Origin of the sequence: Streptomyces sp. KM273126 (assembly GCF_004337435.2) — a bacterium.
Lineage (GTDB): Bacteria > Actinomycetota > Actinomycetes > Streptomycetales > Streptomycetaceae > Streptomyces > Streptomyces acidicola.
In genome coordinates this window covers 2,356,134-2,471,476 of record NZ_SJXB02000001.1, presented here as the reverse complement: position 1 = coordinate 2,471,476, position 115,343 = coordinate 2,356,134, and the positions used below count along the sequence as shown (strand labels likewise).

Here is a 115,343-nt window from a genome sequence, read left to right as displayed (position 1 = left end):
CGGACAGCGCCGGCAACACCACAAGCCGTCCTGACGGCACCGCCACCCAGGCTCTCGAATGGTCCGACGAGGGCAGACTGAATACCCTTACCGAGAACAGCAGTACGACGGACTACCTGTACGGAGCCGACGGCACCCTCCTGATCCGCGCCACGGCGGGCGGAGAGCGCGTGCTGTACGCGGGGGCGACCGAACTGCATCTGCGCGCCGACGGCACCACCTGGGCCCAACGCCACTACAGCTCCGGCGACCTGACCGTCGCCGTCCGATCCAACGAAAGCCGCAGCAGCGAACTCAGCTACCTGGTCACCGACCCGCACGGCACCGCTGACCTGGCCATCGACGCCACGGACCAGGCATTCTCCCGGCGTTACATGACCCCCTTCGGCGCAGCGAGGGGTAGCACCACCGGGACCGTGTGGCCCGACGACAAGGGCTTCCTCGGCAAGACCACCGACACCGCCACAGGTCTCACCCACATCGGTGCCCGCCAGTACGACCCCGAGATCGGCCAGTTCATCAGCGTCGACCCACTCCTGCAGACCGGCGTGGGTCAGACCCTCAACGGCTACAGCTACGCCGTCCAGAACCCGGCAACCGTCGCCGACCCCTCCGGCCTCGGCGTCCCCGAATGCAACGAGCCGCAGAAGTACGGCATCACCTGCCGGGGCGGCATTCCGGTCAGCAGCAAGAAGAAGGCGAGCAGCAGCGAGGGGCCGGTCCGAGCCTGCCGCTGCGGCACACGTCCGCCGCTCGTCAAGGGCATGAAGCCCACCGGACTCGGAGGCACCCCGGGCCGCCGCAACCTCACCCTGCCCTCAACACCGGCACCGAAGGGCTGGCTCAAGACCATCCCGCCGCCGCCCAATCCCGGTCCCGAGCCCAAGAAGGACGACGGATTCTGGGGAAGTATCAAGAACACGGTGAAGAAGGGAATCGGCGCAGCCCACGATTTCATGCAGGACAACAGCAAAGCCCTGGGCTGGGTCGGCGTCGGACTTGGCGTTGCTTCGATGTTCACCCCATTGGGCTGGGTTGCTACCGCGGCTATGGTCGGTGGATTCGTACTGGGCGCGGCCACCACCGCAGACGCATGCTTCTCCAAGCAGTGGGGGAGCTGCGCGATGGGTGCAGCGAGCCTGGGCATGGCTGGAGCGGCCCTTGGGGCCAGTCGGGTCGCGACCTCAGCGCTACGAGAGGCAGCAGGAGCTGGCATCGTTACACGGACGGTCCTCAAGGGGGGTGCGATCGTGTCGCGGGCCACTGCTGGTGTCGCCAACGTGAGTTCTGTCGGTTTCGCGACCATCGGAACCACCACGGGAGGAAATCTGGGCGACTCCGGCCGCTGGGAGGATGATTAGCTCATGGTGGAGTCCGGTCGGCGTCCCTCTGTGGAAGCGCTCGACGAGTCGAAGCGGCTGCCGCTGCTGGTCAGGTGGCGCTTGCGGAAGGAACAGCACAGGAGGCGAACAGGGGTTCTACTGTATGCCGAAATCAGGGAGCCACTACGAAGCCTGACGTACAAGGCGGGTGTCGTGTCTCTCTGGGAGAACGGCGTTGAGCTCTGCTCCCGCAGTCGCGACACCAAGATGCCCAAATTCGTCGAGCTGCCGCCCGGCGCGCACACATTCGAGTTCAAGGTGATACGCGTGAGGGCAGGGAAGAGCTCCTCATTTCAAAAAGTCGTAGACCTGGACGAAGGCGAGATCCTGGTCGCGGTGTGTGATCCCGTCCAATCGAACGTCTTCTACAGGCGAAGCCCGGACGCGGATACCTGGGTAGTCGGAGTCCTTACACCATAGGATTGACGGAGGATCGCGCGGACAGCTCAAAACGGTAACCGTTCAGGCCCTTCGTGAGTGGGGCCTGAACGGTTGATCCGTTCGTCACAGGCTCCGGGCTCAACCCGGTCATCGGGAGTGTCTAATCAACGGCGGATCTGATGATCAAGGAGATGCGTCTGATGACGGAGACCGCCGTGGAGAACGAGCAGGCCGAGCAGGTGGTTCAGACACCGTCGAGTGCAGTGTCGGACGAGCAGCTCGTTGCGATGCTCGTTGACCGTGCCCGCGATGAGGGACTGCAACTGACCGGCGAAGGCGGGCTGTTGCAACAGCTCACCAAGCGGGTGCTCGAGTCCGCCCTGGAGGGCGAGATCACCGACCACGTCGGCTACGAGAAGCACGATCCGGCCGAGAGAACAACGGCAACAGCCGCAACGGGACCCGGGCGAAGACCGTGCTGACCGATGTCGGCCTGGTGGAGGTGAAGGTGCCGCGCGATACCGCCGGCAGCTTCGAGTCGCAGATCGTCAAGAAGCGGCAACGGCGTCTGACCGGTGTCGACGAGATGGTGCTCTCCTTGTCCGCGAAGGGTCTCACTCACGGAGAGATCTCCGCTCATCTCGCCGAGGTCTACGGGGCGGAGGTGTCCAAGCAGACCATCTCGACCATCACCGACAAGGTCATGGACGGCATGGCCGAATGGCAGAACCGGCCGCTCGATCGCGTCTACCCCGTTCTGTTCGTCGACGCCATCAACGTGAAGATCAGGGATGGGAAGGTCGCGAACCGTCCGATATACGTGGTGATGGCGGTGACCGTGGACGGCACTCGCGACATCCTCGGTATCTGGGCCGGCGACGGCGGCGAGGGCGCCAAGTACTGGCTGCATGTGTTCACCGAGTTGAAGAACCGCGGCCTGGACGACGTGCTGATGCTGGTCTGCGACGGGCTCAAGGGTCTGCCCGAGGCCGTGGAGGCGGTCTGGCCCCGCACGATTGTCCAGACGTGCGTGGTTCATCTTCTGCGCAACTCGTTCCGTTACGCGGCCCGCCAGGACTGGGACAAGGTCGCCAAGGCGCTCAAGCCCGTCTATACAGCCCCGAGCGAGGACGCGGCGACGGAGCGGTTCCTGGAGTTCCAGGACTCCTGGGGGACGAAGTATCCGGCGATCGTGAAGCTGTGGTCCGACGCCTGGGCCGAGTTCGTACCCTTCCTCTCCTACGACGTCAAGATCCGCAAGGTCATCTGCAGCACGAACGCGATCGAGAGCGTCAACGCCCGCATCCGCAGGGCCGTCCGCGCCCGCGGTCACTTCCCCAACGAAGCCGCCGCTCTGAAGTGCATCTACATGGCGCTGATGAGCCTGGACCCGACCGGCAAGGGCCGCAAGAGGTGGACCATGCGCTGGAAGGCGCCCCTGAACGCCTTCCAGATCGCTTTCGAAGGCCGCCTGACCCCGAGCGACAACTGACACCTCAACAACCAAGATCAGCCGTTAAGTTGACACACCCCGGTGCGGGAGGTGCGACTCTTTGACTGAGGATGAGTGGCTGCGCCGCGTAGAGGATCAGCTCCCCGACCGGGACGAGGAGTGGGTCGACGATCTGCTCCGCATCTTCGGGTCGTGAACGAACGAAGCCGGGCCCCCACCGCAACGGGGCCCGGCTTCCGCCTGTCACCTGAGCACCGGCTCGATGTCCGCCGGATCGAAGATCGGCCCGTTGGACGCGGGCTTGATGATGACCGCGCGGAAGACCTTGAGGACCGCGGCGCGTTGCTGTTCGATCGCCAGGTTCTCCCACCGGCCCCGTATGTCGATGGGGCCCGCCGCGAAGGTCGCGGCCTCGGCCCGGTGCAGGCCTCGCTCCCGGTGCAGTTCCGCGATCTGCCGCTCCAGATCCTCGGTGAGCGCGATGTAGCGGGCTGCCGACATGCGCTTCTCCTGCCACGCCTGCTTGAACTCGGCCATATCCCGTTCCAGGGAGGCCAGTTGCTCCTCCTTGGTCCACTCCGGCGCACGTTCGCGGACGTTCGCCAGCGCCTTGTCCGAGCTGAGGAACACGGCGTTCCTGATGAGACGGTCGACCGGTTCGCCGGCCCTGGCCACTCCCCCGCATCCACCGTCGTTCTTCCCGGGGCACGCGTACTTGAACTGCGATGACGTCTTCGACTTCCGGTACGACGGGAAGGCCCGCATCTTCATGCCGCACCGCCCGCACCGGGCGATGCCGGAGAGCAGGTACTTGGTGGCGTTGTCCCGTGGGACACGCCCCTCCGACTCCCGCTTGACCTTCTCCGTCAGCAGGTACCAGTCGTCGGGAGTGATGATCGGCTCCCAATCGCCGACGACGGGAGCACCGCTCTCGTCCAGGAACAGCTCGCCCTGGTGCATCCGGTAGCCGCAGATCCGCGGGTTCATCAGCATCCGCTTGATCTTGGAGTCGTCGAAGACGCCGCCGCTGTGCGACCTGACCCCCTTGTCCCGCCAGTCACGCGCGATCGAGGCCCAGCGGACGCCGCCCAGGAAGTCCTTCACCGCCTTGCGGAGGTTCTCCGCCTCTTCCGGCACCAACGTCCGCCGGTCCTCGCGGTTCCATCCGTACGGCGCCCGGCCGCCGGGGAGCTTGCCCTGCGTCGCCAGTTCCAGGTGCTTGCGCTTCGTACGCCGTGAGGTGTCCGCCGAGGACTTGTTGGCGATGGTGACCTTGATCCGGGCGATGAACCGGCCGTTTTCCGTGGACAGATCGATGTCCGACGCCGATACGGAGTCGAAGACGAGGTGGCGCTTCCGGCGCTCGGCATCCTCGTACTCGTCGATCCATGCCTCCAGTTCACGCGGCTGCCGCGTGAAGCGGTCGATGTCCCAGGCGACGACCCCGTCGATCCGCCCGGCCTTCAGGTCTTCCAGCATCTGCCGGAACTCGGGTCGCACCGTCTTGCGCTTGTACGCGGAGAGGTCGTTGTCCTCGTAGACCTTGGCGACCTCCCATCCCCGGGCAGCGCAGTGCAGTCGGCAGTCCTCTTCCTGCCGTGCGACGCCCAGTCCCTCGGCCTCGTCGTCCTTGCTGATCCGGGTGTAGATGCCCACCTGAAGGGCCCCGGAGGACCCCCGTCGTGCCGCCATGCGCCGGATCGTCGCACATCTCGATCGATTACATCAAGCGCCATTCTCATATCCCCCCGATCCACGGCCGATATTCCATGGAGGCTTCCCGGGCGCCCATCCCCAAGTGGCAGACTGCTTACATGACGACGCACAAGAATCTGCTCGGCGGCCCGGACCCGACCTACCTGCCGGAGAACGAAGAGGCGTACCGCCTGCTGGGCGAGGAGTCCCTGTCACCGGCCGAGGTCGCGGCGAAGCACCCCACGTTCTCGCTCGCCTGGGCCATGCTCGCGGACGACGCCTTCGAGGCGGGGCGAGTGATCGAGTCGTACGCCTACGCACGCACCGGCTATCACCGCGGCCTGGACTCACTGCGTCGCGCCGGTTGGAAGGGGCACGGCCCCATCCCTTGGGGCCACCGGGCCAATCGCGGGTTCCTGCGCTGCCTCGCAGCCCTCGCCCGCGCCGCCGGCGAGATCGACGAGAAGGACGAGACGGAGCGTTGCTGGCAGTTCCTCAAGGACAGCAGCGCCGAGGCGTACACAGAACTGAAGCGGTAGTCACCGCAGTTGAAACGTCTGTGCCGCCGCCACTCAGGCAGCGGCGGCGGCACAGAATGCAAAAACAACCCGATTACATGTAGCACCCTTTGTTTTTCGCCCCCGCCGCCCCTACCCGTCCCATCCTTCCCTGGGGCTGCCGCCCCCAGACCCCCGCATCGGCCTGAACGGCCTCGTCCTCAAACGCCGGACGGGCTGGGTGGTGCCTGGCCTCGGCCGCACAATCCAGCCCCTCCGGCGTTTGAGGAGCGGGGGTTCGGAGGCCGGCCCCCGAACGGGGTCGAAGGGGCGGAGCCCCTGGCGATGGGACGGGTAGGGGCGGCGGGGGCGGATCACTTGCGCGGCGAGGCCGCGCCCTCCGCGCCCCCCTCCAGCGGCGGAGCCGTCAGGCAGCAGTGGGTGTGGCGCTCGGGATGGCGGCACTCCGGCACGGGCCGCCGCACCGTCGTGAAGGCGACGACCGCGCCCACCACGAGGACGCCCGCGCACAGCGGCATCGCCCGCTGGAAGGCGGCGCCGAAGGCGTGCGCCGAGCGGTAGGCCTCCGAGCTCATCCCGGTGAGCAGGGGCAACGCGGCCACGGCGATGAGGCTGGCCGCGCGGGCCGCCGCGTTGTTGACGCCGCTGGCGATCCCCGCGTGCTCGGTGTCGACGGAGGCCAGGACCGTGGCCGTGAGCGGCGCGACCAGGGTGACCATGCCGAGGCCCAGGACCAGCAGCGCGGGCAGAACGTCCGTGACGTACGAGGCGTGCGGCCCCACCCGCAGCATCAGCAGCATGCCCGCCGCGCACACCAGCGGTCCGACCGTGAGCGGGATGCGCGGGCCGATCCGTTCGCCCAGCTCGCCCGAGCGCGCCGACAGCAGGAGCATCAGCACGGTCACCGGCAGCAGGGCCGTACCGGCGCCGAGGGCCGAGTAGCCCGACACCACCTGGAGCTGGACCGCCGCCAGGAAGAAGAAGCCGCCGAAGGCCGCGTACACGCACAGGGTGACCAGGTTGACCGAGGTGAACTGCCGGGAGGAGAACATCTCCAACGGCATCATCGGGTCCCGACGCCGGCGCTCGACGTACACGAAGGCCACCCCGGCCGCCAGCCCCGCCACCGCCGTCACGGTCACCAGCGCCGTGCTCAGCTGCCCGGCCTCGATCAGCGCGTACGTCACCAGGGCCAGGCACAGGGCGCCGAGAGCCGCGCCGACGACGTCGAAGCGGCCGTGGGCCCGCGGGTCCGCGGACTCCGGTACGTGACGGACGGCGACCGGTACGCACAGGACCGCGAGCGGGACGTTCAGCAGGAACACCCAGCGCCAGCCCGGCCCGTCCACCAGCCAGCCGCCCAGGAACGGACCGACCGCCGCGCCGATCCCGCCGAAGCCGGACCACAGGCCCACGGCCCGCCCACGGTCGTCGGGGTGGAAGGAGGCCTGGATCAGGGCGAGCGAGCCGGGGGTGAGGAGGGCGCCGCCGATGCCCTGGAGGGCGCGGGCCACGATGAGCACACCCGCGCTGGGGGCGATCCCGCACAGCAGCGACGCGGCCGCGAACCACACCACGCCCAGCACGAAGATCCGCCGCCGCCCGAACCGGTCGCCCAGGGCACCGCCGAGGAGGATGAGCCCGGCCAGCGTCACCATGTACGCGTTGAGCGTCCACTGCAGAGCGGCCAGGTCGGCGTTCAGGTCGCGCCCGATCCACGGCAGCGCGACGTTGACCACGGTCGAGTCCAGCATCGCCATGCTGGAGCCGAGCACCGTGGTCAGCAGGATCCACTTCCCCCGCGGGGAGGCGAGCCTGACAGCCGTGTTCTCGCTGTTCTCGCTCGACGGCGCTGCCATGCTTCGGAGCATACGGAAGGGCCCGGCACCACAGCAGGTGCCGGGCCCGACCGAAGCAGACCGAATCGGACCGAATCAGCCGATCCGCTTACTTGATCTTCGTGCCCGTCGAGCGCAGGTGCTGGCAGGCCTCGAGGACGCGCTTGGCCATCGACGCCTCGGCGACCTTGCCCCAGGTGCGCGGGTCGTACGTCTTCTTCGAGCCGACCTCGCCGTCGACCTTCAGGACGCCGTCGTAGTTCTTGAACATGTGGTCGGCGACCGGGCGCGTGAAGGCGTACTGCGTGTCCGTGTCGATGTTCATCTTGACGACGCCGTTCTCCAGCGCGGTCTGGATCTCCTGCTCGGAGGAGCCGGAGCCGCCGTGGAAGACGAAGTCGAACGGCGACTCCTTGCCGAACCGGGCGGCGACGCCCTCGTTCAGCTCCTTCAGCAGCTCGGGACGCAGGACGACGTTGCCCGGCTTGTAGACGCCGTGGACGTTGCCGAAGGAGGCGGCCAGCAGGTAGCGCCCCTTCTCCCCGAGACCGAGGGCCTCGGCCGTGCGGATGGCGTCGTCGACGGTCGTGTAGAGGGAGTCGTTGATCTCGTGCGAGACGCCGTCCTCCTCGCCGCCCGTCGGAGTGATCTCGACCTCAAGGATGATCTTCGCGGCGGCGGCGCGGGCGAGCAGCTCCTGCCCGATCGCCAGGTTGTCGGCCAGGGTCTCGGCAGAGCCGTCCCACATGTGCGACTGGAAGAGGGGGTTCTCGCCGCGGGCGACCCGCTCCTCCGACACCGCGAGCAGCGGCCGCACATACCCGTCGAGCTTGTCCTTCGGGCAGTGGTCCGTGTGCAGGGCGACGGTGATGTCGTACTTCTTGGCGACGATGTGCGCGAACTCGGCCAGGGCCACGGCTCCGGTGACCATGTCCTTGTTGTGCTGGCCGCCGAGGAACTCCGCACCACCCGTGGAGATCTGGATGATGCCGTCGCTCTCCGCCTCCGCGAAGCCGCGCAGCGCCGCGTGCAGGGTCTGGGAAGAGGTCACGTTGATGGCCGGGTAGGCGAACCTGCCTGCCTTCGCCCGGTCGAGCATCTCGTTGTAGACCTCGGGGGTTGCGATGGGCATCTGTCCGCTCCTCTATGTGCGGGTCGCGTACTGCTTGTCCAGCTGTACGGCTCTTCTGCTGCTTACGGCCCTGACCTAGACCTGGGGATGCGACGTCGTCGTCCCATCTTTCCAGACTTGGCCGGATGCTCCGGCCAAGGTGTCCCGATGTGTTCTCCGCCCTCGGCGCCCGCCGTCCGCGACGCCTTTCAGCCAGTCCAGTCAGTTCAGTCAGTCCAGTTTCAGTCCAGGCCCAACTCGTCCTTGGAGTAGGCGAAGAGGTACGGAACCCCGGCGCCCTCCTGGATCTTCTCGGCGGCGCCGGTGGCCCGGTCGACGATGGTCGCCACGGCCACGACCTCGGCGCCCGCCTCGCGCACGGCCTCGACGGCGGTGAGCGGGGAGCCGCCGGTGGTGGACGTGTCCTCGACGACGAGCACCCGCCGCCCCGCGATCTCGGGCCCTTCGACCTGCCTCTGCAGCCCGTGCGCCTTGGCCGCCTTGCGCACGACGAAGGCGTCGAGCCGCCGACCGCGTGCCGCGGCGGCGTGCAGCATGGACGCGGCCACGGGGTCGGCGCCCATGGTGAGCCCGCCGACCGCGTCGAAGTCGAGACCGGCGGTCAGGTCGAGCAGCACCTCGCCCACGAGCGGTGCGGCCTCGCCGTCCAGGGTGACGCGGCGCAGGTCCACGTAGTAGTCGGCCTCAAGACCCGACGACAGGGTCACCTTGCCGTGCACGACGGCCTTGTCCTTGATCTGCTGCAGCAGCGTGCCGCGTGTGCCGTGCGGCATTGCTTCGTCGACCTCACTCATGCGGCTCAGCTTACGAGCCGTCTCACAGCCGCCGCCAAGTCCAGGTGGCGGAGGCTTCGAGGGGCTCGATGGGGGTGACCAGGCGCGGGAGGGTGTTCAGGCCGTTGGGCGGGCCCGTCTGCGGCTCCACGCACACGGCCTCCGGCTGTTCGTCGTAGACCACGACCCACTCCTCACGGCTGGCGACCTTCAGCTCCAGCTGTCCGGGCCAGGTGAGGGTGACGTCGACGCCGCCGGGCATGCCGAAGCAGTCGTCCCAGGGGCCGGGCCCGGGGTCGATGCGGTTGCCGGTGGGGAGGTGGTCGTCGCCGCGCTCCTCCTGCCAGGCGGCCGTGAAGTCGAGCCGTACGTCCTGTCCGCCGCCGCCCAGGTTCCGGTTGAACCAGGGGTGCCAGCCGATCTGCGCCGGGAAGGACGAGTCGTACGTCTCCACGGACATCGTGAGGGTGAAGGCGTCCTCGGTGAGGGCGAAGGCCTGGGTGACGCGGCCGGTGTAGGGCCAGGGTTCCACCAGGTCGTACGTGATGACGGCCTCGTCCCCGGTCGCGCGGGCGATGTGCCAGGCGCCGTCGCGGGCGGTGCCGTGGATGGCGTGTGGCGGGGCGTTGAGCGGCATCTGATGGACGGCGCCCCCGCTCAGGAACCGGCCGTTCCTCGTCCGGCCGCACCACGGGACCATCGGGAAGCAGCCGAACCGCTCGCCCTGCCGGAGCAGTTCGGTCCCGCCGATCCGCAGCCCGCGCACCCTCCCGCCATTGCCCGGCGCCAGGACAACCTCCGCGTCACCCGCGGCCAACGTGATGTGTTCGTTACTCACGGCACGACCCTAAGGGGTGCTCGCGGCTCTGGGAACGCAGCCCCTCCGGCGTTCGGGGAGGAGGGGTTTCGAGGAGGAGGGGTTCGAGGAGGAGTTCAGCGGCGTCTGCGGAGGGCCCGCGCCACGACGATGGCCGAGGCGAGAGCGAGCGCCGCGGCCGGCGCGGCCCAGCGGAGCGTGGGGCCGGTCACGACGGACTCGGGCACCGGCACGGGAGCGTAGCGGCCACGCGGCGGCGCGTGGTCCACCTCCTCCGCACTGCGACCGATCATCGTGCGCCGCGCGTGCGCGGCCTCGGCCGGGGGCTCCTCCTCCTCGGCGAAGGTCCCGGCCATCACGTCCTCCTCGGGCTCCTCGGGCTCCTTGGGCTCCTCGGGCTCCTTGGGCTCCTTGGGCTCCTTGGGCTCCTTGGGCTCCTTGGGCTCCTTGGGCGCGAGAGCGTCCTCCACGAGGGGCTCCTGCCCAGGCTTCTCCTCGGGCTCCTGCTCACGCCCGGCCGGGGCGGGCGGCGTCGACTCCCCGGTGGGCGGTGTCGGCTGCTCCCCCGTGGGCGGCGTCGGCTCTCCCGCGGGCTCCCCCAGTCTCTCCGCGAAGCGGGTCAGGAGGCGGGTGGCCGCGGTGGTCACCGCGTCGTCAGGCAGTTCGGCGATGCGGCCGTCGGCCGTCGCCGTGCCGCCGAAGGCGACCGTCGTGCCGCCCTCCGCCGGAGCGAGCCGTACCGAGAGGGCCAGCTTCACCGAGCCGCTGCCCCGGGCCTCCGTGGCGTCGCCCTCGATCGCGTAGGAGCCGTCGTCCTGCACGGCGACACGGAGCGCACCGCGGTAGGTGATGGTGTGGCCGGCGACGCGTACCTTCAGGCGTCCGGCCACCGGTGCCGTACCCGCGTCCTGCTGGAGACCGGGCACCGCCCGGGCCACCCGTTCCGGGTCGGACAGGGCCGCCCTGAGCTGCTCGACGGGAACCGGAACGAACACCTCATGCTCCATGTCAGCCGAGCCTACCCACGGGCCGCCCGGTCGCACCCGTACATCCGCGTTTTCCTTCCTGCGGGCGTCGGCACGAGCGTCGGCACGGGCGTCGACGAGGGCGCCGGTGGGGGGCGTCTGCGCGGGTCTCAGTCCACGTACCGCGGGTGCACCAGCGTCGACGGCGGCAGACCCTCGATGCGGGTGGCGTCGGCTCGTCGCTCGGCCGCCGTGAGGGTCGCGGCGGTGAAGCGCCCCGTATGGGTGAGGGGACCCGGAGCGGTCGTCGACGCGGGCGCGGACCGGGGGGCCGTGGCCGACGCCGAGGCCAGGACGAAGCCCCAGTCGCGCGGGCCCCGGGAGGCGCCCGACGTACGGTCCGGTCCCGCCGCGAAGGACGGGGCGCGGCCGTCCACGCAATAGGGCGTCGTCTGCAGCCCGGCCGCCCGTACCGTCGCGTCGACCGTCCAGAAGACGCGGGGCCGGGAGGCCACCGGCCCCGTGTGCACCACCAGGCGCCCGCCGTCCGCGAGGACCTTGCGGGCGAGGCCGTAGAACTCCTGCGAGTACAGCTTCGTGCTGGCCGTGATGCCCGGGTCGGGCAGGTCCGCGATCACGACGTCGTAGGCCGCCGGGCGGGCCTGCCGCAGCCAGGCGAAGGCGTCGGCCGTGAGGACGTGCACGCGTGGGTCGTCGTAGGCGTGGCCGTTGAGGGAGGACAGGGCGGGGTCGGTGCGCGCCAGACGGACCACGCCCGCGTCGGGTTCGACGACGTCCACCCGGCGCACGCCCGGGTGGCGCAGCACCTCACGCGCTGTGAGGCCCTCGCCGCCGCCGAGGACGAGGACGCGTGCGTGGGGGCCGTTCATCGCGGGGTGGACGAGGGCCTCGTGGTAGCGGCGCTCGTCGCGGCCGCTGAACCGCAGGCGGCCGTCGAGGAAGAGGTCGAGCGGGTGGCCGTGGGTGCCGCCGGTGAGGACCACCTCCTGCACGCCGGTGTGCAGCGCGACCCGTACGTCCTTGCCGTAGAGCGCCTGCCGCGCGGCACGTTCGAAGTCGTGGACCAGCACGGCGGCGGTGGCGAGCAGTCCGAGGACGACGGCGTTCGCGAGGAGCAGGAGCCAGCGGCTGCGGCGGCTCAGGTCGCCGCGGAACAGGCCGAGTACGAGGGCGCCGCCGGCGACCGCGTTCACCGCGCCGGTGAGCACCGCGCTGGACAGCTGGCCCAGCCAGGGGAGCAGGAGGAAGGGGAACGCCAGGCCGCCGACGAGTGCGCCCACGTAGTCCGCGGCGAAGAGGTCCGCGACCGCGCCGCCCGCGTCCTGGCGGCGGATGCGCTGGATCAGCTCCATGAGCAGGGGGACTTCGGCGCCGATGAGCAGGCCGATGGCGAGGGAGAAGGCGACGAGGAGGTGGCGTGGGCCGTCCGTCCACAGCCCGCCCCAGTCACCGGTCCAGGCGAACACCGCGTACACCGCCATGGCGCTGCAGCCGCCGGTCAGGGCGAGGGCCGCCTCGATGGCACCGAAGCCGGCCGCGGCGAGCCGGCGGAGCCGTTTCGCCGCGAGGGAGCCGATGCCCATCGCGAAGACCATCACGGAGACGACGACGGAGGCCTGGGTGACCGAGTCGCCGGTCAAGTACGAGGCGAGGGCGACGAGTTCGAGTTCGTACACGAGTCCGCAGGCCGCGCAGACGAAAACGCACGCCAGGACCAGGAGCCGGCCCGTACCCGTGCGGACCGGCAGCGGTGCCTGACCGCCGTGGCCGCGCCGGGGCGGTGGGGCGCCGGGGGTGCGGGGGCGTGCGGTTCGATCACGCTAGGGAACGCTACGTCACACCTGCGGTGCGCTTTGTCACCCACACGTGTGGAAGTCCCACTGTGTGGGGCACCCGGAGTTTGTGAGGCCGACCCTGGGGGCTGCCGCCCCCGGACGCCCGCTTCGGCCTGACCAGACTCCCGCTTCGGCCTGAACGGCCTCGCCTTCACGCGCCGGACAGGCTGTTGGTTGCCGTACGGGGCTCAGGATGTGCTGGCGTCGGCACCCGCACCCCCACCCTCGTCCGCGTCGCCACCAGTTGGCCGTCCTGTGGGTAGGCGTGCCATGTACGCCAGTGGACCTGTCCTTCGTGCCGCTGGGCGAGCATCGCGGTGAACGCGTGCGGGCTGCCGGGGAAGACGCCGGCGAGGCCGTGGGGGTGGTCGGAGACAAGAGCGAGTAACTCCTGGGCGCGGCCGGCGAAGGAGCCGGGCGAGAGGACCTCCACGCGGGCCGCGAACTCGTACTCCCAGTCGTCGACCCGCTTGGCCACGCCGAGGGGTAAGGGCGCGCTGGAGCCCGCGATGCACGCGACCGTCTCCGAACAGCCGCCCCGCTCCTCCTCCAGGAGCACCTGGTGGGATGCGCCGAGGAGTCTCAACTGGAGCTTGGCCCCGGTGAGTTCCACGTCGAGGGTGGCGAGCGCGGGCAGTGGCTCACGCCCCAGGGCCCAGGCCAGGTCGGCCGCTCGGGTGTCGGTGTAGGAGGTGTTCAGGGTCGTGAGCATCGGTCAGCTCCGCAAGCACGCAAAGAGAGGAGTGGGGAACGGAGTGGGGGGTTCCGGCGCGCCCCGGCCGGCACCGGGAGACGGGCCCGGTCAGCCGGATCGGATCAGTCAGATCAGGTGAGGACGCCCACGCCGTTTGTCCGATTCGATCCGATCAGCCCGGTCAGGCCTGTCGGGTGAGGACGTCCGGGGGCTGCGTTGGTGATTTATAGGGAATCATGAACTGTGCCGCTACCACCGCGACTTTACCCAATTTTGTAGGGTTTCCACCCCCGCGAGGGCTGCCCAGTTCATCTGTTCAACCCGGCGTACGCCCACCGCGCCGGAATGCCACTCGCACGCCTGTTACGTGTACGGCGCTACGGGCAAGCGGGTGACCGCGGGGACGATTGCGCGTGTGCGTCTGCGCGTGCGCCCCCGTGTGGGCGGTGAGCGCCATGAACGCCATCGGACGCCGTCCTGTCCGTACGGCGACGCACAACGGCGAGCGCCCGCCGGGGGGATCGTCTCCCGGCGGGCGCTCGTTTCTGGGTCCGGACGCGGTGCGCGCCTTGTCCTGTTCGCCTCAGTGGCGCGCGGAGCTCGGCTGCCCCGTGTCAGCCGCCTCCGCCTCCGCCGCATCCGCCCCCGCCTCCACCGCCGCCACAGGAGGACCCGCCACCGCAGGACGAGCTGCTCCCACACGAGGAGCTGCTCCCGCAGGACGAACCGCCGCTGTTCGACGAGCTCGAACCACCGCTGTTCGACGAGCTCGTACCGGCGCCGCCCGCCCACCAGCTCTGCGACGAGCGCCGGGTGCGGCTCCGCGACTTGACCGCCTTGTTCTTCCGGTTGGCGGACAACGCGATCGCCATCACGATGCAGAAGGCCGCCAGGATGATGCCGAAGATCGCGAGTCCCATGGCGTCACCCTCCTTTCGTTCCCCCGAAGCGGTCCCCGTTGCCCCCGTGGGCTCGGACCGGTGTTTCCGCTTCTCGCGTGTTCTTGCGTGACGGTCCGATTCCCGGCGGGCCCACGGGCCAAAGCAGAGTTGAGGAACTCCAGAGCTTCGGCGCAGGATGACGCCCATGACCTCCAGCTCCCGCAGCGCCCGCCCCCCGCTCAACCGCCGGCTCGCCGAGTTCGGGACGACGATCTTCGCCGAGATGTCGGCGCTGGCCGTCCGTACCGGGTCGATCAACCTGGGCCAGGGCTTCCCCGACACCGACGGCCCCGAGGAGGTCCGGGAGGCGGCGGTGCGGGCGCTGCGGGACGGGCGCGGCAACCAGTACCCGCCTGGCCCGGGGGTGCCCGAGCTGCGTACCGCCGTCGCCGCGCACCAGCGGCGGCGGTACGGGCTCACGTACGACCCCGACACCGAGGTGCTCGTCACGGCGGGCGCGACCGAGGCCATCGCCGCGGCCCTGCTGGGGCTGCTGGAGCCCGGGGACGAGGTCGTCGCCCTGGAGCCGTACTACGACTCGTACGCGGCCTGCATCGCGATGGCGGGCGGCAGGCGGGTGCCGGTCACCCTTCGGCCGGGCGACGGCTCGTTCCGGCTGGACCTCGACGAACTGCGGGACGCCGTCACCGACCGCACCCGGCTGCTGCTGATCAACACCCCGCACAACCCCACCGGCACCGTCCTCACCCGCGAGGAGCTGTCGGCGATCGCCGAGCTGGCCGTCGAGCGCGATCTGCTGGTCGTGACGGACGAGGTGTACGAACACCTGGTCTTCGACGACGCCGAGCACCTGCCGCTGGCGACCTTCCCGGGGATGCGGGAGCGCACGGTCACCATCGGCAGCGCGGGGAAGTCGTTCTCGTTCACCGGGTGGAAGGTGGGCTGGGTGACGTCGACGCCCGCGCTGGTGTCCGCCGTCCGCTCGGCCAAGCAGTTCCTCACGTATGTCTCGTCCGGGCCGTTCCAGTACGCCGTCGCCGAGGCGCTCGCGCTGCCGGACACCTACTTCGCGGCGTTCCGCGCGGACATGCTGGCCAAGCGGGACCTGCTGGCGGCCGGGCTCGCGGAGGCCGGGTTCGAGGTGTTCCGGACGGCGGGCACCTACTTCATCACCACCGACATCCGGCCCCTCGGCGAGAGCGACGGCTTCGCCTTCTGCCGGGCGCTGCCGGAGCGCGCGGGCGTGGTCGCCATCCCGAACGCCGTCTTCTACGACCACCGCGAGGCGGGTGCGCCCTTCGTGCGGTTCGCCTTCTGCAAGCAGACCGAGGTGCTGCGGGAGGCGGCCAAGCGGCTCAAGGCCGCCTTCTAGCCGCTTCTGGCCGAGCTGGCGGCCCATCGGCCGGGCGAGGGGCCCGTCGCCGGGCGAGGGGCCCTTTGGCCGGACGTGGGGCCCTCTGACGGCGGAATCCGAGGCGCACTGGCGTGTAAAGCTGGCAAATCTGATTTAAGGGACGCATGGTTCCGATGTGACCCACGTCAGCACCCTGCCGGCCCCCGCCCACGAGGGCGGCCGGCGCACTCAGGATCACGTCCGCTCCGCGACGCGACCCCCCACGCCCGTCCTCGCCCTCGGGCTCTTCCTCGCCGCCCGGCTCGCCGGTGTCGCCGCCCTCACCGCGACCGCCTGGGCCTACGGCAAGAACCCGCTGAGGGTGCTCGGACGGTCCTGGGACTCGGACTGGTACCTGGGGATCGCGGCGCACGGCTACGGACGGATCGAGTACTTCCCGCCCAAGATCGCCAGCGACTACGCGTTCTTCCCGCTCTACCCGGGGTTCGTGCGGGTCGTCACCGAGATCACCCCGTTGAGCGGCGGCGCGGCCGGGCTGTTCGTGTCCTGGGTGGCCGCCGGGGCCGCGGCCTGCGGGCTGTACGCGATCGGGCACCGGCTGTACGGCCATGGGGTCGCCACCGCGCTCGTCGTGCTGTGGGGGCTGCTGCCGCACTCCGTACTGCTGTCCCTGGCGTACACCGAGCCCTTGCTCACCGCCTGCGCGGCCTGGTCGCTGTACGCGGTGCTCAGCGGGCGCTGGCTATGGGCAGGCGTGCTGGCCTCGCTCGCGGGCCTGGCACGGCCGAACGGGATCGCGGTGGCGGCGGCGGTGCTCGTGACGGCGGCGTACGAGGTGCTGCGGCGGCACGGGCGGAACGTTCCCCACAGCCTGTGGACGGGCGCCGCGATCGCACCGCTCGGATGGTGCGCGTACGTGCTGTGGGTGGGGCTGCGCATGGGCGATCCGCTCGGCGGGTACTTCGCGGTGCAGCGGCGATGGGGCTCACGCTTCGACTTCGGGGAGGGCGCCCTGCGCTTCGCCCGGCACCTGGTGCTCGACGGCGGACGCTTCGTGTTCCCGATGGCGATGCTGGTCGTGGCGGTGGCGGTCGTGCTCTTCGCGCTGCTGGTGGTGGACCGCGCGCCCCTGGTGCTGGTGGTGTACTGCGGCGTCCTGCTGCTGATCACGATCGGCGGCTCGGGGTACTTCGCCTGCAAGCCGCGCTTCCTGCTGCCGGCCTTCCCGCTGCTGCTGCCTCTGGCTCGGGCACTGGCGCGGACGGCGAGAGCCCGGCCCTGGCACGCGACCGTGGTGGTCGCCGCCCTGGCCGGGCTCTCCTTCGTTTACGGCGCGTTCCTGGTCGTGGTCAACCACACGCCACTGTGACGACTGATCGACGGACCGTTCGCCCGGTTGATCGGCAAACCGTTCGCCCGGTTTCCTCGTCGCCCTGTTCGTCTACGGCCTGTTCGTCTACGGCCTGTTCGTCTGCGGCCTGTTCTTCTTCGTCCTATTCGTCTTCGTCGTCGTTCGGCTTCTCCGCGCCGTCGACCTCCTCCGCGAGGCCGAGCTGCTCCACGAGCCACTTGTCGAACTCGATGGCCGCCCGCACCCAGCTCACGGTCGACGAAACGAAGTGCTCCAGGCTGACGCCGGTGCCGATCAGCAGCTGAGCCTCGCCGATGAGACGGACCGTGCCGTCGTCGTGCGTGTGGCTGTACACCTTGGGCCACAGCGTGCGACGGTTCCAGTCGTCGATCGTCTCCAGCAGCGCCGTCTTCTCATCGATCTGGTGCGGCCGGTCGTAGAACGTCCGTACCGAGAAGACCTGCTGGTCGCCCTCGCCGCGGAACATGAAGTACGTGCGGAACTGCTCCCACGGCGCCGCGAGGTCGCCCTCGTCGTCGACGACGTACTTCAGCTCCATCTGGTCGAGGAGCTGCTTCACGAGGTCCTGATCCGGGACGACGGGGCCCGCCGGTCCTTGGGGCTGCGGCTCGGGCTGGCCCCCGAAGTTCGGAATCGAGGACGGGTCGATGGACATACTTGAAGACTCCTGCGGTCGTCTGGCTCGTCCGGCCAACGCTGAGACCAGACGTACACAACCCACCCTCTCTCTCTTGCCCCCCGACCGGCAACCTCTTCACCCGACGCGCCTCCGCTGTGTGACGGATCAGCCACGTGGGGGCCACATCCCGGCGTCCGGGGCGCCACATCCAGGCGTCCGGGGCGCCGTATCCCAGCGCCCCGGACGGCCGCCCCGGACAGCCGCTCCGCACGGTCGCTCCCGGCTACAGCGTCTTGCCCGTCGCAGGCCCGACGATCAGGCCCGAGCCGAAGGCATCCACCCTGACCGTGTCGCCGTCCTTGACCTCGCCCGCGAGGATCTCCCTGGCGAGCCGGTCACCGATGGCGGTCTGGACGAGACGGCGCAGCGGGCGGGCACCGTACGCCGGGTCGTTGCCCTCGTCCGCGAGCCAGGTCAGAGCCGCCGGTGTGACCTCCAGTGCGAGCCGGCGCTCGGCGAGCCGCGCGGCGAGGCGGTCGATCTGGAGCTCGGCGATGCGTTCCAGCTCCTCCTTGTTCAGCGCCGAGAACACCACGAGGTCGTCCAGACGGTTGAGGAACTCCGGCTTGAAGGAGGACCGCACCACCTCCAGCACCTGCTCCTTCTTCTCCTCCTCGGACGTGAGCGGCTCCACGAGGAACTGGCTGCCCAGGTTCGAGGTGAGGATCAGGATGGTGTTGCGGAAGTCGACGGTCCGGCCCTGACCGTCCGTCAGCCGCCCGTCGTCCAGCACCTGGAGGAGGATGTCGAAGACCTCGGGGTGCGCCTTCTCGACCTCGTCGAGCAGTACGACGGAGTACGGCCGCCTGCGCACGGCCTCGGTCAGCTGGCCGCCCTCCTCGTAGCCGACGTAGCCGGGCGGGGCGCCGACGAGCCGGGCCACGCTGTGCTTCTCGCTGTACTCCGACATGTCGATGCGGACCATGGCCCGCTCGTCGTCGAACAGGAAGTCCGCGAGGGCCTTGGCGAGTTCGGTCTTGCCGACGCCGGTCGGGCCGAGGAACAGGAAGGAGCCGGTGGGGCGGTCGGGGTCGGCGATGCCGGCGCGGGACCGTCGTACGGCGTCGCTCACCGCCCGTACGGCCTCGCTCTGCCCGATGAGGCGCTTGCCGAGCTCGTCCTCCATGCGCAGCAGCTTCTGCGTCTCGCCCTCCAGCAGGCGTCCGGCGGGGATGCCGGTCCAGGAGGCGACGACGTCGGCGATGTCGTCGGAGCCGACCTCGTCCTTCACCATCGTGTCCTTGGCGGCCTCCTCCTCGGCCTCCGAGGCGGCCTCAAGTTCCTTCTCCAGGGCCGGGATCTCGCCGTACAGCAGCTTGGAGGCGGTGTCGAAGTCGCCGTCACGCTGGGCCCTCTCCGCCTGCCCGCGCCGCTCGTCCAGCTTCTCCTTCAGCTCACCGACACGGTTGAGGGACTGCTTCTCCTTGTCCCAGCGCGCGGTGAGCCCCCGCAACTCCTCCTCCTTGTCGGCGAGATCGCGGCGCAGCTTCTCCAGCCGCTCGCGGGAGGCCGCGTCGGTCTCCTTCTCCAGGGCCAGCTCCTCCATCTTCAACCGGTCGACGGCGCGCTGGAGTTCGTCGATCTCGACCGGTGAGGAGTCGATCTCCATACGGAGCCGGGAGGCCGACTCGTCGACGAGGTCGATGGCCTTGTCGGGCAGGAACCGGGAGGTGATGTACCGGTCGGAGAGGGTGGCGGCGGCGACCAGCGCGCTGTCCGCGATCTGCACCTTGTGGTGGGCCTCGTACCGTCCCTTGAGTCCGCGCAGGATGGCGATGGTGTCCTCGACGGTGGGCTCGGCGACCAGCACCTGCTGGAACCGCCGCTCCAGCGCCGGGTCCTTCTCGATCCGCTCGCGGTACTCGTCGAGGGTCGTGGCGCCCACCATGCGCAGCTCACCGCGGGCGAGCATGGGCTTGAGCATGTTGCCGGCGTCCATCGCGGAGTCACCGCCGGCACCGGCCCCCACGACGGTGTGCAGTTCGTCGATGAAGGTGATGATCTGCCCGTCGGAGTCCTTGATCTCGGCGAGGACGGTCTTCAGCCGCTCCTCGAACTCACCCCGGTACTTGGCACCGGCGACCATCGCGCCCAGGTCGAGCGCGACGAGCCGCTTGTTCCTGAGGGACTCGGGCACGTCGCCCTTCACGATGCGCTGCGCGAGCCCTTCGACAACGGCGGTCTTGCCTACGCCGGGCTCACCGATGAGCACGGGGTTGTTCTTCGTCCTCCGGCTGAGCACCTGCACGACCCGCCGGATCTCCTGGTCGCGCCCGATGACGGGATCGAGCTTCCCGTCCCGCGCGGCGGCGGTGAGGTCGGTCCCGAACTTCTCCAGGGCCTTGTACTGCCCCTCGGGATCCGCGGTGGTCACCCGGCGCCCTCCCCTCGACTTCTGGAAGGCGTCCTGCAACTTCCTGGCGTCCGCTCCCTGCTGCGCGAGGACCTCGCCCGCCTGGCCGCCCTTGGCCGCGATGCCGATGAGCAGGTGCTCGGTCGACAGGTAGTCGTCCCCGAGTTCCTTGGCCCGCGCCTGCGCGTCGGCGATCACCGCGAGGAACTCGCGGTTCGGCTGGGGCGGCGCGACGCTGGACCCGGTCACGCTGGGCAGACCGGCGAGGACCTTCTCCGCACCGGCCCGCACAGAGGCCTGGTCGGCGTCGACGGCGGCCAGCAGGTCGATGATGTTCTCGTTGTCCTGCCCCTGGAGCAGAGCGAGAAGCAGGTGGGCGGGGGTGAGGTCCGGGTGCCCCTCGGACACGGCCCGGTTACTGGCCGTGTTGATCGCGTCCCGGCTCCTGTTGGTCAGCTCGGCGTCCACGTTCGCTGTCTCCTCCTCGCGTCAGTCAGCCGTCGGCCCGCTGTCAGCCTTCATCCACACTGACTTGAGCAACGTACACAAAGTTGAGTCTATTCCACTCAAGGCGATAGGCGGGAGGCTTCGGACCACTAGGTTTCCCAACCATGACCACGCCTCACTTGGACCCGACGCCTCCGGGCGACCCGGACGCGCCGTACCTCGCCTTCTGGCGGGAGCGCCACCTGTGCACCCTGACGACACTCCGTCCGGACGGCAGCCCGCACGTGGTGCCCGTCGGCGTTACATACGATGCCGAGGCGCGACTGGCTCGGGTGATCACGTTCGCGGACAGCGCGAAGGTACGGCACACCAGGGCGGCGGGGCCGGACGGGGCCCGGGTCGCGGTGTGCCAGGTGGACGGGGGCCGCTGGGCGACGCTGGAGGGACGGGCCTTCGTCCGCACGGACCCGGAACGGGTCGCGGACGCGGAGCGGCGCTACGCCGAGCGGTACCAGCGGGTGCCGTCGCCGAATCCGTCCCGCGTGGTGATCGAGATCGAGGTGACGCGGACGCTGGGGCGGGCCTGAGGGCTTATCCGGCTGGTTCTCTACCCCTCTGGTTCCCCCTCTGGTTCCCGCTCAGGTTCCCCCTCTGGTTCCCGCTCAGGTTCCCCCTCTGGTTCACCTATGGTTCCCCCTCAGGTTCACCCTCAGGTTTTCCCGTCGGCGCCGGCCGCCCCGCGGAGTACACGATTCCGGCCACTGTCGGCATCGGCGGATACCCGGAGATTTCGCCGTAAACCTGCAGCGGCGTCACCGTGTTCAGGTCACGGTGACGCCGCTGCTGGGGGGAAGCGCCTGAGCGATTTACAACGACGGGGGAATCGCGTCAGGCACTGCGGGGGGTGGCTTGGATGGTTGCAGGGGCCGGAGCCTCCGGTTCGGTGAGCTCATGGTCACGCTGGTCGAGGTTGACGAAGATCATTCCGTACCGGATGGCACACCGTACGGGCTGCGGCGCGCCGCGCGGGCGCCGCAGGCACCGGTACGCCCGTACGTCCTCGTCCTCATCGCGGGTGACCACGACCGGCTCACCGAACACGGTCACCATCAACGAGTCACCGCTGTGGGGGATGGCGGTGGCCAGGTCGATGAAGTGCCAGCCGGAGCGATAGATCGTGGCCATTTCTCGGCGGAAGGAGCGGTCGTCGGGCGGTATGGTCATGCGTCCGCGTCCTTCGGCGCTCCGATGGTCCATCCACTGTCCTCGGCGCCCTGGGCCTGAATCACCGTCCAGCCGCTGTCCGGAGGAGTGCCGGCCCAGCCGCTGTCAGCCTCAATGCTGGTCCAGCCGCTGTCGTCGCCGTCCGATGGGGTTGCCCTTTCAGAACCCCCCACGGCAAGACCGGAGCCCCCCAGGGTGCCGAAGGCCGCAGCGATGGAGAAGACTGCGGCAAGCACTGAGCCAAGTATTCTCACGCGCATCGTCGGCTTCGTCCTCACTTGATGGAATCTTCTCCCCCGTCCCACAAGACGATGGCTTATTCAGGCACGTCAATGCCACCGGGGCGATGCATCATGTTCCTGCATGTTCAGGACCCTGGGGGGTGGAGATTTGCCTAGAAACAACTCAGAACCGACACATCCCCATGCCGTCACCGAGTTGTGTGACGCGGGAACCCGTCTTTACGCCCATGCTCTGCGTTCCGGGCGCATCAACCGAGCCGAAGTGGAGCAGGCGGCCCCGTGCCTCCTGGAGTTCGCGCTGCTGCACCCGGATCCCGACGACGCGAACTGGTTGCGCCCGGTTCCGCCGTCGATCGCGCTCGCCCAGCGTTTGCATCCTCTGGAACGCGAGATACAAGACCGAAGGCGTCAGAGCATAGAACTGACCGATGCCTTCGATCCGTTCATCGCGCTCAGCACACAGAGCCAGGCCAGCATCCACGCGATCACCGTGCTGGAGGGTTTCGACCGGATCAACGCGGCACTCAACTCCGCCACGGCCGAGTGCCACACCGAGATGCTCACCGTCCAGCCCGGCGGCGGTCGCCCCGCGGACGCCCTCATGCAGGCGCTGGAGCGCGACAGACCCCTCACCGACCGTGGGGTCAGCATCCGCACGCTGTACCAGCACACCGCCCGCCACAGTCAGGGAACACTCGCCTATGTGGACCTGATGTCCAGCGGCAAGGTACAGGTCCGCACCCTTGAGGAACTCATCGAGCGACTGATCATCTTCGACCGAACCGTGGCCTTCATCCCCGCCAGCGACGACCGGCGGGTGGCCCTGGAGCTGCGTCACCCGGGCCTCGTGGTCTACCTGAGGAAGGTCTTCGAACAACTCTGGCAACGCGCGACCCCTCTCACCGAGGAGCCTCCGTACGAAGTCAGCGGGGACGGTATCAGCGGCGTACAGCTCTCGATAGCCAAGCTCCTCATCGAGGGCCACGTCGACGAGGCCATAGCCCGCCGCCTCGGCATGAACGTCCGCACCTGCCGAGCCCACATAGCCAAGCTGGCCACGGCGCTGGGCAGCGGCAGCCGAGCCCAACTCGGCTATCTCATAGCCCAGTCGGGGATCCTGGAGCAGGATCATTGACCCTCCAGGGAGGGGAACCCACGCGTGATGAAGGCGCACGAGGCACACAGCGCGGAGGAAATGTGTCAAGCCGGGACGGAACTGTACGCTCGCGCCCTGCGCGAAGGGCGGGTTCGCCGTGAGGACACCGCCGGCATCCCGTGCCTGATCGACTTCGGGTTGCTGCACCCCAACATCGAGGACATGCACTGGCTGGAACCCGTGGCCCCGGCCGTCGCCCTCCACCGGCTCCTACGCAACGTCGAGGACCACATCGCCGACGAACGCCGTCGCGAGGTCCGCCTGGCCGAGGCTTTCGAACCGCTGATGCGGATCGACGGCCGCCATACGGCCCCCGCCCAGGCATCGTCCATCACCGTCCTCAGTGGCAAGCCCCGAATCAACTCGGCCATCTCCGAGGCCATGACCGATGCGACGCTCGAACTTCTCACCATCCAGCCGAACATCGGCCGCAGCTCCGCGGACGAGGCCACGGCGCTGGAACGGGACAGGGCCCTGCTGGACCGCGGCGCCCGGATCCGCACCCTCTATCCCCACACCATGCGCCACTCGATGTCCATCATCGCCCGCTACGAGGAACTGACCGGCGACATCGAAGTTCGCACCCTCGACGAAGTGACCAGTCGCCTGATCGTCATCGACCGCACGGTCGCCTTCATCCCCGCCGCCAGGGACCGCACACTCGCCCTCGAAGTGCGCCAACCCGCCTTGATCGACTACTTCTTTGTCACATTCGACCGTCTCTGGCGCCTGGCCACCCCCATGTACCCCGAGGCCGTCCAACCACCCACGCTCAACGGCATCACTCCCCGCCAACGAGCCATCGCCGCCCTCCTCATCGAGGGCCACACCGACACCGCCATCGCCGAACGCCTCGGCATGAACGTCCGCACCGCCCGCGTCCACATCGCCAAACTCGCCACCACCCTCGGCAGCGAGAGCCGCGCCCAACTCGGCTACCTCATCGGCCAGTCGGGGATTCTGAAACAGGAGTCGTAGAGACGGCCGGGAGCAGCTCCCCATCGGTGCCGGAGCGCGGCGGGCCGTCCAGACCCGCCTGAGCGATCCGTACCCCCAGCTGCGTACGGCTGGCCGCGCCGAGCGTGTCCGAGAGGCGCGCGATATGGGCCCGGCAGGTGCGGACGCTGATCCCCAGCCGCTCGGCGATCACCGCGTCCTGGTGGCCCTCCGCCAGCAGGGCGGCGATGGACCGTTCCCGGTGTGTGATGCCCTCGATGCCGGTCGAGGGAAGGGGAGCCGTCAGGGGGACCGCGAGGCGCCACAACCGTTCGAAGACCGTGACCAGGTACTCGACCAGCGCGGGATGGCGGATCTCCAGGGCCATCGTGCGGTCCGCGTTCGCGGGGATGAAGGCGACCACGCGGTCGAAGACGATGAGGCGTTCCACGACCTCGTCCAGCGTGCGGGCCTCCGCCGCGTCGCCCATCAGCTCCATGTAGTTGTGCAGGCCCTGCCCGTGGCGCGCCACGTGCGTGTAGAGGTCGCGCATACGGACGCCCCGGCGGCGCATCTCCAGTCCCCGGTGCAGCCCTTCGTGGAGTTCGTCCTCACGGCGGATACCGCCCGGCTGGACCGCGAGCACCTCCTTCGTGCATGCCTCGGTCGCCTCGTCCATGGCGGCGCGGATGCGCTGGAGCCCGTCCAGGACACGGATCGCCGTGCTCTCGGCGGGCGGCTGCACCCGGCCGCCGTCGAGGCCCGCGTACCAGCCGACGGCCGCGACCGCCGTCCCCACCCGGGCCTGGCTCGCGCTGACCTCCTCGTCGACGGACCGCAGGAGCCGGGTCATCACCTCCAGCGGGGACGTGGGCACCAGCTGGCCCATGTCGTCGGGGTCGGGGTGCAGCAGGGCGAGTTCGACCAGGCAGGGCACGGCCTCGGCCTCATCGCGCGGCACACGGCCCTGGCGTACGGCCCGGGAGTACACGCGGTCCCCCGCCTCGCACAGCCGGTCGGCACCGTGCGGATGCTCGTTCGTGTCGTGCCCGGCCATGGCTCCAGTCACCCCCGTTCCGCCTTGTTCGCAGCGCAACTATGCGCGGCGGCCACGTGCTCCGCAACACGGCTGGGTTAGGGGTATGGCCGGTGTATGGCCGGTGGATCTCGTCCGGAGAGCTGGAGACGGCGGGCTTCTACGGGTTCGTTGTGGCTTGTCGCGCAGTGCGCCGCGCCGCTTGCGGAGTGCTCCGTGAACTGGCTGAAATCAGCCGGAGATCAACGCTCACGGGCGCCCGGCCGGCGTCCTACTTCAGCAGCCCGATCTCCTGGCAGGCCGCCCTGTAGTCGGACGTACAGATCTGCTTGAGCGTGTGGATGCCGTCCGCGACGACGGTGTCCTTGATGTTGTCCTTGGTCAGCGCGACCACGGAGACCAGTTGAGCGGGGACGTTCTCGGTGGTCGGGGAGTCGACTCTTTCGCGAGTGAGGGCGTCGAACTCGATCATGCGGCCCTGGACCTTGGCGACGGCCATCTCGGCGGCGGCGTTCGCCTCCTGCGGGTACGACTTGTACACGCTCATGTACTGGTCGCCGGAGACGATCCGCTGCACCGCGGCCAGCTCGGCGTCCTGGCCGGTGACGGGCGGGACCGGGGAGACGCCGGCGGTCTTCAGCACGTCGATGACGGCGCCCGCGATGCCGTCGTTGGCCGCGTAGACACCGGCGATGTTGTCGAGGCCGACTGCCTTGACCGCCTTCTCCATGTTGGCCTTGGCGTACTTCGGGTCCCAGTCCTTGGTGTCGTACTCCTTGGCGATCTCCGTCCCGTCCTGGAGTTCGGACAGAGCTGCGTCCTTGAACTGCGCGGCGTTCGGGTCGGTGGTCGCGCCGTTCATCATGATGATCTTTTTCGCGGCGGAGGTGCCCAGCTTCTCGACGAGGGCGCGGCCCTGCACCTGGCCCACGAGCTCGTTGTCGAACGAGATGTACGCGTCGATGGGCCCCTGGGCCAGCCGGTCGTACGCGATGACGGGGATCCCCGCGTCCTTGGCCTTCTTGACGCCGCTCGCGATGCCCTTGGCGTCGACGGCGTCCACGACCAGGATGTCCACCTTGTCCGCCACCATCCGGTCGAGCTGACGGCTCTGCGTCTCGGCCTTCCCTCCGGCGTTGGCGTACGCGACCGACCCCTTGCCGCCCGTGAGCTCCGCGACCTTCTTCTCGAAGATGGGGTGGTCGAACTGCTCGTAACGCGCGTTCTCCTTCTCCGGCAGGAGCAGCCCCACGGTGATGTCGTCGCCCTTCGTAGGGCTCACCCTGCTCTCGTCACCGATGCCGTCCACCACACCGCAGGAGGCGAGGGAGAGAGCCGTGGCGGACGCGGCCGCGGCGACGGTCGTGCGACCGCGGGCGACAGGACGTCTTCGAGTACGGGTGTTACGGGTGATCACATCAGGTGCCTTCCGGGATAGGACGCGCCATTGCGCCCGATACGACGGAAAGCCAACGCGGTGTTCACCCCAGCGTCAAGGAGCAGCTACCTAACGAGATGACAACAGCGTCCCGTGTGCGCGGTATGAGGAGAGGTATGAAAGAGAGGTAGAGAGATGTGCCGGGAGAGTAGAGCACGGGAGACCGACTTTCACCCGGGTCAGGCCTCCAACCACTCCCGCAGCAGCGCCTCCCGCTCCTCCCGCCCGAGCGTGCCCTCGACGACGTGCGTGCGCCCCCACTCCAGCAGCGCCGACACGTCCGCGATGCCTGTCACGAACCGCTGGAGCAGCGTGACCGACAACTCGTACTCGGACTCGGTGTACCCGCGGGGCGCGGCACCGTACGCGTCAAGCTCGGTGGTCCCGTCTCCGGTCTCGACGTGGACCTCGAAGACGGGCGGAGGGTCACCGATGCCGCCGAACACCAGGCCCGCCACGTCCAACGCCGTGTCCACCGCGTTGCTCAGCGCCTTCCACCCCGAGGCCTTGCGACGCACGGGCGCGAAGTGCACACCGACGGACCGCAGATCCGCCCATGCCCAGCAGCCCTCCTGATCGGCACCGAGCGCCTCCACACCGTCGGCCGTCAGCCGCACGCCCGGCCCGTACCCGGCGGGCTCGGCCCCGACGTACACGGACTTCTCCGTGATCCAGAACAGTCCGACCATGGCCATGGGTGCCTCCGGGGGGGGTGCGGCGTACGCGTAACGCCTGTGGAGACACGTTTCGGAGCCGGACGGTTCGGCCCGGCCGCCACTTCGCGTTACTTCTCGGCCCTGGCGGGTCCGGTGATCGCCTCGGTGATGGCGAACCCCTTGGCCGGGCCTTCGGGGATGATGACGTCGGTGCCGTAGGGGACGCGATGCAGGCCCACCCAGTCGGCATCCTCGGTGCGGGGCTCGGTCAGGACGGTCACAGTGCCGCCGGCATGGTAATCATCGATGATCACGTAGACGGGGATGCCTGCTCGGGCGTACTCACGGAGCTTCCTGATTCGGTCGCGCTCTTGGTTCCGTTTACCGGGCGAGACGACCTCGAAGACCACGTGCACGGCTGCCGCATTGACGCCCAGTCCGTCTTCGTCTGCATGCGGCTCCAAGTCCTCGGGGGCGACGATGACGTCCGGGATCCATCCCCTGCGCTGGTGGATGACGTTCATGCCCTGATACGACGCGTACTGCCCCTCCCCCAGAAACCGCAGCAGCGCATTACGCAGCCGGTTCACGACCCGGGCATGCGCCAAACGGCCAATGGGTGACACCTCGATGGCGCCCTCGATGATCTCGGCGCGGTAGCCCTCGGGGAGTTCAATGGCCTTCCACACCTCCCACACGACTTCGTCCAGTTGGGAAATGGACCAGGCGGACTCGGGACTCTCGTGCATAAGGGCGGTCATGCGCCGTTACGGTAGGCGGCCACATGGGCTCACCTGCGGAAACGTCGCTGTTTCACTCGAACTGGTGAGCCCGAGCTCGAACCACACCCCCTTCGCGTACCGCCCCGCCCTCTCCCCCACGACGCCCCACCCGTCCGCCATCTCCGCGACGAGGGCGAGCCCACGGCTCCAGCAGGCGGGCACCGCGGCGACGGGATGGGCCAGAACCGGCGGGTCGGGGCTCTCATCGAAAACGCTCACGTGGATGCGGGCGGTGGTGAGACGGACGCGGAGCATGGTGGTGCCCTTGGTGTGCAGGTGGACGTTCGTGACGAGTTCCGAGGTGCACAGGGCGGCGGGCATGACGAAGGGCTCCCGGTCGTGGGTGAAGAGGACGGCGCGTACGAAGTCCCGGCATACGCGGGGTGCGGTGGCGTCGCCGGGGGCGAAGAGGCTGTATTCGTGGGTGAGTTGGGCGGTGCGGTGGGCGGCGCGGCGGGCTGGGTCCATGGGGGCTCCTGTCGGTGGACGAGGGTGAGGGGTCACTGCCCGGCGATGGCGACGCCCGTGCGGGTGCGGGTGCTCTGTCGGCTTATGAGCAGGGGGAGTTGGATGGTTTCAATGCGTGACTGAATCCACACTCACAGTAGAGATAGAGGTTTACAATTTTCAAGCTGGTCACTCGGATCGGTGGACGAACTCCCCCGATCCGGAGAGACTTTGGGCGACCGGACGAGGAGTGACCTGTGGGACTGCGCACCACGATCAGCGAACGCCAGCGGCGACTTGGCTACGAGCTCAAACAACTGCGCGAACGAGCAGGATTGAGCGCGGGTGAAGCTGCTGAGCGGATCGGAATGGGCCGGGCCCAGCTGAGTCAGATCGAGACCGCGAAGACCACGATCCTCACCGAACGACTCCGCGAGCTGTGTCGCCTCTACGGATGCAAAGATGAGACGTATGTCGAGGCGCTAGTCGCCATGAGCGAGGCGACCGGCAAGGGATGGTGGACGGTCCACAAGGGGCCCATGGAGCAAGGACCGTTGAGCATGGCGGAGTTGGAGGCGGGCGCCGCGGTGCTGCGGATGCACCAATCACTGCTCATCCCGGGCCTGTTTCAGACAGCCGACTACGCCCGAGCTCTTTTCACAAGCCCGAAGCTGGGCTTCGAGAACATCGAGGACACGCTGAAGTTCCGGATGGAGAGGCAGAGCGTCCTGACCCGCGAGAACCCTCCGTCCGTGCATGCCGTGATCCACGAATCCGCACTGCACATGCGGTTCGGGGGGACCCAAGTGCTCCGCGGTCAGTTGCTCCGACTCATCGAACTGGCGCGACTACCCAACGTGACGATCCAGGTCTACTCGTTCGCCTCTCGGGCCCACGCGGCCCTCACCGGCAACTTCGTGCATGTCATTCCCAGCGTTCCCGAGCTTGGCACCGTGGTGCTCGAACAACCCTCGGGTTTCCAGTACTTGGGCGACCGCGACAGCCTGACCCAGTACGGGGCGCTGTTCGAGAGCCTCGCCGAGTACGCCCTCGCCCCCGTCGACGTATCGTTGGCCCCGGAAGCACACTCCGTGAAGGACTCGCTGGCCCTCATCCAGCATCTGCTCTACACCCTTTGAGGAGGCCCTGATGCCTGAACTCATATGGCAGAAATCGACGTTCAGCGGCGGCCCGCAGGGCGAGTGCGTATACGTCGCCACCGGCCCCGACGGAACCATCCACCTCCGCGAGAGCGACACCCCCCACACCATCCTGGCCACCGCCCCGCAGGGCCTCGCCGCGCTCCTGCGCCACGTGAAGGACCGGACGGCCAAGCGCCGCTTCCAAGGGGCCTGAACGCCGGAGCAGCACGGCCCCGACCCGACCACTGACCCGCAAGAGTGCAACACTTTCCGCAGACGTGTCGCACTTTCGCCGCCGAACCTGGTCCCGGACCCCTCGCTGAGCTGGTCGAGCGAAGACGATGCGTTGTCAGTGGGCACCCATACCGTGAGCCTCCTCACCGCGCGGTTCCCACCGTCCGGGCTGGTTCCCCTGTGCGTTTCTCCTGGAGGCCCCCCATGTCCACCGATCTCTTCGGTGTGCGCGTCCTCGACCTCGACCATGAGCAGCGGCGCGTTCGCTTTCGCGTCTTCGTCGTCTACTACGAGCCCTCCTGGGGCACCGGCGAGCTGTTGCCCGGCGACTCGAGCTTCTTCTTCCGGGTGTTGTGGGAAGCCGCGGAGGACTTCACCCCGCACCGCTACGGTCCGCTGACGGACGTCGTCACCCTCGATGAGTTCCTGAACGAGGGGTGGGTGGAGAGCAACACCCACCGCTTCGTCGCGGGCGTCGACCGGGTGGCTGTGCGCAACCACCCGGTCAGCGATGAGGATTTCGAGCGGCTGGCGATGTTCTACTACGAGCGCGAGGGCGGCTGGCAGGACGAGGAGCAGCTTGCCCAGGGCGACTACGACGTCCATGTCACCGATGCCCGCTGGATGGAGTCGCTGCGCGTCGGCCAGAGCTGGGGCACCACCAGCTACGCCGGTGACTCGGACGGCCTGCAGGCCGACAGCGGCAAGGCGTGGGAGGAATGGGAGGAACGGTGCGCCGAATTCGCTGAGGACGACGACGACCTGGACGCGTGCTTCACCCTGGGATGGCTGCGCCAGGAGCGGGGTGACGCCGAGGGAGCCGCGGAGGCGTACCGGCGTGTGGCGGACGGGCCTGACCGGCAGCTGCACGGCAAGGCCCTGCTCTATCTGGGCGATCTGCATGCGGCCCAGGGCGAGTACGAGAGCGCCAGCACCCTGTACCAGCGGGCCGAGCGGAGCAAGAACCACGAGCGGTACGGGACGCGTTACCGTTCCCGGGCCGCGCTGCGGCTGGGCCTCCTGCTGCGGCGACTCGGCAGAGACGAGGAGGCGCAGGCGGCGTTCGCCCGGGCCATCAGCAAGGGTGACGAGGCGCGTGACCTCGGCGTGGTCGCGGAGGCGCGGCGGCTCTCCGGTGCCGAGTCCCCGGTGGAAGCCGCCAACCGTCTCTTCGCCAGGGGTGAGCGGGACGGTGCCCGCGCCGTACTCGCCGAGAACTACGGGCAGGCCGTCGTCGAGGTCGCCGGCCACCTGTTCGCCGGCGACTTCGAGGCCGCCGGGGCCGCCCTGTCCTCGCTCGCCGAGAGCGCCGGGCCGGACGCCCCCGGTGATCAGCACGGCGAGAACCTCGGCAATGCCGCCGCCCTCCTCGTCGACCTCTCCATGACCTGGTGGCGTGAACGAGAGGGAAGGCCGGCGATGGCGCAGGTGCTGCAGCTGGCGGTTGCCACCGGCCGTGCGGTCGAGGGATACCGCCGTGTCGTCCGGCGCACCGGCTTCGCGGCCTCCGCCAGTACCGGGGACGCGGCGGAACAGCTGCTGACAGTGCTGTACGACAGGGGCGACGAGGCGGCGGTCATCGCGCTGGCGACGGCGGCAGAAGCCGTCCATCCGAAGGTGGCGTCGGATGGTTTCCGACGCGTCGGCATCGATGCGGCGCGGCGCGACGACTTCGCGAAGGCCGCGCGGTGGTTCGAGCGCGGCGCGACGGTCGCGGGCGCCGACGAGGACACCCGCGCACATTCCGCTTACCGGCTCGGCCTCTCCTTGCGCAAACTGGGCGAGACGGAAAGGGCCCAGGAGGCCCTCACACAGGCCGAGGCGGGTTTCGAACGCTTCGACAACGCCGCCATGGCCGCGCAACGACAGGCCGAGCTGGCGCACGCGCAGGGCGACCGGACGGCGGCGTTCGCGGCCTGGGCCCGTGCCGCGATGCTCACGGTCCGGTTCGAGCACGACGAGAAGACGGCCGCCCGCGCCGTCCGCCTGCTCGGCCGGCTCCTCACCGAAGTGGACGCTCACCACGCGGCGCGAGCTGTGGACCAAGCAGTGGCGCAGACGTGCGACGAGGCGTTCCTGCGGCTGGTCCGCGCACTCACCAAGACCCCCGGCGTGGGCCCTGCGCTGTACGCCGCCTTCCTCTACGGCCACTGGATGCTGGAACAGGGCGACGCGAGGCTCGGACTGGCGCTGCTGGAGAAGGTGGCCGAGGGGAAGGGGAAGTACGCGGCGGGCGCTGCCGTCACGGTGGGAGCAGAGGCGCACCGGGGCGGCGACAACGTCGCGGCACGCGAGTGGTGGCTGCGTGCCCTGGCGAAGGGGAACAAGGAGATGTCCCACAAAGCCGTCCTCAACCTCGGTCTCGTCGCCAAGCAGGAACGCAATCTGCCGGAACTGCTGGAGCACTACGGGCCGATAGCCGAGTCCGACCACGAGGACGGGCCGCTGTTCGCCGCCCACATCGGTGAACTGCACTACTGGCTGGAAGACTGGGACGAGGCAGCGCGCTGGTATCAGCGCACCCTGGAGGGCACGGACGACGGGGAGCTGGTGGGCGAAGCCGGCTACCGGGTGGGGGAGATCCTGCACGGCAAGGGAGAGTCCGATGCCGCACTCCCCTGTCTGCGGCGTGCTGCCGCCAGCGGGCTCGCACCCTTTGCCGAGCAGGCCGAGAATCTGCTGGCCCGACTGGGCTGAGGGGGAAAGGGACTTCGCGGCTGGTGTCCGGGCCAGGACACCGAGGCCGGGTCCGAGTTCGCGAAGGGGCCCGGAGGTTCGGCTGAACCGCCGAACCTCCGGGCCCCGCGCGTAGTCGGCGAAGTACGTCAGTCCGAGGACTGCTGCCTCTTCGGGCGCCACACCACCAGTGCGCTCGTCTGCTGGACCTCCTGGTACGGGACCAGGTCGCGGCGGTACGAGGCGTGCACCGCGGCCTCGCGCTGCCGCATGGCCGCCGCCGCGCCGTCCAGGGCCGTCTCCAGCTCCGCGACGCGGGACTGGAGCGCGGCGACCTGGTTCTCCAGCTCGATGATGCGCTTGATGCCGGCGAGGTTGATGCCCTCGTCCTGCGACAACTGCTGCACCTGGCGGAGCAGTTCGATGTCACGGGCCGAGTAGCGACGGCCCCGGCCGGCCGTGCGGTCCGGCGAGACCAGGCCCAGACGGTCGTACTGGCGCAGGGTCTGCGGGTGCAGGCCGGAGAGCTGGGCCGCCACCGAGATGACGTAGACCGGGGTCTCCTCGGTCAGTTCATACGGATTACGCCGACGGCCGTCCATCACCCTCAAGCTCCCTTCGCGGCCTGGAACAGCTCCGCCCGCGGGTCCTCGCCCGCGGTGGCTGCGCGATACGCCTCAAGCGCGTCACGAGCCTTCCCCAATACGTCCTTCGGGACACTCACCTCGACCGTGACCAGAAGGTCCCCACGGGTGCCGTCCTTGCGGACCGCGCCCTTGCCGCGGGCGCGCATGGTGCGTCCGTTGGGCGTGCCCGGCGGCAGCTTCAGGGTGACCGGAGGTCCGCCCAGCGTGGGGACACGGATCTCGCCGCCCAGCGCCGCCTCCGGATACGTCACCGGCACCGTCACCGTCAGGTTGTCGCCCTTGCGGCCGAACACCGGGTGGGCCTCGACGTGCACCGTGACGTACAGGTCGCCGGCCGGGCCGCCCCGCTCGCCGGGCCCGCCCTTGCCGCGGAGCCGGATGCGCTGACCGTCCGTGACACCGGCCGGTATGCGCACCTGCATCGTCCGGGACGACTTCGCCCGGCCGCTGCCCTGGCAGTCCGGGCAGGGGTGCTCGGCGATGAGCCCGCGGCCCTTGCAGTCCGGGCAGGGGTCGGTCAGCGAGAAGCCGCCGCCCGAACCCCGCGCCACCTGGCCGGTGCCGACACAGGTCGGGCACACACGCGGTGTGCCGTTCTTGTCGCCGGTGCCCGAGCAGGCCCGGCAGGGCGACTGCGAGGTCATACGGAGGGGAACGGTCGCGCCGTCCACCGCCTCGGTGAAGCTCAGCGTGACCTCGGTGTCGATGTCCTGGCCGCGCCGCGGCTGCGTACGCGTGCCCGCGCCCGTGCCGCCGCGGTTGAACAGCCCGCCGAAGACGTCTCCGATCCCGCCGCCGAAGCCGCCCGCTCCCTGCCCGCCCCCGCCCTGCGCGCCGCCTCCGAAGAGGTCGCCCAGGTCGAAGTTGAACGAGCCGCCGCCGGCGCCGGGGCCAGGACGGAAGCCACCGTTGCCGAACAGCGCCCGCGCGTCGTCGTACTCCTTGCGCTTCTTGGGGTCACCCAGGACGTCGTTCGCCTCGGAGATCTCCTTGAAGCGCTCCTCGGCCTTGGCGTTGCCCTTGTTGGCGTCCGGGTGGTACTCGCGGGCGAGCTTCCGGTACGCCTTCTTGATCTCGGCCTCGGTGGCGTCCTTGGGGACGCCGAGGACCTTGTAGAAGTCCTTCTCGATGAAGTCCTTGGTGCTCATCCTCGACGCCCCTCCTTCCTGGTTGGTTCAAGCTCAGCCCTCGTCCGGGCCACCGCTCTCCTTGTCGTCGGCCGTCTCCGCGGAATCCGATGAGTCCGCCTTGACGGTCTGGGCGCCGGGCTGCGGTTCGGCCACGGCCACCCGCGCGGGACGGATGGTGCGCTCGCCGAAGCGATACCCGGGCTGCAGAATCGCCACGCACGTCGTCTCCGTGACGTCCGGTGCGTACGAGTGCATCAGGGCCTCGTGGATCGTCGGGTCGAAGGGCTCGCCCTCCTTGCCGAACTGCTGCAGACCCATCTTCGCCGCGACCGTCTCCAGCGACTCGGCGACGGACTTGAATCCGCCGACGAGTTCGCCGTGGTCCCGGGCGCGGCCGATGTCGTCGAGCACGGGCAGGAGCTCGGTCAGGAGGTTCGCGATGGCGATCTCCCTGACCGTGATCCGGTCGCGCTCGACGCGGCGGCGGTAGTTCTGGTACTCGGCCTGGAGCCGCTGGAGGTCCGCGGTGCGCTCACCGAGCGCGGTACGGACCTGGTCGAGCTGGGCCACCAGCGCCGCCTGTGCGCCTGCGTCCCCGGTCGGGGCCGCCCCTTCCTGGGGGGCGGCCTTCGACTCGGCGTCGTCGGGGGTCGCGCCGGAGGGGACGTCGGGCTGCTGCGGCGACGCGGCCTGCGGCTGCTCGTCGAAGCCCGGGGTCTCCTCCGTCACGCGGCACCGTCCTTGCGGTCACGCGGCTCGTCAACGATCTCGGCGTCGACGACGTCGTCGTCAGCGGCCTTGGCCTGACCCGCGCCGGCTCCGGCACCGGCGGCGCCACCGGCCTCGCCCGCGGCCTGAGCCGCCTGAGCGTCGGCGTACAGGGCCTGGCCCAGCTTCTGGGAGACGGCGGCGACCTTCTCGGTGGCCGTACGGATCTCGGTGGTGTCCTCGCCCTTGAGCGCGGTCTTCAGCTCCTCGACGGAGGCCTCGACCTCGGTCTTGACGTCACCCGGGACCTTGTCCTCGTTGTCCTTGAGGAACTTCTCGGTCTGGTAGACGAGCTGCTCGCCCTGGTTGCGGGTCTCGGCGGCCTCGCGGCGGCGGTGGTCCTCCTCCGCGTACTGCTCGGCCTCCTGGCGCATGCGGTCGACCTCGTCCTTCGGCAGCGAGGAGCCGCCGGTGACGGTCATCTTCTGCTCCTTGCCGGTGCCGAGGTCCTTCGCCGTGACGTGCATGATGCCGTTGGCGTCGATGTCGAAGGACACCTCGATCTGCGGCACGCCGCGCGGGGCCGGGGGCAGACCGGTCAGCTCGAACATCCCGAGCTTCTTGTTGTACGCCGCGATCTCGCGCTCGCCCTGGTAGACCTGGATCTGCACGGAGGGCTGGTTGTCCTCGGCGGTGGTGAAGATCTCGGACCGCTTGGTCGGGATCGTCGTGTTCCGCTCGATGAGCTTGGTCATGATGCCGCCCTTGGTCTCGATACCGAGGGACAGCGGCGTCACGTCGAGGAGCAGAACGTCCTTGACCTCGCCCTTGAGCACACCGGCCTGGAGCGAGGCGCCGATGGCGACGACCTCGTCCGGGTTCACACCCTTGTTGGCCTCCTTGCCGCCGGTCAGCTCCTTGACGAGCTCGGCGACGGCGGGCATACGGGTCGAACCACCGACGAGAACGACGTGGTCGATCTCGGAGAGCTGGATGCCCGCGTCCTTGATGACGTTGTGGAACGGCGTCTTGCAGCGCTCCAGCAGATCGGCGGTGAGCTGCTGGAACTGGGCGCGGGTGAGCTTCTCGTCGAGGTGCAGGGGGCCCTCGGCGGAGGCCGTGATGTACGGCAGGTTGATCGAGGTCTCGCTGGAGGAGGACAGCTCGATCTTGGCCTTCTCAGCGGCCTCGCGGAGGCGCTGGAGGGCCATCTTGTCCTTGGCGAGGTCCACGCCGTGGCCGGCCCGGAACTGCTGCACCAGGTAGTCGACGACGCGCTGGTCCCAGTCGTCACCACCGAGGTGGTTGTCACCGTTGGTGGCCTTCACCTCGACGACGCCGTCACCGATCTCCAGGAGCGACACGTCGAAGGTGCCGCCACCGAGGTCGAAGACGAGGATCGTCTGGTCGTCCTTGTCGAGGCCGTAGGCGAGGGCGGCGGCGGTGGGCTCGTTGACGATGCGCAGGACGTTGAGGCCCGCGATCTCACCCGCCTCCTTCGTCGCCTGACGCTCGGAGTCGTTGAAGTACGCCGGGACCGTGATGACCGCGTCCGCGACCTTCTCGCCCAGGTAGGCCTCGGCGTCCCGCTTGAGCTTCTGCAGGATGAAGGCGCTCATCTGCTGCGGGTTGAAGTGCTTCCCGTCGAGCTCGATCTTCCAGTCCGTGCCCATGTGACGCTTCACCGAGCGGATGGTCCGGTCCACGTTCGTGACCGCCTGGCGCTTGGCGACCTCGCCGACGAGCACCTCACCGTTCTTGGCGAAGGCGACGACGGACGGCGTGGTCCTGGCGCCCTCGGCGTTGGTGATGACGGTGGGCTCGCCGCCCTCCAGAACGCTGACGACGGAGTTAGTCGTGCCCAGGTCGATGCCGACCGCACGTGCCATTTCAATTCCTCCAGCTGACTTGAGTGGAACGGACTCAAGCATGCATGACGCCTGCCGCTGGGTCAACAGACCTGAGCCACCCCGACTCAACTCTTATCCGTTCCTTACGCGCAATGGGGCTCCGACCTGTCGGTTTCCCCCGCTGAGTGATTAACGGCGGGGCGCCCTCGCGGGTGACACCGCAATTTCCCTCGCCCCCGCCGCCCCTACCCGTCCCGTCCCCAGGGGCGCCGCCCCTTGACCCCGCCGAGGGGGCAGCGCCCCCTCAGACCCCCGACTCCGGGACGGCACCCCGCCCTCCTCTTCGGGGCGCCGCCCCGGACCCCGCTTCGGGGGCCGGCCCCCGGACCCCCGCTCCTCAAACGCCGGAGGGGCTGGATTGTGCGGGCGGGGCTGGATTTTTCAGCCCGTCCGGCGCTTGAGGACGAGGCCGTTCAGGCCGATGCGGGGGCCTGGGGGCGGCAGCCCCAGGGAAGGGATGGGACGGGTAGGGGCGGCGGGGGCGAGAAAACCACCCGTGCAGCGAGCGGCCCATACCACTCCAGCCGCAGGCTACCCAATATGCACCACTATGGGATGAACGGGTACGCGCACCAAGGCGCCAAGGTGCACACCCCGGCACACACCCCAGAACCCCACCCGACACCAACACCCGACACCCGACATCCCCCCCAGGCGCCCCTCAGCGACGCAGATCACCACCCCGCTGACTACAGTGCGGCACAAGAAGTGGGTAGTCTCAGACGGACTGCATAAGTTACCGCTTAGTAATGAGCTCCGAGGCTTACGACGACGTCCGCCTCGAAGAAACCCTCGCAGGCCCGAGGAGCCCCCAAATGCAACTCGCCGCGATCATCGTGTCGCTGGTACTCGCCGTGGTCGGCGTGGCGCTGTTCGGCCGTGCCATCGCGCAGATCTACCGGTTCGTACGGCTCGGCCAGGACGTCCCCGCCGGTACGCGCACCGACGACTGGAAGAGCCGCACCCTCACGGTGGCGAGGGAGTTCCTCGGCCACACCCGCATGAACCGCTGGGCGGTCGTCGGCGTCGCCCACTGGTTTGTCGCCGTCGGCTTCTTCTCCCTCGTACTGACCCTGGTCAACGCCTTCGGGCAGCTCTTCAAGGCCGACTGGGTCCTGCCCCTCATCGGGCACTGGCTGCCGTACGAGATGTTCGTCGAGTTCATCGGCACGATGACCACGCTGGGGATTCTGACCCTCATCGTCATCCGGCAGCTGTCCCGCCCCGGACGCGCGGGCCGCAAGTCGCGCTTCGCCGGCTCCAACACCGGTCAGGCCTACTTCGTCGAGTCGGTCATCCTCATCATCGGGCTCGCCATCATGACCCTGCGTGGCCTGGAGGGAGCCCTCGCAGGCGTGGCCCACTACGAGGCCGCCTACTTCGCCTCGTACCCGCTCGTCGCCGCGTTCGAGGGGCTCGGCACCGGCACGCTGCAGAACCTGGTCTACCTCACCGCGATGATCAAGATCGGGACGTCCTTCGTCTGGATGATCACCGTCTCGCTGAAGACCGACATGGGTGTCGCCTGGCACCGCTTCCTCGCTTTCCCGAACATCTGGTTCAAGCGCAACGCCACCGGCGGGACCTCCCTCGGCGCCCTCCTCCCCATGACCTCCGGCGGAAAGACGATCGACCTCACCGACCCCGGCGAGGACGACATCTTCGGTGTCAGCCAGGTGGAGCAGTTCTCCTGGAAGGGCCTGCTGGACTTCTCCACGTGCACCGAGTGCGGTCGCTGCCAGTCGCAGTGCCCGGCCTGGAACACCGGCAAGCCGCTCTCCCCCAAGCTGCTGATCATGTCGCTGCGCGACCACGCGCACGCCAAGGCCCCCTACCTCCTCGCCGGCGGCGGCAAGACCATGGAGGGTGAGGAGAAGGCGAGCGAGGAGCAGCTGAAGGACGTGCCCGCCGCGGCCCTGGCCGAGGCCGAACGCCCGCTGATCGGCACCCTGGAAGAGAACGGCGTCATCGACCCCGACGTCCTGTGGTCCTGCACCACCTGCGGCGCCTGCGTCGAGCAGTGCCCCGTCGACATCGAGCACGTCGACCACATCGTCGACATGCGCCGCTACCAGGTGATGATCGAGTCCGCCTTCCCGTCCGAGGCGGGCACGATGCTCAAGAACCTGGAGAAGAAGGGCAACCCCTGGGGCCTGGCCAAGAAGCAGCGCCTGGAGTGGACCAAGGAGGTCGACTTCGAGATCCCGGTCGTCGGCAAGGACATCGAGGACCTGACCGAGGTCGACTACCTCTACTGGGTCGGCTGCGCCGGCGCCCTCGAAGACCGCGCCAAGAAGACGACGAAGGCGTTCGCGGAACTCCTCCACATCGCGGGCGTCAAGTTCGCGATCATGGGCGGCGACGAGAAGTGCACCGGTGACTCGGCGCGGCGACTGGGCAACGAGCCGTTGTTCCAGGAGCTCGGCATGGAGAACGTCGCGGCCCTCAACATGGCGTTCGGCGAGGACGATGAAGACGAGTCCACGAAGAAGCCCAAGTCCGCCAAGAAGATCGTCGCCACCTGCCCGCACTGCCTCAACACGCTCGGCAACGAGTACCCGCAGCTCGGCGGCGACTACGAGGTCATCCACCACACCCAGCTGCTCCAGCACCTCGTCGACGAGGGCAAGCTGGTCCCGGTGACCCCGGTCGAGGGCATCATCACCTACCACGACCCGTGCTACCTGGGCCGCCACAACAAGATCTACACACCCCCGCGCGAGATCATCGGCAAGGTCCCGGGCCTGCGCAACGAGGAGATGCACCGTCACAAGGAGCGCGGCTTCTGCTGCGGCGCCGGTGGTGCGCGGATGTGGATGGAGGAGCGGATCGGCAAGCGCATCAACAACGAGCGCGTCGACGAGGCTCTCTCCCTCAACCCGGACATCGTCTCCACCGCCTGCCCCTTCTGCCTCGTCATGCTGACCGACTCGGTCAACGGCAAGAAGAACGACGGCAAGGCGAAGGAGTCCATCCAGGTCGTGGACGTGGCCCAGCTGCTCCTCGACTCCGTCAGGACCCCGGCCACGGACGACGACGAGCCCCCGGCGGGCGCGGCCGACGCGGAGAGCGAGCCGGAGCCGCAGCCGGTGAAGTAACCGCGGTTGAGTCGCCGCGATGGGGCCCATAACAGTAAAGGCCCGCACACGAACGCATAACGGAACACGCCATCTCCCCCCACTGGTCGGAGAGGTGGCGTGTTCTCGTACGTATGACGGCGATGAAGGCGGCACGACCGACACGGGCAAAAGTGCCGCGAGGCGCCCAAACAGCACCCGCACACCTGACGCGCCGGCGCGTCACCGCCCTCCTCACGGCCGGCCTCCTGCTGGCCGCGACGGCCTGCACGGCGGACGCCCCGGGTACGGGCACGGGCACCGACCGGCGCACCACCGCACGACCCCCCGCCGGCACACCCGCGTCCTCCCCGAAGGCCACCGATTGGCGCACCACCGCACGGCCGGCCGCCGGCACACCCGCGTCCTCCCCGAAGGACCTCGACACCGGCGACTTCAACGGGGACGGATACGACGACTACGCGGGCTATGTCCGCGCCTACTCCAAGGGCCAGTGGTCCGCCACCCACCTCGTCATCGTGTACGGATCGGCGAAGGGCCTGCGCCCGGAGTGGTCACAGCGCTACACCGACATCGAGGGCGGCTGGTTGTTCCGCGCCGACCTCGACGGCGACGGCCACACGGACCTCATCGAGGGGAAGTCGGACACCGGGGCGAGTGCTGCCCGCGTGTGGTGGGGCGGGCCGCGCGGGCTGTCCGCCCCGGAGGACCTGGCCGTACCGAAGGACACCCGCCTGCTGGCCGTCGCCGACTTCGACGGGGACGGCAGGACCGACCTCCTCGACGCGGGCTTCAAGAAGAGGCCCGACTATCCCGAGGTCCGGGACGCCACCGGCGGCCGCATGCTCCTGGGCCCCTTCGGCCGTGAGGGCGCCCCCGCCCGCACGGTGCCCCTCGATCTGGGCCAGGACGGCTGGGCCACCCCAGGCCATGCCACGACGGGCGACTTCGACGGGGACGGCCACGCCGAGGTGCTCCTGCACTACCAGTGCGGAGACTACGAGGAGGAGCCGACGAGGCCCTGCCACCCGTTGGAGACGCGTGAGGGCGCGGCCGACGGAGGCCTCCCGGCCGCCCCCGCGCTGGAGGCCGCCCTCTCCGACCCGAAGCTGTGGAGCGCCTTCGACGGGGCGACCGACGTGGGCGACGCCGACGCAGACGGCTTGGCCGACCTGCTGCTGTGGAACACCATCAGCAGCGGCGACGGCGCCGTGCGCGTGCTCTACGGTGCGCGAGCCGGCCTCGGCACCGGGCGGGACACGGCCACCGTGGCGTCGGACCTCGGCAACAGCTTCGGCGCCCGGGCCGCGGTGGGCGACATGACCGGCGACGGCCGCCCCGACCTGCTGATCAGCGCGCCGAACTTCCGCAACCACGACGGCCGGCTCACCCTCGTCCCGGGCACCTCCGACGGGAGCCCCGCCCCGATCGACGGGGCGACCAGCATGGACTCCACGACCGAGGGCCTGCCGGGCACCCGCAACCCGTACGAGTGGAACGACTTCACCGCCGACCCACCTCTCCTCGACGTGAACGGCGACGACCACGACGACGCGGTCCTGTTCCTGCCGCTGTACGAGAAGCGCAAGGGGATGTTCCTCGTCGTGTACGGCACGGACAACGGGCTGGCTCCGGACCGGACTGCCCACTTCACACCGGCCGACGTCGGGGTGTCCCGCTCTCTCTGACCAGTCTGAGCAGCCTGACCCAACTGACGACGCGGCCGTCATGGCAGGAACATGGCGCACCCAGCCCTTACCGCACCGCTCGGGCATGTGCATGATGGCTCGGTTGTTGTCATCGGTGCGGATGAGGTGGACGGTGCACGGGCGAGGGCGCGGGCGAAGAACTGGTATGCGTGTGACGGCGGCCCTGACAGCCGCCTGCGCTCTCCTCACCGCCTGCGGCTCCAGCCGGAACAGCGACGACGACGGCTCGGCGAAGAAGCCGGGCCCGGTCCCCGTGGCGAAGGCGCACGCGCGGGTGCCCGTGCCGCGCGGGGACGGCAGCAAGGTCGCCGACGACTTCAACGGCGACGGTCACCGTGACCTGGTCCTGAACGACCTGGTCAAGCGGCAGAGCCACGAGGACGACGCGGGCATCGGGATCGTGTACGGCACGGAGGGCGGACTGCGGCCGGGTGCACGGCAGTTGCTCTCCCCGGCCAAGCAGGCCGCCGCCACGAAGGGCCGGCTCCCGGCCGTCTTCGACGCCGAGGAGAGCTGCGATCTGGACGGGGACGGCTTCACCGACCTCGTCGTCTCCACCGACCCGCCGTACGACGGGCAGGGCCGGCCACCTGTCCCGCTCCAGATCCTCTTCGGCTCGCCGGGCGGCCTGACCGGCAAGGCGGTCAAGCTCACCGTCCCCGCGCGGGCCCGCGCCGGCAACGACTGGCCCGACCAGCCGGTGTGCGGCGACTTCGACGGGGACGGCGCGAACGACCTCGTCCTGCACGCCTCGGAAAGCCAACTCACTTATCTGCGCGGCCCGTTCACCCGCCAGGGCGCCCCGCGCGCGGCCGGGCAGCCACTCGCCGCGCCCGGCAACGTCCCCACCGGCCCCGCGGTCGACGTCAACCGCGACGGCTACGACGACCTGCTGGTCCGCGAGGACGGCGAAGCGTCCCCGTCGAGCGTCGTGTACGGCGGCCCGAACGGCCCCGCCCGCACCGGCTTCGCCCTCCCCGCGGGCGCCGACGTCGCCTTCGGCCGCTTCGGCCGGACCAAGGCCGCGCTCGACGCCGCGATCGGCTCCCAGGGCGGAACGTCACTGCGATACGACCTGACCGCTGCCCAAGCCGCCACCGTGCGCACCACGCTCGACGTGCCCGGCACGGTCCTCGACGCGGGCGACTTCGACGGCGACGGCTTCGACGAACTCGTCTCCAGCGGCTCGGAGCTGAGAATCCTCCGGGGCCGTACGAGCGGACTGTCCACCTCCACCGTCGTCACCGTGAAGCCACCCGCGACGGGCACGACCCGCGTCCTGGCGGTAGCCGACCTCACCGGGGACGGTCTGGCCGACCTGGCCGTACGCACCTACCGGGGCGAAACGAAGGACACGGTCGCGGTGTACCCGGGCCGGAAGAACGGACTGGTGGCCACCAAGCCGCAGGTCACCTTCTCCACGGCGGAGTTCCTGGCGGGGAGCGGCTGACCGGGAGCGGCTGACCCGAGAGCGGGCGGGCTCGGCGTCCGGTCTGACGTACTTCGGCGACGTCCTTGCGGGCTGACCGCTGTCTCCCAGTAAGGCACGCCCCAACGACCCAACAACCTCAAAAATGCACGCCCTTCAGCACAACCCTGCCCCCGCTCCAGCAGTCCACTGCTCGTGGCGCCCTTCCGCCAGTCGGCCCGCACCTCTCGGGTGCGGGCCCTGTCCCGACCCTGGAGTCTCTTTGCGCACACGCCCGTTCCTCCTGGCGGCATGCCTCCTCGCCTCCGGCCTGACCCCGCTCGCCCTGGCGGCGCCCGCCGCCCACGCGGCGACCACGGCCGCCCCGTACGACTTCAACGGCGACGGGTACCGCGACCTCGCGATCGGCGCGCCGGGTGCCACCGTCGGCGGCAAGGCGAAGGCGGGGGCGGTGTCCGTCGTGTACGGCTCGTCCACTGGTCTGAAGACCACCAAGTACCAGACGTTCAGTCAGAATTCGGCCGGTATCCCGGGCACCGCGGAAACCGGAGACGCCTTCGGTGCGGCGGTGACGTCGGCGGACCTGAACACCGACGGCTACGCGGACCTGCTCGTCGGCGCCCCGGGCGAGGACACGCCCGGTGACGTCGACAGCGGCACGGTCGTGATCATCTGGGGCGGCCCGTCGGGCCTCTCCGGCGCCCGCACCCTCATCGACTACAGCGGCATGGAGGACGCCGACCGCTACGGTCAGGCCCTGGCCGCCGGGGACTTCGACGGCGACGGGGACGACGACGTGGCGGTCGGCGGCACCGGCCGGAGCAACATCTGGATCGTCGAAGGCAAGTTCACCAAGACGGGCGACTTCGGGGGCGGCATGGGCTCGGGCCTGGGATCCGCGCCAGAGCCGTTCAACACGACGTACGGCGTCGAGTACCTGTCCGCGGGCGACATCAACGGCGAAGGATGGGACAGCCTCGTCATCCACGGCCGCGCCAAGGGCACGGACGACGCGCTCACGGCGGTGGCCGATGCCCGCATCGGCAACTTCGCGGACTGGCTGGAGTACATCCCGGGCGGCTATGTCTCGGCCGTCGGTGACGTCGACAAGGACGGCTACGCCGACATCGTGATCGGCAACCAGCGCGAGCCCTCCGCCGACCCCTCCGGGGCGCTCGGCGGCAAGGTCACGCTCGTCCACGGCGCGCCCGAGGCCGAGTGGGTCAATGCCCGCTTCACCTCCGAGTTCACCCAGGCCACGAACGGCGTCCCCGGCACCGCGGAGTCGGGCGACGGCTTCGGCAAGTCGGTGGCCCTCGGCGACATCAACGGCGACGGCTACGCCGACCTGGCGGCCGGGGCGGCGTACGAGTCCTTCTCCGGCGCCGAGGACACCGGCACGGTGACGATCCTCTACGGCAACGCCACGAACTTCTCGGCCTCAGGTGCGGTCACTCTCTCCCAGTCCACAGCGGGCGTCCCCGGCACCGCGGAGTCCAACGACCGTTTCGGTGGCCGGGTCCTCCTCTCCGACATGACGAAGGACGGCAAGGCGGACCTCACGGTCGCAGCCCCCAACGAGAACGACGGCGACGGCGCGATCTGGTCCTTCAGGGGCGCCTCCCCGTCCACCGCCAAGTCCTTCGGCCCGTCCACGACCGCCGTCTCCACCTCGGGAGCCCCGGCGTTCGGTACGACGCTGGGCGGCTGACGCCTCCGGCGCCCCGACTCCCCTCCCCCGACTCCCCCGGCGCCCCTGACTCCAGGCGGAATCAGTCGCCAACTCTCCAGGAGACACAGAGACATGAAGAGACCCACTCGCGCCGCCTTGGCCACGGCGACGGCGGCGGCCCTGACCGGCGGGCTGCTGACCCTGGCCTCGGCAGCCCCGGCGAGCGCGGCCGCGGCGAAGTACGCGGACGACTTCAACGGCGACGGTTACCGCGACTACGCCGTGTACTCGTACGGTCCGGCCGGCGACAGCAAGGGCGGCGGCGTCCTGGTCACCTTCGGCACGGCCAACGGGCCCGGTACGAAGACCCAGTTCATCGACCAGGCCAGCCCCGGCGTCCCGGGCGCCGACGAAACGGACGACTTCTTCGGCGAGGTCCGCACCACTGCCGACTTCAACAACGACGGCTACGGCGACCTCGCGGTGACCGCCACCGGCGAGGACGTCGACGGCCGTAAGGACCAGGGCGCCGTCACCGTCCTCTGGGGCAGCAAGGACGGCCTCTCGGGCGGCCTCACCATCCCCAACAAGGGCCCCAAGCAGTCGTACGCCCGCATGGGCTCCGACCTGGCCACCGGCGACTTCAACGGCGACGGCCGCCCGGACCTGGCCCTCGTCAACGCCGGCAAGACGTACGTCTACCGGGGCTCCATCAGCAAGTCCGGCGTCCACGGCACGGTCAGCACCCTGGACAAGGACTCGTCCAGCTTCTACTCCACCGCCGTGATCGCGGGCAAAGTCGACAAGGACGGCAAGACCGACCTCGTCATCATCGGCGACGTCGTCACCGATACGTACATCGCCTCGGACGCCTGGTTCATCAAGGGCGGCGAGGTCAGGCTCTACCCCGGCAAGACGCTCCGCCTGGAGCGGGTCAACGGCAACGGCGGCGAGGCCGACCGGGGCGGCGACGGCGTCATCAACGACTTCAACAAGGACGGTTACGGCGACATCGCCATCGGTACCCCGCTGTACGACAAGTGGAAGGGCCGTGTCTCGGTCTGGTACGGCTCGTCCTCGGGCCCGGACAAGAGCGCGCGCTTCACCCAGTCGACCTCGGGCATCGAAGGCACCCCGGAGGCGTACGACTCCTTCGGCGGCTCGATCTCGTCCGGCGACATCAACGGCGACGGCTACCGCGACCTCGCGATCGGCGTCCCCGGCGAGGCATTGGGCGGCCGTGACGGAGCGGGCGGCGTCGAGATCCTGTACGGGCGCGCGTCCGGTTTGTCCGCCACGGGCTCGCAGTGGTTCGCCCGCAACACGACAGGCGTACCGGGCGACCTCCAGTCCGGCGAGTACTTCGGCAGCACGGTGCGCCTCCGCGACACCAACCGCGACGGCAAGGCCGACCTGTACGTGGAGGGTGCGTCCGGCTCGCTGATGCTGCGGGGTTCGTCGACGGGGGTCACGACGTCGGGCGCCACGACCGTGGAAGGCGACACGGTGAGGGGGATGCTTCAGTAGCCGTCGCGCAGGTGACGTATGAGGGCGGCGAGTCCGGGACCGGTGGTTGCTATCACGGTGCCGGGCTCGTCGCTTTCGCGGAGGAGGCGGGTGCCGGTTGGCTGGGGGGCCGCGACTTCCAAGCAGTTCGCTGCGTCGCCACCGCTGGAGAACGAGGACTTCTGCCACGTGATGCCGCGCGCCATGCTCTGCTCCTTCAGATGTCTTGTGCGAGCTGGTGGATCAGCTTTCGGGACTCTACGACTCCCAACGCGGCCGCCTCCACCTTGCGGAGCACCTCGCGGTAGCGTGCGAGTTGCGCTTCCGCATCCAGGAAAGCACAGCCGTGCTGGCTGTCCACCATCACGGTGTCCAGCCGGGGCACAGGCCCGCCCGAGTAGGTCGCCGGGTCGACAACACCGGCGAAACCGTCGACGTCGAACGGCACCACACGGATCGTCACGTTGGTCAACTCGGACCGTTCCAGAAGCCACAACAGCTGCTCCCGCGCAACCTTCCGGTCGGCCACCCTGATCCGCAGCGCGGCCTCATGGATCAACGCCTCGTAGCGCAGGCCCGCCAGGACCTCCTGTCGGCGAAGCCGGAACTGCACCCGTGTCTCCAGCTCCTCCTCCGAGAGCCGCGGCACCGACCTGGCGAAAATCGCCCGTACCTGGTGCTCGGTCTGGAGCAGGCCCGGGATGTGCACGCTCTCGAACGTCCTCAAGTGCGCCGAATGAGCCTCCAGTTCGGCCAGGTCCAGGTACCCGATCGGCACCCGCCCGCGATAGTCCTCCCACCAGCCACGCCCCCGCTCGATCGCCATCGCCACGAGCGCGTCAACGAGAGCGGCGTCATCACACGCGTACTGACTGGCCAGGTGTCGTACGCGCTCGGCACTCACTCCAACCCGGCCCGCCTCCGTCATGGAGACCTTGCTCTCGGCGATACCCGCTGCCCTGGCCGCCTCCCTGGCAGTCAGCCCCGCCCGCTCCCGGAGCTTACGCAGCTCTGCACCCAAGCGTTGCTGGCGCGCGGTGACGATGCTCCTCGCTGGCATGCGGCCCTTCCCTCCCGGCAGTTGGGAGGACCAGTATTCCAGTTCACCTTGACCAGGGTGATACACCACCCCTACCTTCAGTGATGCAACGACCACCCTCCGAAGCGGAAGCGCATCGCCTCACCCTGCCTCGTGACGCGACGGAGCCACCGCCGGAATCCCCTCGCGCCCTCCAGGAGCCCCCATGCCCATGCCCTGGGAGTACACCCTCTACATCCCCAACGACCCCCGCTCCGTCCGCATCAGCCGCCGCACCCTCCGCGACATCCTCACCACCCACGACCTCCCCGCCCTCATCGAACCCGCGGAGCTCCTCGCCTCCGAGCTCCTCTCCAACGCCGTCCGGCACACCAAGGGGCCTGCCGCCCTCAAGATCAGGCGGTCAGGCCCCTCGTTCCGCCTGGGCGCCTGGGACACGGACTCCACGCCCCCGGCCACGTCACCCGCAGCCCTCTGCAGCGAGAACGGCCGCGGCCTCAACATCGTCGACGCGTACGCCGACGACTGGGGCTGGTTCAAGGTCAACGGCAACGGCAACGGCGGCAAATACATCTGGTGCGAACTCAGTTGTGACCGTTGAACTCCACCACCCCCAACCCCGCACAACCCCACATGACCTCCAGGTGTCACACAGGTGAACCGAACAGAACCACCGGACCGACCCACCCACTTGGAGCCCCTGGAGCCCCCGTGCGCATACGGACCCACTCCCTGACCGCGGCCACCGTCGTCGCCCTGACGCTCGCCCCGACCATCTTGACCGCCCCAACGGCCACGGCCGCCGCACCCGACCCCACGGTCAGCGACTTCAACGCGGACGGCTACGCGGACCTGGCCGTCGGCGTCCCCGACGCCACGGTGGGCGGCAGAGCCAAGGCCGGATACGTCAACATCGTCTGGGGCGGCAAGAAGGGCCTCGGCGCACACGGGAACACCCGCATCAGCCAGGCACGGCCCGGCGTTCCCGGCACCCCGGAGACGGGCGACCGTTTCGGCGCCGCCGTGGCCGTGGCCGACGTGGACGGCGACGGCACGGCGGACCTGGTGATCGGCGCCCCCGGCGAGGACGTCACCGGCCGCGGCACGGACGCGGGCACCGTCGCCGTACTGCGGGGCGCGAAGGGCGGCCTGGGCACGGCCACCACGGTGGCGAACGGACCGTCGGCGTCGGCGGCGTACGGGAAGTCCGTGACCGCTGCCGACCTCACGGGCGACGGGGAGACGGACCTGGCGATCGGCGCGACGGACGAGGTGGTGCTCGCGCCGAACAGCGGGGCCCGCTCCACCGTCTTCACCGCCCCGATGGGCGGCCGCGCCCCCGTCCTGACCACCGGCGACTTCGACAACGACGGCACGGCGGACCTGGCGGTGGCGTACTGGACGAGGAACCAGCCCTACACCCAGTCGCACGTACGCCTGTGGAGCTGGGAGGCCTCCGAATCCCGCCTGGCCAACATCTGGAACACCGACAACGCCGGCGTCACAGCTCTCGCCTCCGGCGACTTCGACGGCGACGGCCACGACGACCTGGCCCTCGGCGAGTGCCGGGAGATCGCCGACGAGAACATCGACGACCCGTGCGGCCCCGAGGAGAACGCGAAGGGAGGCGGCATCCACATCCACTACGGCAACGCGACGGGCGGCTACAACTTCGGCTCCCGCACCCAGACCCTCAACCAGGACACACCCGGCGTGTACGGCCGCGCCGAGGACGGCGACCGCTTCGGCGCCTCGCTGGCCGTACTGGACTGGAACGGCGACGGCCGCGACGACCTGATCGCGGGCGCCCCCGGAGAGGCGATCGGCACGCGCGCGGGCGCCGGCGCGGCCACGCTGCTGCTGGGCCGCTCCGGCGGCCTGGTAGACCCGTCCGGCGAGGCGACCTCAACGGCCTACAGCCAGAACACAGCCGGCGTCCCGGGCGTCACAGAGGCGGGCGACGCCTTCGGCACGGCCGTGGCGACAGGCGACTACGATCACGACGGCACCCCGGACGCGGCGATCGGCGCCCCCGGCGAGAACAACAAATCAGGCGGAGTCTGGCTCCTCCCGGCCCTGTCGCCCGCCGACTCCTACGCCATCACCCCAGCCCGCCTGAGCCTCCCCTCCCCGTCAACGGCACTCTCGTACGGCAGAACCCTGAGTAGTCACTGAGTCACTTCTGACAGCCCCTTAGGGGATGTCACAGCTCGGCCGCAAAGGTGTCCCCGTTCCTCGGTGCGCCCTACGTCACACCCCGGGACCAGGTACGTTCGAAGGCGTGGCTGGATTCAGGATCGGACGCGGCCGGAACAACGGCGCTCCTCAAGCGCGACCGCACAACCCTCCGTACGGACAGCAGCCCCCACAGGGCGGCCCGCCGTACGGCTACCCACAGGCGCCGCAGCGACCTCCGCACGGCGGGGGTCAGCCGTACGGCGCCCAGGGCAGCCCCGGCGGCCAGTCGGGCTGGCCGCAGGCGCACGGCGGGAACCACGGCGAGCCGGAGTACTTCGGCGACGGCGGCCGCCAGGGCTACCCCCAGGGCCCGGGCCAGGGCCAGGGCCACGACCCGTACGCGGCCAACAACCCGGGCCACACCCAGGCGTTCTCGGTCGGCGAGGACCCGTACAACCAGGGCGGCGCATACCGCGCAGGCCAGGCCCCGGCGCCGCCGGCGGGCCCGCGCCTGCACTGGAAGGAACTGCTGCGCGGCATCGTGATGTCGCCGAACCAGACCTTCCTCGTCATGCGCGACTACACGATGTGGGCCCCGGCTTTCGTCGTCACCCTCCTCTACGGCCTGCTCGCCGTCTTCGGCTTCGACGACACCCGTACAGACGTGATCAACGCGAAGCTGTCGAACGCGATCCCGATCGTCCTGACGACAGCGGTCGCGATGGTGGTGAGCTCGTTCATCCTGGGCGTGGTGACCCACACCCTGGCCCGCCAGCTCGGCGGCGACGGCGCCTGGCAGCCCACGGTCGGCCTCTCCATGCTGATCATGTCCATCACGGACACCCCACGCCTGGTGGTCGCCATGTTCGCGAGCGGCGACGCCCCCTTCGTCCAGCTCCTCGGCTGGGCCACCTGGGTCGCGGCGGGCGCGCTCCTGACCCTGATGATCTCCAAGTCCCACGACCTGCCGTGGCCGAAGGCACTGGGCGCGTCGGCGATCCAGCTGATCGCGATTCTGTCGATCATCAAGCTGGGGACGTTCTAGGTTCCGGGCGAGAGCAAGGTGAGTGGCCCCTGCCGCATGTGAGCGGGGACCCATGTGTGAAGGGCCCCGGCCGCCCCGTGCGGCCGGGGCCCTTCATATGCCGGGACGCTCGTGGGTGCGTGAACTCGTCAGCCGGCTTCAGGAAGCGCGGCCGGTCGCGGGCGTCGCGGCGGGCAGATCCGTGGGCAGGTCCGTGGAGTCGACGCTGATCGTCAGCTCGTGCCCCTGCCTGACCTCGCGCTTCTTCGGATTGACGGCGACAGCGGTCGCCTGGATTCTGAAGTCCCGTGACCCCGGCACGGACAGCATGGGCGTGTACTTGTCATGGTCGTACCGGACTGCATCGACCTGCCGCCGGGTCGGCGAGGTCCGTATCTCGACGGTGTCCCCGACCTCCGCGCCCGTCAGCTTGCCCCAGACCGTATGGCACGCCGGGCTGTACCGGATCTCCAGGCGCATGGTGCCCGCCATGTCGGCATAGAGGGTCCTGGCCCCGGTCCCACACCCCGTCGTCTTGGGGTCGAACCCGTCGCACCTCCGCCCCGAGCACCTCGGCACCGACGACCCACCAGCTGTGCCCACTGCGTCCTTGGCGCCCTCAGTGCCGCTCTCCGAGCCGCCGTCGCTGATCACCGCGGTGAGGAGCACGGACACCACGGCCCCGACGACGGTGATGAAGACGGCCCCAACGAGCGTCTGCGGCCCAAGCCCACGGCCCCACGCGACGACGCGCCCCAGGCGCCCCCCACGGGAACCGCCGGGATCGCCGTCCGGCCCACTGACAGCGCCACCGGAACCACCACCAGAGCCACTACCGGAACCGCCACCGGAACGGCCACCGGAACCGCCTCTGGCACCACCCACGCCACCCGCACCCGCGTCTGGTGGCGCATCCGCACGCCCCGTACCCACGACCCTGCCCTCGGGACCCACGGTTCGCCCCTCGGGACCGCCGCCCGTGTCGTCCGGTAACGGACCACCCGTCCCGTCCGCCATCTGCGTCTCCCCCTTCTCCTACCGCCCGGCGAAGGCTTCCCCGCACCGGTGGCGCGTGCGGTCGAAGGCCCTTTCCCATCCCCTTCGCGCACCACGCGTACCCCTACGACATCCCCGCCATTTCTCCCAACTCCTATACATCGAGGGCTCGTTGGCGCCACAGGATGGCGCCCCCACCGAGCGCTGAAACAAGAAGGGGTCGCTGCAGCGGGCCCAGACCTCGGTCGGCGCCCTTGGCGCCCTACGCGTCGAGCACCTGCCCGGCCCGTTTCACCACAGGCGGCTCGACACTCCACGGGAAGTTCACCCAGGCATCCGTACGCTTCCAGACGTACTCGCACTTGACGAGGCTCTGCGACTTCTCGTAGATCACCGCGGAACGCACCTCGGCGACGGTGTCCAGGCAGAAGTCGTACACGAGCTTCAGCGTCTTACCCGTGTCGGCGACGTCGTCAGCGATCAGCACCTTCTTGTCGGTGAAATCGATCGCGTTCGGAACGGGCGCCAGCATCACAGGCATTTCGAGCGTCTGACCCACGCCCGTGTAGAACTCGACATTGACCAGATGAATATTCTTGCAATCCAGGGCATAGGCAAGCCCTCCAGCAACGAACACGCCTCCCCGGGCAATGGAGAGGATGACATCGGGCTGGTACCCGTCATCGGCGATGACCTGGGCAAGCTCACGGACGGCGCGACCGAAGGCCTCGTAGGAGAGGTTCTCGCGCGCGGGGTCGGCCGCGGGGGAAACGTCAGTCATGCTCGACCGCCCTCTCAGACCTGCGTCCGATGGAAATTGAGGAAGGACCGGGACGCGGTGGGCCCACGCTGCCCCTGGTACCGGGACCCGTACCGCTCACTCCCGTACGGGGACTCGGACGGAGAGCTGAGCCGGAACATGCACAGCTGCCCGATCTTCATGCCCGGCCAGAGCTTGATCGGCAGGGTTGCGAGGTTGGAGAGCTCAAGGGTCACATGCCCGGAGAACCCGGGATCGATGAACCCGGCGGTGGAGTGCGTGACGAGCCCGAGCCGCCCGAGAGAACTCTTCCCTTCCAGCCTGGAGGCAAGATCATCGGGGAGGCTGATGACCTCATAGGTACTGGCGAGCACGAACTCCCCGGGGTGCAGGATGAACGGCTCATCCCCCTCGGGCTCGACCAGCCTGGTCAGATCCGCCTGCTCGATGGACGGATCGATGTGCGGGTACCGGTGATTCTCGAACACCCGAAAGTAGCGATCGAGCCGCACGTCGACGCTCGACGGCTGCACCATGGTTTCGTCGTACGGATCGATCCGCACCCGTCCGGCGTCGATCTCGGCCCGGATGTCCTTGTCTGAGAGAAGCACGCCCCGAGGATACGCAAGACGCGCGGACCGCCCACAACGAGGACGACCCGCGCGCCTGCTCACTCCTTCTGCTACTGCGCCACCGCGTACAGCCAGGCCACCGCGTGCCCGCCGAGCCACAGCTCACCGTCGAACCACGGCTCGCACAAACCGCACGGCTTACGTGACCTACGTGGCCTACGCGGCTTACGCGACCTACCGCCGGCTATCGCTTCTCAAGCGTCACAGGCACGACACTGCGAAGCCGGGCACACCGCGGACAGCGGATCAGCCGGCCGGGGCCGAGTCGCTCGGCCTGCTGCATCGGGAACGAAGCGGTGCTGAACACGTGCCCATCGGCACAGCGGACGACGGTGCGTTCCATCAAGTCCAAGAGTCCCTTCCCCAAGAGCCGCGTCGGGCTTACTGCCCTGACGACGAAAGCCACATTACGGGATGAAAGGGACGGCCCTCCAGGCGGCACCCCGACCACACACAGACCCTCTTCCCCGCCCCCACCGTACGCCCCAACTCCCGCCCGACGCAGCCCCGTCCACCCCTCCGAAACACTGAAGGACCCCTCGGCTTCAGCACCGGGGGTCCGACATGAGGTAGAGTGACCGAGCGTTCCGACACCGCCCCTCTCGGGTCGGCGTCTTACTTACGCGGGTGTAGTTTAATGGTAGAACATCAGCTTCCCAAGCTGAGAGCGCGAGTTCGATTCTCGTCACCCGCTCCACGCGAAACCCCCAGGTCAGAGACCCGGGGGTTCTTTGTTGTCTAGACCAATGGGCGGGGCGCACACCACAACCGCACCATAAGGACTGGGCTGGCTTCCGGCGGGCTTCTGCTTGTGGTGCGCGCGGTCGTGGCTGTCGTCCTTGTGATCCTTGTGGTCCTTCGCACGCCCGGCGCGCACCAACTCGTCGAGCCTGGCCGGGCAAGATCCGCCGGATCAAGGTGTGCACGGGGAACAGCCTGCTCTTTCCCGGGGCCCGCCAGGCCGTCCGGCTCAAGCGCCGCCGGGTTGGCCGCAGGACCGGGAGGATCAGCATCAGGACCGGGAGGATCAGCATCAGGACCGTCTACGCGGTCACCGGCCTCACTGCCGAGCAAGCCACGCCCACCGAGTTCGCCAGCTTGATCCGTGACCACTGGAAGATCGAGGCCCTGCACCACGTCAGAGACGTGACGTTCGCCAAGGACGCCTCCCAGCTGCGAACCCGGCGCTCTCCGCTTCGCAAGGACCACCAACAACCGGGAGGCGCCGAGCGGGTGCCTCCCAGTCGAAGTCGACGGCGAGGAAAGCGAAAGAACTCGTTTCAGGAAAGGAGTTGAGAAGGAAGCCCCTTCATGGCCTCGCCGTGGGCAACCTAGCACTCAGCCCGGGATCAAGTCGCGCAGATTTTCGAGGGTGATGATCCGTGAGTCCGGATGCAGTCCCTCGGGACGTTCGAGGCCGATGTACATCACGGGCTCGTCCGGGAGCGGCTCACCGTCCCACAGGTCCACGGTCGTGGTGTCGCCGGACATCAGGTCGATCAGGTACCCCACCGTCAACTGCTCGCGCTCCACGATGGCGCGCACCACCTTCGACACGGATACCTGGTTCTCCTCGACCCGGTTGGCCGACGAGATGCCCTTCAGATACAGGTGGAGCCACTTCGCGCGCCACCGGCCGTCCTCCCCGTGCTGGAACACCAGCGGCAGCGCCACCCGGCCCACCCCACGCAGCTCTGACTTCATCCGCACTGTGCGCGGCTCGAACGGCCGGCCCTTCTGCTCACCGTCGCGCAGCATGAAGCCGAAGAACGACTCCTCGACCTCCTCGAAGCTTTCGCCCGCGTAGATGTTGACCTGCGGAACGATGAATGTGCTGCGCACTCGGTCCAGGGACAGGCTGATGAACTCCGAGGCCCCGTCGGGCGCCTCGGTGATGTCGCCCGAATGCTTGCCCCCGACGGCCTTGAGGGACGTGTAGGAGAGCCAGGAATCGGTGCTGTAGTCGGCGTGGAGAAGCAGCGCCGACAGGTCGTAGTCGGTCCGGTCCTTGGTCTCCTTCCAGTACACGAAGAAGCGCAGTTGTTCGCCGTCGACCGTGGAGATCGACCCTCGCGGCAGTACGCCGAGCCCGGCCGCGGTTGCCCGGCCGCTGAGCGGAAGCGCCACGTCGAGGACATCGGGGTCGAGCAGCAGCCGGCCCGGCGCGGGGAGCCGACGACGCATCTCGGCGTCGAGGGCGGCGATCAGACGATCGCGGTCGGCGGCCGGTACCGGCGGTCGGAAGTCGGGGGTCACCCAGGCGCGGCCCCGGCGGTTGACGAAGACCCGGGGTTCGCCGCTCTCACGTGCCCGGTTGTGGAGATGCTCGCGCACCGAGAGCACGACCCGGCCGGAGACGCCGGGAGCGACCTGCACCGCGGCAGCCACCACCGCGTCCCGTTCCTCCTGGTCGGCGGCGATGCGCAGCAGGAGGTCCAGGGCGCGGAACAGCTTGCCGGGAGCAGACTTCAGCAGCTTCACCGCACCGAGGACGTCAAACGCGTCGAGCAGCTTCTCGATCCGGCTGTCGAAGGACCGTGCCTCCTTCGCGCCCCGCGCGACCGCGAACACATCGGCGGCGTGCGGCCAGCGCGGGTACTCGTGCGGGTGGAGGCGCTCGCCGAGCCGCTTGAAGGGCTCCCGGTGCGCGTGCACATCGGCGAGCTTCGTGGGGTTCGCCGCGACCACGGCGTCGAGACCCGCGAGCAGCCCCCGGCGCAGCGGCCGCGACAGCGCCCGAAACCGGGTCGGCTCCTGCAGCGTCACGTCGCCGCCCGACAGCGCGCAGGCCAGCCGCAGCACATCGGTGACGGTGTCGAGGAGGAGGTCCGCCCCGACGCCGAGCCGGGCCTCGTTGATGACCGCCCGGTTCTCCCGGACCGGGATCGCCTCCGGCTGGGGGCCGAGCGCGCACCGCTCGGCGAGGGCCTTGAGGTCGCGCAGGTCGTCCTCGCCCAGCGGGGTCGTGCTGCCGGCCAGGGCCAGGTAGAGGTCGGTGAGTTCGTCGTCCAGGTCCCGACCGAGATGCAGGACGGTGACCCGGTCGCCCGCCGAGGCGATCAGTTCGTCCTGCGCCGCGAGCATTTCCTCGTAGGTGTGCTGGTACCGGCCGTACGTGGGGAGGCTGAGCAGGTCCAGCACCCGGCGCCTCAGCTGCGGCAGCATGTTCTCGCGCGACTTCTCGTCGCCGAGCGCTTTCGCCACGCACTGCATCCAGAACTCTTCGGTGTCCGGCACGTTCGCCGGGAAGTCGATGAAGTACGAGTTGTGCCGGACATGGTCGCCCACCATCTCGCTCACGGTGCGCAGCGTCCGCTTGGCGGTGTGCACGACCGTGGCCTCGGACAGCCCCGACAGCCGCTCCAGCAGCTCCGCCGAGAGCTTGAAGCCCACGGATGTCAGCGCCGCGTCGAACTGCCGTGCGGCGATAGTTCCTTCCCCGGCGGAGCCCTTGGGGGAGGCAAGGCGGTAGGTGTGCCGGATGACCAGCGATTCGAGACTGTGCGCCATTCGGGGATGATCGCAAAGGTGCGCGAGCCGGTGCACAGGACTTTTTCGCGCTCCGACGCTGTGATCCCACCTACAGCAGCGAGATCATCTCACCCGCCGACTCCCGCTTGCGCTCCTCCATGCCGGGGTCGCCGTCGAAGACGACGTGGCAGGAGGCGGTGCTGCGGGTCGCCGTCTTGTAGGTGTACGTTCCGGCGCCGTGGGCCACCGCGCGGGTGCCGGTGAAGGTGCAGGTGCCGCCCTCGCTCGCGCACAGGTGAAGCCCGGGCGCAGGGTGTCGGTACCCGGCGAACTTCACCCCAGCGCGGACTTCACCAAGGAGGCCGCGGCCTTCATACCGGCCTCGTTCGGGTGGTACGTGGTCCGTCCCGAGGCCGGCTTGTACTTCTCTACCCACGGGTCGGCCGCGCAGGCGTCGTGGCCGTGGCTGGCGGTGGCGAGGCGGACCAGGGTCGCCCCGGTGTCGTTCGCGGCGGTGATGTACGCCTGCGCCAGGCGCTGGGCGACGCTGCGCTCGAACACCCGCTGGTCGGCGGTGAGCGGCACACCGGTGCAACCACCGGTGTCGGGCAGGAGGGTGGAGTAGCTCACCAGGAGGACGCGTGCCTGCGGGGCCTTGGCGTGGACGGCGTTCACGACGTTCTCGATCCGCTGGCCCACCACACCGAGGGCAGTGTTGATCGCGGCCTGGTCCACGGTGCCGCAGTTCGTGCCGCCGCTGTTCTGGCAGGAGTACGTGACCATGCTGCCCAGGTAGTTGACGTCGTTGCCGCCGATGGTGATCGTGACCAGGTCGGTCCCGCTGTTCACGGCGTTGATCTGCGGCGGCTGCGAACCCTGGTTGGTGCTGAGGATGTTCGCCGTCGTGGCGCCGCTGCAGGTGACGTCCGTCAGATTCGCCCCGATGTCACGGGCCACGATGCTCGCGTAGTTGTTGTCCGACCGCGCGCACGCCGCCGCCCCGCTGCTCGACTGCAGCGGCGGGATGCTCGGTCCGGCGGCGAACGAACTGCCCATCGCGACGTAGTCGAGACCGGCCGCCGTGGTCGAGGCGGTCCCCGCCTGAGCGGTCTTCGCGGTGACCGAGTCAGCGGTCGGGGCCAGTTGGGCCTTCGACTGCCGGCTGGAGCCGTCCGCTGTGGCGCCGCCGCCACAGGCCGTGAGGGTGAGGGCACCGACGACCAGGGCCACACAGGCCATCAGGGCGTTTCGTCGGGGTGTGTCCGTTGCCACAAGCTGCTCCTGTCTTCATGGTTCGTGGGGTGAGGTTCGCTCCGGTGCTGTCAGAGGAGAGCACGCAGTGCCGCATGTGGTTACTGGTGAGACCACGTGATGGCGGTCGCGTGACAGAACCAGGACATCCGGAGGGCTGGCGGTCGCCCGCTGTGACGAGTGCGCAACTGGGCGTCGGCGGTTTGTTGTCCAGACCGGTGGGCGGTGCGCGCACCACGACCGCACCCTGAGGGCCGGGCCGGCTGCCGGTGGGCTTGTGGTTGTGGTGCGCGGGGTCGTCCTGGTGACTCTCCGCACGCTCAACGCGCAGCATGTCGTCGAGCCCCGACGCCACCTCGCGCCGCCACCTCGCGCTGCCGCTCGTCGTCGGAGTGCTGACAGATGAGCGCGGCCTTCTCGGTAGAAGCGGAAGCCGTCCGGGAGGCCGACGGCAGTACGGGCGCGTCACCGCTTCCAGCCAAAGGAGGTGCCGCGGAAGGGAGCTCCCTCCTCACCGACGAGAAGGAGGCCATCGGCCCCCTTCTCGGCGTACGTTCAGCGCGCGTGTGTTGTGCAACTCGCTGAGAAGGCAGGCAGGCCCCGGCGCCGACAGTCAGTTCTTGCCGCCGGGGCCGACGTCCATCACTGTGCGCCTAGCGGACGTCGACGAAATCCTCCCGTCCGTAGTCCGCGTAGTGGGTGCTCGGCGTGTCGATGTAGCGCATCTGCCAGGTGCCGTCCTGCTGCGCGGTGAACTTCTTGCTGAAGGTGCCGTCGGTCCGGGTCGTGGCGGTGCCCAGTTGCTTCCACGTGGCGCCGCTCGTGGAAGCCTTGAAGTAGATGCGGACCGTTTGGCCGGGGAACACCTTCCAGGAAGTACCGCTCTGCTGCATCAGGCCGCCCTTGGCCGTGATCAGCGTGCCCTTGCGCACGCCCTCGGGCGTGACGTCGTCGTTGTAGAGCTGGGTGGACTTGCGGCCGAGCTTGAAGGCCGTGCTGGTCAGGCCCGCGTTCGTGTGGCGCAGGCGCCAGTAGCTACTGGTCGAGCCCTTCTTGGCCGGGGACTGGGTGAAGGTGGCGCCGTACTGCGCGGTGAAGGTGCCGACATTCGACCAGGTCCGGCCGTCCGTGGAGTGCTCGATGGTGACGGCGGCCGTCGTACCTGCGGGGTACGAACCAGCCGTGACGTCCAGTTTGCCGGTGAAGGTGACCTTCCGGTACTTGTCCACACTGGCCTTCAGCGACGAGAACGTGCTCGTCTTCACAGGCGTGGCGACCGCGAAGGAGTGCGTCGGCGGCGTGTTGAACCAACCCGATCCGCTGGGCGCGATCTTCACCGTGCCGCCCTGCTTGACGGTGAACTTGTCGGAGAAGGTGCCGTCGTCCCGGGTCGGCACGGTCTTCTGGCTGCCGATCTCGATGCTGTGGCCGGGCATCGGCTTCTCCGTACCGTCATCGGCGATACGGGTGAGCTTGCCCTTTACGGGAACGTCGCTCCCGTACGGGGCGTTGACGGTGCTGTGGGGCGCGTCCACCTTCAGTTTCAGCTCCTGCCTGCGGAACGGCAGGGTGAGCGTCTCGTTCTCCGCGTCGAACATGAACTCGACCTGGGTGTCGGTGCTGTACTCGGAGAAGGTCAGGGGCTTGGTGAAGCTCCCCTTGCCGTTCGTCCGCAGCCAGCCCTCGGAGTGCATCGCGCGGCTGCGGTAGTAGAGCCCGGCTCCTGCGAACGGCTTGACCTCGTGCGTGTGCGGGTCCTCGGCCACGAGGGTGCCGGACGCGTTGATGCGGAAGTTGTCGTAGGAGATCCACTGACGGTCGCTGGTGACCTTCAGGTGAGGGTCGAGTGCGTAGTTGAGTTCGCCGTTGTCACGGTCGACGAGCTCGCCCGACTGGCCCTCCCGGACCACGACGTCCATGGTGTAGACGCCCATCTCGGGGAGCGTGACCGGCTCGGAAAGGAACGTCATGTCCCAGCAGTCGCTCTCGGGGGCGCACTGGTCGGTGCCGGCGAGCCGGACAGTGACGAGGACTTGGTCGCTGCCCTTCTGCCGGACACGGATGCTGACGTCCTCTGGGCGTATGTCGTCGTAGGACTCGTAGACGGCGTGAATCCTGCCGTCCTTCACCTCGGTCGAGGTACGCGACTGGAGATTGACGTCGGCCGCCTGCGCGGCCGGCGCGGCGATCAGTGTGGAGGCGAAGACCGCGATGGTCGTTGTGCCCACCGCAGCCGTGATCTTTCTCAAGGATTCCCCCGCCAGAGCTGTGCTTGTGGATGTACCACACCTCTGACTCCTACACCGGTTCAATGGTTGTGCCGCGAACGTCGGGGCCGTCACGGTTCGCGGGAAGCATTCTCCAGAGCACGGTTACCCCGGCCGCCGTCCAGCGTCACCCGCGTGGAGGGCGCAGCCCGGCCGCGACCTCCTCTTGCCGACGACCGTTGCGTGATAAGCGCGGCTCCGTTTTCCGGAGCGGCAGGGCCTACTCTGATCCCCGTGAGGTAGGCAGGCGCTGGGAAGGACGATCGGCAATGACGCCCCTGAGCACCGGGGACCCGGAGTCCATAGGCGGGTACACCCTTCTCGGCCGGCTCGGGGCGGGCGGCATGGGAGTCGTCTATCTGGGAGTCTCCGCCTCGGGACGACAGGTCGCGGTCAAGCTCGTGCACGGGCCGTATGCCCAGGAGGAGGAGTTCCGGACGCGCTTCCGGCAGGAGATCGCGGCAGCGCGCAGAGTGAGCGGCGCCTTCACCGCGCCTGTCGTGGACGCCGACCCGGACGCCGACCGGCCGTGGATGGCGACGCTCTACGTGCCGGGGCTCAACCTTGCCGAAGTCGTGGCGAAGGACGGCCCGCTGAGCCTGCGGGAACTGCGCGCGCTGGGGCTGGGGCTCACCGAGGCGCTGCGCGACATCCACCGGGCGGGTCTGGTGCACCGGGACCTCAAACCGGGCAACGTCCTGATGACCGGGGACGGGCCGCGCGTCATCGACTTCGGCATATCGCGCGCTTCTGACAACCAGAGACTCACCACGACCGGGCGCATGATCGGCACGCCGCCCTTCATGTCGCCGGAACAAGTGGCTTCTCCCCGAGACGTCACCCCGGCCTCGGACGTGTTCTCGCTGGGGTCACTGCTGGTGTTCGCGGCCGTCGGCACGGGACCCTTCGACGCCGACAGCCCGTACATAACCGGCTATCAGGTGGTGCACGGGCCCCCGGACCTCGACGGGGTGCCCGAAGCGCTCCTGGGCATCGTCGAGCGCTGCCTGGACAAGGACCCGGCCGCACGGCCGGAACTGACGGACATACACCGCAGGCTCCAGGCGCTGCCGGAATCCGACGCCATCGGGTCCCCGCAGACCGGGCAGTCCGCGAAACCCCGGGGCCGCCCCACTTCCCGGAGCGCGGCCACCACCTCCTCGGGCGCCGCGCCCGGCACCAGCACCAGCACCGGCACCAGCACCAGCACCAGCACCGGCACCAGCACCGGCACCGGCACCGGCACCGGCAAGCGACGCCGAGCACGGATGCTGCTCACCGGCCTGGGCGCGGCGCTGGCCGTCACCGGGCTGGGTATCGGGGTGGGTGTCTTCGTGTTCGCTCCGGACCCCACCACCGCCTCCGAGACCGCCGCCTCCGACGCCGCCGCCCGTGCCGCGTCACTGCCCGAAGGCTGGCGGCCGTGGCAGAAGAAGCTGCGGTACGACGTGAAGGGCATTCCTCTCGACTACAACAGCCCTGGATGCGTGGCGGAGGGAAGCGCCCTGTTCTGCGGCGGTAACGGCTTCACGGCCGCCAGGATCGACGCGGCCTCCGGTCGCACCCTGTGGCGGACCGGTACCCGCCCTCAGGGGGTGCAGCCGATCGGCGTCCGCGACGGGCTGGTCTACATGTACGAGGATCCGAACGACACGGCCAGGCGCGTGGTGGCCCTCGACGCCACTACCGGGCACCGGCGGTGGCAACGCGACATCAACAAGTCCGAGGATGCGGTCCTGTACGACGGCGGACTGCTGACCCTGTCTCCCGACTACTCGACGTTCGTGGCCTACGGGCCTTCCGGCAAGGAACTGTGGCGGGCGCCCTCGCTGGACGAGTACTGCACTCCGTCGGAGCTGGGAGGCGTCCCCTACGCCCTGTGCTCGAAGGGCACCGAGCCCGGCCAGGCCCCGGTCGAGCTGATGAAGCTCGGACCCGGCAGCCTGACCGAAACCGCCACACTGCCCAAGAAGGCGGAAGCGCTCGGCGCTGTCGGCGGGCAACCCCTGTTCCTCGCCCCCCAGACCGCGAAGGACGTGTACGAAGCCGGGTACGAACGGCCGTACAACGCGCTGCTGCGGGTGTCCTCGGAAACCGGGCAGGTCAAACGGATACCGCTGGCACATCCGCTGACCGGCGCGGCCACCCTTGTGGACGGCATCGTCTACTTCGTCCGGTCCAACGGGTCGGTCACCGCAGTATCGGCGGACAGTGGCAAACAACTCTGGCAGAAGATGACGGACGTAGAGAGCCTGTCCGCGCCCGCGGTGTCAGCGACGTACAAGCGGGTCTATTTCTCCAACCGCTTCGGCCGTCTGCTGGCACTGGACAGCCGCACCGGAGCGGAGGTCTGGCGCACCTCCGCACTGGACGACCCCGGGGACAAAACGGAGAACTACCCGCCGCAAGTGCTGCTCGTCAAGGACGCGATCGTGGCGATGGCAGGCGACACGGCCTTCTCCCTGAGCCCGGACGGGCCCACCTGACCGGCTGAGGCCATCGCCGTGCACCGTGCGGACAGGCGTGGGCAGTACGGACTCCGAGCACGACAGCTCTTCTCCACCGCGACCGCGCCGCCGACCAGGGCGACGATGGTTGGCAGAAGCTGCGGGAGCACCCCGGACAGTGCGCGGCGCAGTGCGGTGCGTAGTGCGGTGCGCACGATACGGACGGGGTGTGAGGCCGTAGGCGCGCCAGGTCCGTTCCCAGGGCTCGTGAAAGGCGGCGGGCAGGCACTGGTCGAGCAGTCCTCCGATCACCGCCCCGGAGGGCACGCCGAGGGCGAGCGCGGACAGCACCGTCGACGGGGCCCTGCCCAGCCCTGGGAGGGGAACCAGCCCAGCCATACCCCGCACACGGTCGCGTGCACTGAGGCGAGCAGGAACTCGGGCAGCGCGGCGAGGGCCGCGGCTCCGGTGCCCGCTCGCCCCTGACGCAACCGCCGCCGGGAGCCCGGGCCAAGGAGATGCGGCCCTCCGCTCACGACACCCCGGCCCCGGCTCCCGGCCAGGAAATCGTCCTCGCCTTGCCTCGCCGCGGACGTCTTCGTCGTACGGAACGTCGGAGCTGGTTCCGCGATGGAGGCACGGTTTGACCACCGTCCCGGCAGGCTACTCATGACGCATGATTTCCTCCCGGGTCGACGCCATGCTGCCCGAACTGGCCCCCTTCGTACACGCCGTGCAGGCACGGCGCCCGGACGACGGCACCTGGTGCGAGGCGTGGTCGGTCCGGGACGTCCTCATTCACCAGACAGGCAATGCCGAGGAACTGGCCCGTGTACTCCACGCCTTCCTCGACGGCGCACCCGTGGAGACGCGGGGCTTCGAGCGTGAGGAGCCGTACCGGCGACTGTCCGACACCGAGCTCTGGGCGGCCTTCCTGAGCCGCTGCGAGAAGCTGACAGAGGTCGTGGCGGCCGCGGCCCAGGATCTGTCTCCGGAGACGGAGGTGATGTGGACCGGCCGGACGGTGAAGGTTCCCTTCTTCGCGGAGCACATGCGGGAGGAACTGATCCTGCACCGCTGGGACCTGACCGGAGACGACCGTACGGCGGTACAGGCGCTCACCGAGCCGTGGATGACGGAGCACAGCGTGGTGTCGGTCGGCCGGCCCCTGCTGGAGCGTGGTCGCGCGGGCCTGGACCTGGGTGCTGAGGGACGGGTCGAGGGCCGGCTGCGCACCCCGGGCATGGACGACGTCGTGGTGAGCGCCGACGCCGACGGCGGGACCATCCGGCTCGCGGCCCCCGAGGGCCCCGCGACGATCGAGAGCGACGCGGCCGTCCGCGTCCTGTTGCTGTGGGGCCGCCGCCCCGCCGACCCGTCGCGCTGGCACAGTTCCGCCGGCCCGGACACCCTGCGCCGGGTACGCGCCCTTCTCGGCGGCTACTGACATGTGCTCCCGTAACGGCGGTCTCTCGGCAAGCATTCGCTTCCAGGGCTCGGCCTCGCGTCAGCCGCCAAGAAGGGGTCTCCACACCTCCAACCCGACGGCGTGCCCATAGCGTGCCCATAAGACCGGTAAACCACGGTCAACAGCGGTGCAGTCCTGCGCTCCCGGGCGCCACGCCAGAGCACGTATGCGCCCCAGGTCAATGGCCTGGGGTTTGTTTGTTGTCCAGCCCGATTTGAGGCGGGGAGCAGCCGCCGACGTTTCGTGGTACGTCGCCATCTCGGCATCGGTCGTCCGCAGACGTTCGGTATGTCACTCACCCTCGCGTCGGTTGCCTCACCGCAGTGAGACGCGTGGTTGGCGCGATCAGCGAACGCCGCACCGATGACACGCCCCCTGTCCGGCCGCCCAGGGTCCGCGCCGTAGCTCGCTCGGCTCTCCTTAATCCTCATGCGTCAGCCTGCGGCACCCCAGTACGATCCCCTCGCTGCCCGTACACCAGTGCGCATCAGGGCACCGCATGCGGGCATCCAAACGGGAGGGATCACTTGACCATGTCCTTCGGCGCGAGACCTCGTGCAGTCCTCGCTTCTCTGGGGACCCTCGGCCTGGCACTGGCCGCCGCTTCGCCCGCGAGCGCGGCCGACGGGACGCCCACCACACCGACTCAGCTGTTCAACGGCTACCGCCACTGCTCGATTGATGCAGACCGGCCCTCGTACCACTGGGCTCGCGAAGGCCTCGTCGTCGAGGGTATCCCCGGGACCACCGACACCACCGGCAACTCCCTGGTCGGCGTGCGGTATCAGGCCTGGCCGGTCAGCGACCCGACGCGGATCACCACGGTCGCCCGCGACCGCGTCAAACCCGGCTTCGAGGCCCCGGCCACCTTGCCCGCCAGTGCGCTCGCCGACGGGCAGACGTACGCGTGGCAGGCGCAGACGGTGGTCGGGGACGCGGTCTCGGACTGGTCGGCCCCCTGCTATGTCACGATCGACAACACCCGCCCGGCGAACGCACCCACCATCACCTCGCCGAACTACCCGCCGGACGTGTGGAACAAGGGCGGCGAGCCGGTCGAGTTCACGCTGGGCGCGGGCGGTGTCGACGACGTCGAGGGGTTCGAGTTCTCCTGGCAGCAGACCATGCCGGTCATCGGCACGAGCATCGGTGAGTACGGCATTCCGCAGCCCGTCGACCCGTACTCCGACACGCAATACTTCAAGCGCGCCGACGCGCTGGGCGGTTCGGCCACGCTCCGCCTGATCCCGCCGACCGGCTCCGGGGTGATGACGCTGTGGGTGCGCAGCCTGGACCGGGCCTACAGCGGGTCGCCGGTCACCAGCTACACCTTCCGCGTCAGCTCCCCGGCGCCCACCGTCACCCCGGCCGTCCCGAAACCCGAGTTCGGTGAGCCGACCGAGTTCACGCTCCGTCCCGACCTCGAACTCCAGGCGAAGAGCCCGGTCGTGAGTTACTCCGTGCGGACCATCGGCGGTCAGAACGACAGGACCTTCGAGGTCACGGCGGGCGCGGACGGCACGGCGACCGTGGAGCTCGCGCTGGACGGCATCTACGGCGAGAACCTCCAGGTGACCAGCAAGAGCGCGAACGGCTGGGTCAGCCAAGCGGCTTGGTGGGGCATCAGCTACGACACGACTCCCACCGTCACTTCGGACGCCTACCCCGAGAACGGTTCGGGCGGCGACGTCGGCGTCCCGGGCACCTTCACGTTCACGCCGAAGGTGAAGGATGTCGTGAGCTACACGTACACCTTCAACAACGGTGACCCCGAGGTCACGGTCCCCGCGGACGCCCACCACACCGCGAGCATCGACTGGACCCCGGCCACGGACGGCTGGTACGACCTCACGGTCTACGCGACGACCCGCTCCGGCATCCAACTGGCACCCTACGACTACTTCTTCACCGTGAACTGAAACACCGAACCCACCGCGAATCGGCATGCCCAGGGCCCATCGAAGCCGCACATGGGCCCGGGCGGCCGCGATACACCGTTATCACCATTTCAGCGTGGCGGGTCATGGCCTGCGGAGATTCTGCAGGTATGACCGGCCGCCGGAGTGCTGCTGGAGCTGATGGACCAGCGCCGCCTTCTCCGAGGAATGGTTAGCCGGGACCATCGTTGGTGACCCGAACCTGGACGTCTCCCCCCCCGTCACTTTACGATCCCGTGACCATCGGCCTCTGCGTTACTCCAGCGACCCGTGCTTGGCGGGGCCGGTGAAGTCGGGGCCGGTGAAGTCGGGGCCGGTGAAGTCGGGGCTGGTGTAGCCGGGAGAACCCGTGTAGTCCGGGCTGCTGTAGCCGGGAGAGGAGAAGCCCGGATTCGGATTCGCGTCGGTATCGGGGCTCGCGCCCTCGGGGGTTCCTGTGCCTGTGCCCCTGTCGGCGCCGGTCGCCCGCAGCCGGTTGAGCAGGAAGGGCTGTATGCCGCGGTCCAGCAGTGCCCGGTGCCAGGTCTCGCGGGCTGCCGCCACGGCCGGGTCCGTGTCGGAGGCGTGGTCGGCGTAAGCGATGGCGCGGTTACGGCTCGCGGTGACCAGCATGCCAACGAGACCGAGCAGCGCGGCAAGCACCGCGACGGACGCGGCGATCCAGCCTGCGGCCACCAGCCCTTCTGCCAACTGGGAGTGTGAGTTGACGAGGCGCAGGGCGTAGCCGACCACGAGGAACGCGATCGCAGCCATGACGGCCAGCGCGGGGAGCAACAGGCCAACAGCTCCCAGTAATCCCCGACTTGACCCGCCAGAGCTCTCCGACCCGCCCCTGCTCCCCGTGCTCCCCGTGCTCCCCGTGCTCCCTGCGCTCCCTGCACGGTCTGCGCCGCTCCCGCCCGGAGAGACGCCGGGCGTCTTGGCAGGCCGTTCGACGTCGGTGCGCAGACGGAGGTAGAGGCGGTACTCGGGGAGCGCCGCCGCCGTGATCGTGGCACGGGCCGCGAGCGCCTTCGTCCGTAGCTGCTCCGTGTTGACCACCGCGTCGGCGCGCTCCACCGCCTCGCGGACCCGCGGGGACCTCAGCGCCCGGTCGAGTACGCGCTCGTAGTCGCGCTTGTCCTCCGGCCTGAGGCGATCAGAGCGGTTCATATAGTGCCCCCCGAATGCGGTTCCATGGCGTGCGTCGGCACGAGGATGACCGACCGTAAACAGGTTACCCACTTGCGCAATAGGTAAAGTTTTGGGGAAGGCCTCAGTGCCGGGTCGCCGCGCGGTGGTGGTGGCACGTTCACCTCCGGCTCCTACGGTTGCCGGGCCCGGCCCGTCCCGGTGCGTTCACGGCCGGGACAAGGGCTGTGAACGCTGATCGTCCAGCGCCCAGCGTCCAAGGAGAGCACTCCGCAATGCGTAGCAGACCAACGAAGATTCTGACGGTCCTCGCCGTCACCGGCGCTCTGGCCGCTGCCGCGACGGCGACCGCCAACTCCGCTCCCCAGCAAGGGGATCAGGGCAAGAAGCCCGAGATCCGCAATGTCATCTACCTGCTCGGCGACGGTATGGGCCGTACCCATGTCACCGCCGGCCGCGAGCGCTTCTACGGCGCCGACGGCAAGCTGAACATGGAGCGGCTGCCGAGCTACGGCGCGGTGGCGACGTCCGCCGTTGAGAAGGGCAGCGACCACCCGGCGCTGGTCACCGACTCCGCCAGCGCGGCCACCGCGTGGTCCTCCGGCGTGAAGACGTACAACGCGGCCATCGGCGTCGACTCGTACGAGAAGAAGCTGCCGACGCTGATGGAGCAGGCCAAGAAGTCGGGCTTCGCCACCGGCAACGTGTCCACCGCCGAGATCACCGACGCCACCCCGGCCGCCCAGATGAGCCACGCTCTGCTGCGCGGCTGCCAGGGACCGGTCTACTCCGACGCGGCCTGCCTGCCGAAGAAGGACGACGGTTCCTACGAGGACAAGCCCGCTGACAAGACCCTGATCACGCCGATCGCCCAGCAGATCGCCCGCAACGGCACCGCCGACGTGATCTTCGGCGGCGGCCTCGCCCGCTTCGCGCCGGACGACCAGAAGGCGCTGCAGGCCCAGGGCTACCAGGTGCTCGGCAGCTTCGGCGACGCGGCGCTGCCCGCCCAGACCGCCGAGAGCCAGAAGGCCGCGACCAAGGCCGACCTCGACAAGGTCAAGAGCGGCAAGGTCGTAGGGCTGTTCAACCGCGGGAACATGACCGTCGAGAAGTCGAAGGCGGAACTGCCCGCCGACGCCCCGCAGAAGCAGGAGCCGACGCTCGCCGAGCTGACCAAGAAGTCGATCTCTCTGCTCGACGGCCGCTCCAAGAAGGGCTTCGTGCTCCAGGTCGAGGGCGCCCTGATCGACAAGCGCTCGCACGCCAACGACGCGGCGCAGACCCTCGGTGAGATCAAGGCGTTCGACGACGCGGTCAAGGCAGCAACCGACTTCGCGAAGAAGGACGGCCACACCCTCGTCGTCGTGACGGCGGACCACGAGTGCGCCGGTTTCAACATCATCGAGAAGGGCACCTTCACCAACGCCGAGTCGGCGGCCCCGCCGGCCAACAACGACTCGGGCAACACGGCCAACAACTCCGTGCCCGCGCGCTCGTCCTCGGCCAACGTCAAGGACCCGGCCCGCTCCAGCGGCATCGTCAACGGCGCCGGCTCCGGCTCCGGCGATGCCAAGAACTTCGGCCCGGCCACGTTCCGCACCCCCGACGACCCGGCCGGTGTGAAGGACGGCAGCGAGGACGCCAGCCTCTGGCTGACCTACCTGTCCGGCAACCACACGGGTGCCGATGTGCCGATCTACGCGTACGGTCCGGGCAGCGGCGCCTTCGCCGCCAGCCAGGACAACACCGAGCTCTACACCAAGATGTACCGCTCGCTGTTCGGCAACGCGCCCCGCGGTCACTGACCATTACCGAGTCACGCGACCGGGGCCGGGAGGGGGTTGCCCTTCCCGGCCCCGGACACCCTCCTGGCCCGGGACACCCTCCTGGCCCGGGAACAGTCAGGCCGGCCAGGATTGATCCGTATCCCAGGAGTACGTCCGATGAGACACCCGATCCGCCTCACGACGGCCGCCGCTCTGGGCGCCCTCGCCCTGGCCTCTCTTACGGGCTGCAGCAGTTCCCCGGCCGCCAAGGACCGCGAGGCCGAGCCGCTCGCCGCCGGCACCTCTGCCGCCGCCCTGCCCCCTCCCCGTTCCGCGCCCTCCCCGGCCGCGACGCTCCCGGCGCCGCCCAAGCGGGGTGAGGTACGTATCGAGGAGGGCCCGTTCACCGACCGCGTCCGTCTCACGGGTCTCTCACTCACCGGCGGGTCCGCCGTCAGCGGCCATCTGGCCATTACCTCTGACGTCAGCGATGTGCTCGCGCTGGAGTTGCGTGCCGCCTATTACGACGCCGAGGGCCGCCTCGTCGGCACCGGGAGCTTCGAGTACCAGGAGGAGGGACAGGAGGCGGACGGCGGCCATCACCACGACGGACCGCGCGCGGCGGGAGAGGGCATCGACTTCAAGGCACCCGCCACCGAGCTCACCGGCACCGCGGCAGCCGCCGTCGTCTCCGTACCCGTCCTGGTCAACGAGTAGCCGGGCGTCGGGTACGACCGGGCCTCCGATACGACCGGGCGCCAGACGGACGGTCTCGCTATCACCTGTGGGCCCGGCCAAGCGGTGGAGAAAACGGTCAACGCCCTTCACTCCCGCGTGACCGAGACGCCTCCCGACATGTCCGGCCGGCGCTGGTCGGGCTTGAGTGGGTTGCCGTCCCCTATCGCTGCCCCAGCGGCGTTCGCCACGCGCATCGCGGTCCGTGATGACAGGCCGGACACACGGGTGCCCGCCTCGGACTTGGTGCCGCCCTGGACGGTGGCGCCCGTTCATCCGCTCCGCCTCGGCGAAGCGGATGCGGACGCGGATGCGGATGCGGATGCGGATGCGCAGGTTGTCGAGGTCGACGTCCCGGCGGCGGAGGCCGGCCGGCTCTTCCGGTCGCATCGTCAAACTGTCGCCACAGGTGCGACGCGAGGGTGAAAGCGCTGAACCCGTTGGCGCGCCAACCGGTACGGTTCCGGCCGCTGATCGCCGAGTTGTCCGCGAACTCCCCCGGGATTGTCCGTGATCAGTAACGGGCGCATCCAGGGGCCGCCGCCCCTCGTCCTGCCAGGTGGTCGCAAGGTGACCGGGACAGGCGAGGAACTGCGCGAAAGCGGGGCGGACATGGCACAGCACGGCGGCAGGCGGGGCTGGTACGGCAAGCTGGTCGGGGCGGCGCTCGGGGTGACGTTGCTCGCCACCGGTGCCTCGGTGTGGACCGCTCAGGCCGGTGCCGTGGACGGCTCGTCGCCAAAGGCGACCGCGTCGGCCACGCCGGGCAGTGATGTCAAGCCGGTGGACGTGACCATCGCGCACGCCTCGGACAAGGGGGCGCGCGGCGTCAACATCACCATCGACGACGGTCCCGACCCCGCATGGACCCCTCAAGTGCTCGACGTGCTGCGGGAGTACGAGGTGAAGGCCACGTTCTGCATGGTGGGGACGCAGGCGAAGGCCCACCCGGACCTCGTGAAGAAGGTGGTCGCGGCCGGGCACCAGCTGTGCAACCACTCGGTGTCGCACGACACCGCCATGGACAAGAAGTCCCAGGCCTACCAGTCGCAGCAGATCCTCGACGCCGAGCGCATGATCACCGAGGCGTCCGGGGGCGTACGGCCGATGTACTACCGGGCGCCCGGCGGGGCCTTCACCCCCTACAGCCGCAAGCTGGCCGCCTCCCGGGGCATGCGCCCGCTGGGCTGGAACGTGGACACCAAGGACTTCGAACGACCGGGCACGGACGCCATCGTCGCCACCGTCGAGCGGGAGCTGCCCAACGGGCCGACGCTCCTCTTCCACGACGCGGGCGGCGACCGTTCCCAGACCGTCGAGGCCCTGCGCCGGATCCTCCCCTGGCTCAGGGAACAGGGCTACTCCTCCGGCTTCCCGGTGCGCTGAGCCCCGGCCCTGGTCGGTCCCGGCGTTCGAGGTCCCGGACCCGGCTCGCCAGTACCACCAGCAGCTTGCTCGCCCTCGCATGGACATCCGAACCCGCGCGGCTACGCGTGTGAGGTGGTGGTCAACCGCACTGGACGGCTGCCAGGGCCTTTGCGTCAGCTCCTGGGTCCGGGTGGCGTCCGCGTTCATGTCTCCGCCATGCTCGGCACCTGTACGTGCCGGAGCGGAAGGGCTGCTGTCAGAGCCCGCCAGTACCGTGAGGCCTCACTGGCCGGGAACCACAACCGGTCCCGCGACAGGCTCACCGCCGATCTGGTCCGGGGAGGTCGGCGACGAGGTCCCGGGCGAGCAGGCGGAAGTCGTTCGCGGCCCCGAACATGCCCGGAACCAGCACCAGTACCGTGTGCGCCGGGTCGGGACCGACCTTGAGCACATGGACCCGCTCCGTCCCGGCCGGGCCGCCCCCGGCGCCCACGCGCAGCGGGACGTACGGTTCTCGGCCCGCTACGGCAGTGGCGGAGGCAACCGGGCGGGTCGGCGAGGACGCCCAGGTCGGCCTGGGCGGTGAGGCGTCAGGGCCAGGCCGCCGACGATTCCGCCCAGCACCGCCCTGCGTGGCAGATCCCGACTCATGAGGCGCGCCCGCCGGCGGTGGGGGACGTCGCGAGCAGCGCGGGCGATGCGGATAACAGCGCGGCGGCGATCTTCCTCGTGCGTGTCATGAGCGCAATCTCCAGCACCGTCACATCGTGCGGTCCCCCCGCGTGTCAGCGGTCGGTTCCGGTCGTCGGGCAGGTGTCGACGGCGCCCAGTGACACGACATCGCTGAGGCTTACGGTCATCTCGCCCGTCTCCGTCTTGAGCGTCAGGCGCCCGTCGCTGATCCGCAGCGCCTTCCCGCAGACGCTGTCCGAGTTGGTCCTGACGACCAGGCGCGGGTCCTCCGTGACCGGGCCGTACCAGGTCAGACCGACACTGCCGACCAGCGCGGCACCGCAGACGAGGGTGAGCAGGATGCCGAGGCGCAACGCTCGGACGGTGCTCAGTGTCTCCAGGTGGTCGCCGGCTTCGAGAACGGCGGGGGCCGTACCGGTGCCCAGGGGAAGCCGGACCATGCGCGGCGCACCATGGGCCGCGCGCAGCAGAAGGAGGGCACCGGCCGTACCGCACAGCAGGGAGAGCAGGAGGGCCGCGCCCACCGACACACCGTACGGCGCGGCGAGTTTGCTGACGTCGGTGCGTCCCTTGACCAGGCCGAAACCCAGCAGCCCGACGAAGAGGCCGGCGAGTCCGAGGCTCCACGCCTGCGCGGCCTTGCGGGCGAGGGGCAGTTCGTTCGCCAGCAACTCCTGGGCACGGCGGGCCGCCCTACGGTCCGCAGGGGTCGCCGGAGGGCCGGGCGTGGCATGCCGGCCTGCCGTCACGGCCGTTCCAGACGTACGTTCCAGTAGGCGCCGCAGCCCACTTCCTCCTCCGGACGGCCGGAGTGCTCGGTGGCGCAGGTGCAGTAGAGCGGGATCACACCGTTTCCGGAGTTGCGTCGCGGCCTGCGGAACATCCGTCTGGTGTGGACGTACGTGCAGGCACAACCGCACCGCGGGCATGTGCCGCTGAGTACCACCGTCTCCTCGTTGATCTGCGTGAGGTCGAGGCCGGCCGTGTACGTGGCCGCGTAGTCGGCCCTGGTCGTCTCGCGGTACGGGACGGAGGATGCGGTTCCTCCCGGTGCCGGAGTCGTCACGGCTGTCGTCTCTCCATCGAGTCTCCTTCGCGTCTCCTTCGAGCACTCGTGCCTCCCGGCAGTGCGGGGTGACCATGCCACGGGCGCCCAGGTATTCAGGTTGCTCCTCCAGCACATCACGGAGTGGCCGTGATTCTTCATCGCGTCCGGAATACGCCCAGTTCGGGACGGGCCGTTTGATGGAACAGGTTGGCCATCGGGCGGAAGACGGTCGATTTCCGGTCGGGCGTCGGTGACTCGCGCCGACTCGCCATGGCGAGAACCGTGAACAGGCATGATGGCACCGGGAGGGAGGGCCGATGGACGACTCCTCGAAAGTCTCGCTGTCCTCGAATGACCAGCTGCCCCAGCGTGTTGAGGTGACTCTGGCTCGCACGGCGGAGTACTCCGTTCCGAAGGATCCCGGCCAGTACGGTGGGGTGCGCGGACCGGAGCTGGAAGCCGCGATCGCCGAACTCTCCGCCCTTGCCGACGAGTTACGGCATCCGACTGGACGTGAACGGTGTCTGGCGATGGTCGAGGCCCGCCTCGGGGCGCTGACCGCCATCAGGTTCGTACTCGACGGAAGGCCCGAGGACCGGGTCCGGGCACGGGAGTTGCTGGAGGCCGCCCGTGTGTCGGGGGCTCTGGGCGAGGACGCTCGCCGCAGGGCGCACCGGGACCTTCTCGCCCTGCTGGTGTCGCGACTCGTGCGGTTGCTGGCGGAGGTGCCGGAGCCGCGGCAGGCCCGGCCGAACGGCCTGCGGTTCGACGATCTGCGGAAGGCCGTCGAGGTCGGCCGTCTGGCTGACCAAGGCGGCACCGGCATCCCGGAGGACTCCTACCGGCTGTGCCAACTGCTCCTGGAGGACGAATCCCTGGGCCTGACCGCGGAGGACCGGGAAAAGATCAAGATCTTCGTCGCGGCCATGGAGGCGATGCGGCAGGGCGATCTGCGGGGAGTGATCACCGCGGGGGAACGGGCGTTGGCGGCCGACAACGGCACAGGCTTCCTTCTGCCTCAGGTGGTGAACTCGCTCGCGCCCGCGGCCCTTTCGCTGATCCAGGGCAGCGCTGCCGGGACTGGCCGGGCGGAGCAGGCGGAACCCTCCGTCGAGACGCCCACCGATCCGCTGAGAGATCTGTGGGAAATCGCGGCCCTGGCCGAAGCGAGAGATCCCGGAACCCTGGACCCCGGGGAAGTGCCGAAGCTCATCGCGAAGCTGAGCAGCGCCCAGGAATCCGGACAGCACGGTCCTCCGCTGTCGTCACGGATGATCGCGGTCATGTCCCACTACGGACAGGCCATGCGCACCGGGGACATGACCGGCCTGAGTGCGGCGCTGAAGCTCATGCACGAGGCCTTCGCGGCCAACGAGTTCGACGCACAGCAGTTCTCCGGGTGGCTGCTTCCGGTGGCCGCGGGCGTGCTCACCGGCGCCTCCATGATGGGAGGCAGCCTTGAGGACCAGGAGCTGGCGGGCGCCATCTACCGCGATCTGGACCGTTACGTCCCCGAGGACGGCATCGAGGACACCCCCGAGGCGTCCATGCTCCGCCTCTGCGGCCACTGCGTCCGTCTCAGGTTCGACCTGGACGCGGCCCTGGCCGACGGGGACGTGGACGGCATCGAATCCGTGATCACGAGGCTGCAGGACCTGGAGGACGATGCCGGTGAGGCCGAGGAGTGGGTGGGGGTGATGTTCTCCTTCCTCTTCGGTGCCGCGTACCTGTCGCTCGCGCATCTCACCAGGACGGTCGAAGACGTACGGATGGCCACGCACCATTTCGAGCAGATTCTCGAACGAACCGTGGACATCCCCGCCATAAGGTCCCTGATCGATGCCTCGTGGGCGCCTCTGCTGGCGCTGATCGCGATGGTCGAGAAGGACCCCGGCCGCCTCGTCGAAGGGATCGAGCGGAGCCGGTCGGTACTGGCGCGCCCCGGGATGACCTTCGACTTCTCGTCGCGGGTCCGTATGGGGCTCGCCATCGGTCTGCAGTCGCTGCACAAGCTGACCGGCGACGCCGCTCACCTGGACGAGGCCCTGCGGGAGCTGGAGCAGGCCAGAGCGGAGCTGCCACCGGGCGCACCGGGCAACAGTTCCGTCCATGGGATGTACGCCGAGATGCGGGCCCAGCGCGCCGCCACGCGCCACGACACGCCGACGGCATCCGACGCATCCGACGAGGCCGCGACGCACCTTCGGGCCGCTGTCGCCGCCGCGCGGGACGCGCTCCGGGCGTCGGCCGACAACGTGCTGCTGCAGTCCGAGGCACGGCACGCTCTGCAGGTGGCCCGGGAGGCCGCCGACCGAGGGCGCGAGGCCGCACTGTGGGCCCTGCGCGCCGGGGACCCCGAGGAGGCCGTCGGCTGTCTGGAGGCCGGCCGCTCGCTGGTCCTCCAGGCCGCGGCCGAGTCATCGGGGGTCGCCGACCGGCTTGAGGCACTCGGTGCCCGTGAGCTCGCCGGACGGTGGCGCACCGCCGCGTCGGCCAGGGGCTCTTCGTACGCCGCCCAGGACTCCCGCTCCGCGCTCGAGGGGCTGCTGTCCGGGTCACCGGAGGCTGGTCCGGAGCTGCCCAGCGAAGTGCGGCGGGAGTCGCTGGCGCTGCTGCGCGACAGGGAACGCCCCGTCGACGTACCGGCGTCCGAGGCGGTGGCAGCCCTGCGCACGGGCCTGGCGCGGTCCGGGGCCGACGCCTTGGTCCACCTGCTGCCGGGGTCCGGCACGGAGGACGGAGCACTGCTGATCGTCACCCCGGAAGGACCCGTGCGGGCCATTACGTTGCCCGAACTGTCGCAGGGCGGGCGCTCGCCGGTGACGGACTTCCTCGGCGTGGGAGCCCACCGGCAGAAGCTGGCTGCGACGGACTGCGAGGTGTCGCACCAGGAATGGGACCGGACGGACCGGGCATGGACATCGGCGCTCACCACGCTGTGCGACTGGGCAGGCGGCGTACTGGGCCCGCTCCTGGACGAACTCGGCCTGTGGGAGCGGGCCCTGCGCGAGTCCGGCCTCGTCCGGACCCAGGAAGCGGAGAGTACGGACAGCGCCGCCGTACGGCTCGTGCTCGTGCCGTGCGGGGAGCTCGGCGTCGTGCCGTGGCAGGCGGCCGTTCTGCGGCCGCCTGCCACGCACGGTGGCCCCGCGACCGTGTGTGCCTGCGAGGTCGCGGTCGTCTCGCACGCGGCCTCGGGGCGTGAGTTCCTCCGAGCGGCGGTCCGGGAACGCATGCGTCCGGCCGAACGGCCCGCGCTGGTGTACCACGGGTACGACCTCGAGTGGGCGGAGGACGAGGTCAGGAAACTGGCGGACACCTTCTACCCGGACGTCGTCCCCTACTCCGAGGACCACGGCACCCCGCCGACCCCTCAGACCGTCCTGGCGCTGCTGCGTGGCGGCGGTGAGGCTTCCGCCACGCTGGTGCATCTCGCCTGTCACGGCCTGGCCGGGCTGGACCCCACGACCTCGGCGCTTCATCTGGCCCCGTCCCCGGACGCGTCCGCCGACGACGCGACCGCCGGCAACCTCACCCTCAGCACCCTTCTCGACGCCCCGTCCGAGGGGGTCGCCTTCCGCTCCCGTGGACCGCTGGTGGTGTACAGCGCGTGCGAGACGGACCTCACCACACGTGACCACGACGAGGCCCTCACGGTGACCTCGGTGCTGGTGCACCGGCTCGCGACGGACGCGGTCGGGTCCCGATGGCAGGTTCTGGACGGAGCCTCCGAGATCCTCATGCTGGTGTTCCACGACCGGATCGCCGCCGGTCTGGCGCCGCCCGACGCCCTGCGGGCAGCACAGCGCTGGATGCTCACCCGGCCGGACCTGCGTCCGCGGGTGCCGGCGCTCGACGGCATCTCCGAGTACCGGCTCCGCGAGGTCTTCCGCGGCCGGCCCGAGGCCTGGGCCGCCTTCGTACATCAGGGCAACCCGGCGCCCGCCACAGCGTACGAGAGGGGACAAGGGGGTTCGGCATGAACGTTACGGATCTACTCATGTCGCTGAAGGAGAACGGCGTTCTGCTCCGCGGCGAACTGAGCGAGGACGCGCGGGACGTGGTCGTCGCCGCGCTGCGCGAGATGCGCGACGAGACCGCCGCGGGCCGGGTCCAGGGCGCCGCCCGTGCCCTGCGCAGTCTGAAGCGCGCGCTGTCGGTGCTCCCTCCGGGCCATCCCGTGGCGCAACACCTGGGCGGTCGACGGTACTCCTCGGGGGCGCTGCGCCTGCCGCCGGTCGCACAGGTTACGGAGCTGATCGACATCCTCGGTGAACCGCCGCCTGATCCGGAGGAGTTGAGGCGTACGGCCCGCGAACGCCTGCTCGCCGCTCCTGCCCTGTCGTCCGAGGAGTACGCCGGGCTGCTCACCGGCGGGCCGGAGCCGGCCGGGCTGATCCGCCTCCCCGATCCGGGGCGCGGGACGCGGTACCCGCGTTTCCAGTTCAGGCCGGGCACGGCCGAGCCCCTGCCCGTCGTACGGCGGATCAACGAACTGCTTCAGGCGGACCTCGATCCCTGGGGAGCCGCCGACTGGTGGCTGGGCGGCAATGTGTGGCTACGGGGTGTACCGGCGGAGCTCCTCGGCACCCTGCACGACGAGCAGCTCATCAGCGCCGCCGCCGAATTGGTGGAGGCCGACTGATGCCCGGGCAGATCCCGCCCCAGGGCGTCGCCATGGAACCCGTGTTCACCGTGCTTCCCGCAGGGTCCCTGATCTGGCGCTGTCACGCGGGCCACTACGGCGTCGGGCAGTTCAACAGCCGTACGGCGCACGAGCATTTCAAGGGGAGCCGGTTCGACTCCACGGAGGCGGACCCGTACCCCTATCTGTACGCCGCCCTCGACCCGGTGACCGCGCTGGCGGAAGTGCTCCTGAGGTCGGTGGAGTTCAGCGGCGGGAAGGGGACGGCGGCACGGCAGATCCCGTGGGGGCAGGCGTCGCGGTATCTGCTCTCCGCGGTCCGCACGGCCGTGGACGTGCGGCTGGTGGACATCACCAGTGCCGAGGGCCTGGCCGCGGTGTGGCAGGACGAGTGGCTGGTGACCAGCCTCGAGTACGCGCAGACCCGGTACTGGGTCCGGCTGATCCGTGAACACAGCGCCAGTGCACAGGGGTTGTGCTGGACGTCCAAGCGGTGCATGCCCCGCCGGGCCCTGCAGTTCTTCGGCGACCGGTGCGGTGAGCACCTTCTGGCGCCCACGCCCGAGGAGTGTTACCGGCTGGGCTCCCCCACCGATGCGAAGGAGATCAACCGGATGCTGAGTCCGCTGCACGCGGTGATCTCGGAGCCGGGGATCTGAGAACCGGCTCCGGCGCGTCCTCTGGGGCCGTGTCGGACGTGGCGCCTGCCGGCCGACGCCAGGTCCGCCCTTCGGACGGACGACGCCACGTCCGACACACGCCCTAACGCCGCGCCGGAGCCGGCAGGAGCGGCCAGGACCGGGCCAGCTTCATGGCGGCCTCGGTCACCGCCGGGTCGCCGGACCTCGTGGCCACGCCGTCCAGGTAGGCGGCCGCCGCCGCGTCGTAGAGCGCGAGCACGGCGCGGACCCGGTCCTCGGTCGCCTGCCTGCGGTCCTCACGCCGCGCGTCACCCGTGTTCACGGTGGCCCGGGCACGTTCCGTCGCCGCGATGCTCTCCTGGCGCCGGGCCACCAGTTCGGCGCGGCGCTCCACCGCCGTCCGGTAGGCGTCGAGAAAGCCGTGTTCCCTGAACAGCCCCAGGAGCAGGCCGATTCCGCCGGACAGGAGCAGCAGGGCGCAGAACATCGCCGTGACGGTCCCCGGTGCCAGATCCAGCCGGTCGATCAGGGAGGGGGTCGTCCCGCTGTCCACGCCCTGGAAGTCGCCGACGTCCCCGGTGACTTCGGGGCCGTCCTCCTCCTGCATCAGGTACTTGGCGCGCAGGGTCCCGAGCAGTACGGTCAGCGCCGCCCACACCCCGAGCAGTGCGAAGCCCGGTACCCATGAACTCCGGACGGACCCGGTGCTGGCGCGCCAGCGCAGCATGCGTCCCGCCAGGTGCGGCAGGAACACCATGACGATCGCGGCGGCCGCCGACAGGGTGACCGTCTGGGCCTGCGCGGTGAAGGCACCGATGCCGTGGAACGGCTCGAACGCGGCGTAGTAGATGGGCAGTTCGACCAGGAGGATCACCAGAAGCATGGTCCAGTTCATCCATGCGGGAATCCCGGGACGTTTGGTCAGCCCTTCCCAGGCGTCGGTGGTGGCGGGCCGGAGTTGGTCCCGCAGACCTCGGACGGGGACGGAGACGGTGTGGGGCGCCGTGTCCCGGGAGTCGGCGGGCCGGGGCGCCTCCCCCGTGCGGGGGACCGACTGCAGTACGTCGGGTCCCTCGTCGTCGGAGGAGGCCGCCCGCTGCCCCTGCGCCGGCACCGTGGCGGGAGACCCCGTTGAGGTGGGCTGGTCGCGGTCGCCGGTGTCACGGGGACGGGGCGATGGGGCCGCGGGGAAGGTGGTCTCCATCCACCGCGTCTCCAGCCGCGCCCGGATGCCGTCACGGAACCGGTTCCAGCGGTTGGCGCGCTGGGCGAGGAGGTCAAGCTGGTCCTTGGCCGTAGTGATCTGTTCCTCCGCCTCGCGCAGCCGGAGTTGGATCAACTCGGTGTCGGCCTCGCACCGGGTGACGTCGGACTCGGCCCGGGCGTCGTCCAGTCTCGCCTGTTCTTCGGTGAGCCCCGCCTCCTCACCGATCCGCCCGACCACACGGTCCCGCACGGAGGCGAGTTCGGCGAAGTAGGGGACGCGATCCCCGCTCTGCAGGATCCAGGGATCCAGCACTCCGCGTTTGGCTGCCTTGCCGCCCATGGCGCGGGCGGTGTCCAGCAGTTTGCGTTCCGCCTGGTCGCTCAGGACGGTGGTGCCGCCGACCCGTGTCCGGGGCAGGGGGGCTTGCCGGCCGGCGGTGCGCCGCTGGTCCCCTCTCCTGGGGGACGGCAGAGTCAGCGGGTTCCGCCGCTGGCGGCGTGGGTCACTGGTACTTGGTGTTGACATGGGCCTTGGCCCTCCCCTCGAGTACTTCCGTCCAGAACGCCTCGAACTGTTTCTGCTGGCTCGGTTTGTTCGCGTACTTCATGCCGTAGCCGACGGGGAAGACCTCCATGCCCTTGATACCGGGCAGGCCACGCTCATTGACGAGGGAGTCGATGGTCTGGGCGCGCTTCGCCTCCGTGGCTATGTTGCCACCCCTGCCCAGCGAGAAATCGGGGTCGGCCTGCTCGAAGTCGCTCACCACCAGCAGCCTGGCGCCCGGGCCGTCCGTGGGCATCTTCGAGGCGATGCGGTCGAGGCCGCCCCACACGTCGGAGCCGGGCCGGTCGTCACGGGCGCAGTCGAGTTCCTTGAGCGCCTGCTTCGCGGCGAGCAGGCGGGCCTGCTCGCGCTGCTTGTCCTGGTCCGTGGTCGCACCGTGCGGCGGGTCGAGATCGACCTGTTCCACCTTGCAGGACGAGCTCTGCGAGGTGGAGGTGATGGGCGCGAAGTCGACGCTGCCGCACTCCTGGTCCTTGAGGAACGGGATCAGCGCATCCTGGAGTTTCGCCTTCGCGTCGAACCCGTCCTTCGTCGGGTTGCCTGAGCCCGACCCGTCGACGACCACTCCGCAGGGCGTGGTGAGCGCCTTGGCGGGCTGGGAGCACGAGACCAGGCCGGTGAGCAGCACGGCCGGGGACAGCAGGCCGAGGAGTCTGCCCGCACGGGAGCCGCGGGGGCAAAGTGGTGCTGAGGACTGCACGGTGACCTTCCTTGTGGTCGAAGAGCTCATCCCCGGCCGCTTCCTGCGCGGGCCGCGCCGCCTCGTATGGCCTGGGTGTCGAGGATGGCCAGTGCCTGCTCCACCGCTGTCGGGTCGGCTCCCGGAAGCGGTGCTGCTCCCCCGTACCAGCGGTCGGAGCGCAGGCCGTCGTCGAGCCGGTGCCAGGTGGGGTCGAGTTCGGCCTTGCCCGGCAGCCAGCCGGCGGGGCGCCTCTCCGGGACCGCGAGCGAACCCTCCGGGGCCTCCAGCAATCGGCGGGCGCGCGTCCAGGCCGCGTCCCAGTAGCAGGTCAGAAGGTGGTTGGCCTCGTCGACGAGGCCCTGGGCGCGGGACCGGCAGACGGCCGCGGAACTGCGCCATGTGCCTACCGTCCTGCCGTACCTGGCCAGAGCCGCCGGGGCGGGCTCGCCTCGCACGGTGTACTGGGTCACCACCCGGACGGATTCCGCGTAGATCTGCTCGACGAGTTCGCGATTGCTGTGGAGCAGCCGTGACCGCAGTCGCGTGGTGCTGCGCGTGACCTGGGCCCGCACGCCCAGGACGTAGGGAGGCAGCTGGTCGTCGGAGGGACGGTGGCCGGATCCCGCGTCCGCCAGTAGGTCCAGGAGCCCTTGGGCGTCCCGTCTGCCATGGATGCGGGCGATGGCCGCCGAGACGAATCCGATTCTCAGTCTTCGGACTGATCCACCGGTGCGGCCGGAATTGATCATCGGAGTAACCCCCATTTCCCGCGCGGCACCCGAAGGGATCATTGCGCGATGACGGAAAGAGTAGCGGAATGGATCCCGGCCGGAGGGTCGGAAAGGATGGCGGAATTGATCATTCAGCGGTCTCGCCGGAAACCAACCGGATTTCAACCACCTACCGACCGGGAAATGGCGAGGGGGCCATTGCGGCGCCAATCCGGAACTCGACATACTCGCGGGGCAGTGGCCGGAAGCCGGAAGGGGGAGCGGGCATGCGGGTCCGGATCAGTGGAACACACTTCCCTGTGGAAACACTGGGGCCGGGACGGCGTCTCGGTGTCTGGTTCCAGGGCTGTTCTCTCGCCTGCGCCGGCTGTATGTCCCGGCACACCTGGGATGCCCGAGGGGGAGGGTCCAAACCCCTCTCCGCGTTACTGGAGTTGTGGGGGGAGGCGCTGGAGAGGGGTGCGGAGGGGCTCACCGTCAGTGGCGGTGAGCCCCTCCAGCAGCCGGCCGCGCTGGCCCGACTGCTGGCCGGCGCGGCCCGTCTGCGGGACCGGAGGGCGACCCCGGCCCGGACGGCGGACCAGGCCCATGGACCGGGCGCCCCGGACCTCCTGGTCTACACGGGCTACGAGCCGGACGAACTGACGGACGATCACAAGGCGGCGCTCACCCATGCCGATGCCGTGGTCACGGGACGGTTCCGGGTGGCCGAGCCGACCCGTCTGGTGTGGCGGGGCTCGGCCAATCAGCGGATCCGGCCGCTCACCCCACGGGGTGCGGCCCGGTACGCGCCGCACCTGGAGCGGGAGAGCGCGGGCGCCCGGCTCCAGGCGGTGGTCGAAGGGGACGGGGCGGCCATGGCCGTCCGGTTCTACGGGGTGCCGCTGCACGGCGAACTGGCCAGGGTGGAGCGTGAGTTGAGGGCGGCAGGGGTGTCACTCAAGGAGTCGAGTTGGCGGCCCTGAGCGCGTCGGCACGGTCCGGCCGTCGCGCCACCAGACGCACCTGCCAGGTGCTGTCCTCGCGCAGCTCCTGCCGAACGGCCCACAGCAGCCAGCGGGCGGCGGTCTCGGCCGGCAGGCCACCACGGCCCGCGCCCAGCAGAGGGAAACAGACGGTGGACAAGGGTATGGACAGCGACTCACGCTCGGCCCGGGCGAGCGAGAACGTCGCCCGCACGGCCTCGGCGAGCACGGCCGGTGCGACGTGGTAACGGTCACCGTCTTCGACGGGGGTGGAGACGGCGGCGTGGTAGACGCGTCGTACACCATGCGAGGCAAGTGCGCCCGGCGCCGTGGGGACCACGGTGCCGGGCCGCACCGGCAGTCCCGTACGGCCGTGACCGCGGAGCCAGGTGGTCAACTCCCGTGGCAGGACGTCGTCCACGATCTCCCCGCCGGCGTTCCGGACGGCCGCCGCCCTGCGCAGGGCACCGGAGACGGTGGGCCGGAAGATCTTGGACATCTCCAGATAGGTGTTCTCCGAGGAGACCAGGATGTCCGTGTCCCGGACCAGTTCGATCGGGCAGACACGGATCGTGATCCGGCTCGTGACGTGCGAGGGCACCGGTCCGGTGGGCGGCGGGCCGGCGAGGGGGCGCTCGGAGGCCGGAAGGGGCCGGGGGCTTGGCACGCCGCACGCCGCACGGGCTCGCCCCGTCGACTGTGCGGCCTCGCGGGCCAGGTCCAGGGCGGCCGCGGCGAGTTCGGCCACGAGCTGCGGTTCGTGGCTCCTGCGGAACCGTTCGGTGCTGACGCCGTAGACGGCCGCGGCGGCCTTCCGCCGGTCGGCGGCGGCCACCCCGCGCCGGTCGGGGAACAGCCCGAAGGTGTGCGCGGCAGCGCGGGCGAGCGGATCGCAGGCCGGTTCGTCACGCAGCGGGCCACCGCCCGCGAGATGCTGCGCCGCCGCCGCCAAAAGCCTCTCGACGCCCTGGAGTTCGTCGCCCTCGCCGGTGCACGTCCCGGCCGCCACGGCGACCTCCCGCAACGCCTCGTGAAGGCAGTGCCGCAGCCCGGGCAGCCCCGGCCGCCTGATGCCTTTCAGCTCCTCGACGAGGGTCTGGTGCGTGGGAAGGTCGCGCATGAGATGCATGGTAATCGCCCATGAGACGCGAGGTAATCCCGGAGGCGCGTGGGGCGCGAGGGAGGAATTGGAAAGATTCCTTCCGCTCCCGTACGGAATTGGAGGGATTCATTCCGCTCCTGCGTGATCACGAAACTCCGGATAATGGATTCCGGCCCGTGAGGCTCCGCCCGTATTCTCGTTCCGCTTCCGCCCGATCGGCGCCCGCCGGATTCGAGGCCGACTTCCGGAAGGCCAACAGTGACTGATTTCGTCTCCTCCGCGGACGGCGGCTTCATCCCTCACGCCCGCGAGACCCGCTCGGTCCGCGGCGACGTACCGGAGGTCCTGGCGGGAAGATTCGCCCTGGTGAAAGTGATACGGGCCGCCGAACGCCCCAGCCAGGCCGTTGTCCTGCGCGTACGCAGGGCCGGCGCCGGCGCCGAAGGCGCGCCCCTGGTGCTGAAGTGGTACCACTGGATGCACGCCCCGGACGAGAAGGTCGTACGGCTCTTCGGCGAGAACCCCGGGCCCCACCTGGAGCAGCTGGTGGAGGAGGGCGAGGCCGAGGGCCACCCGTACCTGGTGTTCCGGTCGCACGGCGAGACGGACCTGGCCGCCCACCTCGAGGAGAATCCCGGGGCGCTGGCGCCCGGAAGGGTTGAGGAGGTGGCCCGGCAGCTGCACGCGGCGGTGTCGGCGCTGCACGAGCACGAGGTGGTCCACCGGGACATCACCCCGGACAACATCATGGTGGAGAGCCGCCGCGGTGACGCCCTCGACCTCGTACTGGTCGACATCGGGGTCGCCGTCCACGGGGACGGCGAACAGACGGGAGCACGCCGGGCCTGGCGGGGCAAGCCGCGCTACCTCGCGCCCGAGGCCGGGCCGCTCCACCAGACCGTCTCCGAGGCCGGCGACTGGTGGTCGGTGGGTATGGTCCTCGCCGAACTCGCCCTGGGGACACACCCCGTGGACTTCTTCAGCGACGAGGCGGTCCTCAGGGAGATCGCCACACACGAACCCGACGTCAGCGGCATCCGCGACCCGCGGACGCGTCGGCTGTGCGAGGGGCTGTTGACCCGGGCGCCGGAAGACCGCTGGGGCGCCGAAGAGGTCGAGGCGTGGCTGGCCGGTGAGTCCCCGGCCGTCGCCGGCCGGACCCGGCACCCGGCGCCGGAGGCCGAGCCGCCCACCACCGTCCGCCCCTTCCATTTCCTCGGCGAGCGGTTCACGGAGACGGAGCACCTGGCCCGGGCCCTCGACCTCCACCACCTCGCCGCCGCGGCGATGCTGGCCGACCCCGAGGACCGCGCCGCCCTGACGGACTGGCTCGGCCAGTTCGAGACCGCGGGCGGACGCAGCCCCGAGGAGCTGCGCCGGCTGGCCGCTCTCCGCGACGAACTGCGGAGCCCGCCCAGCCCCGGAACAGACATCAGGCTGATCACCTGGCTCGGCCCGTACCGGGAGGCGTCCTGCTGGGGGCTTCCGCTGAGCGTCGAGGGCATCCGGGCCCTGAGCCGGGCGGTCCGGCAGGGCGACGAGGAGGCGCTCGCCCTTCTGCGGCACCTGACGGCGACACCGGAGACACTCACCGTTCTCACGCGGCGTCCGCGCGGCGAGGGACTCGACGAGACGGGCGACCGCTGGCTCGCCCTGCGGACCCGCTGGCCGCACCTCGTCCGGGAACTGCGCCGAAGCCAGGGCATCGGTCGGCTGGACCGCGTCCGCAGGGCGCTGAAACAGAACCCCGCCGTGGACGCGCGGCTTCTTGAACTGGCCCGGGAACCCGCCCGCGCCGCTGCACGCCTCGAAGCGGAAACGGCGACGGTACGGGGCCGACTGGCCACACCCGTGCCCTGGTTCGACCGGCTGACGCTGGCCGGACAGGACGACCCGCCGCTGCTTCTGGTGGCGCTGCTCCTGGCCGAGCACGCCGTCCGCGAGGCTGAGGAACTGCACCGACGGCGCCTCGACGAAGAGATCCAGCGGCTGATGGACGAGGACACCGACGGCGTGGTGGCCGTCATGCGCCGTATGGACCGCCTGCCCACGCTGACCTGGGCGCTGCTGGGCGCAACCGTCCTCATGGCTCCGTGGTGCTTCGTGATCGGACTGGCCGACGTCCTCGGCCGGGCCTCCCAGGAGGCGGTCGTCGTCGCATGGCTGGAGGCACTCCCGGCAGCAGCCGCGGTCTTCATGCTGGAACTTCTGACCGCCGCCTACATCGGTCCGCCCTCGTACCACCCCCACCGTTCGCTGGCCGGACTCCTGATCCGCACCGCCGACCGCCCCGCGAGGCTGGTGCTGTCCCGGCGGCTTCGCACCCTGCTGCCCGCCGCGGCTCTCCTGCTGTGCGCCGTCCTGCTGGGCTTCTACGCGATCGCCGTCGCGCCATGGATCTGGCCGCTGGCCTGCGTCCTGGCCCTCGGCGTATGGAGCGCCCACCGCTGCCGGGTGTGGCGTCGTGACAGGCGGGCGGGCCTGGCCCGCCGGGCGGAGGTGCGGCGCGGCCATGTCGCCGCACGACGTGTTTGACAGCTGACGTCCGGCGAACGCGCCGGGAGGAACGGAACTCGGGGAAATCAAGGTGAACAAGGTGAACGAGGCGGGCAAGGTGGGCAAGGTGGGCAAGACATGAGCGCAGGCGTCGCGATCCCCTCCCTCGACCTGGTGTCACCGGCGGTGGCCTTCCCGCCTCCGCCTCCGCCGGTCGGCGCGTACGCGCTGCCGCACACCGGTGCAACACCGCTCGACTACGCGACCGACGCGTCCACGCACCTGTCGGACGCGGTCGGCCATGGCCTGGGCGAGGCGGCGGACGCGGCCCTGCAGGTACTCGGATCGCTCAGCGGGGTGCTGCTCGCGGGCCGGGCCGCGCTGCTCACCACGCGTGCCCTGGCCTCGGCCGCCGTCCGGGCGGCCGAGGAACAACGCTGTCTGGAACGGCAGGAGGAGATCTCCGCCGCGGCCGCCGAGCAGTGGCAGGCGGCCGCCTACGCCGTGGCGCGCGCCAACGCCCGCAGGGCGGCGCTGCTGGCCAGGGCCGCCCGCGCCACCGCAGCGGAGGGCGGGGGCGAGGGACCGCCGCGTCCTGAACTCCCCCCATGGCTCGACCCGGTGGGGCGGCGACTCGGTGAACTGCGCGACGAACTGGCCCGCTTCGAAGAGGCCGTCCGGAACGCCGAGAAGACCTGGACGGCGTGGGAGGTCCGGCAGCTCACCGCCGTACTGGACACCGCGGCCGAGGACGAGGGCGACGACGCGTGGCGACGCATGATCCGGGACCGTCAGAAAGCCATGGTCGACCGCCACATGGAGACCCGTACCGCACAGGCCGAGCAGGCGGAGGAGACCGTCACGGTGGTGCCGCGCGTGACGGCGGACCCGCGACAGGGCACGGAGGCCGTACGGCAGCTCGGCGCCGACATCCTGGCCGCACTGGACCCCCAGGCGGACCCGAAGACAGCCGCACTGGCCGCCGCCGCGGTGGGCAGCGCCGTGCGCCGGGCCACGGAGAACCCGGCAAAGGCCCGACGTCACCTGGGCGACGCACGCAGGGTCGTCCAGGACGCCAACCGGAAGGCGGTGGAGCGCCGGGCCCGTACCGAATGGGCCGCCGCCCAGCTCGACTTCCTCACCCGGCGGGCACCCGAGGGCGCCGATCCCCTCCCCGAGGCCCCCGACGCTGAGAAACCACTGCGCAGGCTGCTGGAGGACGAGGTGCCCCTCGGACCAGAGGAGCGACGGCTGGTGGAACTCAGGGTCACCGAGCGACTGAACCATCTGGAATCCCTCTACGTGCACGCGCAGTGCTCCCAGGTTCTGGCCGAACTGGCGGCCCGGTACGGCGGCCCCGCCGACGCCACCCGGCCCGAGGGCCAGGAACTGCGGCTGGACTGGACCCCCGAGGGGTGGGGTCCGGACCACTGGCTTCGGGCGACCCTCACCGGCGGGACCTTCCGCGTCGCCACCATGTATCGCGGCGGGCCGGGCGAGCGGCGGCCGGAGGACCGGCGGCTCGACGACGAGCGCTGCGCCGAGGCCCGGCGACGGCTGGAGGAGTTCACCGAGGTGGCCCGTGACCTGGGACTCACCGTCGCCTTCCGGATCGAGCAGACCGAAGGCGCGCGCCCCGGGCTCCTCGGTGAGGACGGCACCGTCGTCCTGGACGGCGACGCCCTCACCGGCGTACGGCGGGACGCGGCGCCGCAGGACGAGCAGTCACCTCCCATCGAACGGGTCGTGGGTGAGGACGGCCGCCGCGGACATCGCCGCCGCTGACATCGCCGCCGCGCTTCGCAGAAGGAGAAACCCATGGACCTGGGAAAGGAACCACGGCTGGTGCCCCAGTTCCCGCTGTTCGCCGAGGAGTTGGCCGGAACCCTGAGCGTGCACGCGCAGTACGTGCTGCACGGCAACTTCGGCGACCTGCACCTCGTCCGCATCCGTGACCGTGACCACCCGCTCCATCTTCTCGAGGTGCTGTGGAACCGGCTGCGGCCGTTGGGATACCAAGCCCTCCTGAGTCTCGACCAGATCAGGGGGATCCAGGTGATGCAAGCGGACCAGGCGGCGCGGGACGCCGTGCTGACGCTGCTGGAGACGCCGAAGCCGATGGACTTCCCCGGCGCCGGATCGGATCAACTGCGGCACACCATGGCGCAGTTGCAGTTGATCGTGTCCGGGTGGCGGGACGAACGGGAGACGGCCCACGACGGCCGGGCGCTGCCGCCCCTGCGCGTCGCCCTGGTGATCGACCACGCCTCGCGCCTGGTCGGCGACGTCAACCGCCTGAATCCCGACGAGCGCGACTTCTTCCTCTCCTGCCTGCAGCTCGCGCACGAGGCCGACCCTGTCGAGATCCCCGCCCCGCCCGGGACGGCGGGTCCATGGCCGGCGCTGTTCAATCCGGTGATCTGGCTGGCCGACGGCGAACGCGACCTGCCGAACTGGCTGCCCGCGGGCAGCGAGCGGATCCGCACCGTGGCGGTTCCGCAACCCGACGCGGACGAGCGGCAGCGGATGGCACAGGAACTCCTGCGCGAGTACCGGAGGAGGTCGTCGGCGCGCCCGCTGTCCGGGGACGAGGCCGCGGAGGCCGTCGGTGCCTTCGCCCGCGCGGCCTCGGGCATGAGCCTGACCGCGATGCACGGGAGCCTCCAGCTGGCGCTCGCCCGGAACATCCCGTTCACCAGGATGCCGGACGCTGTACGCGTCTACCGGCTCGGTGTGGAGAAGAATCCCTGGAGCCGGAACGAGATCCGGCAGCGCATCCTCAAGGGCGAGGACCCCAAAAACGAGCGGTCCATCCCGCGCCGGGTCCTCGGCCAGGAGGCCGCGGTCGCGATGACCCTGGACATCCTCAAGCGTGCCGCGCTGGGTCTGTCCGGTGCGCAGGCCACCAGTCCGGGACACCGACCCCGGGGCGTGCTCTTCTTCGCCGGCCCCACGGGAACCGGCAAGACGGAGCTGGCGAAGGCGGTCGCGTCCGTGCTCTTCGACAGCGACCAGGCGTATCTGCGCTTCGACATGAGCGAGTTCTCCGCGGCCCACGCCGCCGACCGCCTGGTCGGAGCACCGCCCGGCTATGTCGGCTACGAGGCGGGCGGCGAACTCACCAAGGCGGTGCGGGAGAACCCGTTCCGGGTCATCCTCTTCGACGAGATCGAGAAGGCGGACAAGGGTGTTCTGGACAAGTTCCTACAGGTCCTGGAAGATGGCCGGCTCACCGACGGACAGGGCGTCACCACGTACTTCAGCGAATGCGTGCTGATCTTCACCTCCAACCTGGGTGTGCAGCACGTCGACCCCACGACACAGGAGTGGAGGCCGCTGGTGGAGCCCGGTGGCCCTTACTCGGAGTTGGAGCGGAAGGTCCGCCAGAACATCAAGGAGCACTTCGAACGAGTCGTGGGCCGACCCGAGTTGATGAACCGGCTCGGCGGCAACGTCGTCGTCTTCGACTTCATCTCCCCGGAGGTCGCCGAGCAGATCTTCGACCTGCAGGTCGGGAACGTCCGGCGGCAGCTCGCCGCCGGGCACGGCATCACCCTGGAACTGACGGACGAGGCACGCGCGATCCTGCTCGGCCACTGCACCCAGGACCCTTGGAAGGGCGGCCGCGGTATCGGCATGGTCCTGGAGACCCACCTGATCAACCCCCTGGCCCGGGCCCTGTTCGCCGCTCCGGATCTCGCTCCGGGGGCAGTGGCACTGGTCTCGGACGTGACGCAGGACGACTCGGGCCGGGTGGAGATCGCGGTCGAGTTCAAGGCCGGCACGCGGAGGACGGGCACGGGGTAAAGGAAGACGGAGGCGATGGACGCGGGGTACGGAGGGGGGAACGGTGCGGAATCACACGGCCGGTGAGGACCCGGAAGATCCCGAAGACCTCGGGGACGACAGCGACGACGGCCTGGAGCGGTTCTCGCCGAGAGGCATCCGTCCTCCGCGAGACCGTCCTGGAAGGGGCCGTGTCTCCCCGGAGACGGTCCCGTGCCCCGCCTGCGGCCGGCCGCTGCCGACCGGAATCACCTCGTGCCCTGCATGTCTGTCGCCCGTGGGCGGACAGACGGGCGCACCGCCACCGGCCCCCTCACAAGCCGTGGCGGTTCGGCTGGTCTTCCGCAAAGCCGGAGGGTATCTGGAAGTCCCGCCCGGTGAAGAGGTGCACCTGGGCCGCGACAACACCTGGGCACCGAGGGCCTCCGCACTCCTCGCCGGCGAAACCACCGTCTCCGAGCAACACGCCTGCGTGACCTGTTCCGACGACGGCACCCTCACGGTCACGGAGGTGCCGCGAGGCTCCAGCAACGGAGTGAAGGTCAACGACCGTGTGCTCACCCCCGGCAGACCGGAGCCTCTCAGAGACGGGGACACCGTGTGGCTCGGCCCCAAGATCGCCTTCACGGTGCGGGATCCCCGGTGACGGTGCGTCAGCTGCCACTCGGGTTTACGCGCGTCACACGGGGCAAAAACTCCCCCGGGCGCGGCGCACACCGTCACCGCGCACCAGCGAGCCGGCACAACCACATGCACTGAGCTTCGTCCGCCAGGTCCGCGACCCCACGAAGCGTCACGGAACCCGGCCCCACCCGAGAGGTTCGCATGACCAAGCCCAGATCGTCCGGTCCGCGGCACCGCGGATCCTGGACCGTCATATTCTTCGCCCTGATCGCCGCCCTGCTGCTGCCGGGGGCAACACCCGCCCACGCCTTCGCGGGCGCCGCCTTCCACACGCAGAGTTCGGGCAACCGCGGCAGCGATGTCGCCGCCCTCCAGCATCTGCTGGGAGCGCGCGGCCACACCGTGGCCACCGACGGCGTCTTCGGCTCCGGGACGACCGCCGCGGTCAAGGCGTTCCAGAGCGCGCAAGGGCTCACCGCCGACGGCATCGTCGGACCCAACACCTGGGGTCGGCTGGTCGTCACCGTCCAGCAGAACGACAGCGGACCCGCGGTGAAGGCCGTCCAGTCCCTGCTCAACGCCAAGCGCTCCGCCGGACTCGCCGTGGACGGCGCCTTCGGGGCCGGAACCGCCACGGCGGTGCGGAACTTCCAGAGCCACGCGGGGATCACGGCGGACGGCGTCGTCGGCCCCGAGACCTGGCGCAACCTCGTCTGGCACTACGAACTCATCAATTTCTCCGCCAACATGTGCGACCAGAACCCGGACGGCAACACCGCCGCGAACTGGGCCACCGCCTCCTCCGTCGCCCAACTCGAAGCGGCCGCCACCTCCTTCGCCTCCACCGGCAACGGCAAGGTGCCCGTGGGCGACGCGGGCTGGGAGCACGGCGGTCCCATCCCCGGCCACGCCAGCCACCAGGTCGGGGTCGACATCGACATCTGGCCGATCCGCAGCGACTCGGCCCAGTGCACCGCCGGACGCATCACCTGGCAGTCCGCCACCTACGACCGCGCGGCCACCCGCCAGCTCGTCCAGGCCATCCGGGCCGCGGCCCCCGGCCATGTCGCGCTGATCTTCTTCAACGACCCGCAGCTCATCGCCGAGGGCCTGACGACGCAGTACGCGAACCACGACAACCACCTGCACGTCCGCTATGTCTGAGCCGGTCGCCGGACCGCAGCCGAGGAGAATCGTGTCCAGACGAATCGTGTCCAGACGCTTTCCCACGCTCATCGCCACGGTGCTCGCGGCGCTCGTCGCCGTGCTGCTCGGGCCGAGCACCGCATCGGCCGCCACCTGGCCGGTCATCGCACGCGGCGACAGCGGCGCGCAGGTGACGACCGTTCAGCACCTGCTCACCCAGCACGGCCGCACCACCACCGCCGACGGTCAGTTCGGCCCGGGCACCGAGACCCAGGTCAAGGCGTTCCAGAGCGCGGTCGGCCTCACCGCCGACGGCTCGGTCGGACCGCTGACCTGGCCGAAGCTGGTGGTCACCGTCCAGAGCGGCAGCTCCGGAGCCGCCGTCAAGGCGGCCCAGACCCAGCTCAACCGGTACGGATACGGTCTGGCCGTCGACGGGGCGTTCGGCCCCGGAACCACCAGCGCCGCCAAGGACTTCCAGTCCAAGCACGGTCTGACCGCCGACGGCATCGTCGGACCCAACACCTGGAACGCCCTGGTCGGCGGCTCCGGCAGCGGCGGCGGGGGCGGCACCCGCGCCCAGCTCGCCGCGTCCATTGACGCCAACTCCAGGATCTCGCTGCTGACTTACCACGTCAGCGGCATCGTGGACAACGACTCCACGGCACAGGCCAACATCACCGACACCAAGAACGGCACCACCGCCGAGACCAGCAACTACAGCGATGTCGGTGAGACGGAGGTCTGGCTCTCCACCGCCATGCTCAACGGCATGCTGAAGCTGGCCACCGAGAGGGGCTACACCTTCCTGGTGACCGAGATCGCCGGCGGCGACCACTCCAGCAACTCCAACCACTACAGGGGCATCGCGTTCGACGCGGACAACATGTCCGTCAGCAACGGCACCTTCGTCAGCGCCTGCAAGGCCTACGGAGCGACCGAGGCCCTGGACGAGGGCAACCACGTCCACTGCGCCTGGGAGTAGTCACCCACGGCCCTGCGGCCCGGCCACCGGTACGACCGGCGGCCGGGCCGCCGCCTTGCGCGCCGCCATCAGGACTGCGCTGCTGGGGCCCTTTCCGGCGTACCGGGCGAGGTGGCGTTTCACCTCCGACGCCGACGCCGACGCCTCCGACGCAGCTGCGGGATGGAGACTTACGGGGTCAGCTGCTCACGTGCGTCATGACCAGAGCTGGTCGGTTCAACGCCGCGTTCGGGCCGGCTGATCTCGGCCCACACCGCGTCGAGGGAGAGGCCGAGGGAATCGGCGATCGCCGCGATGGTCGGGAAGGCAGGGGTGGCCACGCGGCCCGACTCGATCTTCCGGAGGGTCTCCGGTGAGACACGTGCGTCGAGCGCGGTATCGAGCATCGAGCGCTCTCCCCTGGCCCGACGCAGGAGGGCGCCGAGGCGCTGTCCGCGTTCGACCTCTTCGGGAGTGTGCGGCAACCTGACCATGAACCCGATTCTAATACCGGTATAGTAATGGTCGGTATAGTTATTGGTTGCGCGAGAAGGACGCCGCATGATCGAGATCCTGAACCCCACCCTCCTGGCCCGAGCAAAAGGCACAGGCGCCCTGGTCGCTGACATCCTGCAGACGCTGAAGAGCCGTAGCACGATCGGCACGAACCTTCTGGACATCGACCGGTGGGCCAAGGCCATGATCGTCGAAGCGGGAGCGCAGTCCTGCTACGTCGACTACGCGCCATCCTTCGGACGCGGCCCGTTCGGCCACTACATCTGCACGGCCGTCAACGACGCCGTGCTCCACGGACGGCCGTACGACTACACGCTCGCCGACGGCGATCTGCTGACACTCGACCTCGCCGTCTCCACAGGCGGAGTCGCAGCGGACGCTGCCATCAGCTTCATCGTGGGCGACACAAGGCCCCCGGAGAGCGTCGCGCTGATCAGCGCAACCGAACGCGCGCTGGCCGCAGGGATCGCCGCTGCCGGGCCCGGGGCTCGCATCGGCGACATCTCCCATGCCATCGGCACGGTCCTCAGCGAGGCGGGGTACTCGATCAACACCGAGTTCGGAGGTCATGGCATCGGATCAACGATGCACCAGGACCCGCACGTTTCGAACACCGGACGGCCCGGCCGTGGATACAAACTGCGCCCTGGGCTGCTGCTGGCACTGGAGCCGTGGGTCATGGCGGACACCGCCAAACTCGTCACCGATGCCGACGGGTGGACGCTCCGCAGCGCGACAGGCTGCCGGACGGCACACAGCGAGCACACGATCGCCATCACCGACGACGGAGCCGAAATCCTCACCTTGCCGAAGTAAGCGGCTCGGTGAAACGGCCCGCCGCGGCAATGCGCCACTTGCGTGGGCGTCGTCGCCCCCCCTGCCATGGGCACGCCTCAGCTCGAGAAGGGAACGGCATCAGCGGCGGACGTGTGCCAGCTGGTGACGATCGGCTTGTCCACGACGAACGAGCCGACCTTCAGGGACACCGGGTTCGGGTCGCTGTCGGAAACGGAGACGATGAGACTGTCCAGCTCCTTGCCGCCGTCCTCGTTGGTGGTCTTCGGGTTCACACCGGCGTAGGCGGTGACTCCGTCACGCAGCGTGATCTCCTGGCCCGCAGACTGCTCCGCGGGCCAGGCGGCCGTTCCGTCCGAGCCGAAGGCCACGACCGGCAGCGCGGCGGGCATGACACAGGTGATGCCGGGCTTGGCCTTGGCCTTGATCAGGTAGTAGCCGCCGGCCTGGGTCTCAGAACTCACGCTCCAGGAGATGTCGTTGGTACCGCAGCTCTGCCCGTAGCCGCTCTTGTCCCCGGCCGTGTCGTCGCCATCCGCACCAGACTTGCTCGTAGCGTCGGAACCGCTGCTTCCGCCGCTCTTGTCCCCACCCTCGCCGCCGCTGGTCCCCGTCGAGCTTCCCTCGCCGGACGCCGCCGAGGAGTTCGAGTCGGCGGCCGCGCCGGGCTTCGCGTCAGCCGACTCCGACGGAGTGTCACCGCCTCCGCATGCTGTCATCAGCAGGCCCGCGCCGAGCACGGCAGTGACGGCAAAGGCGGTACGCAGACGACGGTTCATTACGGGTTTCCCTTCCAGGGTGACAGGTGCGGGGCGCCAGTTGCTCGGTACCGCGCGTTTACGATCATCAAGACGGCCACTCCTGACTGCTGGTTCATGCCGTCTCATGTCCAGGACGCTGCCGTCACGCGCCTGTGACACAGCTACGGCGGCTGCACACTTCTCGAAACTCCCGCCCCTCCGTGAGCGGCTGAGCGGGTGCCGGCGCCTGATCGATTCGTATGACAACTGCATGCAGCTCGCCGGCAACGTGTTGTCCATGTCGGGGGTTGCCGGACAGATATGACGCCCAATCAACTCCCTTCGCCCTCTGGTGGACACGCGTAGACCTCAGGCACCATCTCCCTGCACCCCCCACGCAGCAGCCCCACAAGAAGCACGGCCCGACCGCAGGAAAGGTCCCGCCATGAAGATCCGTTCCGCCCTCACGGCCCTCGCGCTGACCGTCGCCCCCGGGTTCGCCGTCCTGGCCGGCGCCGGGGACGCCCTCGCCGCCCAGGACAGCGCCCAGGTCGCCGCTGTCACCAAGATCTCCCACTCGACCGCCACCTCGATGTTCAGCTCGGTCGGCATCACCTGGTCGTCGTCCGGCGGCTGCTCCAACCGCAACAACCCGACGTGCACGTCCTTCGAGCAGCTCAACCTCGCCACCGCTCAGGGTGCCCAGACCCTCAAGCGGTCCTCCGGCTGCGGGCTGAACATCACCGGCGGCACCGAGACCGGGCACGCCAGCGGCACCTACTCCCACTGGAACGGCTACAAGCTCGACTACGGCAAGAACACCTGCATCACCAACTACATCAAGGGCAACTTCACCTACATCGGTGTCCGTGGCGACGGCGCCCCGCAGTACCAGTCCGGCGCCGGCAACATCTACGCCGACGAGGGCAACCACTGGGACGTCCTCTACTACAACTGCGGCGGCTGCTGACCCACCGCACCCAGGGCCCGGCGGCGCGCCGCCGGGCCCTTCCGCACGTTCTGCACGGTCAACGGTGGACGTGCTCGGGCCGTCAGGCCGTTAAGCAGTAGTGGATGCCGGTGTAGAAGCCCAGGTGCTCGTTGTCCTTGCGGTCGGGATCGAACCGGTCGGGGTCCTCGAATCGCCGGGACCTTCAGCCCTCCCCCGAGGTCTCGCAAGGCGAGGGCGGTGCCGGGCGACCAGGCTTCGCGGGAGGCGAAGGGAAGCTCCTCAACAGGCGTAGCCGTCATTGTCGATCCCCAGCACGGCACCCGGAGGCCGGTCACGGACCACCCGGACTTCGCCCACCTTGAGCGAGCCGACCAAGTGGTCGCCGCCATCCCGGGGGCGGCCGGCTGAGTACCAGGTCGCGGACGTGCGTCCGCTGTTCGGCTGGGGGCCGGTCGACGACCGGGGCCCATGACCGCGCCTGGCAGGTCCAGGAGATCCTCAGGGTGGTACGGGCCCGAAGCAGGCAAGTGACGCCAGGATTCACGGCAGGCCCTGTGCACACGCGATGGCTCTCCCGAACGGCCGTCCGCCCGATTACGCCCGATTCCGGCCGAGCTTCTCGTCGTGCGCTCCATGCTGAAGACCCAGGTCATCCGACCCGGGCCTTCGGTGAGGTGGTGCGTCACCAGGTCAGGGCGTCGGCCATGGTCGACTGCCAGTACGAGACTCGGATCGAGTCGTCGACGTGCACGCCCTTCGCGGGGAGTGACGGGTTGGCGGCGGCGCTCGCGCCCTTGTCGAAGTAGACCTCGAGGGACTTGGCCGTGTAGCCGTTGGAGCCGCTGCCGTCCGCGGCCGAGAGAAGGACGCTCGCATAGCCCGACTCGCCGGGGGCCAGCGTGACCACCGCCTGCGGCTTGGAGTCCTCGAAGGCCGGCGGGACGGACTGGGCCTCGCCGAAGCGGACCGCCGGGTAGCCGATGAGGTCGCAGTTCTTCGAGCCGGTGTTGGTGACGGTGAGGAGAAGGTGGTTCAGGGGGCGGGAGACCTCCGTGGCGGTCGTCCGGGTGGAGGTGGTGGAGCAGCGGGTCAAGGTGGGCTCCGAGCCCGTGGAACCCGACGAGCCCTTGGAACCCGTTGTGCCGCCTGCACCGGCCGCGCCGCCCGTCGAGCCTTCGGAGGTCGAGCCCGCAGAGTCGGACTGTCCCGCACCGGTGGAGGTTCCCCCGCTCTCCTTGGACGAGGACGAGCTGGAGTCCGTGGGCGCCGACGTGGACGCGGAACCGGACGATGCCCCCTCGTCGACGACGCCCTCTCCGTTCTCGCACGCCGTCAACGTCAGCGCGGTGGCCGCGAGCGCGGCGGCGACGAACATGCGGGTGCGGCGGGTACGGCGGGTACGTGTGGACATGTGATCCCCCTTGTGCGGTACGGGTGTTGCATGGGCCGCTCGTCCGGGTGCCGGGAGCGGCGTGCTTGGATGGCCCAAGCTTGTGAGGTGATCCGTCCCGACCGCCACGACTGCCGCGGTATCCGGGACGCTGGAACGCTTGCGATAGCTCTGACCTGGGGGAATGACCTACCCCTGGAACGGGGATCCGGGACATGGAGAGAGAGCGGAACAGTGGCGGGAGACGAATTCTCGGAGCTGTTGGGCCGGTTGAAGGAGCGGTCCGGGCTCAGTTACGGGGTGCTGGGGAAGCGGCTGCACACGAGTGCGTCCACGCTTCACCGGTACGTCAACGGGGACGCCGTACCGACGGACTACGCGCCCGTGGAACGGTTCGCGCGGGTGTGCAAGGCAACCCCCGAGGAACTCGTGGAACTGCATCGGCGGTGGGTTCTCGCGGATGCCCGGCGGGGGAGAAGTCGGGCGGGGGCAGGGCCGCTGCGGAGGAGGAACCCCGGGCGCGGACAGCGGCGGAGGCCGGGGGCAGGGCAGCGGGGGCTGAGGCCGGGGCGGCGGAGGCCGGGTCCGGGGCAGCGGAGGCCGGGTCCGGGGCAGCGGAGGCCGGGTCCGGGGCAGCGGAGGCCGGGTCCGGGGCAGCGGAGGCCGGGTCCGGGGCAGCGGAGGCCGGGTCCGGGGCAGCGGGGACTGCGTCCGGGGCAACAGAGGCTGGGGCCGCGACCGAGACGGCGGGGGCCAGGAACGAGGCGGCGGGGGCCAGGGACGAGGCGGCGGGGGCCGGGAACGAGACCGCGGAGCCCGATGCGGTGGCCGAGTCCGGTCCCGAGGGTGAGCGGCGGCCCCGGACGGAGGCTCCCGTGGCGCGGCGCCGTACCGTCGTCCTCGCCGGAGCCGCCGTGGTCGCCGCCCTCGTGTCGGCCGCGCTCGTGGTGAATCTGGTGTCCGGCCAGGGTGATGACGAAGAGGGCGGGAAGGAGTCCATGGGGGTGGCTGCCTCCCGGTCCGTCGCCGGAAGTCCCGGCGCCTCCGAGTCGGCCGACGCGAAGGGCAGTTCCTCCTCGCCGTCCACCTCTCCGTCCGCCTCGCGCAAGGGAAGCCCCTCGGCTTCCGCCTCCGCCTCCCGGAGCGGTGGGGGCGGGGCGGCCCAGGGCGGCGGTTTCGAGGACGGGGCCACCGCGCCCACCGTCGCCGTCAACCCGTACAAGTGGGAAAACCCGTGCAGCCAGCACTACCTGGTCGACCGGCAGCCCGAGCAGGTGCCTCCGCCGCCCGGCGAGCCGGACGCGCGCGGGTGGGTCACCGCGCTGGGCGGGGTCGCCGCCGGGCAGCAGATGCTCGCGCTGACGGTGCAGGGCACCGGGAAGGCCACCGTCGTCCTGGAGGAAATGCATGTGCGGGTGGTGGAGAAGAGCGCGCCACTCGCCTGGAACGACTTCACGATGGGCGTCGGGTGTGGTGGCGGCGTGGAGACGACGTCATTCGGGGTGAACCTCGATGCCGGGCGGCCCGCGCTCTCCCCCAAGGCCGGTCAGCGCGACTTCCCGTACAAGGTGAGTGAGTCCGATCCCGAGGTCTTCTACGTCTTCGCGGACGCGCGGACGCACAACGTGAGCTGGTACCTGGAGCTGGACTGGTCCAGCGGTGACCGGCAGGGCACCCTACGCATCGACGACAACGGCAAGCCCTTCCGGACGAGCGGGAACGTGGGACGGCCCGCGTACAACTATCCGCTCGGCTCCTCCGAGTGGGGGCGGGATGAGTACGACCCCGACATTCCCGGCTGAGCGCCCCCCTCGTCGTCGGCAACGTCCCCGCGTACGTCGTCAGCGCACCGCGACGACGACGTAGCTGTCGCCGTACTGCCACACCGCACCGGCCCGTCCGAACCCCGCCTGCCGCAGCAGGTGGACGTGGTCGGACAGGGACAGACAGGCAGGGCTGTCGGTGCGGGTGGCCGGCTCCCGGTTGCGGCGTTCGCTGAGGAGGCCGGACAGTTCGGGGTCCTCGCCGACCGCCGCCCACCAGGAGACCCAGTCCTCGTGGGCGAGGGACTGCTGGCGCTCGGCCCGGCGGCGTCCGACGCATGCCGTCACCTCGGCGAGCGCGGCGTCGTCCTGCGGGAGGTGGTCGCCGTTGACGAGGACACCGCCGGGCCGCAACAGCATCGCGAGCTGCTGGTAGACGCGGCTCAGGGCGTCCGGGTTCAGGTAGTGCAGGGCGGCCGTCGAGACGGCCACGTCCAGGGGTCGGTCGAGGGCCAGGGCCTGGGTCCAGCCGTCCTCACCGATCACCGTGTCCACGTAGCGGGCCGCGTCGGCGTGGTGGGTGCGGGCCAGCTCCAGCAGCAGGGGGTCCCGGTCCACGGCCACGATGTCCGCGCGGGGCAGCCTGCGGGCCAGCCGGGCCGACAGCGAGCCGGGGCCGCAGCCGAGGTCGGCGACCAGAGGCCGGCCCGTGCGGCCCGCGGTGCTGTGCTCGACGATGTCGGCGATCACTGTGAAACGGTTCTCGCGGTCGACGGCGTACCGCTGCTGCTGGAGTTCCCAGCGCTCCACCCACTTCTCGGCCGTCGCCAGGCTCAGCCCCATCCGGTCGTGCCACCTTGCCGTTCCGTGTCTGTGCTGCTTCGTCAGCAGTCGTGCGTCTGTCGCACTTCTCCGGGGCAGCCTATAGATGGAAACGGTTTCCATTACGTATTTTTGATGTTGTGTCATCCGAGGGTGGCGAGCACGGCCAGCAGCCGGTCGATCTCCTCGGCGGTGTTGTAGACGTGCAGGCTCACGCGTACCGACTCGCTCTTCTCGCCCGCGTCGCCCTGGCAGTGGTGGTCCGAACGGACCATGAAGCCGTGGCTGAAGAGGATGAACCCCAGGTCGCCGGAGCCGATGTCGCGGTGCCGGAACGTGACGATGCCCTGGCGTTGCTGGGCCGGTGAGCCGGCTGCCAGGCTGCTCTGGCAGCCGAGGATCTCGTAGGCGTCCAGATGGCGCAGGCCCTCGGTGAAGCGGGACGCCAGGGCCGTCGTCCAGCGTTCGATCCGGTCCGTACCGGCGGCCTCCAGCCAGGCCAACGCGGCGGTCAGGGAGACGATGCCGACGGTGTTGGGGGTGCCCGACCAGCCGCCGGGGGTGAACGCGGGACCGCGTGCCTGGCGGGCCCAGACGGCTCCCGAGCCGGGCAGGGCCAGGGCCTTGTGCCCGGAGAAGACGACGAAGTCGACGTCCAGGTCGGTCATCGACACCGGCAGGTGGCCGACGCTCTGGGCGGCGTCCAGGCAGATGACCGCCTCCGGGCCCACCGCCTGCCGGATGCGGTGGACGTTCATGTTCCCGCCGTAGACGTGGTGGACGTGGGTGGCGGCGACGAACCGGGTGCGCGGCCCGACGAGGTCGGCGAGGACGGTGTGGTCGTAGTCGCCGGACGCCCGCTGGTAGGGCATGGGGACGACGCGGACGTCCACGCCCTGACGGGCGAGCTCCCGCCGGGTCTCCAGCCAGGGGGCGATGTTGGCCTGATGGTCGGCCATGGGGACGACGATCTCGTCGCCGTCGGTGAGGAGCCCGGGGAGCCAGTCGCGGGCGATGGTGCGCAGTCCCTCGGTGGTGCCGCTGGTGAAGTGCACGGCCGACCGCTCCGGGTCCGGGTCTCCCAGAAACCGGCGGACCCGGTCGCGGGTCTGCTCGACCAGGGCGGTGGTGCGGTTGGCCCAGGGATAGGTACCGCGCCCGGCGTTGGCGTTGCTCGTGGTGAGGTAGGTCCGTACGGCGTCGAGGACGGCCTGCGGTTTCTGGGCGGTGGCCGCGCTGTCCAGGTAGGCCAGGTCCGGGTGCCCGGTGATGATGGGGAACTGGGCGCGCAGGGCGTGCTGCCACTCCCTCAGCTCGTCCATGGCCAACCCGTCCATGGCCAACTCGTCCATGGCCAACTCGTCAATAGCGGCGCGGTCTTCGCCAGCGGTGGACACGGCGCTCAGTCCCGGACGAGGGGTGCGCCCGCGTCACGCCAGGCGATGATGCCGCCGGCCAGGCTGCGGACGTCCGGGTGACCCATCCTGGTCAGCAGCGCGGCGTAGCGGGCGGATTTCTCGCCGACCGGGCAGGCCAGCAGCACCGGACGGTTGTGGCTGAAGGGCAGACCGCCGTGGAGGAGTTCCTCGAACAGCTCGTCGACGATGTTGACCGAGCCGTCGATGTGCAGGGCGGCGAAGGCGAAGGGGCTGCGCAGGTCGACCACGAGGGGCCGGCCCGTGGCGATCCACGCCTGGGCGTCGGTGACACCGATGGCGGGCGCCGTCTGGATGTCGGCGTCGGTGAGGTCGGCCGGGGTGTTCCGGCGGCGGGGGCGGCCGAACAGGTCGGGGCGTCGCTGTCGTACGTAGCTCAGATAGCTCTCGACCCGGTCGCAGACGACGAAGACGGCGGTCTGCCGCTGTGACGACTCGCCGTCCATGGCTTTCAGTTGGCGTACGGCCCCGAAGTAGGCGGCGCCTCCGGTGGGTCCCGCGAGGATGCCGCACCGGCGGTTCAGGGTCAGCATCCCTTCGATCGCGTCATCGGAACCGACCGCCTCGATCGTGTCGTACGTACTGGGGTCGAACAGGCCCACCTCGTGTGCCTCGTCGATGGTGCGGATGCCGGGGATGAAGTCGGACTTGGCCGCGACCAGCCCGAGGACGCGTACGGCGGGATCGTGTTCGCGCAGCGCGCGGGCGACGCCCGTGGAGGAACCGGCGGTGCCCACGCAGGCGATGAACCAGTCCGGGGCCCGGCCGTCCAGGTCCTTGAGGATCTCCGGGCCGGTTCCGGTGAGATGGGCCTCGGTGTTGCGCGGGTTGAAGTACTGGTCGGTGTGCAGATAGGCGGCGTCCTGCTCGGACAGCGTCCGGTGGAAGAGGGTCAGCGGGTCGTCGGTGGCGGTCGGGTCGAGGCACTCGCTCTGGCCCGGCAGCTCCTCGATCTCGGCGCCGAGCAGCAGGAGCAGGTCCTTGATCTCCGGTACGCGCATCCGGTTGGTGACGCTCTTGAAGGTCAGGCCGTGCATCCCGGCGAGGACGGCCAGGGCCTTGGCGGTGTTGCCGCTGGAGAGCTCGACGACCTGGCTTCCGTGCGCGGCCGCGTCGGCGAGGAGCGGGCGCGCCATGTTCCAGGCCGCCCGGTCCTTGACCGACCCGAAGGGGTTGAGCAGCTCCAGCTTCGCGTACAGGTCCGTGTGTGCGAGTCCGTGCACGGCGGGGTCGATACGCACCAGGGGGGTGTTGCCGATGGCCTCGGTGATGCTGTCGTACCTCACTGTTGTCCCCCCATGGATACGGTCGGCCAGTACTGGTCGTCCAGGCACCAGCGCCACGCGCCGCCCTCCTGCCAGGCGGCGATCTTGCGTGCGACGGGCTGCCCCTGGGCCCGGGTGGCGTGGAAGTCCATGCAGTAGCCGGCCGTGTTGGCGAAGACCAGCAGGTCGCCCGGCTCGGGACGACGCGGCAGGAAGACCGTCCGGCGCGTGATCAGATCGGTCTCCAGGCAGAGGCTGCCGAAGAGGTGCACGGCCACCGGTCCGGCGGCGGGGCGGTCCGGGTGCCGGGGGACGACAACGGGGTCCATCAGCACCCCGTGTTCCTCCAGGGCCACGTCGTCGGCCTTCGCCGCGAGGCGCACGAGGAGTTCGCCGCCGTTCTTCTGCGGACGGACCTCCATCACCTTCGCCAGGGTCAGTCCGCACTGGTCCAGCAGGGCGCGTCCGGGTTCGACGTGCAGGTCGTACAGGTGCTCCAGCAGCAGTGCGGCCAAGGGACGGCCGCCGAAGAAGGTGGCCGGGTGCGCGAGGAGTTCGTCCAGGTAGCGCGGGCCGGCCACGGGACGGTGGGCGGGGTAGAGACCGAGCGTCCCGCGCAGGGTGCCGGCCTCGTTGCGCAGCCCGTAGCCGTGGCCGCCCCAGGTCAGGGGTGGGCCAGTGCCGAGGACCGCGTCGGTGAGCGCGGTCGTGTACCGCTCCCACTGCTCGCCGTCGGCAAGGTAGTCGACGCCGAATCCGCCGCCGATGTCCACGGCGGACGGCCGCAGCCCTCGGCTCCGGCACTCCTCCAGCACCCGCAGACAGCCCTCCAGCGCTGTCGCCTTCTCGGTGAGGCTCGTCGTGTCCAGGTGATACGCCACGCCGGTCAGGTCGACCGCGTCACCGTGCCGCTCGACCGCCTCCAGCAGCGCCTCCACCTCCCCTGCCGGCGTACCGAAACGGCTGGGCCGGCTCAGCACCCGCACCCCGGACGCCTCGAAACCCGACAGCCGCAGCAGGACACGGACCCGGGGAAGCGTGAACTTCCGTACGTTCATGGCCAGTTGTTCCAGCTCGCCGACGCCATCGACGACGACGGTGACCGATGTTCGTGCGGCCAGCCACAGGAACTCCGGGTCCTTCGGCCCGGTGGCCGTGATGCGGTCCGGGGTGAGCCCGGCGCCGAGGGCGTGCTGCAACTCGCCGAGCGAGGCGACATCCACGCCGGCGTCGGTGGCGGCCAGCCGCCGCAGCAGGGCGCTGGACCGGTTGGCCTTGTGGGCGAAGAACACCTGGCCGGACAGATGGTGCCTGCCGAACACCGACCGGAACCGCTCCACGTTCGCGGCGAGTTGATCGGGCACGACCACGTTCAGCGGAGACCCCAAGGCGTCGGTGAGGTTGTGCAGCAGCCCGGGGGACTCCAGGAGCGAGCGCAGCTCCTCCCCCAGCCGCGGTGCGAGATACAAGGGTTGCCCGCCCATACCCGGCCCTCCCCCAGCGCGTCCGGCCCGGCATTCCGGGCACAGCCTCCCACTCCCCACGGTTCGCCGTATAGCACCCTTCCCGCCGATGCCCGGTTTACCCCCCGCCCGCATCTCCCGAGGAGAAGGCGGGCGACGGTTCTGGACACTGTCCAGCGGGTTGACGCGCTGACGCTTGGTGTCCTGCCGCGCGGCGCTCGTGCGTCGGGACATGGTGAAGTCGGTCTCTCTTTCATCGGGAGCCGGTGGAAGGTGTGCGTTCAGGTCACTGGGTCGAGCAAGTCGTCGAATGTGTACGGAAGTTGTTTCCAGCGGCATTGAGGCCGCGGTGGCCCGCATCCGTGCCCGGGGAGGAAAGGTCTGATGGCGAAGAAGAGCAAGATCGCGAAAAATGGGCAGCGACGCCTCATCGTGGCCCGCCATGCCGCACGCCGCGCCGAGCTGAAGGCGATCACCATGCCTCCCCGGTCGTCCGACGACGAACGCGACGCCGCCCAGTGGGAACTGCACCGCCAGCCCCGTGACGCCAGCGCCACCCGTCTGCGCGAGCGCGACTCCATGGACTGCCGCCCCTGCGGCCACCTGTGTGCCTTCGGCCTGTCTCGCATCCACGTACGCGAGATGGCCAGCGCAGGCGAGCTCCACGGCGTGACCAAGAGCAGTTGGTGACCACGCCCGATCCGCTCACTCACCCGCCGAGGCCGCATCGCAACCGCGGAGACGCCTTCCCCGAGCCACCCGCGAGTTCGGGGCGGCTGCGACTTCCTGCTGTCGCTCGTCGTCGAGGCGCTTTGGTTGTGAGGAGGTCAGCGACGAGTTCATTGCGGCGCAGGGCGTCCCGCAGCGTGCATACGGCGTCCACGATCGCGTCGGAGACGTCCACGGCAGGGACGGTCTCGAACACGGCGTGCTGCAACGCGGCCAGTTCGACGGTGGCGCGTGTCGGTAAGTTCGAGGGGTTGCGGACTGCTGGCGGTGGGCAGCGCACGGGTGCGTTCTGGTGCGCATGGATGAGTGTCCGGGCTGTGGCAGGAGCAGGCCGTGGAAGAGAACAGAGGTTTCTCTCTCGAATAGGTGACCTTTGCCAGTGGTGGTCGTTGGGCGGGGCGAGGGGTTCTTCGGCTGACGTCGGCACGGGAGGTGAGGGGATGGGTGGGCTGCGGGAGTTGGCGGCGCCGTTCGTGGTGCCCGGCCCCTCCGGGCTTGCGGTCCGCGACCGGCTCAAGCACCTGACGGCCGAGGACGAGAAGGTACTGCGCCTGGTCGGCGACCATCTGGGCACGCTCGCCTCCCGGGATCTGAAGGCACGGTGCGCGGCCGGGCTGGACCACGACACCGACCAATGGGCCGAACGCAAGCACATCCTCACGGGGGAGTCTTCTTCTCGCTGGGCCGGGTCGATCACGAAGGCGACCCATGACCAGTGGGCATTGGCCCGGCGCGGTCAGCTCGCGCACATTCAGGGCCTCGAAGCCGGGGTCAGGACCATCGCGCACCGCCTGTCCCTGCCCATGGGGGAGAGGGGCGGCAAGAAGGTTCCGGGTGGCTACCGCACCCGGCAGGAGTGGTTCGCCAAGACCCGTCGCCTGCACGTACTCGCTGACCGGCTGGAAGCGGTGCGGGCCGATCGTGAGGCCGGCGTCGTGCATGTGTTGCGGGGTGGGAAGCAGTTGCTGAACGCTCGCCATCACCTGGACGCCGCGCGGCTGACCGAGGAGCAGTGGCGCACGCGGTGGCAGGCCGGGCGCCGGTTCCTCGCCGCCGACGGGGAGTCCGGGAAGCGGTTCGGTAACGAGACGATCCGCGTCACCCCCGACGGCGAGGTCTCTCTCAGGCTCCCGGCACCTTTGGCGTATCTGGCGAACGCGCCGCAGGGCCGGTACGTGCTTGCCGCGCGGGTGGTGTTCGCGCACCGGGGTGAGCAGTGGCGTGACCGTGTCACCGCGAACCGAGCCGTTGCCTACCGCATTCACGAAGATGTGCTGCGCGGGCGCTGGTACCTGACCGCGTCGTGGACGATCCCCCCGGTGAAGGCCGTGCCCCTGGCTGCGGCCCGCACGGGCGGGCTGGTCGGTGTCGATACCAACGCCGACCACTTGGCCGCCTGGCATCTCGACGCACACGGCAACCCTGTCGGTGAGCCCCTCCGGTTCGGCTATGACCTATCCGGTACCGCGGCCCACCGCGACGCGCAGGTCCGCCACGCCCTGATCCGCCTGCTGCACTGGGCCAAACGCCACAGCCTCGCGATCGCGATTGAGGACCTCGACTTCAGCGCGGAGAAGACCCGCGAGAAGCACGGCCGCCGGAAGAAGTTCCGCAGGCTGATCTCCGGCATGCCCGTCAGCAGACTCCGGGCCCGGCTCGTGTCGATGGCGGCCGAACTGGGCATCACCATCGTCGCCGTCGACCCGGCCTACACCAGCAAGTGGGGCGCCCAGCACTGGCACAAGCCCCTCACCACCAAGAACCGCACCACCACTCGCCACGACGCTGCCGCCGTGGCGATCGGCAGGCGCGCCCTGGGACACCCGATCCGGCGACGGACGGCACCGCCCCCACACGACCGGAGTGATTGTGTGGGGCATCGGACCGTCCAGGCCCGACCGGGCACCCCGGGGCGTGAGGGATCCCGCCCCCGCATTCCCGGACCACGGACACGATCCGTGCGCGCCGGACGCGGAGCGAACGCGGGAGACCAGGACACCCAACACCGTTCGGGGCGTCCGGCTGAGCATGAGTTCTGGCACCAGGACTCACTCCCGCTCAGTCTTTAGGAACGGTGGAGGAAGAGCTGGAGGCGCGGGCCCCATTCGTGGTCGGTGGAGCGTGCGGTGTCGTAGCCGAGGACTTCGGAGCCGCTGCCGATGCGGGCTGCGGAATGGGGGGTCGCGGGGGCCACTTCCTCCAGCAGAGGGCGTACGGCCTCGGTGTAGAAGCGGCGGGAGAGCTCGAGTCCGGGGATGAAGGCTGGCATATGTGCGTGGCGCATGCCGGGACACCTGCCCCGGCATGCGCCGGTCAAGCACGAAACTTTCACGTCATCACCACGGCATTGCCGCTCCGGGGAGATCTCCTGGAGGGCGCGTCCTCACTGGAGTACGACGCAGGTTCAGCTAAAGCCGGACGGCGATCAGCGCGATGTCGTCACGCGCGCCGCCGCTGACCCCGAAGCGGAGCAGCAGCGCGTCGGCGAGGTGCTCCGGGCTGAGCCGGGCAATGTGGGAGACGGCGTCACACAGACGGTGCAGGCCCGCGTCGATGTCCTCGCCCCGGCGCTCGATGAGCCCGTCGCTGTAGAGGACGAGGGTGTCGCCCACGGCGTAGGGCACGTGCGCCTCGACCCGGGGAACGTGTTCGGCGTGCGCGCCGAGAGGCGGGTCGGTGGCCTGGTCGAGGAGGTCACAGGTGCCGTCGGCGTGCAGCAGGACCGGGGGCGGGTGTCCGGCGCTGCTGTAGGCGATCAGGTGTTCGCCCTTGTGGATCACCGCATTGACGGCGGTGGTGGTGAGCGCCCCGTCCACACAGAGGGCGTACCGGCACAGCACCTCCAGGGCCTGGGCGGGTCCGTCGACGGTACGGGTCGCGGCGCCCAGCGCGCTGCGGAGCATGCCCATGACGGCAGCGGCCTCCAGGCCGTGGCCGACGACATCGCCGACCGACACCGCGACAGAGCCGTCGGGCAGGTCGATCACGTCGTACCAGTCGCCGCACACGTTGAGCGAACCCACGGCGGGCAGATAACGCACCGCGATGTCGGGGTGGCGGACCAGGTCCGGGGAGGTCAGCATCGCCTCTTGCAGGGTGAGGGCGACCTGGCGCTCGCGGGCGTGGGCCCGGCGCAGCTCCTCGTTGAGGCGCTGCAACTCCTGGGCCCGGGAGTACAGCTCCCCCTCAAGGGCCGCCCATTCCACCTTGCTCCCGGAGGTCCACACCTCGTCGTGCTCCTCGTCCCGGCGCGAGCGGCGGGCGTGGACGAACTCCGTCACGTCCTCGACCCGGTGAATGATCCAGGAGACGGTCCCGTCGGGGGCGCTGACCGGGGTGTTGACGGGTGACCACCAGCGCTCCTCGAAGGCACCCGGCCGGTCCACGACGGGGATGTCGTACTTCTGCAGCGCCATCGCGTCACGTTCCCCGGTGGCCAGGACCCGGTGCAGGGAGGCACTGAGGTTGCTCACCCCGTCCGCGTGGGGGTCCGCCGGGTTGTCGGGGAAGGCGTCGAAGACGTACGTCCCGACCAGGTCCTCCCGGGTACGCCGGGTCGCCTGCAGGTACGCGTCATTGACGTCGACGATCACCAGATCCGGGCCGAGGACGAGATAGGGGCTCGGCGTGGCGGCAAAGAGTGCCGCGTAGTCGATCCGCGACGGGGTTCTCGACGCGATTCCCGATGTCTGTATGGCTCTCGATGCTTGTACGGCTCTCGATGTCTGCATGGCTGCTGCCCGCCATCCCGGCCCCCTGGGATCCCCACCTCTCAATGTACGAGTCCTGGGAGCCGCCGCATCCGGGCACGGGTCGTGAGGGGTCATGAGGCGGCTGCCGCCGCGCTTCCGTGGTCCCGGCCCGTCGTCGTAAGTGGCGACCTCGGCATTTACGAGGTCGGGCCACGTCGCGTTCTTCCGCGTAGCGGCACGAACCAGGGCAGGGGCCCTCACGATCGTCCGGAGGGGCCCCCTGCTGTTGGCGGGTACGTGTTACCGCATCACTTGGCGGGCTTGTAGAAGGCGTAGGTGGCGGAGTAGGGGACGCTGATCTGGTCGGTGCCGGTGCAGGCCGTGGTGGGGGCGACGCCGCCGCGGGTGTCGAGGCGCTGGATGTAGGAGACGTCGCCGAAGACCCCGGCGCCGCGCGTGGCGGTGGACTGCAGGAGGAGTTCGGGGATGGTGCCGGTCTTGGGGGACGTGGCGACGGCGGAGGCGTTGACGGCGCTGCCGTCCACCGTGGACACCCAGACGGGGCCGCGGGAGTGGAGGGCGACAGTGCGACGGGAGTGGTCGTTCTTGGCCCAGAGGGTGGCGGCGGGCTCCAGCAGCTTCCAGGCGCCGTCGGTGCAGGTGTAGGTCTGGACACCCTCGGCCGAGAGGACGCCGGTGAGCCGGTTGCCGTCGGGGACCTTCAGCGCGGCGGGAGCGTCGACGGCGGTGCGGGCGGGCTGCGAGGCCGCGGCCTGGCCGACCGTCGCGCTCAGGAGGGCACCGGTGGTCACGGCGGCGAGAGCCGTGGTGGTGAGGACGAGACGCTTGGTGAGCTTCATGGGGGGGTGTCTCCAAGAGATTTCTGAATGACCTTGCCGGGAGTCAGCCCCGAGTAGCGCTGAGCCTCACGGCGTAGCCCTTTCCGGCAACCGGCGGGCACTGACAGAGAGTGTTCGGACACCGTCTTGGTTGCTCGGGGAGCGCGCACCACGTTCCTCACAGGTCGATCGGCACCACTCCATCCCCAATTGCCGCTGGCCTTGGGGCACTTCACCCGCTTCTCTGCCGGAGCTCCGTCGGCAGGATGCCGGCGAGGGCCCTGTCCTTCGGGGGCCCGGTTCGGAGCAGAGTGTCCGGGCCCATCGCTCCTGCGGCGCGGTACGGGACAGCCGAGTCGGGCCTGCCCCACGCACATCTCGGGTCTCGTGATCAGCTTGGGACGTGGAGACCATCATCGCCAGTGCCATAGCCGTCCTCGGGACCCTGCTCGGCTCGGGCATCACACTGGCGGTTCAGCAGCGCACCACCGACAGAAGCCACGAGTTCACCCGCCGCGAGAGGCTCCGGCAGGAACGGCTCGACGCCTACTCCGCCTACGCGGGCGCGCTGCTCAACTACCGCCGCTGCTTGGTGCACCTGTGGTTCTGCGAGCACGAGGAACCACCGCCCGAAGACCCCGACGCCGTCCGGGTCCGCGCATACGATTTGCGCTCCAACGCGCAGGAGGCACTGTTCCGGGTGCAGATGCTCACGGATGACGACACGCTGGGCCAGGCCGCGGAGACCGTACTCGCCGACATCACAGCACTGTCCAAGACGGAGACCAGAAGCGAGCTCGACCAGCGCAGAGTTCGGACCCGCGACGACATCAGCCGACTCGTCAGGTCGGCCAAGCGACATCTTTGAGGCGGCTGCAGGCCTCCGAGGGGCGGTCGAGCCACGCATTCCGGCTGTCAGCGGTGACGGTAAAGGCGACGGCTACGCCCGCATTGCAGCGCCATCAGAGTTGGTACACATTGGAAATAGGGGGTTCCATCTCTCGGATTCAGATCATGGAGCCGTGAGGCGATGCAAAGGATCGAACATGTCCACTCGACCTTCTCCTCGGATCATAGACGTTGACGCGGGCAACGACACCCCCGGTAAGCATGCCACCTCACGGGGAGTTGACGGTGAGAACTTTACGCCGGGCGGAAAAGCTCATTTCGCGTTCACCGCAAGGGGCAGGACCTTGGCGCAAGGTACGGCAGACGTGGACCAGACGGGATTCGTCAGTTGGAGCGCAACGATAAATCCCCCACTTTCATGCGGGAGTTCAGTGTCTGCAGCGGGAAAGGACCTGAGTTCCGGCAAGGAAACCGACGATGCGTCCGCCACGGTGTTTTGCCCCTGAGGCCGCAATCGAGATCTCCCGGGAAGCAAACGGAACTTGAGTGGGTGACGTCGGGCTATCGGCCTGACAGCTGCGTGCTGGGTCCGGTAGGTCTGTGCGCCCAGTAGAACAGCCGTCCTGGCCGGCCCTGCGGCGATGCGGCGCTGGACGCGGTCAGGGCCCCCGGGGGGCCCTCCCCCGACCGCCCTGGAGACCGCCCTCAACAACTACCTGGACCGACTGCTGCCCGGCGGCCACCATGCCGGGCAGTCCTGAGGTGTGCGGAGCCCACTCGTGCCCCGCGGACGCAACATCCGCCACACTGGTTACGGGTTTCAACCTTTACCCTGATGACCGGAACTGACCTGAACCGGGCCTGAACCGGCTTACGAGGCACGGATTTGCGAAAGGTGACCGGCGATGTCGCTGAGCCCCAAGGATGCGGAGTCCATAGGGTCGATCGGCGGCTATGAGCTGATCGACCGGCTCGGCAGCGGTGGCATGGGGGTCGTCTACCTCGCGCGCGCGGCGTCGGGGCGCCAGGTCGCGGTCAAGCTCATCCACGCGCCGTACGCACGGGACGAGGAGTTCCGGGTCCGTTTCCGGCAGGAGGTCGCCGCGGCCCGCCGGGTGAGCGGGGCGTTCACCGCGCCCGTCGTGGACGCCGATCCGGACGCCGAACAGCCGTGGATGGCCACGCTGTACGTCCCCGGCCGCACCCTGTCGGAGACGGTTTCCAAGGATGGCCCGCTGGGCGGGCGGGACTTGCGCACCCTGGGGCTGGGGCTCGTCGAGGCGCTGCGCGACATCCACCAAGCCGGCCTGGTGCACCGGGACCTGAAGCCGAGCAACGTCCTGATGGCCGAGGACGGGCCTCGGGTCATCGACTTCGGCATCTCACGCGCCACCGACAACCAGGCCCTCACCGTGACCGGACGGCTGATCGGCACCCCGCCCTTCATGTCCCCGGAACAGTTCGCCACACCACGGGACGTCACCGGGGCCTCGGACGTGTTCTCACTCGGCTCTCTGCTGGTGTACGCGGCCACCGGCACCCGCCCGTTCAACGCCGACAGCCCTTATATGACGGGCTATCAGGTCATGCACGAAGCCCCGGTCCTGGATGGAGTCGGGGAGCCGCTCCTGAGCATCGTCCAGCGGTGCCTGGACAAGGACCCGGCCGCCCGGCCCGGCACGGCCGAACTGCACCGCATGCTCCAGACGCTGCCGGACTCCCTCGAAGCCGCGGCCGTCCCGGCACCCCGCCGCCAGGATCCCCGTCCTCGCCCCGGACGACCGGGCGCCGTGGCCCCACCCAGGTGATGGGCGGGACGGGCGGGACGGGCGGGACGGCCGGAACCGGAACCAGTGCCGGAACCGAAGCCGGCACCAGCACCGGCACCGGCCGCGCACGCCGAGGGCGGCGGACCCTCGTCAGTCTCGCCGCGGCCCTGGCCGTCACCGGGCTGAGCCTCACGACGATGTACCTCGTGTCGGACTCGGACACGGATTCGCAGGCCCCGACGGACTCCTCCCCCACCTCCACCGGCCCGCGCGCCGCGGCGCTGCCCGCCGGCTGGAAGCCCTGGCGGACGGACCTGACCCGCGACTCCGGCAACATCGACCCGATCCACTACGCGGAGTCCGGGTGCCTGCCGGGCACGGACGCCGTGTACTGCGCCGGACTGGGCTTCACGGTCACCAAGGTCGACGCCGCCTCCGGCCGCACCCTGTGGCGGTCCGGCACCAATCCGCAGGAAGTGCTGCCCGTCGGTGTCCGGGGCGGACTCGTCTACGCCTACTCCCTGCCGGACGACGCGGCCGCCGGCAACAGGGTCCGCAGGCTGGTGGCCCTGGACGCCGGCACCGGCAAACAGCGCTGGGCCCGCCGCATCGGCGACGTCGACGCGGAGGCGCACGTGTTCAGCCGTGGGGTGCTGGCGATATCGGCCTCCACGACGCAGTTCGTGGCCTACGCACCGTCGGGCGAGGAGCTGTGGAGGTCGTCGGCGTCGGCGCCGGGCGGAAAGTCCTGCGTACCGCTGGTGCTCGGCGACGCCCCGTACGGCCTGTGCTCGTCGGGCGAGGATCCAGGCGGGGTTCCGATGACCCTGGTGCGGTTCGACGCGTCCGACGGCACCCGGAGCGATGTGGCGACGCTGCCGCCGACGGCGGAGGCGCTCGGTGTCGTCGGCGGACAGTTCCTGTTCTCTGTGCTGCAGGACCCCAACAAGGTGTCACAGTCCGTGGGCGACTGGTCGTACGCGGCGCTGGTGCGGGTGAACCCGGACAGCGGCGCCGTCAAGAAGATGCCGCTGGCCCGGCCGCCGCGCGGCGCCGCCACCCTCGCGGACGGCGCCGTCTACGTCGTACGGCAGGACGGAGTGGTCACCGCCGTGTCGGCGGCCTCCGGCAAGCAGCTGTGGCGCAGGCCGACGGAGCTGGAGGGCCTGTCCGTACCGGTGCTCTCCGCGACATACGGCGACCTCTACTTCGCCAACCGTTACGGCCGCCTGCTGGCGCTGGACCGGGGCACGGGAGCGGAGCGGTGGCGCACGTCCTCGATGGACGACCTGGGGGACTCCTCGGGCGACAACACGCCGAGCCTGCGGCTCGTCAAGGACGCGATCGTGGCGGTGGCGGGCGACACGGTCTTCTCCGTACGCCCGGACCGCCCCACAACTCCGTCGGCGTCGGCGTCGGCCACCGGCGGCTGACTGGCCGTTGTGGCCCGCCGCGACCTGACCGCGCGCAGCCCCAGGAACACCAGCAGTCCGAACGGTGACAGCAGGATCGTGAAGATCAGCAGCGGCCCCATCACCAGGGCGGAGATCCCGAGCCGCCTGCCCTCCCGGTACATCCACTGCCCGATCAGGAGATCCCAGGCGATGACCTGCGCCCAGACGGCTCCCGCGCCGTCCGCGAGTGCCGTCAGGTCGCGGAAGGTGTCGAGGTCCGGGCTGCTGACCGCGGTCCAGAGCTCGGGGAGCACAGGGACCGCGAGCGCGACGTAGACCAGCAGTACGGGTACCACGGTCCACGGCGACCCGGCGAGGCGGACGGTGGGGCCCCACCCCGGCGCGAAGATCATGAGCAGCCAGACGGGTGCCGCCAGCCAGAAGGAGAGCTCGAAGAGGAACCCGGTCACGACGTGAGTCCTTTCGCGGCGGGGGCGCCTTCAGGGCGCGTTGCCGTGCGGGACGAGGGCGTCCCGGCCCGCAAAGACCCGTACGTCCCGAGCGCGACGGCCAGCAGGATCACGCCGGCCGCCCCCAGCGTCACTCCGTCCGGGTGGATCAGCGGCTGGCCTCGCAACGCCTGCCAGAGGACCAGAGCGAAGGCGGCGGCGTACGCCCCCGAGGCGAGCACCACCAGGCGCAGCCGGACCCGGTCGTCGGCGAGGCGGGCGAAACGCGGTGCGAGGACGGTCAGCAGCATGACCACCAGCGGCAGGAACTGCAGCGCGTGCATGCCGAAGAAGTGCGGGATCCGTAGATCGCCGCCGGTCGTGGACCAGCCGGTCAGCGGCATCGAGGGGCCGCCGTCCGGCACGCCCACGCTGTGCGCGCCGACCACCTTGGAGACGCCGCGCTGCTGCCCGGGCGCGGGCTGGGTCATCAGGAAGCCGACAGCGGCTCCGGACAGCGCCAGGACGATGCCGGAACGTATCGCCCAGGCGGTCGCGCGGTCGGCGATCCGGGCGCGGATCAGCAGCACGGCGATGACGAGCGTGCCCGCCCACAGGATGACGACCGTGACGGCCATCACGTTGAACAGCGCCTCGTCGAAGGGCGTCTCGTGGTTGAAGTGGCTGCGCTTCCCGCGGATGACCTGTCCGGTGATGATCGCCATCTCGACGATGCTCGCCAGCACGACGACGTTCCCCGCCCGCCGGCCCACGCGTCGGCCCTTGGGGAGCAGCGACAGCATCCAGGCCAGGGACAGGCAGTACGGCACGAACGAGACCGCGAACTTGAACGGCTTGGTCCAGATCGGCGCGCCCACCAGCACACGGTCGTCGACGACGATTCCCACCGCGGACACCACGGCCATCACCGCCATCGCCGCCGAGAACAGCACCAGCGGCCGATGCCAGGACCGCCAGGGCGCCGCGGACGAACGAGCCGCGGACGAACGAAAGGACGCCATGCCTACCCCCACAGAAACTGAATAGATAGCGGCACTATCCGCTATCCGATAGCTCCACTATCTATGATGGGTGGCGGGCTGGCAAGGGCCGGCTCGGCGAGCAGGGCGAGGACCGAGGAGTGAGCCGGAAGTGCGCATTGGCGAGTTGAGCCGGAGGACCGGGGTGTCGGTGCCGACGATCAAGTACTACGTCCGTGAGGGCCTGATGCCTCCGGGCGAGCTGACCAGCCCGAACCAGGCGAGCTACGGCGAGGCGCACGAGCGCCGGCTGCGGCTGATCCGCGCCCTGCTCGATGTGGGCGGCATGAAGGTGGCCGATATCGCGGACGTACTGGCGGCCATCGACGACCGGGAGCGCCCACTGCACAAAGTGCTCGGCGCCGCGGCGGACCTCCTCGGAGGCGCGAACACCGAGCAGGACGACCCCGAGGAGGTGGCCGCCCGAGCCGCCGTCACCGACCTCATCTCCCGGCGCGGCTGGCAGCCGTACGAGTCGAGCCCCGCAGCCGCCGATCTGTCCAGGGCCCTCGCCGCCATGGCCAGGCTGGGCCACGGAGCGTTCGTCGAGGTGCTCGACGACTACGCCGACGCCGCCGAGGAGGTGGCCCGCGCCGACCTCGCCTATGTGGACCGGCAGGTGGCGGTGGAGGACATGGTGGAGGGCGTGGTGATCGGGACCGTTCTGGGTGAGGCGGTGTTCAGCTCGCTGCGACGGCTGGCCCATGTCGACGCCTCGGCGAAGCTGTACGGCACGGACGGGCCGCGGGAGCGGAAGACGAAGTGAGCCGGCCTCGGGGCCCTTCTCGCGGCAGGGCCGCCGGACCCACACCCGGCGCCACACCCGGCCCCCACGCGGTCACACAGCGCACCGAGAGCGAGGCATCTCGTCACCACAGGGGCAATTTGGCACATAGGCAGTGTTATATGGGGGTATGCATCATCGGATAGGGCGCTTGCGGTTCGGGTACCGGCTGCGCACAGTCGCCGGCCAGGTCTTCGCCCTCCAGGTCATCGTCGTGCTGATTCTTGCAGCAGCGGCGTTCTCTGCCCTGCTGCTGCAGTCCCAGGCCGACGCCGACAACGAGGCCCGCAACCGTTCACTGGCCGTCGCCGAGGCCGTCGCGGCATCCCCCAACGTGCAGCAGGCCCTGGCCGGCAAGAACCCGACCGCCATGCTCCAGCAGCAGGCCGAACAGACCCGCAAACGCTCCAACGTGGACTTCGTCGTGGTGATGAGTCCCACAGGAGTCCGCTACACCCATCCGACCCCCTCCGAGATCGGCAAGCAGTACATCGGCAGCATCGCGGCAGCCCAGCAGGGCC

The 115,343-nt window shown here is 69.8% G+C and carries 92 protein-coding genes, 1 tRNA gene and 7 pseudogenes (2 of these 100 cut by a window edge); 47 read left to right on the top strand and 53 right to left on the bottom strand.

The window, feature by feature from the left end:
* The 3 genes and pseudogenes from E0500_RS10610 to E0500_RS10600 all read left to right on the top strand — a co-directional run.
* Positions 1 to 1,361, top strand: partial view of an RHS repeat-associated core domain-containing protein gene (locus tag E0500_RS10610; protein WP_131563176.1) — the final stretch only. Its footprint begins 5,035 nt before the window's first position; only the last 1,361 of its 6,396 coding nucleotides appear in the window; the start codon falls outside the window, past its left edge; it ends in the stop codon at positions 1,359 to 1,361.
* 3 nt (positions 1,362 to 1,364) lie between these two features.
* Positions 1,365 to 1,802 carry a hypothetical protein gene (locus tag E0500_RS10605; RefSeq protein ID WP_258572730.1) on the top strand — a complete coding sequence of 146 codons (438 nt, stop codon included), beginning with the start codon at positions 1,365 to 1,367 and terminating at the stop codon, positions 1,800 to 1,802.
* Positions 1,803 to 2,050: 248 nt separating this feature from the next.
* A pseudogene (locus E0500_RS10600) lies at positions 2,051 to 3,255 on the top strand (IS256 family transposase).
* 204 nt (positions 3,256 to 3,459) lie between these two features.
* Here E0500_RS10600 and E0500_RS10595 read toward each other — a convergent pair.
* Positions 3,460 to 4,908 (bottom strand): recombinase family protein, encoded by a 1,449-nt coding sequence (locus tag E0500_RS10595; RefSeq protein ID WP_131563177.1) that lies wholly within the window; start codon positions 4,906 to 4,908, stop codon positions 3,460 to 3,462.
* 122 nt (positions 4,909 to 5,030) lie between these two features.
* On the opposite strand from E0500_RS10595, the gene E0500_RS10590 reads away from it, so the two are divergent.
* Positions 5,031 to 5,450: a DUF3151 domain-containing protein gene (locus tag E0500_RS10590; protein ID WP_131563178.1), complete on the top strand. Its 420-nt coding sequence runs from the start codon at positions 5,031 to 5,033 to the stop codon at positions 5,448 to 5,450.
* A 332-nt stretch (positions 5,451 to 5,782) separates the two neighbouring features.
* Here E0500_RS10590 and E0500_RS10585 read toward each other — a convergent pair whose 3' ends face one another.
* From E0500_RS10585 to E0500_RS10550, 8 genes and pseudogenes are all read right to left on the bottom strand, one after another.
* Complete coding sequence (locus tag E0500_RS10585; RefSeq protein ID WP_131563180.1) at positions 5,783 to 7,288, bottom strand: MFS transporter; 1,506 nt, start codon at positions 7,286 to 7,288, stop codon at positions 5,783 to 5,785.
* An 88-nt stretch (positions 7,289 to 7,376) separates the two neighbouring features.
* Entirely contained in the window at positions 7,377 to 8,399 is a 1,023-nt protein-coding gene (gene fbaA, locus E0500_RS10580) for a class II fructose-bisphosphate aldolase (RefSeq protein ID WP_131563182.1), read from the bottom strand.
* 221 nt (positions 8,400 to 8,620) lie between these two features.
* On the bottom strand, positions 8,621 to 9,193 hold the full coding sequence (gene pyrE, locus E0500_RS10575) for an orotate phosphoribosyltransferase (protein WP_131563183.1): 573 nt from the start codon (positions 9,191 to 9,193) through the stop codon (positions 8,621 to 8,623).
* A 22-nt stretch (positions 9,194 to 9,215) separates the two neighbouring features.
* On the bottom strand, positions 9,216 to 10,010 hold the full coding sequence (locus tag E0500_RS10570) for an aldose 1-epimerase (RefSeq protein WP_131563184.1): 795 nt from the start codon (positions 10,008 to 10,010) through the stop codon (positions 9,216 to 9,218).
* A 95-nt stretch (positions 10,011 to 10,105) separates the two neighbouring features.
* Positions 10,106 to 10,996: an SRPBCC family protein gene (locus E0500_RS10565; RefSeq protein WP_131563185.1), complete on the bottom strand. Its 891-nt coding sequence runs from the start codon at positions 10,994 to 10,996 to the stop codon at positions 10,106 to 10,108.
* 128 nt (positions 10,997 to 11,124) lie between these two features.
* Positions 11,125 to 12,794: pseudogene (locus E0500_RS10560) on the bottom strand (polyamine aminopropyltransferase).
* Positions 12,795 to 12,961: 167 nt separating this feature from the next.
* On the bottom strand, positions 12,962 to 13,522 hold the full coding sequence (locus E0500_RS10555) for a DUF2617 family protein (RefSeq protein WP_131563189.1): 561 nt from the start codon (positions 13,520 to 13,522) through the stop codon (positions 12,962 to 12,964).
* Between the two features lie 596 nt (positions 13,523 to 14,118).
* Entirely contained in the window at positions 14,119 to 14,424 is a 306-nt protein-coding gene (locus E0500_RS10550) for a hypothetical protein (protein WP_131563190.1), read from the bottom strand.
* 166 nt (positions 14,425 to 14,590) lie between these two features.
* On the opposite strand from E0500_RS10550, the gene E0500_RS10545 reads away from it, so the two are divergent.
* Both E0500_RS10545 and E0500_RS10540 read left to right on the top strand, forming a co-directional pair.
* A complete protein-coding gene (locus E0500_RS10545) occupies positions 14,591 to 15,778 on the top strand; it encodes a pyridoxal phosphate-dependent aminotransferase (RefSeq protein WP_131563191.1) in 1,188 nt (395 codons plus the stop codon).
* A 157-nt stretch (positions 15,779 to 15,935) separates the two neighbouring features.
* Complete coding sequence (locus tag E0500_RS10540; RefSeq protein ID WP_181586944.1) at positions 15,936 to 17,129, top strand: mannosyltransferase family protein; 1,194 nt, start codon at positions 15,936 to 15,938, stop codon at positions 17,127 to 17,129.
* A 124-nt stretch (positions 17,130 to 17,253) separates the two neighbouring features.
* Here E0500_RS10540 and E0500_RS10535 read toward each other — a convergent pair whose 3' ends face one another.
* Together E0500_RS10535 and clpB are read right to left on the bottom strand one after the other, a co-directional pair.
* Positions 17,254 to 17,787 (bottom strand): YbjN domain-containing protein, encoded by a 534-nt coding sequence (locus E0500_RS10535; RefSeq protein WP_131563192.1) that lies wholly within the window; start codon positions 17,785 to 17,787, stop codon positions 17,254 to 17,256.
* A 247-nt stretch (positions 17,788 to 18,034) separates the two neighbouring features.
* On the bottom strand, positions 18,035 to 20,632 hold the full coding sequence (clpB, locus tag E0500_RS10530; RefSeq protein ID WP_131563194.1) for an ATP-dependent chaperone ClpB: 2,598 nt from the start codon (positions 20,630 to 20,632) through the stop codon (positions 18,035 to 18,037).
* 143 nt (positions 20,633 to 20,775) lie between these two features.
* Here clpB and E0500_RS10525 point away from each other — a divergent pair, with 143 nt between their 5' ends.
* A complete protein-coding gene (locus E0500_RS10525; RefSeq protein WP_131563196.1) occupies positions 20,776 to 21,198 on the top strand; it encodes a pyridoxamine 5'-phosphate oxidase family protein in 423 nt (140 codons plus the stop codon).
* A gap of 301 nt (positions 21,199 to 21,499) precedes the next feature.
* Here the strand turns inward: E0500_RS10525 and E0500_RS10520 are convergent, their stop codons facing one another.
* Complete coding sequence (locus E0500_RS10520; RefSeq protein ID WP_131563197.1) at positions 21,500 to 21,835, bottom strand: hypothetical protein; 336 nt, start codon at positions 21,833 to 21,835, stop codon at positions 21,500 to 21,502.
* A complete protein-coding gene (locus E0500_RS10515; protein ID WP_309505018.1) occupies positions 21,832 to 22,071 on the bottom strand; it encodes a hypothetical protein in 240 nt (79 codons plus the stop codon). Before E0500_RS10515 ends, E0500_RS10520 begins: the two co-directional genes overlap by 4 nt.
* A gap of 127 nt (positions 22,072 to 22,198) precedes the next feature.
* Between E0500_RS10515 and E0500_RS10510 the strand changes: the two genes are divergently transcribed.
* Both E0500_RS10510 and E0500_RS10505 read left to right on the top strand, forming a co-directional pair.
* On the top strand, positions 22,199 to 23,212 hold the full coding sequence (locus E0500_RS10510) for a helix-turn-helix transcriptional regulator (protein ID WP_131563198.1): 1,014 nt from the start codon (positions 22,199 to 22,201) through the stop codon (positions 23,210 to 23,212).
* A gap of 27 nt (positions 23,213 to 23,239) precedes the next feature.
* A complete protein-coding gene (locus tag E0500_RS10505; RefSeq protein ID WP_131563208.1) occupies positions 23,240 to 24,211 on the top strand; it encodes a helix-turn-helix transcriptional regulator in 972 nt (323 codons plus the stop codon).
* Here E0500_RS10505 and E0500_RS10500 read toward each other — a convergent pair.
* The 5 genes from E0500_RS10500 to E0500_RS10480 all read right to left on the bottom strand — a co-directional run bounded on the left by E0500_RS10500 (position 24,174) and on the right by E0500_RS10480 (position 28,549).
* Positions 24,174 to 25,226 carry a LuxR C-terminal-related transcriptional regulator gene (locus E0500_RS10500; protein WP_165934978.1) on the bottom strand — a complete coding sequence of 351 codons (1,053 nt, stop codon included), beginning with the start codon at positions 25,224 to 25,226 and terminating at the stop codon, positions 24,174 to 24,176. The two genes, E0500_RS10505 and E0500_RS10500, sit on opposite strands and share 38 nt — an antisense overlap.
* Before the next feature lie 250 nt (positions 25,227 to 25,476).
* Positions 25,477 to 26,622, bottom strand: coding sequence for a substrate-binding domain-containing protein (locus tag E0500_RS10495; RefSeq protein WP_309505017.1), 1,146 nt, complete (start codon positions 26,620 to 26,622; stop codon positions 25,477 to 25,479).
* Between the two features lie 200 nt (positions 26,623 to 26,822).
* The gene (locus tag E0500_RS10490) at positions 26,823 to 27,338 is read right to left on the bottom strand and encodes a hypothetical protein (RefSeq protein ID WP_131563201.1); all 516 of its coding nucleotides are present in this window, start codon (positions 27,336 to 27,338) and stop codon (positions 26,823 to 26,825) included.
* An 89-nt stretch (positions 27,339 to 27,427) separates the two neighbouring features.
* Entirely contained in the window at positions 27,428 to 28,060 is a 633-nt protein-coding gene (locus tag E0500_RS10485) for a Uma2 family endonuclease (protein ID WP_131563202.1), read from the bottom strand.
* Positions 28,061 to 28,066: 6 nt separating this feature from the next.
* Positions 28,067 to 28,549 (bottom strand): ATP-binding protein, encoded by a 483-nt coding sequence (locus E0500_RS10480; RefSeq protein ID WP_181586943.1) that lies wholly within the window; start codon positions 28,547 to 28,549, stop codon positions 28,067 to 28,069.
* 236 nt (positions 28,550 to 28,785) lie between these two features.
* Here E0500_RS10480 and E0500_RS10475 point away from each other — a divergent pair, with 236 nt between their 5' ends.
* The 3 genes from E0500_RS10475 to E0500_RS10465 all read left to right on the top strand — a co-directional run bounded on the left by E0500_RS10475 (position 28,786) and on the right by E0500_RS10465 (position 32,601).
* Positions 28,786 to 29,667, top strand: coding sequence for a helix-turn-helix transcriptional regulator (locus E0500_RS10475; RefSeq protein ID WP_131571999.1), 882 nt, complete (start codon positions 28,786 to 28,788; stop codon positions 29,665 to 29,667).
* Between the two features lie 10 nt (positions 29,668 to 29,677).
* Positions 29,678 to 29,884, top strand: a complete 207-nt coding sequence (locus E0500_RS10470; protein WP_131571998.1) for a DUF397 domain-containing protein — start codon at positions 29,678 to 29,680, stop codon at positions 29,882 to 29,884.
* Between the two features lie 224 nt (positions 29,885 to 30,108).
* Complete coding sequence (locus E0500_RS10465; RefSeq protein ID WP_131571997.1) at positions 30,109 to 32,601, top strand: tetratricopeptide repeat protein; 2,493 nt, start codon at positions 30,109 to 30,111, stop codon at positions 32,599 to 32,601.
* Positions 32,602 to 32,729: 128 nt separating this feature from the next.
* Here the strand turns inward: E0500_RS10465 and E0500_RS10460 are convergent, their stop codons facing one another.
* The 4 genes from E0500_RS10460 to dnaK are packed head-to-tail and all read right to left on the bottom strand — an operon-like array spanning position 32,730 to position 36,954.
* The gene (locus E0500_RS10460) at positions 32,730 to 33,182 is read right to left on the bottom strand and encodes a heat shock protein transcriptional repressor HspR (protein ID WP_131571996.1); all 453 of its coding nucleotides are present in this window, start codon (positions 33,180 to 33,182) and stop codon (positions 32,730 to 32,732) included.
* Positions 33,183 to 33,187: 5 nt separating this feature from the next.
* Complete coding sequence (gene dnaJ, locus E0500_RS10455; protein WP_181586942.1) at positions 33,188 to 34,375, bottom strand: molecular chaperone DnaJ; 1,188 nt, start codon at positions 34,373 to 34,375, stop codon at positions 33,188 to 33,190.
* A 33-nt stretch (positions 34,376 to 34,408) separates the two neighbouring features.
* Complete coding sequence (gene grpE / locus E0500_RS10450) at positions 34,409 to 35,086, bottom strand: nucleotide exchange factor GrpE (RefSeq protein ID WP_131572323.1); 678 nt, start codon at positions 35,084 to 35,086, stop codon at positions 34,409 to 34,411.
* Positions 35,083 to 36,954, bottom strand: a complete 1,872-nt coding sequence (dnaK, locus tag E0500_RS10445) for a molecular chaperone DnaK (protein ID WP_152868847.1) — start codon at positions 36,952 to 36,954, stop codon at positions 35,083 to 35,085. Before dnaK ends, grpE begins: the two co-directional genes overlap by 4 nt.
* Before the next feature lie 836 nt (positions 36,955 to 37,790).
* On the opposite strand from dnaK, the gene E0500_RS10440 reads away from it, so the two are divergent.
* The 5 genes from E0500_RS10440 to E0500_RS10420 all read left to right on the top strand — a co-directional run bounded on the left by E0500_RS10440 (position 37,791) and on the right by E0500_RS10420 (position 46,389).
* Positions 37,791 to 40,073 carry a (Fe-S)-binding protein gene (locus tag E0500_RS10440; RefSeq protein ID WP_131571686.1) on the top strand — a complete coding sequence of 761 codons (2,283 nt, stop codon included), beginning with the start codon at positions 37,791 to 37,793 and terminating at the stop codon, positions 40,071 to 40,073.
* Positions 40,074 to 40,186: 113 nt separating this feature from the next.
* Positions 40,187 to 41,740, top strand: a complete 1,554-nt coding sequence (locus E0500_RS10435; protein ID WP_131571683.1) for a VCBS repeat-containing protein — start codon at positions 40,187 to 40,189, stop codon at positions 41,738 to 41,740.
* 166 nt (positions 41,741 to 41,906) lie between these two features.
* A complete protein-coding gene (locus E0500_RS10430; RefSeq protein WP_131571680.1) occupies positions 41,907 to 43,211 on the top strand; it encodes a VCBS repeat-containing protein in 1,305 nt (434 codons plus the stop codon).
* 241 nt (positions 43,212 to 43,452) lie between these two features.
* Complete coding sequence (locus tag E0500_RS10425; RefSeq protein WP_181586941.1) at positions 43,453 to 44,901, top strand: FG-GAP-like repeat-containing protein; 1,449 nt, start codon at positions 43,453 to 43,455, stop codon at positions 44,899 to 44,901.
* Positions 44,902 to 44,994: 93 nt separating this feature from the next.
* Positions 44,995 to 46,389: an FG-GAP and VCBS repeat-containing protein gene (locus E0500_RS10420; protein WP_131571322.1), complete on the top strand. Its 1,395-nt coding sequence runs from the start codon at positions 44,995 to 44,997 to the stop codon at positions 46,387 to 46,389.
* Here the strand turns inward: E0500_RS10420 and E0500_RS10415 are convergent.
* Together E0500_RS10415 and E0500_RS10410 are read right to left on the bottom strand one after the other, a co-directional pair.
* Entirely contained in the window at positions 46,383 to 46,574 is a 192-nt protein-coding gene (locus E0500_RS10415) for a DUF397 domain-containing protein (RefSeq protein ID WP_131571325.1), read from the bottom strand. The genes E0500_RS10420 and E0500_RS10415 overlap by 7 nt on opposite strands.
* Before the next feature lie 11 nt (positions 46,575 to 46,585).
* The gene (locus E0500_RS10410; RefSeq protein ID WP_131571327.1) at positions 46,586 to 47,428 is read right to left on the bottom strand and encodes a helix-turn-helix transcriptional regulator; all 843 of its coding nucleotides are present in this window, start codon (positions 47,426 to 47,428) and stop codon (positions 46,586 to 46,588) included.
* A 184-nt stretch (positions 47,429 to 47,612) separates the two neighbouring features.
* Between E0500_RS10410 and E0500_RS10405 the strand changes: the two genes are divergently transcribed.
* The 3 genes from E0500_RS10405 to E0500_RS10395 all read left to right on the top strand — a co-directional run bounded on the left by E0500_RS10405 (position 47,613) and on the right by E0500_RS10395 (position 50,630).
* Complete coding sequence (locus tag E0500_RS10405; RefSeq protein ID WP_131571330.1) at positions 47,613 to 48,008, top strand: ATP-binding protein; 396 nt, start codon at positions 47,613 to 47,615, stop codon at positions 48,006 to 48,008.
* Positions 48,009 to 48,118: 110 nt separating this feature from the next.
* Positions 48,119 to 49,582: an FG-GAP-like repeat-containing protein gene (locus tag E0500_RS10400; RefSeq protein ID WP_309505016.1), complete on the top strand. Its 1,464-nt coding sequence runs from the start codon at positions 48,119 to 48,121 to the stop codon at positions 49,580 to 49,582.
* A 25-nt stretch (positions 49,583 to 49,607) separates the two neighbouring features.
* Positions 49,608 to 50,630 (top strand): Yip1 family protein, encoded by a 1,023-nt coding sequence (locus E0500_RS10395; protein ID WP_131571336.1) that lies wholly within the window; start codon positions 49,608 to 49,610, stop codon positions 50,628 to 50,630.
* 138 nt (positions 50,631 to 50,768) lie between these two features.
* On the opposite strand, the gene E0500_RS10390 is transcribed toward E0500_RS10395, so the two are convergent.
* From E0500_RS10390 to dcd, 3 genes are all read right to left on the bottom strand, one after another.
* A complete protein-coding gene (locus E0500_RS10390; RefSeq protein ID WP_165935232.1) occupies positions 50,769 to 51,287 on the bottom strand; it encodes a DUF2690 domain-containing protein in 519 nt (172 codons plus the stop codon).
* A 580-nt stretch (positions 51,288 to 51,867) separates the two neighbouring features.
* A complete protein-coding gene (locus E0500_RS10385) occupies positions 51,868 to 52,386 on the bottom strand; it encodes a phosphoribosyltransferase (protein ID WP_131571342.1) in 519 nt (172 codons plus the stop codon).
* A 14-nt stretch (positions 52,387 to 52,400) separates the two neighbouring features.
* Positions 52,401 to 52,976: a dCTP deaminase gene (gene dcd / locus E0500_RS10380; protein WP_131571345.1), complete on the bottom strand. Its 576-nt coding sequence runs from the start codon at positions 52,974 to 52,976 to the stop codon at positions 52,401 to 52,403.
* 644 nt (positions 52,977 to 53,620) lie between these two features.
* On the opposite strand from dcd, the gene E0500_RS10375 reads away from it, so the two are divergent.
* Positions 53,621 to 53,694 (top strand) — tRNA-Gly (locus E0500_RS10375).
* A gap of 641 nt (positions 53,695 to 54,335) precedes the next feature.
* Here the strand turns inward: E0500_RS10375 and E0500_RS10370 are convergent.
* From E0500_RS10370 to E0500_RS10355, 4 genes are all read right to left on the bottom strand, one after another.
* Entirely contained in the window at positions 54,336 to 56,507 is a 2,172-nt protein-coding gene (locus tag E0500_RS10370) for a TerD family protein (RefSeq protein ID WP_131570197.1), read from the bottom strand.
* 70 nt (positions 56,508 to 56,577) lie between these two features.
* Positions 56,578 to 56,805, bottom strand: a complete 228-nt coding sequence (locus tag E0500_RS10365; protein WP_131570195.1) for a hypothetical protein — start codon at positions 56,803 to 56,805, stop codon at positions 56,578 to 56,580.
* Positions 56,802 to 57,740, bottom strand: coding sequence for an SGNH/GDSL hydrolase family protein (locus tag E0500_RS10360; RefSeq protein WP_309505015.1), 939 nt, complete (start codon positions 57,738 to 57,740; stop codon positions 56,802 to 56,804). Before E0500_RS10360 ends, E0500_RS10365 begins: the two co-directional genes overlap by 4 nt.
* 632 nt (positions 57,741 to 58,372) lie before the next feature.
* Positions 58,373 to 59,947: a hypothetical protein gene (locus tag E0500_RS10355; protein ID WP_131570191.1), complete on the bottom strand. Its 1,575-nt coding sequence runs from the start codon at positions 59,945 to 59,947 to the stop codon at positions 58,373 to 58,375.
* Between the two features lie 308 nt (positions 59,948 to 60,255).
* Between E0500_RS10355 and E0500_RS10350 the strand changes: the two genes are divergently transcribed.
* Positions 60,256 to 62,472: a protein kinase domain-containing protein gene (locus E0500_RS10350; protein WP_131570189.1), complete on the top strand. Its 2,217-nt coding sequence runs from the start codon at positions 60,256 to 60,258 to the stop codon at positions 62,470 to 62,472.
* A 71-nt stretch (positions 62,473 to 62,543) separates the two neighbouring features.
* Here the strand turns inward: E0500_RS10350 and E0500_RS43695 are convergent.
* Positions 62,544 to 62,939: pseudogene (locus tag E0500_RS43695) on the bottom strand (ABC transporter permease); the annotation flags it as partial.
* 170 nt (positions 62,940 to 63,109) lie between these two features.
* Between E0500_RS43695 and E0500_RS10345 the strand changes: the two are divergent.
* Both E0500_RS10345 and E0500_RS10340 read left to right on the top strand, forming a co-directional pair.
* Positions 63,110 to 63,880: a maleylpyruvate isomerase N-terminal domain-containing protein gene (locus tag E0500_RS10345; protein WP_131570187.1), complete on the top strand. Its 771-nt coding sequence runs from the start codon at positions 63,110 to 63,112 to the stop codon at positions 63,878 to 63,880.
* Positions 63,881 to 64,434: 554 nt separating this feature from the next.
* Positions 64,435 to 65,820 (top strand): hypothetical protein, encoded by a 1,386-nt coding sequence (locus E0500_RS10340; protein WP_181586940.1) that lies wholly within the window; start codon positions 64,435 to 64,437, stop codon positions 65,818 to 65,820.
* Positions 65,821 to 66,093: 273 nt separating this feature from the next.
* Here the strand turns inward: E0500_RS10340 and E0500_RS10335 are convergent, their stop codons facing one another.
* Positions 66,094 to 66,990 (bottom strand): hypothetical protein, encoded by an 897-nt coding sequence (locus tag E0500_RS10335; RefSeq protein WP_131570186.1) that lies wholly within the window; start codon positions 66,988 to 66,990, stop codon positions 66,094 to 66,096.
* A gap of 254 nt (positions 66,991 to 67,244) precedes the next feature.
* Between E0500_RS10335 and E0500_RS10330 the strand changes: the two genes are divergently transcribed.
* From E0500_RS10330 to E0500_RS10320, 3 genes are all read left to right on the top strand, one after another.
* Complete coding sequence (locus E0500_RS10330) at positions 67,245 to 68,777, top strand: alkaline phosphatase (RefSeq protein WP_131570185.1); 1,533 nt, start codon at positions 67,245 to 67,247, stop codon at positions 68,775 to 68,777.
* A gap of 138 nt (positions 68,778 to 68,915) precedes the next feature.
* Complete coding sequence (locus E0500_RS10325; RefSeq protein WP_181586939.1) at positions 68,916 to 69,455, top strand: hypothetical protein; 540 nt, start codon at positions 68,916 to 68,918, stop codon at positions 69,453 to 69,455.
* A 630-nt stretch (positions 69,456 to 70,085) separates the two neighbouring features.
* A complete protein-coding gene (locus tag E0500_RS10320; protein WP_131564977.1) occupies positions 70,086 to 70,859 on the top strand; it encodes a polysaccharide deacetylase family protein in 774 nt (257 codons plus the stop codon).
* A gap of 301 nt (positions 70,860 to 71,160) precedes the next feature.
* Here E0500_RS10320 and E0500_RS10315 read toward each other — a convergent pair whose 3' ends face one another.
* From E0500_RS10315 to E0500_RS10305, 3 genes are all read right to left on the bottom strand, one after another.
* Positions 71,161 to 71,292: a hypothetical protein gene (locus E0500_RS10315; RefSeq protein ID WP_258572728.1), complete on the bottom strand. Its 132-nt coding sequence runs from the start codon at positions 71,290 to 71,292 to the stop codon at positions 71,161 to 71,163.
* A gap of 334 nt (positions 71,293 to 71,626) precedes the next feature.
* Positions 71,627 to 72,283 carry a hypothetical protein gene (locus E0500_RS10310; RefSeq protein WP_131564969.1) on the bottom strand — a complete coding sequence of 219 codons (657 nt, stop codon included), beginning with the start codon at positions 72,281 to 72,283 and terminating at the stop codon, positions 71,627 to 71,629.
* Positions 72,280 to 72,600 (bottom strand): hypothetical protein, encoded by a 321-nt coding sequence (locus E0500_RS10305; protein WP_131564967.1) that lies wholly within the window; start codon positions 72,598 to 72,600, stop codon positions 72,280 to 72,282. Before E0500_RS10305 ends, E0500_RS10310 begins: the two co-directional genes overlap by 4 nt.
* Before the next feature lie 359 nt (positions 72,601 to 72,959).
* On the opposite strand from E0500_RS10305, the gene E0500_RS10300 reads away from it, so the two are divergent.
* From E0500_RS10300 to E0500_RS10290, 3 genes are read left to right on the top strand one after another with little or no spacing between them, the layout of a single operon-like run.
* Positions 72,960 to 76,565 (top strand): CHAT domain-containing protein, encoded by a 3,606-nt coding sequence (locus tag E0500_RS10300; protein ID WP_165935045.1) that lies wholly within the window; start codon positions 72,960 to 72,962, stop codon positions 76,563 to 76,565.
* Positions 76,562 to 77,227, top strand: a complete 666-nt coding sequence (locus E0500_RS10295; RefSeq protein ID WP_131564962.1) for a hypothetical protein — start codon at positions 76,562 to 76,564, stop codon at positions 77,225 to 77,227. The genes E0500_RS10300 and E0500_RS10295 overlap by 4 nt, the downstream gene beginning before the upstream one ends.
* Positions 77,227 to 77,886, top strand: coding sequence for an RES family NAD+ phosphorylase (locus tag E0500_RS10290; RefSeq protein ID WP_131564960.1), 660 nt, complete (start codon positions 77,227 to 77,229; stop codon positions 77,884 to 77,886). Before E0500_RS10295 ends, E0500_RS10290 begins: the two co-directional genes overlap by 1 nt.
* A gap of 103 nt (positions 77,887 to 77,989) precedes the next feature.
* Here the strand turns inward: E0500_RS10290 and E0500_RS10285 are convergent, their stop codons facing one another.
* From E0500_RS10285 to E0500_RS10275, 3 genes are read right to left on the bottom strand one after another with little or no spacing between them, the layout of a single operon-like run.
* Positions 77,990 to 79,600, bottom strand: coding sequence for a hypothetical protein (locus tag E0500_RS10285; RefSeq protein WP_131564958.1), 1,611 nt, complete (start codon positions 79,598 to 79,600; stop codon positions 77,990 to 77,992).
* Positions 79,578 to 80,369 (bottom strand): hypothetical protein, encoded by a 792-nt coding sequence (locus tag E0500_RS10280; protein WP_131564956.1) that lies wholly within the window; start codon positions 80,367 to 80,369, stop codon positions 79,578 to 79,580. Before E0500_RS10280 ends, E0500_RS10285 begins: the two co-directional genes overlap by 23 nt.
* On the bottom strand, positions 80,366 to 81,070 hold the full coding sequence (locus tag E0500_RS10275; RefSeq protein ID WP_131564954.1) for a hypothetical protein: 705 nt from the start codon (positions 81,068 to 81,070) through the stop codon (positions 80,366 to 80,368). The genes E0500_RS10280 and E0500_RS10275 overlap by 4 nt, the downstream gene beginning before the upstream one ends.
* 248 nt (positions 81,071 to 81,318) lie before the next feature.
* Between E0500_RS10275 and E0500_RS10270 the strand changes: the two genes are divergently transcribed.
* Complete coding sequence (locus tag E0500_RS10270) at positions 81,319 to 82,017, top strand: 4Fe-4S single cluster domain-containing protein (RefSeq protein ID WP_131564953.1); 699 nt, start codon at positions 81,319 to 81,321, stop codon at positions 82,015 to 82,017.
* Here E0500_RS10270 and E0500_RS10265 read toward each other — a convergent pair.
* Positions 81,992 to 83,137 carry a macro domain-containing protein gene (locus tag E0500_RS10265; protein WP_181586938.1) on the bottom strand — a complete coding sequence of 382 codons (1,146 nt, stop codon included), beginning with the start codon at positions 83,135 to 83,137 and terminating at the stop codon, positions 81,992 to 81,994. The genes E0500_RS10270 and E0500_RS10265 overlap by 26 nt on opposite strands.
* A 240-nt stretch (positions 83,138 to 83,377) precedes the next feature.
* Here E0500_RS10265 and E0500_RS10260 point away from each other — a divergent pair, with 240 nt between their 5' ends.
* From E0500_RS10260 to E0500_RS43690, 6 genes are all read left to right on the top strand, one after another.
* Positions 83,378 to 85,654, top strand: a complete 2,277-nt coding sequence (locus tag E0500_RS10260) for a protein kinase domain-containing protein (protein ID WP_131564948.1) — start codon at positions 83,378 to 83,380, stop codon at positions 85,652 to 85,654.
* A 99-nt stretch (positions 85,655 to 85,753) separates the two neighbouring features.
* Complete coding sequence (locus E0500_RS10255; protein WP_131564945.1) at positions 85,754 to 87,400, top strand: hypothetical protein; 1,647 nt, start codon at positions 85,754 to 85,756, stop codon at positions 87,398 to 87,400.
* 33 nt (positions 87,401 to 87,433) lie between these two features.
* Positions 87,434 to 89,422 (top strand): AAA family ATPase, encoded by a 1,989-nt coding sequence (locus E0500_RS10250; protein ID WP_131564943.1) that lies wholly within the window; start codon positions 87,434 to 87,436, stop codon positions 89,420 to 89,422.
* Positions 89,423 to 89,723: 301 nt separating this feature from the next.
* Positions 89,724 to 90,047, top strand: a complete 324-nt coding sequence (locus E0500_RS10245; protein WP_309505014.1) for an FHA domain-containing protein — start codon at positions 89,724 to 89,726, stop codon at positions 90,045 to 90,047.
* Positions 90,048 to 90,226: 179 nt separating this feature from the next.
* Positions 90,227 to 91,189, top strand: coding sequence for a penicillin-insensitive murein endopeptidase (locus E0500_RS10240; RefSeq protein WP_131564941.1), 963 nt, complete (start codon positions 90,227 to 90,229; stop codon positions 91,187 to 91,189).
* Positions 91,190 to 91,220: 31 nt separating this feature from the next.
* Positions 91,221 to 92,156 (top strand): peptidoglycan-binding protein, encoded by a 936-nt coding sequence (locus tag E0500_RS43690; protein ID WP_309505013.1) that lies wholly within the window; start codon positions 91,221 to 91,223, stop codon positions 92,154 to 92,156.
* Positions 92,157 to 92,326: 170 nt separating this feature from the next.
* Here the strand turns inward: E0500_RS43690 and E0500_RS10230 are convergent, their stop codons facing one another.
* On the bottom strand, positions 92,327 to 92,629 hold the full coding sequence (locus E0500_RS10230) for a helix-turn-helix domain-containing protein (protein WP_131564936.1): 303 nt from the start codon (positions 92,627 to 92,629) through the stop codon (positions 92,327 to 92,329).
* Between the two features lie 67 nt (positions 92,630 to 92,696).
* On the opposite strand from E0500_RS10230, the gene map reads away from it, so the two are divergent.
* Complete coding sequence (map, locus tag E0500_RS10225) at positions 92,697 to 93,467, top strand: type I methionyl aminopeptidase (protein ID WP_131564934.1); 771 nt, start codon at positions 92,697 to 92,699, stop codon at positions 93,465 to 93,467.
* A gap of 77 nt (positions 93,468 to 93,544) precedes the next feature.
* On the opposite strand, the gene E0500_RS10220 is transcribed toward map, so the two are convergent.
* Positions 93,545 to 94,225, bottom strand: coding sequence for a DUF4232 domain-containing protein (locus E0500_RS10220; RefSeq protein ID WP_131564932.1), 681 nt, complete (start codon positions 94,223 to 94,225; stop codon positions 93,545 to 93,547).
* A 406-nt stretch (positions 94,226 to 94,631) separates the two neighbouring features.
* Here E0500_RS10220 and E0500_RS10215 point away from each other — a divergent pair, with 406 nt between their 5' ends.
* A complete protein-coding gene (locus E0500_RS10215) occupies positions 94,632 to 95,156 on the top strand; it encodes a hypothetical protein (protein WP_131564929.1) in 525 nt (174 codons plus the stop codon).
* Positions 95,157 to 95,820: 664 nt separating this feature from the next.
* Here E0500_RS10215 and E0500_RS10210 read toward each other — a convergent pair.
* Positions 95,821 to 96,549: a DUF4232 domain-containing protein gene (locus tag E0500_RS10210; RefSeq protein ID WP_165935044.1), complete on the bottom strand. Its 729-nt coding sequence runs from the start codon at positions 96,547 to 96,549 to the stop codon at positions 95,821 to 95,823.
* Between the two features lie 213 nt (positions 96,550 to 96,762).
* On the opposite strand from E0500_RS10210, the pseudogene E0500_RS10205 reads away from it, so the two are divergent.
* Positions 96,763 to 98,330, top strand: a pseudogene (locus E0500_RS10205) (helix-turn-helix domain-containing protein).
* 39 nt (positions 98,331 to 98,369) lie between these two features.
* Here the strand turns inward: E0500_RS10205 and E0500_RS10200 are convergent.
* The 4 genes from E0500_RS10200 to E0500_RS10185 form a co-directional block, all read right to left on the bottom strand.
* Complete coding sequence (locus E0500_RS10200; RefSeq protein ID WP_131569757.1) at positions 98,370 to 99,134, bottom strand: trans-aconitate 2-methyltransferase; 765 nt, start codon at positions 99,132 to 99,134, stop codon at positions 98,370 to 98,372.
* Between the two features lie 122 nt (positions 99,135 to 99,256).
* Positions 99,257 to 100,465, bottom strand: a complete 1,209-nt coding sequence (locus E0500_RS10195) for an aminotransferase class V-fold PLP-dependent enzyme (protein WP_399120181.1) — start codon at positions 100,463 to 100,465, stop codon at positions 99,257 to 99,259.
* Between the two features lie 50 nt (positions 100,466 to 100,515).
* Positions 100,516 to 101,835, bottom strand: a complete 1,320-nt coding sequence (locus E0500_RS10190; protein WP_131569755.1) for a pyridoxal-phosphate dependent enzyme — start codon at positions 101,833 to 101,835, stop codon at positions 100,516 to 100,518.
* The gene (locus tag E0500_RS10185) at positions 101,832 to 103,298 is read right to left on the bottom strand and encodes a Y4yA family PLP-dependent enzyme (RefSeq protein WP_131569753.1); all 1,467 of its coding nucleotides are present in this window, start codon (positions 103,296 to 103,298) and stop codon (positions 101,832 to 101,834) included. Before E0500_RS10185 ends, E0500_RS10190 begins: the two co-directional genes overlap by 4 nt.
* Positions 103,299 to 103,661: 363 nt before the next feature.
* Between E0500_RS10185 and rpsN the strand changes: the two genes are divergently transcribed.
* Positions 103,662 to 103,967, top strand: coding sequence for a 30S ribosomal protein S14 (gene rpsN, locus E0500_RS10180; protein ID WP_131569751.1), 306 nt, complete (start codon positions 103,662 to 103,664; stop codon positions 103,965 to 103,967).
* 139 nt (positions 103,968 to 104,106) lie between these two features.
* On the opposite strand, the pseudogene E0500_RS43680 reads toward rpsN, so the two are convergent.
* Positions 104,107 to 104,244, bottom strand: a pseudogene (locus E0500_RS43680) (ATPase); the annotation flags it as partial.
* 202 nt (positions 104,245 to 104,446) lie between these two features.
* Here E0500_RS43680 and E0500_RS10175 point away from each other — a divergent pair.
* The gene (locus E0500_RS10175; RefSeq protein ID WP_181586937.1) at positions 104,447 to 106,075 is read left to right on the top strand and encodes a transposase; all 1,629 of its coding nucleotides are present in this window, start codon (positions 104,447 to 104,449) and stop codon (positions 106,073 to 106,075) included.
* An 8-nt stretch (positions 106,076 to 106,083) separates the two neighbouring features.
* Here E0500_RS10175 and E0500_RS10170 read toward each other — a convergent pair.
* The 3 genes and pseudogenes from E0500_RS10170 to E0500_RS10160 all read right to left on the bottom strand — a co-directional run.
* Positions 106,084 to 106,275 (bottom strand): annotated as a pseudogene (locus E0500_RS10170) (hypothetical protein); the annotation flags it as partial.
* Positions 106,276 to 106,414: 139 nt separating this feature from the next.
* Entirely contained in the window at positions 106,415 to 107,737 is a 1,323-nt protein-coding gene (locus tag E0500_RS10165; RefSeq protein WP_131569750.1) for a PP2C family protein-serine/threonine phosphatase, read from the bottom strand.
* A 269-nt stretch (positions 107,738 to 108,006) separates the two neighbouring features.
* Positions 108,007 to 108,558, bottom strand: a complete 552-nt coding sequence (locus tag E0500_RS10160; protein WP_131569748.1) for a DUF3455 domain-containing protein — start codon at positions 108,556 to 108,558, stop codon at positions 108,007 to 108,009.
* Between the two features lie 382 nt (positions 108,559 to 108,940).
* Between E0500_RS10160 and E0500_RS10155 the strand changes: the two genes are divergently transcribed.
* The 3 genes from E0500_RS10155 (at position 108,941) to E0500_RS44910 (ending at position 112,588) form a co-directional block, all read left to right on the top strand.
* Positions 108,941 to 109,405 carry a hypothetical protein gene (locus E0500_RS10155; RefSeq protein ID WP_131569746.1) on the top strand — a complete coding sequence of 155 codons (465 nt, stop codon included), beginning with the start codon at positions 108,941 to 108,943 and terminating at the stop codon, positions 109,403 to 109,405.
* Positions 109,406 to 110,291: 886 nt separating this feature from the next.
* The gene (locus tag E0500_RS44915) at positions 110,292 to 111,194 is read left to right on the top strand and encodes a serine/threonine-protein kinase (RefSeq protein WP_181586936.1); all 903 of its coding nucleotides are present in this window, start codon (positions 110,292 to 110,294) and stop codon (positions 111,192 to 111,194) included.
* Complete coding sequence (locus tag E0500_RS44910; RefSeq protein WP_181586935.1) at positions 111,194 to 112,588, top strand: PQQ-binding-like beta-propeller repeat protein; 1,395 nt, start codon at positions 111,194 to 111,196, stop codon at positions 112,586 to 112,588. Before E0500_RS44915 ends, E0500_RS44910 begins: the two co-directional genes overlap by 1 nt.
* A gap of 5 nt (positions 112,589 to 112,593) precedes the next feature.
* On the opposite strand, the pseudogene E0500_RS10140 reads toward E0500_RS44910, so the two are convergent.
* Positions 112,594 to 113,019: pseudogene (locus E0500_RS10140) on the bottom strand (ABA4-like family protein); the annotation flags it as partial.
* The gene (locus E0500_RS10135; protein ID WP_131569345.1) at positions 113,016 to 113,933 is read right to left on the bottom strand and encodes a hypothetical protein; all 918 of its coding nucleotides are present in this window, start codon (positions 113,931 to 113,933) and stop codon (positions 113,016 to 113,018) included. The gene E0500_RS10135 and the pseudogene E0500_RS10140, both read right to left, overlap by 4 nt.
* Before the next feature lie 256 nt (positions 113,934 to 114,189).
* Here E0500_RS10135 and E0500_RS10130 point away from each other — a divergent pair, with 256 nt between their 5' ends.
* Positions 114,190 to 114,804, top strand: coding sequence for a MerR family transcriptional regulator (locus E0500_RS10130; protein ID WP_399118897.1), 615 nt, complete (start codon positions 114,190 to 114,192; stop codon positions 114,802 to 114,804).
* 148 nt (positions 114,805 to 114,952) lie between these two features.
* A protein-coding gene (locus tag E0500_RS10125) for a SpoIIE family protein phosphatase (RefSeq protein ID WP_131569339.1) crosses the window boundary here: on the top strand, positions 114,953 to 115,343 show its 5' end (the start). Its footprint extends 2,273 nt past the window's final position; only the first 391 of its 2,664 coding nucleotides appear in the window; the start codon lies at positions 114,953 to 114,955; the stop codon falls past the right edge of the window.

What these genes read in the sequence shown, in the direction of transcription:
- E0500_RS10605 (WP_258572730.1), top strand. Translation starts at nt 1,365, where the DNA reads ATGGTGGAGTCCGGTCGGCGTCCCTCTGTGGAAGCGCTCGACGAGTCG.
- E0500_RS10595 (WP_131563177.1), bottom strand. Translation starts at nt 4,908, where the DNA reads ATGGCGGCACGACGGGGGTCCTCCGGGGCCCTTCAGGTGGGCATCTAC.
- E0500_RS10590 (WP_131563178.1), top strand. Translation starts at nt 5,031, where the DNA reads ATGACGACGCACAAGAATCTGCTCGGCGGCCCGGACCCGACCTACCTG.
- E0500_RS10585 (WP_131563180.1), bottom strand. Translation starts at nt 7,288, where the DNA reads ATGGCAGCGCCGTCGAGCGAGAACAGCGAGAACACGGCTGTCAGGCTC.
- fbaA (WP_131563182.1), bottom strand. Translation starts at nt 8,399, where the DNA reads ATGCCCATCGCAACCCCCGAGGTCTACAACGAGATGCTCGACCGGGCG.
- pyrE (WP_131563183.1), bottom strand. Translation starts at nt 9,193, where the DNA reads ATGAGTGAGGTCGACGAAGCAATGCCGCACGGCACACGCGGCACGCTG.
- E0500_RS10565 (WP_131563185.1), bottom strand. Translation starts at nt 10,996, where the DNA reads ATGGAGCATGAGGTGTTCGTTCCGGTTCCCGTCGAGCAGCTCAGGGCG.
- E0500_RS10555 (WP_131563189.1), bottom strand. Translation starts at nt 13,522, where the DNA reads ATGCTCACGACCCTGAACACCTCCTACACCGACACCCGAGCGGCCGAC.
- E0500_RS10550 (WP_131563190.1), bottom strand. Translation starts at nt 14,424, where the DNA reads ATGGGACTCGCGATCTTCGGCATCATCCTGGCGGCCTTCTGCATCGTG.
- E0500_RS10545 (WP_131563191.1), top strand. Translation starts at nt 14,591, where the DNA reads ATGACCTCCAGCTCCCGCAGCGCCCGCCCCCCGCTCAACCGCCGGCTC.
- E0500_RS10535 (WP_131563192.1), bottom strand. Translation starts at nt 17,787, where the DNA reads ATGTCCATCGACCCGTCCTCGATTCCGAACTTCGGGGGCCAGCCCGAG.
- E0500_RS10525 (WP_131563196.1), top strand. Translation starts at nt 20,776, where the DNA reads ATGACCACGCCTCACTTGGACCCGACGCCTCCGGGCGACCCGGACGCG.
- E0500_RS10520 (WP_131563197.1), bottom strand. Translation starts at nt 21,835, where the DNA reads ATGACCATACCGCCCGACGACCGCTCCTTCCGCCGAGAAATGGCCACG.
- E0500_RS10510 (WP_131563198.1), top strand. Translation starts at nt 22,199, where the DNA reads ATGTTCAGGACCCTGGGGGGTGGAGATTTGCCTAGAAACAACTCAGAA.
- E0500_RS10505 (WP_131563208.1), top strand. Translation starts at nt 23,240, where the DNA reads ATGAAGGCGCACGAGGCACACAGCGCGGAGGAAATGTGTCAAGCCGGG.
- E0500_RS10500 (WP_165934978.1), bottom strand. Translation starts at nt 25,226, where the DNA reads ATGGCCGGGCACGACACGAACGAGCATCCGCACGGTGCCGACCGGCTG.
- E0500_RS10490 (WP_131563201.1), bottom strand. Translation starts at nt 27,338, where the DNA reads ATGGCCATGGTCGGACTGTTCTGGATCACGGAGAAGTCCGTGTACGTC.
- E0500_RS10485 (WP_131563202.1), bottom strand. Translation starts at nt 28,060, where the DNA reads ATGACCGCCCTTATGCACGAGAGTCCCGAGTCCGCCTGGTCCATTTCC.
- E0500_RS10480 (WP_181586943.1), bottom strand. Translation starts at nt 28,549, where the DNA reads ATGGACCCAGCCCGCCGCGCCGCCCACCGCACCGCCCAACTCACCCAC.
- E0500_RS10470 (WP_131571998.1), top strand. Translation starts at nt 29,678, where the DNA reads ATGCCTGAACTCATATGGCAGAAATCGACGTTCAGCGGCGGCCCGCAG.
- E0500_RS10465 (WP_131571997.1), top strand. Translation starts at nt 30,109, where the DNA reads ATGTCCACCGATCTCTTCGGTGTGCGCGTCCTCGACCTCGACCATGAG.
- E0500_RS10460 (WP_131571996.1), bottom strand. Translation starts at nt 33,182, where the DNA reads ATGGACGGCCGTCGGCGTAATCCGTATGAACTGACCGAGGAGACCCCG.
- dnaJ (WP_181586942.1), bottom strand. Translation starts at nt 34,375, where the DNA reads ATGAGCACCAAGGACTTCATCGAGAAGGACTTCTACAAGGTCCTCGGC.
- dnaK (WP_152868847.1), bottom strand. Translation starts at nt 36,954, where the DNA reads ATGGCACGTGCGGTCGGCATCGACCTGGGCACGACTAACTCCGTCGTC.
- E0500_RS10440 (WP_131571686.1), top strand. Translation starts at nt 37,791, where the DNA reads ATGCAACTCGCCGCGATCATCGTGTCGCTGGTACTCGCCGTGGTCGGC.
- E0500_RS10435 (WP_131571683.1), top strand. Translation starts at nt 40,187, where the DNA reads ATGACGGCGATGAAGGCGGCACGACCGACACGGGCAAAAGTGCCGCGA.
- E0500_RS10430 (WP_131571680.1), top strand. Translation starts at nt 41,907, where the DNA reads ATGCGTGTGACGGCGGCCCTGACAGCCGCCTGCGCTCTCCTCACCGCC.
- E0500_RS10420 (WP_131571322.1), top strand. Translation starts at nt 44,995, where the DNA reads ATGAAGAGACCCACTCGCGCCGCCTTGGCCACGGCGACGGCGGCGGCC.
- E0500_RS10415 (WP_131571325.1), bottom strand. Translation starts at nt 46,574, where the DNA reads ATGGCGCGCGGCATCACGTGGCAGAAGTCCTCGTTCTCCAGCGGTGGC.
- E0500_RS10410 (WP_131571327.1), bottom strand. Translation starts at nt 47,428, where the DNA reads ATGCCAGCGAGGAGCATCGTCACCGCGCGCCAGCAACGCTTGGGTGCA.
- E0500_RS10405 (WP_131571330.1), top strand. Translation starts at nt 47,613, where the DNA reads ATGCCCATGCCCTGGGAGTACACCCTCTACATCCCCAACGACCCCCGC.
- E0500_RS10395 (WP_131571336.1), top strand. Translation starts at nt 49,608, where the DNA reads ATGTCACAGCTCGGCCGCAAAGGTGTCCCCGTTCCTCGGTGCGCCCTA.
- E0500_RS10385 (WP_131571342.1), bottom strand. Translation starts at nt 52,386, where the DNA reads ATGACTGACGTTTCCCCCGCGGCCGACCCCGCGCGCGAGAACCTCTCC.
- E0500_RS10370 (WP_131570197.1), bottom strand. Translation starts at nt 56,507, where the DNA reads ATGGCGCACAGTCTCGAATCGCTGGTCATCCGGCACACCTACCGCCTT.
- E0500_RS10350 (WP_131570189.1), top strand. Translation starts at nt 60,256, where the DNA reads ATGACGCCCCTGAGCACCGGGGACCCGGAGTCCATAGGCGGGTACACC.
- E0500_RS10345 (WP_131570187.1), top strand. Translation starts at nt 63,110, where the DNA reads ATGATTTCCTCCCGGGTCGACGCCATGCTGCCCGAACTGGCCCCCTTC.
- E0500_RS10340 (WP_181586940.1), top strand. Translation starts at nt 64,435, where the DNA reads ATGTCCTTCGGCGCGAGACCTCGTGCAGTCCTCGCTTCTCTGGGGACC.
- E0500_RS10335 (WP_131570186.1), bottom strand. Translation starts at nt 66,990, where the DNA reads ATGAACCGCTCTGATCGCCTCAGGCCGGAGGACAAGCGCGACTACGAG.
- E0500_RS10330 (WP_131570185.1), top strand. Translation starts at nt 67,245, where the DNA reads ATGCGTAGCAGACCAACGAAGATTCTGACGGTCCTCGCCGTCACCGGC.
- E0500_RS10325 (WP_181586939.1), top strand. Translation starts at nt 68,916, where the DNA reads ATGAGACACCCGATCCGCCTCACGACGGCCGCCGCTCTGGGCGCCCTC.
- E0500_RS10320 (WP_131564977.1), top strand. Translation starts at nt 70,086, where the DNA reads ATGGCACAGCACGGCGGCAGGCGGGGCTGGTACGGCAAGCTGGTCGGG.
- E0500_RS10295 (WP_131564962.1), top strand. Translation starts at nt 76,562, where the DNA reads ATGAACGTTACGGATCTACTCATGTCGCTGAAGGAGAACGGCGTTCTG.
- E0500_RS10290 (WP_131564960.1), top strand. Translation starts at nt 77,227, where the DNA reads ATGCCCGGGCAGATCCCGCCCCAGGGCGTCGCCATGGAACCCGTGTTC.
- E0500_RS10285 (WP_131564958.1), bottom strand. Translation starts at nt 79,600, where the DNA reads ATGTCAACACCAAGTACCAGTGACCCACGCCGCCAGCGGCGGAACCCG.
- E0500_RS10280 (WP_131564956.1), bottom strand. Translation starts at nt 80,369, where the DNA reads ATGAGCTCTTCGACCACAAGGAAGGTCACCGTGCAGTCCTCAGCACCA.
- E0500_RS10275 (WP_131564954.1), bottom strand. Translation starts at nt 81,070, where the DNA reads ATGATCAATTCCGGCCGCACCGGTGGATCAGTCCGAAGACTGAGAATC.
- E0500_RS10270 (WP_131564953.1), top strand. Translation starts at nt 81,319, where the DNA reads ATGCGGGTCCGGATCAGTGGAACACACTTCCCTGTGGAAACACTGGGG.
- E0500_RS10265 (WP_181586938.1), bottom strand. Translation starts at nt 83,137, where the DNA reads ATGCGCGACCTTCCCACGCACCAGACCCTCGTCGAGGAGCTGAAAGGC.
- E0500_RS10255 (WP_131564945.1), top strand. Translation starts at nt 85,754, where the DNA reads ATGAGCGCAGGCGTCGCGATCCCCTCCCTCGACCTGGTGTCACCGGCG.
- E0500_RS10250 (WP_131564943.1), top strand. Translation starts at nt 87,434, where the DNA reads ATGGACCTGGGAAAGGAACCACGGCTGGTGCCCCAGTTCCCGCTGTTC.
- E0500_RS10240 (WP_131564941.1), top strand. Translation starts at nt 90,227, where the DNA reads ATGACCAAGCCCAGATCGTCCGGTCCGCGGCACCGCGGATCCTGGACC.
- E0500_RS10230 (WP_131564936.1), bottom strand. Translation starts at nt 92,629, where the DNA reads ATGGTCAGGTTGCCGCACACTCCCGAAGAGGTCGAACGCGGACAGCGC.
- map (WP_131564934.1), top strand. Translation starts at nt 92,697, where the DNA reads ATGATCGAGATCCTGAACCCCACCCTCCTGGCCCGAGCAAAAGGCACA.
- E0500_RS10220 (WP_131564932.1), bottom strand. Translation starts at nt 94,225, where the DNA reads ATGAACCGTCGTCTGCGTACCGCCTTTGCCGTCACTGCCGTGCTCGGC.
- E0500_RS10215 (WP_131564929.1), top strand. Translation starts at nt 94,632, where the DNA reads ATGAAGATCCGTTCCGCCCTCACGGCCCTCGCGCTGACCGTCGCCCCC.
- E0500_RS10210 (WP_165935044.1), bottom strand. Translation starts at nt 96,549, where the DNA reads ATGTCCACACGTACCCGCCGTACCCGCCGCACCCGCATGTTCGTCGCC.
- E0500_RS10200 (WP_131569757.1), bottom strand. Translation starts at nt 99,134, where the DNA reads ATGGGGCTGAGCCTGGCGACGGCCGAGAAGTGGGTGGAGCGCTGGGAA.
- E0500_RS10195 (WP_399120181.1), bottom strand. Translation starts at nt 100,465, where the DNA reads ATGGACGAGTTGGCCATGGACGGGTTGGCCATGGACGAGCTGAGGGAG.
- E0500_RS10185 (WP_131569753.1), bottom strand. Translation starts at nt 103,298, where the DNA reads ATGGGCGGGCAACCCTTGTATCTCGCACCGCGGCTGGGGGAGGAGCTG.
- rpsN (WP_131569751.1), top strand. Translation starts at nt 103,662, where the DNA reads ATGGCGAAGAAGAGCAAGATCGCGAAAAATGGGCAGCGACGCCTCATC.
- E0500_RS10175 (WP_181586937.1), top strand. Translation starts at nt 104,447, where the DNA reads ATGGGTGGGCTGCGGGAGTTGGCGGCGCCGTTCGTGGTGCCCGGCCCC.
- E0500_RS10165 (WP_131569750.1), bottom strand. Translation starts at nt 107,737, where the DNA reads ATGCAGACATCGAGAGCCGTACAAGCATCGAGAGCCATACAGACATCG.
- E0500_RS10160 (WP_131569748.1), bottom strand. Translation starts at nt 108,558, where the DNA reads ATGAAGCTCACCAAGCGTCTCGTCCTCACCACCACGGCTCTCGCCGCC.
- E0500_RS44915 (WP_181586936.1), top strand. Translation starts at nt 110,292, where the DNA reads ATGTCGCTGAGCCCCAAGGATGCGGAGTCCATAGGGTCGATCGGCGGC.
- E0500_RS44910 (WP_181586935.1), top strand. Translation starts at nt 111,194, where the DNA reads ATGGGCGGGACGGGCGGGACGGGCGGGACGGCCGGAACCGGAACCAGT.
- E0500_RS10135 (WP_131569345.1), bottom strand. Translation starts at nt 113,933, where the DNA reads ATGGCGGTGATGGCCGTGGTGTCCGCGGTGGGAATCGTCGTCGACGAC.